106 protein-coding genes (2 of these 106 cut by a window edge) are annotated in these 115343 nt (G+C 62.3%); 70 read left to right on the top strand and 36 right to left on the bottom strand.

Annotated features, from left to right (window positions below; translation table 11 throughout):
- Positions 1 to 706, bottom strand: partial view of a peptidylprolyl isomerase gene (locus tag ACR30Z_RS13610; protein WP_208759931.1) — the 5' portion only. It extends 89 nt beyond the left edge of the window; 706 of the gene's 795 nt are visible here — the first part of the coding sequence; it begins with the start codon at positions 704 to 706; the stop codon falls past the left edge of the window.
- A 209-nt stretch (positions 707 to 915) separates the two neighbouring features.
- On the opposite strand from ACR30Z_RS13610, the gene hisS reads away from it, so the two are divergent.
- The 3 genes from hisS to ACR30Z_RS13595 all read left to right on the top strand — a co-directional run bounded on the left by hisS (position 916) and on the right by ACR30Z_RS13595 (position 5033).
- Entirely contained in the window at positions 916 to 2271 is a 1356-nt protein-coding gene (gene hisS / locus ACR30Z_RS13605) for a histidine--tRNA ligase (protein WP_434373059.1), read from the top strand.
- Positions 2272 to 2383: 112 nt separating this feature from the next.
- Positions 2384 to 4177, top strand: coding sequence for an aspartate--tRNA ligase (aspS, locus tag ACR30Z_RS13600; RefSeq protein WP_434373058.1), 1794 nt, complete (start codon positions 2384 to 2386; stop codon positions 4175 to 4177).
- A 70-nt stretch (positions 4178 to 4247) separates the two neighbouring features.
- Entirely contained in the window at positions 4248 to 5033 is a 786-nt protein-coding gene (locus tag ACR30Z_RS13595) for a GNAT family N-acetyltransferase (RefSeq protein ID WP_434373056.1), read from the top strand.
- 27 nt (positions 5034 to 5060) lie between these two features.
- Here ACR30Z_RS13595 and ACR30Z_RS13590 read toward each other — a convergent pair whose 3' ends face one another.
- Positions 5061 to 5660 (bottom strand): Vms1/Ankzf1 family peptidyl-tRNA hydrolase, encoded by a 600-nt coding sequence (locus ACR30Z_RS13590; RefSeq protein WP_434373054.1) that lies wholly within the window; start codon positions 5658 to 5660, stop codon positions 5061 to 5063.
- 42 nt (positions 5661 to 5702) lie between these two features.
- Between ACR30Z_RS13590 and ACR30Z_RS13585 the strand changes: the two genes are divergently transcribed.
- The 14 genes from ACR30Z_RS13585 to nusB all read left to right on the top strand — a co-directional run bounded on the left by ACR30Z_RS13585 (position 5703) and on the right by nusB (position 19307).
- A complete protein-coding gene (locus ACR30Z_RS13585; RefSeq protein WP_434373053.1) occupies positions 5703 to 7187 on the top strand; it encodes a replication-associated recombination protein A in 1485 nt (494 codons plus the stop codon).
- Between the two features lie 205 nt (positions 7188 to 7392).
- Positions 7393 to 8013, top strand: coding sequence for a 30S ribosomal protein S4 (gene rpsD, locus ACR30Z_RS13580; protein WP_144648391.1), 621 nt, complete (start codon positions 7393 to 7395; stop codon positions 8011 to 8013).
- Between the two features lie 158 nt (positions 8014 to 8171).
- Complete coding sequence (locus ACR30Z_RS13575) at positions 8172 to 8546, top strand: DUF948 domain-containing protein (protein ID WP_144648390.1); 375 nt, start codon at positions 8172 to 8174, stop codon at positions 8544 to 8546.
- A gap of 51 nt (positions 8547 to 8597) precedes the next feature.
- The gene (locus ACR30Z_RS13570) at positions 8598 to 8828 is read left to right on the top strand and encodes a hypothetical protein (RefSeq protein ID WP_208759929.1); all 231 of its coding nucleotides are present in this window, start codon (positions 8598 to 8600) and stop codon (positions 8826 to 8828) included.
- A gap of 114 nt (positions 8829 to 8942) precedes the next feature.
- Entirely contained in the window at positions 8943 to 11621 is a 2679-nt protein-coding gene (alaS, locus tag ACR30Z_RS13565; protein ID WP_434373051.1) for an alanine--tRNA ligase, read from the top strand.
- Positions 11622 to 11623: 2 nt separating this feature from the next.
- A complete protein-coding gene (ruvX, locus tag ACR30Z_RS13560) occupies positions 11624 to 12214 on the top strand; it encodes a Holliday junction resolvase RuvX (protein ID WP_144648388.1) in 591 nt (196 codons plus the stop codon).
- Complete coding sequence (gene mltG / locus ACR30Z_RS13555) at positions 12211 to 13929, top strand: endolytic transglycosylase MltG (protein ID WP_434373050.1); 1719 nt, start codon at positions 12211 to 12213, stop codon at positions 13927 to 13929. The genes ruvX and mltG overlap by 4 nt, the downstream gene beginning before the upstream one ends.
- The gene (locus tag ACR30Z_RS13550; protein ID WP_144648386.1) at positions 13926 to 14780 is read left to right on the top strand and encodes a shikimate dehydrogenase; all 855 of its coding nucleotides are present in this window, start codon (positions 13926 to 13928) and stop codon (positions 14778 to 14780) included. The genes mltG and ACR30Z_RS13550 overlap by 4 nt, the downstream gene beginning before the upstream one ends.
- Before the next feature lie 26 nt (positions 14781 to 14806).
- On the top strand, positions 14807 to 16006 hold the full coding sequence (gene aroC / locus ACR30Z_RS13545) for a chorismate synthase (RefSeq protein ID WP_434373049.1): 1200 nt from the start codon (positions 14807 to 14809) through the stop codon (positions 16004 to 16006).
- Entirely contained in the window at positions 16006 to 16572 is a 567-nt protein-coding gene (locus ACR30Z_RS13540) for a shikimate kinase (RefSeq protein ID WP_434373048.1), read from the top strand. Before aroC ends, ACR30Z_RS13540 begins: the two co-directional genes overlap by 1 nt.
- Positions 16569 to 17660: a 3-dehydroquinate synthase gene (aroB, locus tag ACR30Z_RS13535; protein ID WP_144648383.1), complete on the top strand. Its 1092-nt coding sequence runs from the start codon at positions 16569 to 16571 to the stop codon at positions 17658 to 17660. Before ACR30Z_RS13540 ends, aroB begins: the two co-directional genes overlap by 4 nt.
- Entirely contained in the window at positions 17657 to 18178 is a 522-nt protein-coding gene (locus ACR30Z_RS13530; protein ID WP_434373047.1) for a tetratricopeptide repeat protein, read from the top strand. The genes aroB and ACR30Z_RS13530 overlap by 4 nt, the downstream gene beginning before the upstream one ends.
- A gap of 155 nt (positions 18179 to 18333) precedes the next feature.
- Positions 18334 to 18897: an elongation factor P gene (gene efp / locus ACR30Z_RS13525; RefSeq protein WP_011774957.1), complete on the top strand. Its 564-nt coding sequence runs from the start codon at positions 18334 to 18336 to the stop codon at positions 18895 to 18897.
- Positions 18897 to 19307, top strand: a complete 411-nt coding sequence (gene nusB, locus ACR30Z_RS13520; RefSeq protein WP_011774956.1) for a transcription antitermination factor NusB — start codon at positions 18897 to 18899, stop codon at positions 19305 to 19307. Before efp ends, nusB begins: the two co-directional genes overlap by 1 nt.
- Before the next feature lie 73 nt (positions 19308 to 19380).
- Here the strand turns inward: nusB and ACR30Z_RS13515 are convergent, their stop codons facing one another.
- Positions 19381 to 20676 (bottom strand): PrsW family glutamic-type intramembrane protease, encoded by a 1296-nt coding sequence (locus ACR30Z_RS13515; protein ID WP_434373046.1) that lies wholly within the window; start codon positions 20674 to 20676, stop codon positions 19381 to 19383.
- 110 nt (positions 20677 to 20786) lie between these two features.
- Between ACR30Z_RS13515 and pyrR the strand changes: the two genes are divergently transcribed.
- The 13 genes from pyrR to ACR30Z_RS13450 all read left to right on the top strand — a co-directional run bounded on the left by pyrR (position 20787) and on the right by ACR30Z_RS13450 (position 35841).
- On the top strand, positions 20787 to 21371 hold the full coding sequence (gene pyrR, locus ACR30Z_RS13510) for a bifunctional pyr operon transcriptional regulator/uracil phosphoribosyltransferase PyrR (RefSeq protein ID WP_434373045.1): 585 nt from the start codon (positions 20787 to 20789) through the stop codon (positions 21369 to 21371).
- Entirely contained in the window at positions 21368 to 22396 is a 1029-nt protein-coding gene (locus ACR30Z_RS13505) for an aspartate carbamoyltransferase catalytic subunit (RefSeq protein WP_434373044.1), read from the top strand. The genes pyrR and ACR30Z_RS13505 overlap by 4 nt, the downstream gene beginning before the upstream one ends.
- Complete coding sequence (locus ACR30Z_RS13500; RefSeq protein ID WP_434373042.1) at positions 22396 to 23721, top strand: dihydroorotase; 1326 nt, start codon at positions 22396 to 22398, stop codon at positions 23719 to 23721. Before ACR30Z_RS13505 ends, ACR30Z_RS13500 begins: the two co-directional genes overlap by 1 nt.
- Positions 23721 to 24242 (top strand): hypothetical protein, encoded by a 522-nt coding sequence (locus tag ACR30Z_RS13495; protein WP_144648377.1) that lies wholly within the window; start codon positions 23721 to 23723, stop codon positions 24240 to 24242. Before ACR30Z_RS13500 ends, ACR30Z_RS13495 begins: the two co-directional genes overlap by 1 nt.
- The gene (gene carA / locus ACR30Z_RS13490; protein WP_434373041.1) at positions 24223 to 25470 is read left to right on the top strand and encodes a glutamine-hydrolyzing carbamoyl-phosphate synthase small subunit; all 1248 of its coding nucleotides are present in this window, start codon (positions 24223 to 24225) and stop codon (positions 25468 to 25470) included. The genes ACR30Z_RS13495 and carA overlap by 20 nt, the downstream gene beginning before the upstream one ends.
- Complete coding sequence (gene carB, locus ACR30Z_RS13485; RefSeq protein WP_434373040.1) at positions 25470 to 28778, top strand: carbamoyl-phosphate synthase large subunit; 3309 nt, start codon at positions 25470 to 25472, stop codon at positions 28776 to 28778. The genes carA and carB overlap by 1 nt, the downstream gene beginning before the upstream one ends.
- Positions 28771 to 29646 (top strand): orotidine-5'-phosphate decarboxylase, encoded by an 876-nt coding sequence (pyrF, locus tag ACR30Z_RS13480; RefSeq protein ID WP_434373039.1) that lies wholly within the window; start codon positions 28771 to 28773, stop codon positions 29644 to 29646. Before carB ends, pyrF begins: the two co-directional genes overlap by 8 nt.
- A 97-nt stretch (positions 29647 to 29743) precedes the next feature.
- Complete coding sequence (gene mihF, locus ACR30Z_RS13475; protein ID WP_144648373.1) at positions 29744 to 30070, top strand: integration host factor, actinobacterial type; 327 nt, start codon at positions 29744 to 29746, stop codon at positions 30068 to 30070.
- 21 nt (positions 30071 to 30091) lie between these two features.
- Positions 30092 to 30664 (top strand): guanylate kinase, encoded by a 573-nt coding sequence (gmk, locus tag ACR30Z_RS13470; protein WP_144648372.1) that lies wholly within the window; start codon positions 30092 to 30094, stop codon positions 30662 to 30664.
- Positions 30665 to 30704: 40 nt separating this feature from the next.
- On the top strand, positions 30705 to 30965 hold the full coding sequence (gene rpoZ, locus ACR30Z_RS13465) for a DNA-directed RNA polymerase subunit omega (RefSeq protein ID WP_017197559.1): 261 nt from the start codon (positions 30705 to 30707) through the stop codon (positions 30963 to 30965).
- Between the two features lie 27 nt (positions 30966 to 30992).
- Entirely contained in the window at positions 30993 to 32249 is a 1257-nt protein-coding gene (gene coaBC / locus ACR30Z_RS13460) for a bifunctional phosphopantothenoylcysteine decarboxylase/phosphopantothenate--cysteine ligase CoaBC (RefSeq protein WP_434373037.1), read from the top strand.
- Between the two features lie 76 nt (positions 32250 to 32325).
- Complete coding sequence (gene metK / locus ACR30Z_RS13455) at positions 32326 to 33555, top strand: methionine adenosyltransferase (protein ID WP_144648370.1); 1230 nt, start codon at positions 32326 to 32328, stop codon at positions 33553 to 33555.
- Between the two features lie 192 nt (positions 33556 to 33747).
- On the top strand, positions 33748 to 35841 hold the full coding sequence (locus tag ACR30Z_RS13450; RefSeq protein ID WP_434373035.1) for a primosomal protein N': 2094 nt from the start codon (positions 33748 to 33750) through the stop codon (positions 35839 to 35841).
- A 7-nt stretch (positions 35842 to 35848) separates the two neighbouring features.
- Here the strand turns inward: ACR30Z_RS13450 and ACR30Z_RS13445 are convergent, their stop codons facing one another.
- From ACR30Z_RS13445 to ACR30Z_RS13430, 4 genes are read right to left on the bottom strand one after another with little or no spacing between them, the layout of a single operon-like run.
- Complete coding sequence (locus tag ACR30Z_RS13445) at positions 35849 to 36931, bottom strand: glycosyltransferase family 4 protein (protein WP_434373033.1); 1083 nt, start codon at positions 36929 to 36931, stop codon at positions 35849 to 35851.
- A complete protein-coding gene (locus tag ACR30Z_RS13440; RefSeq protein ID WP_434373031.1) occupies positions 36928 to 37872 on the bottom strand; it encodes an alpha/beta fold hydrolase in 945 nt (314 codons plus the stop codon). The genes ACR30Z_RS13445 and ACR30Z_RS13440 overlap by 4 nt, the downstream gene beginning before the upstream one ends.
- Positions 37873 to 37883: 11 nt before the next feature.
- A complete protein-coding gene (locus tag ACR30Z_RS13435; RefSeq protein WP_434373029.1) occupies positions 37884 to 38765 on the bottom strand; it encodes an aldo/keto reductase in 882 nt (293 codons plus the stop codon).
- A gap of 34 nt (positions 38766 to 38799) precedes the next feature.
- The gene (locus ACR30Z_RS13430; RefSeq protein ID WP_144648365.1) at positions 38800 to 39762 is read right to left on the bottom strand and encodes a sugar-binding transcriptional regulator; all 963 of its coding nucleotides are present in this window, start codon (positions 39760 to 39762) and stop codon (positions 38800 to 38802) included.
- Between the two features lie 122 nt (positions 39763 to 39884).
- Here ACR30Z_RS13430 and ACR30Z_RS13425 point away from each other — a divergent pair, with 122 nt between their 5' ends.
- The 8 genes from ACR30Z_RS13425 to holA all read left to right on the top strand — a co-directional run bounded on the left by ACR30Z_RS13425 (position 39885) and on the right by holA (position 51583).
- Positions 39885 to 41669 carry a glycerol-3-phosphate dehydrogenase/oxidase gene (locus ACR30Z_RS13425; protein ID WP_144648364.1) on the top strand — a complete coding sequence of 595 codons (1785 nt, stop codon included), beginning with the start codon at positions 39885 to 39887 and terminating at the stop codon, positions 41667 to 41669.
- A 171-nt stretch (positions 41670 to 41840) separates the two neighbouring features.
- Positions 41841 to 42593 carry an MIP/aquaporin family protein gene (locus tag ACR30Z_RS13420; protein ID WP_144648363.1) on the top strand — a complete coding sequence of 251 codons (753 nt, stop codon included), beginning with the start codon at positions 41841 to 41843 and terminating at the stop codon, positions 42591 to 42593.
- A gap of 67 nt (positions 42594 to 42660) precedes the next feature.
- Positions 42661 to 44175, top strand: coding sequence for a glycerol kinase GlpK (gene glpK / locus ACR30Z_RS13415; RefSeq protein WP_434373028.1), 1515 nt, complete (start codon positions 42661 to 42663; stop codon positions 44173 to 44175).
- Between the two features lie 292 nt (positions 44176 to 44467).
- Positions 44468 to 46996 carry a leucine--tRNA ligase gene (leuS, locus tag ACR30Z_RS13410; RefSeq protein ID WP_434373026.1) on the top strand — a complete coding sequence of 843 codons (2529 nt, stop codon included), beginning with the start codon at positions 44468 to 44470 and terminating at the stop codon, positions 46994 to 46996.
- A 59-nt stretch (positions 46997 to 47055) separates the two neighbouring features.
- A complete protein-coding gene (locus tag ACR30Z_RS13405; RefSeq protein ID WP_434373024.1) occupies positions 47056 to 48039 on the top strand; it encodes a DegV family protein in 984 nt (327 codons plus the stop codon).
- 73 nt (positions 48040 to 48112) lie between these two features.
- Positions 48113 to 48937 carry a helix-hairpin-helix domain-containing protein gene (locus ACR30Z_RS13400; protein WP_434373022.1) on the top strand — a complete coding sequence of 275 codons (825 nt, stop codon included), beginning with the start codon at positions 48113 to 48115 and terminating at the stop codon, positions 48935 to 48937.
- A gap of 19 nt (positions 48938 to 48956) precedes the next feature.
- Complete coding sequence (locus ACR30Z_RS13395) at positions 48957 to 50654, top strand: ComEC/Rec2 family competence protein (RefSeq protein WP_434373020.1); 1698 nt, start codon at positions 48957 to 48959, stop codon at positions 50652 to 50654.
- Entirely contained in the window at positions 50567 to 51583 is a 1017-nt protein-coding gene (holA, locus tag ACR30Z_RS13390; protein ID WP_144648357.1) for a DNA polymerase III subunit delta, read from the top strand. The genes ACR30Z_RS13395 and holA overlap by 88 nt, the downstream gene beginning before the upstream one ends.
- An 82-nt stretch (positions 51584 to 51665) precedes the next feature.
- On the opposite strand, the gene rpsT is transcribed toward holA, so the two are convergent.
- Both rpsT and ACR30Z_RS13380 read right to left on the bottom strand, forming a co-directional pair.
- Entirely contained in the window at positions 51666 to 51926 is a 261-nt protein-coding gene (rpsT, locus tag ACR30Z_RS13385) for a 30S ribosomal protein S20 (protein ID WP_011774926.1), read from the bottom strand.
- A 169-nt stretch (positions 51927 to 52095) separates the two neighbouring features.
- Positions 52096 to 52632 carry a type II toxin-antitoxin system PemK/MazF family toxin gene (locus ACR30Z_RS13380; protein ID WP_434373018.1) on the bottom strand — a complete coding sequence of 179 codons (537 nt, stop codon included), beginning with the start codon at positions 52630 to 52632 and terminating at the stop codon, positions 52096 to 52098.
- Positions 52633 to 52791: 159 nt separating this feature from the next.
- Here ACR30Z_RS13380 and lepA point away from each other — a divergent pair, with 159 nt between their 5' ends.
- Both lepA and hemW read left to right on the top strand, forming a co-directional pair.
- Positions 52792 to 54645, top strand: coding sequence for a translation elongation factor 4 (lepA, locus tag ACR30Z_RS13375; protein WP_026540780.1), 1854 nt, complete (start codon positions 52792 to 52794; stop codon positions 54643 to 54645).
- Positions 54646 to 55875 carry a radical SAM family heme chaperone HemW gene (hemW, locus tag ACR30Z_RS13370; protein WP_434373017.1) on the top strand — a complete coding sequence of 410 codons (1230 nt, stop codon included), beginning with the start codon at positions 54646 to 54648 and terminating at the stop codon, positions 55873 to 55875.
- A gap of 24 nt (positions 55876 to 55899) precedes the next feature.
- Here the strand turns inward: hemW and ACR30Z_RS13365 are convergent, their stop codons facing one another.
- Positions 55900 to 56313, bottom strand: coding sequence for a DUF4870 domain-containing protein (locus ACR30Z_RS13365; RefSeq protein WP_144648354.1), 414 nt, complete (start codon positions 56311 to 56313; stop codon positions 55900 to 55902).
- A 122-nt stretch (positions 56314 to 56435) separates the two neighbouring features.
- The gene (locus ACR30Z_RS13360; RefSeq protein ID WP_144648353.1) at positions 56436 to 57287 is read right to left on the bottom strand and encodes a DUF3097 family protein; all 852 of its coding nucleotides are present in this window, start codon (positions 57285 to 57287) and stop codon (positions 56436 to 56438) included.
- A 216-nt stretch (positions 57288 to 57503) separates the two neighbouring features.
- Between ACR30Z_RS13360 and hrcA the strand changes: the two genes are divergently transcribed.
- Genes hrcA through ACR30Z_RS13345 form a run of 3 tightly spaced genes read left to right on the top strand, consistent with a single transcriptional unit; the run spans position 57504 to position 60465 of the window.
- Positions 57504 to 58511, top strand: coding sequence for a heat-inducible transcriptional repressor HrcA (gene hrcA / locus ACR30Z_RS13355; protein WP_144648352.1), 1008 nt, complete (start codon positions 57504 to 57506; stop codon positions 58509 to 58511).
- 50 nt (positions 58512 to 58561) lie between these two features.
- A complete protein-coding gene (dnaJ, locus tag ACR30Z_RS13350; protein ID WP_144648351.1) occupies positions 58562 to 59689 on the top strand; it encodes a molecular chaperone DnaJ in 1128 nt (375 codons plus the stop codon).
- A gap of 2 nt (positions 59690 to 59691) precedes the next feature.
- Positions 59692 to 60465 (top strand): 16S rRNA (uracil(1498)-N(3))-methyltransferase, encoded by a 774-nt coding sequence (locus ACR30Z_RS13345; protein WP_144648350.1) that lies wholly within the window; start codon positions 59692 to 59694, stop codon positions 60463 to 60465.
- Between the two features lie 33 nt (positions 60466 to 60498).
- On the opposite strand, the gene ACR30Z_RS13340 is transcribed toward ACR30Z_RS13345, so the two are convergent.
- The gene (locus tag ACR30Z_RS13340; RefSeq protein WP_306439362.1) at positions 60499 to 61536 is read right to left on the bottom strand and encodes a GerMN domain-containing protein; all 1038 of its coding nucleotides are present in this window, start codon (positions 61534 to 61536) and stop codon (positions 60499 to 60501) included.
- A gap of 263 nt (positions 61537 to 61799) precedes the next feature.
- Between ACR30Z_RS13340 and ACR30Z_RS13335 the strand changes: the two genes are divergently transcribed.
- The 5 genes from ACR30Z_RS13335 to ACR30Z_RS13315 all read left to right on the top strand — a co-directional run bounded on the left by ACR30Z_RS13335 (position 61800) and on the right by ACR30Z_RS13315 (position 67291).
- Complete coding sequence (locus ACR30Z_RS13335; protein WP_144648349.1) at positions 61800 to 62882, top strand: PhoH family protein; 1083 nt, start codon at positions 61800 to 61802, stop codon at positions 62880 to 62882.
- Positions 62879 to 63352 carry an rRNA maturation RNase YbeY gene (gene ybeY, locus ACR30Z_RS13330; protein WP_017197588.1) on the top strand — a complete coding sequence of 158 codons (474 nt, stop codon included), beginning with the start codon at positions 62879 to 62881 and terminating at the stop codon, positions 63350 to 63352. Before ACR30Z_RS13335 ends, ybeY begins: the two co-directional genes overlap by 4 nt.
- Complete coding sequence (locus ACR30Z_RS13325) at positions 63349 to 64680, top strand: hemolysin family protein (protein ID WP_434373014.1); 1332 nt, start codon at positions 63349 to 63351, stop codon at positions 64678 to 64680. Before ybeY ends, ACR30Z_RS13325 begins: the two co-directional genes overlap by 4 nt.
- Entirely contained in the window at positions 64664 to 65626 is a 963-nt protein-coding gene (gene era, locus ACR30Z_RS13320; RefSeq protein ID WP_434373013.1) for a GTPase Era, read from the top strand. The genes ACR30Z_RS13325 and era overlap by 17 nt, the downstream gene beginning before the upstream one ends.
- Before the next feature lie 105 nt (positions 65627 to 65731).
- A complete protein-coding gene (locus tag ACR30Z_RS13315) occupies positions 65732 to 67291 on the top strand; it encodes an LCP family protein (RefSeq protein WP_434373012.1) in 1560 nt (519 codons plus the stop codon).
- A gap of 68 nt (positions 67292 to 67359) precedes the next feature.
- Here the strand turns inward: ACR30Z_RS13315 and ACR30Z_RS13310 are convergent, their stop codons facing one another.
- Complete coding sequence (locus ACR30Z_RS13310) at positions 67360 to 69312, bottom strand: M13 family metallopeptidase (protein ID WP_434373011.1); 1953 nt, start codon at positions 69310 to 69312, stop codon at positions 67360 to 67362.
- Positions 69313 to 69559: 247 nt separating this feature from the next.
- Here ACR30Z_RS13310 and leuA point away from each other — a divergent pair, with 247 nt between their 5' ends.
- The 3 genes from leuA (at position 69560) to ACR30Z_RS13295 (ending at position 72963) form a co-directional block, all read left to right on the top strand.
- Positions 69560 to 71299 carry a 2-isopropylmalate synthase gene (gene leuA / locus ACR30Z_RS13305; protein WP_144648344.1) on the top strand — a complete coding sequence of 580 codons (1740 nt, stop codon included), beginning with the start codon at positions 69560 to 69562 and terminating at the stop codon, positions 71297 to 71299.
- Positions 71300 to 71383: 84 nt separating this feature from the next.
- Positions 71384 to 72136: a DNA repair protein RecO gene (gene recO / locus ACR30Z_RS13300; protein ID WP_144648343.1), complete on the top strand. Its 753-nt coding sequence runs from the start codon at positions 71384 to 71386 to the stop codon at positions 72134 to 72136.
- Between the two features lie 2 nt (positions 72137 to 72138).
- Positions 72139 to 72963 (top strand): isoprenyl transferase, encoded by an 825-nt coding sequence (locus ACR30Z_RS13295; RefSeq protein WP_434373010.1) that lies wholly within the window; start codon positions 72139 to 72141, stop codon positions 72961 to 72963.
- A gap of 15 nt (positions 72964 to 72978) precedes the next feature.
- Here ACR30Z_RS13295 and ACR30Z_RS13290 read toward each other — a convergent pair whose 3' ends face one another.
- Genes ACR30Z_RS13290 through ACR30Z_RS13280 form a run of 3 tightly spaced genes read right to left on the bottom strand, consistent with a single transcriptional unit; the run spans position 72979 to position 76766 of the window.
- Positions 72979 to 74052: an alpha/beta hydrolase gene (locus ACR30Z_RS13290; RefSeq protein ID WP_144648341.1), complete on the bottom strand. Its 1074-nt coding sequence runs from the start codon at positions 74050 to 74052 to the stop codon at positions 72979 to 72981.
- Positions 74049 to 75074: an alpha/beta hydrolase gene (locus ACR30Z_RS13285; RefSeq protein ID WP_434373009.1), complete on the bottom strand. Its 1026-nt coding sequence runs from the start codon at positions 75072 to 75074 to the stop codon at positions 74049 to 74051. The genes ACR30Z_RS13290 and ACR30Z_RS13285 overlap by 4 nt, the downstream gene beginning before the upstream one ends.
- A 9-nt stretch (positions 75075 to 75083) precedes the next feature.
- Entirely contained in the window at positions 75084 to 76766 is a 1683-nt protein-coding gene (locus ACR30Z_RS13280; protein WP_434373008.1) for an FAD-binding dehydrogenase, read from the bottom strand.
- A gap of 68 nt (positions 76767 to 76834) precedes the next feature.
- On the opposite strand from ACR30Z_RS13280, the gene ACR30Z_RS13275 reads away from it, so the two are divergent.
- A complete protein-coding gene (locus ACR30Z_RS13275; protein ID WP_434373007.1) occupies positions 76835 to 77914 on the top strand; it encodes a quinone-dependent dihydroorotate dehydrogenase in 1080 nt (359 codons plus the stop codon).
- Between the two features lie 71 nt (positions 77915 to 77985).
- Here the strand turns inward: ACR30Z_RS13275 and ACR30Z_RS13270 are convergent, their stop codons facing one another.
- The gene (locus tag ACR30Z_RS13270) at positions 77986 to 78579 is read right to left on the bottom strand and encodes a DUF3043 domain-containing protein (protein WP_144648337.1); all 594 of its coding nucleotides are present in this window, start codon (positions 78577 to 78579) and stop codon (positions 77986 to 77988) included.
- Between the two features lie 129 nt (positions 78580 to 78708).
- Here ACR30Z_RS13270 and ACR30Z_RS13265 point away from each other — a divergent pair, with 129 nt between their 5' ends.
- From ACR30Z_RS13265 to ACR30Z_RS13245, 5 genes are all read left to right on the top strand, one after another.
- Positions 78709 to 80142 carry a dipeptidase gene (locus tag ACR30Z_RS13265; RefSeq protein WP_434373006.1) on the top strand — a complete coding sequence of 478 codons (1434 nt, stop codon included), beginning with the start codon at positions 78709 to 78711 and terminating at the stop codon, positions 80140 to 80142.
- A gap of 163 nt (positions 80143 to 80305) precedes the next feature.
- Positions 80306 to 80695 carry a HesB/IscA family protein gene (locus ACR30Z_RS13260; protein ID WP_144648335.1) on the top strand — a complete coding sequence of 130 codons (390 nt, stop codon included), beginning with the start codon at positions 80306 to 80308 and terminating at the stop codon, positions 80693 to 80695.
- Between the two features lie 184 nt (positions 80696 to 80879).
- Positions 80880 to 81749 (top strand): aa3-type cytochrome oxidase subunit II, encoded by an 870-nt coding sequence (gene ctaC, locus ACR30Z_RS13255; RefSeq protein ID WP_144648334.1) that lies wholly within the window; start codon positions 80880 to 80882, stop codon positions 81747 to 81749.
- A 10-nt stretch (positions 81750 to 81759) separates the two neighbouring features.
- On the top strand, positions 81760 to 83481 hold the full coding sequence (ctaD, locus tag ACR30Z_RS13250; protein ID WP_144648333.1) for an aa3-type cytochrome oxidase subunit I: 1722 nt from the start codon (positions 81760 to 81762) through the stop codon (positions 83479 to 83481).
- Entirely contained in the window at positions 83478 to 83879 is a 402-nt protein-coding gene (locus tag ACR30Z_RS13245; RefSeq protein WP_144648332.1) for a cytochrome c oxidase subunit 4, read from the top strand. Before ctaD ends, ACR30Z_RS13245 begins: the two co-directional genes overlap by 4 nt.
- A 127-nt stretch (positions 83880 to 84006) precedes the next feature.
- Here ACR30Z_RS13245 and ACR30Z_RS13240 read toward each other — a convergent pair whose 3' ends face one another.
- Complete coding sequence (locus ACR30Z_RS13240; protein WP_434373003.1) at positions 84007 to 84300, bottom strand: HPr family phosphocarrier protein; 294 nt, start codon at positions 84298 to 84300, stop codon at positions 84007 to 84009.
- A gap of 158 nt (positions 84301 to 84458) precedes the next feature.
- Here ACR30Z_RS13240 and ACR30Z_RS13235 point away from each other — a divergent pair, with 158 nt between their 5' ends.
- Entirely contained in the window at positions 84459 to 85250 is a 792-nt protein-coding gene (locus ACR30Z_RS13235) for a GntR family transcriptional regulator (RefSeq protein ID WP_144648330.1), read from the top strand.
- A gap of 63 nt (positions 85251 to 85313) precedes the next feature.
- Here ACR30Z_RS13235 and qcrB read toward each other — a convergent pair whose 3' ends face one another.
- The 4 genes from qcrB to ctaE form a co-directional block, all read right to left on the bottom strand.
- Positions 85314 to 86987 carry a cytochrome bc1 complex cytochrome b subunit gene (gene qcrB / locus ACR30Z_RS13230; protein ID WP_144648329.1) on the bottom strand — a complete coding sequence of 558 codons (1674 nt, stop codon included), beginning with the start codon at positions 86985 to 86987 and terminating at the stop codon, positions 85314 to 85316.
- On the bottom strand, positions 86965 to 88035 hold the full coding sequence (qcrA, locus tag ACR30Z_RS13225; RefSeq protein ID WP_026540751.1) for a cytochrome bc1 complex Rieske iron-sulfur subunit: 1071 nt from the start codon (positions 88033 to 88035) through the stop codon (positions 86965 to 86967). The genes qcrB and qcrA overlap by 23 nt, the downstream gene beginning before the upstream one ends.
- A 96-nt stretch (positions 88036 to 88131) precedes the next feature.
- Positions 88132 to 88920: a cytochrome bc1 complex diheme cytochrome c subunit gene (qcrC, locus tag ACR30Z_RS13220; RefSeq protein ID WP_144648328.1), complete on the bottom strand. Its 789-nt coding sequence runs from the start codon at positions 88918 to 88920 to the stop codon at positions 88132 to 88134.
- An 87-nt stretch (positions 88921 to 89007) separates the two neighbouring features.
- Positions 89008 to 89646: an aa3-type cytochrome oxidase subunit III gene (gene ctaE, locus ACR30Z_RS13215; protein ID WP_144648327.1), complete on the bottom strand. Its 639-nt coding sequence runs from the start codon at positions 89644 to 89646 to the stop codon at positions 89008 to 89010.
- A gap of 148 nt (positions 89647 to 89794) precedes the next feature.
- On the opposite strand from ctaE, the gene trpD reads away from it, so the two are divergent.
- Positions 89795 to 90853 (top strand): anthranilate phosphoribosyltransferase, encoded by a 1059-nt coding sequence (gene trpD, locus ACR30Z_RS13210; protein WP_434372999.1) that lies wholly within the window; start codon positions 89795 to 89797, stop codon positions 90851 to 90853.
- Positions 90854 to 90870: 17 nt separating this feature from the next.
- Here the strand turns inward: trpD and ACR30Z_RS13205 are convergent, their stop codons facing one another.
- The gene (locus tag ACR30Z_RS13205; protein ID WP_144648325.1) at positions 90871 to 91149 is read right to left on the bottom strand and encodes an Lrp/AsnC family transcriptional regulator; all 279 of its coding nucleotides are present in this window, start codon (positions 91147 to 91149) and stop codon (positions 90871 to 90873) included.
- A 71-nt stretch (positions 91150 to 91220) separates the two neighbouring features.
- A complete protein-coding gene (locus tag ACR30Z_RS13200; protein WP_144648324.1) occupies positions 91221 to 91610 on the bottom strand; it encodes a DUF3054 domain-containing protein in 390 nt (129 codons plus the stop codon).
- A gap of 128 nt (positions 91611 to 91738) precedes the next feature.
- On the opposite strand from ACR30Z_RS13200, the gene ACR30Z_RS13195 reads away from it, so the two are divergent.
- The 3 genes from ACR30Z_RS13195 to ACR30Z_RS13185 all read left to right on the top strand — a co-directional run bounded on the left by ACR30Z_RS13195 (position 91739) and on the right by ACR30Z_RS13185 (position 93232).
- The gene (locus tag ACR30Z_RS13195) at positions 91739 to 92116 is read left to right on the top strand and encodes a VOC family protein (protein ID WP_144648430.1); all 378 of its coding nucleotides are present in this window, start codon (positions 91739 to 91741) and stop codon (positions 92114 to 92116) included.
- 141 nt (positions 92117 to 92257) lie between these two features.
- Positions 92258 to 92713, top strand: a complete 456-nt coding sequence (locus ACR30Z_RS13190; protein WP_434372997.1) for a VOC family protein — start codon at positions 92258 to 92260, stop codon at positions 92711 to 92713.
- 90 nt (positions 92714 to 92803) lie between these two features.
- Positions 92804 to 93232 carry a VOC family protein gene (locus ACR30Z_RS13185; RefSeq protein WP_434372995.1) on the top strand — a complete coding sequence of 143 codons (429 nt, stop codon included), beginning with the start codon at positions 92804 to 92806 and terminating at the stop codon, positions 93230 to 93232.
- Between the two features lie 167 nt (positions 93233 to 93399).
- On the opposite strand, the gene ACR30Z_RS13180 is transcribed toward ACR30Z_RS13185, so the two are convergent.
- The gene (locus tag ACR30Z_RS13180) at positions 93400 to 95793 is read right to left on the bottom strand and encodes an ATP-binding cassette domain-containing protein (protein ID WP_434373194.1); all 2394 of its coding nucleotides are present in this window, start codon (positions 95791 to 95793) and stop codon (positions 93400 to 93402) included.
- A 131-nt stretch (positions 95794 to 95924) separates the two neighbouring features.
- Here ACR30Z_RS13180 and ACR30Z_RS13175 point away from each other — a divergent pair, with 131 nt between their 5' ends.
- From ACR30Z_RS13175 to ACR30Z_RS13165, 3 genes are read left to right on the top strand one after another with little or no spacing between them, the layout of a single operon-like run.
- A complete protein-coding gene (locus tag ACR30Z_RS13175; protein WP_434372993.1) occupies positions 95925 to 97061 on the top strand; it encodes a type III polyketide synthase in 1137 nt (378 codons plus the stop codon).
- Positions 97058 to 97786 carry a class I SAM-dependent methyltransferase gene (locus tag ACR30Z_RS13170; RefSeq protein WP_434372991.1) on the top strand — a complete coding sequence of 243 codons (729 nt, stop codon included), beginning with the start codon at positions 97058 to 97060 and terminating at the stop codon, positions 97784 to 97786. Before ACR30Z_RS13175 ends, ACR30Z_RS13170 begins: the two co-directional genes overlap by 4 nt.
- Positions 97779 to 98909 carry an FAD-dependent oxidoreductase gene (locus ACR30Z_RS13165; protein WP_434372989.1) on the top strand — a complete coding sequence of 377 codons (1131 nt, stop codon included), beginning with the start codon at positions 97779 to 97781 and terminating at the stop codon, positions 98907 to 98909. Before ACR30Z_RS13170 ends, ACR30Z_RS13165 begins: the two co-directional genes overlap by 8 nt.
- On the opposite strand, the gene ACR30Z_RS13160 is transcribed toward ACR30Z_RS13165, so the two are convergent.
- Positions 98910 to 99317 carry a nuclear transport factor 2 family protein gene (locus ACR30Z_RS13160; RefSeq protein WP_144648317.1) on the bottom strand — a complete coding sequence of 136 codons (408 nt, stop codon included), beginning with the start codon at positions 99315 to 99317 and terminating at the stop codon, positions 98910 to 98912. It lies immediately after the preceding gene.
- A gap of 51 nt (positions 99318 to 99368) precedes the next feature.
- On the opposite strand from ACR30Z_RS13160, the gene ACR30Z_RS13155 reads away from it, so the two are divergent.
- Positions 99369 to 100043 (top strand): peptide deformylase, encoded by a 675-nt coding sequence (locus ACR30Z_RS13155; RefSeq protein WP_144648316.1) that lies wholly within the window; start codon positions 99369 to 99371, stop codon positions 100041 to 100043.
- A 39-nt stretch (positions 100044 to 100082) separates the two neighbouring features.
- On the opposite strand, the gene ACR30Z_RS13150 is transcribed toward ACR30Z_RS13155, so the two are convergent.
- Positions 100083 to 102098, bottom strand: coding sequence for a S9 family peptidase (locus tag ACR30Z_RS13150; protein ID WP_144648315.1), 2016 nt, complete (start codon positions 102096 to 102098; stop codon positions 100083 to 100085).
- 68 nt (positions 102099 to 102166) lie between these two features.
- Between ACR30Z_RS13150 and ACR30Z_RS13145 the strand changes: the two genes are divergently transcribed.
- From ACR30Z_RS13145 to ACR30Z_RS13130, 4 genes are all read left to right on the top strand, one after another.
- A complete protein-coding gene (locus tag ACR30Z_RS13145) occupies positions 102167 to 103009 on the top strand; it encodes a methyltransferase domain-containing protein (RefSeq protein WP_144648314.1) in 843 nt (280 codons plus the stop codon).
- A gap of 80 nt (positions 103010 to 103089) precedes the next feature.
- Entirely contained in the window at positions 103090 to 103551 is a 462-nt protein-coding gene (locus tag ACR30Z_RS13140; protein WP_144648429.1) for an NfeD family protein, read from the top strand.
- Positions 103552 to 103641: 90 nt separating this feature from the next.
- Entirely contained in the window at positions 103642 to 104622 is a 981-nt protein-coding gene (locus tag ACR30Z_RS13135; protein WP_144648313.1) for an SPFH domain-containing protein, read from the top strand.
- Positions 104623 to 104878: 256 nt separating this feature from the next.
- On the top strand, positions 104879 to 105226 hold the full coding sequence (locus ACR30Z_RS13130) for an RNA polymerase-binding protein RbpA (RefSeq protein WP_011774875.1): 348 nt from the start codon (positions 104879 to 104881) through the stop codon (positions 105224 to 105226).
- Between the two features lie 94 nt (positions 105227 to 105320).
- Here the strand turns inward: ACR30Z_RS13130 and ACR30Z_RS13125 are convergent, their stop codons facing one another.
- The 9 genes from ACR30Z_RS13125 to ACR30Z_RS13085 all read right to left on the bottom strand — a co-directional run.
- A complete protein-coding gene (locus ACR30Z_RS13125; RefSeq protein WP_434372986.1) occupies positions 105321 to 106064 on the bottom strand; it encodes a polyprenol monophosphomannose synthase in 744 nt (247 codons plus the stop codon).
- Positions 106065 to 106474: 410 nt separating this feature from the next.
- Positions 106475 to 108130: an amidohydrolase gene (locus tag ACR30Z_RS13120; RefSeq protein ID WP_434372985.1), complete on the bottom strand. Its 1656-nt coding sequence runs from the start codon at positions 108128 to 108130 to the stop codon at positions 106475 to 106477.
- 51 nt (positions 108131 to 108181) lie between these two features.
- Positions 108182 to 111157, bottom strand: a complete 2976-nt coding sequence (locus ACR30Z_RS13115) for a DEAD/DEAH box helicase (RefSeq protein ID WP_434372984.1) — start codon at positions 111155 to 111157, stop codon at positions 108182 to 108184.
- A 24-nt stretch (positions 111158 to 111181) separates the two neighbouring features.
- The gene (gene tatC / locus ACR30Z_RS13110) at positions 111182 to 112018 is read right to left on the bottom strand and encodes a twin-arginine translocase subunit TatC (RefSeq protein ID WP_144648309.1); all 837 of its coding nucleotides are present in this window, start codon (positions 112016 to 112018) and stop codon (positions 111182 to 111184) included.
- A 6-nt stretch (positions 112019 to 112024) separates the two neighbouring features.
- Positions 112025 to 112294: a Sec-independent protein translocase subunit TatA gene (gene tatA, locus ACR30Z_RS13105; protein ID WP_144648308.1), complete on the bottom strand. Its 270-nt coding sequence runs from the start codon at positions 112292 to 112294 to the stop codon at positions 112025 to 112027.
- A gap of 36 nt (positions 112295 to 112330) precedes the next feature.
- Entirely contained in the window at positions 112331 to 112681 is a 351-nt protein-coding gene (locus ACR30Z_RS13100) for a hypothetical protein (RefSeq protein WP_144648307.1), read from the bottom strand.
- 9 nt (positions 112682 to 112690) lie between these two features.
- Positions 112691 to 114709, bottom strand: a complete 2019-nt coding sequence (locus ACR30Z_RS13095) for a helix-turn-helix transcriptional regulator (protein WP_434372983.1) — start codon at positions 114707 to 114709, stop codon at positions 112691 to 112693.
- A 95-nt stretch (positions 114710 to 114804) separates the two neighbouring features.
- Positions 114805 to 115200, bottom strand: coding sequence for an FKBP-type peptidyl-prolyl cis-trans isomerase (locus tag ACR30Z_RS13090; RefSeq protein ID WP_011774867.1), 396 nt, complete (start codon positions 115198 to 115200; stop codon positions 114805 to 114807).
- 72 nt (positions 115201 to 115272) lie between these two features.
- A protein-coding gene (locus ACR30Z_RS13085; protein WP_144648305.1) for an FKBP-type peptidyl-prolyl cis-trans isomerase crosses the window boundary here: on the bottom strand, positions 115273 to 115343 show its 3' end. The gene runs 862 nt beyond the window's last position; only the last 71 of its 933 coding nucleotides appear in the window; its start codon lies off the right edge, out of view; it ends in the stop codon at positions 115273 to 115275.

Below are 115343 nucleotides of genomic sequence, written 5' to 3'. Positions count from 1 at the left end.
TCGTGGTGACCACGTCCAAACCGCTGGTTACCTTGCCCACCACGGTGTAGCCACCGGCCGTGTCCGCAGGGATGGTGGTGTCCTTATACACAATGAAGAACTGGTGGCCATTGCCGTAGGCGTCGTTCCCGGTGCGGGCAACAGCGATCGTTCCCGCGGGGTATTTGTTGTCCGCCGGAGTGTTTTCCAGAGGCCCCCAGCGGTAGTTGGCGTCATCGGCGCCATCTTCGGTCTTCGCGCCGCATTGCAGGAGCCCAAACGTTTCGGATGTGGTCAGGCGGTGGCAGAACGCGCCGTTGTAGTAGCTGGCGTCGCTCAGCGACTTGAGCACCGCGGCAGCCTGTGGCGCAGCGGTTCCGTTCAGTTCAACGCCAATGACGCCGCTGTTCAAGGCGAGCTCACCAGTGAAGGTTTTACCCGCGGCAGTGTCGGGGCTGGGAATGTCGGCACTGTTTGAGGCCGCCGGTGAAGCGGACGGAGAACTGAGCCCGGCTTCGGCCGCGGCGAACTCAGCCTCGGTGGGATTCGAGCTGAACACCGTCAATTGCAGAACGACGGCAAGAATCACCGCCGCGGTTCCTGCGCCGATGGCGATGGTGTTGTCGCGTTTGCGCCGCTTGCCCTGTTCCTGCCGCAGGGCACGCTTGGCTTCCATCTGCCTGATGCGCCGTTTCGCTTCGCGGTCATCCCGCGACCTTGTTGCCAAGAGTCCTCCTGATTGTGTCCACGTTCGTTGGCTGCCGACAGGAACCCGGGCGTGCTGCATTAGATGTGCACGCGCGGAAAGCATAAACTGGCTGCCGCACATAGTTTATGCATGACCGGCTGGACGCCCGCCCTGTAAACGCCGAACGGGTGTTTAAAGCTGCGGCGCTGTTGGGCTGGGTCAGCTTTCTTCGAGGAGACATTTCCACCATGGCACGTACCGCCTCCCTGTCCGGATTCCCCGAGTGGCTTCCCCAGGAGCGGTTGGTGGAGCTCCACGTGCTGGACACGCTCCGGAAGACATTCGAACTCCACGGATTTTCCTCCATTGAGACCAGGGCTGTGGAAACGGTCGGCCAGTTGCTCCGCAAAGGCGAGATCGACAAAGAGGTCTATGGCCTGAGCAGGCTTCAGGACGATGAGGCAGACGCCGCGAAGCAGAACCAAGCGGACAAGGCAGATCCCAACGCCCTGGCCCTGCACTTCGACCTCACCGTTCCCTTCGCACGCTATGTGGTGGAGAACGCCGGGTACCTGGCGTTCCCCTTTCGCCGCTACCAGATCCAGAAGGTATGGCGGGGCGAGCGTCCTCAGGAGGGTCGCGCCCGCGAATTCACCCAGGCGGACATCGACGTCGTGGGCGACGGCGAGCTGCCCTTCCGCTACGACGTCGAGATCGCGCTGGTCATCGCCGAGGCCTTGAGTGCCTTGCCGATTCCGGACTTCCGGCTTCGAATCAACAACCGCAAACTCGCGGAAGGGTTCTACCGCGGCATTGGTTTGACGGACACCGCTGGCGTTTTGCGAAGCATCGACAAGTTGGAAAAGATCGGCGCCGGGAAAGTCGCTGAGCTGTTGAAGAGCGAACTGGGAGCGACCGAGGAACAAGCGGCCCTGGCTCTCAAGCTCGCCGGCATCCGTACGGAAGACACGTCGTTCGTCCAGCAGGTGCGTGCTTTGGGTGTGACCGATGAGCTTCTGGAAGAGGGCCTCAACGAGCTGGAGCAGGTCATCCAGGCAGCTGTACAGCGCGCCCCGGGCAAAGTAGTCGCGGACTTGAGCATCGCCCGAGGACTCGACTACTACACGGGGACCGTCGTGGAGACCGTGCTGGTCGGCCACGAGCAGCTTGGTTCGATTTGCTCCGGCGGACGCTACGACGCTTTGGCGAGCAAGGGCAACCGCAAGTTCCCCGGCGTCGGCCTTTCCATCGGCGTGACCCGACTCGTCTCCCGCATCCTGAGCCAGGAACTGGCCACGGCATCCCGCTCAGTGCCAACCGCGGTCCTTGTTGCCCTGAACACCGACGACAGCTGGTCAGCCGCCCAGGACATCGCGGCCCAGCTGCGTGGTCGTGGCATAGCAACCGAGGTTGCGGCCAAGGCTGAGAAGTTCGGCAAGCAGATCAAGTTCGCGGACCGCCGCGGAATCCCTTTCGTCTGGTTCACCGACGACGACGGCCAGCACCAGGTCAAGGACATCCGCTCCGGAGAGCAGGTGGACGCCGACCCGGCGACGTGGACACCTTCGGAAGAAGACCTGCACGTTCGAGTCACCACTGCCTGATTCCCGCACCCTTCGTTCCGTCCTCGTGGCGGGAGCCGCGGCCGGGGCGGGTAAACTCGGACGGGATCGTCTTTGCGGCGATCCCTATAAATTTCATGCTGAAAGGAATGCTGTGCTGCGCACACATGACCTCGGATCCCTTCGCTCCGAGCACATTGGACAAACCGTTACCCTGGCCGGCTGGGTGGGCCGCCGCCGTGATCACGGTGGCGTTGCATTCGTTGACCTGCGTGACGCCTCCGGGGTCGCCCAAGTGGTTGTCCGTGAGGAAGAGGTCTTCCACGGCCTGCGGAACGAATACGTCCTGCAGGTGACGGGCACGGTCAACAAGCGTCCTGAAGGCAATGAGAACCCTGCCTTGGCTACGGGTGAAATCGAGGTCATGGCCGATAAAGTCGTCATCCTCAACACCTCCGAGCCGCTTCCGTTCCAAATCGACGAGCACGTCGAAGTTGGCGAGGAAGCACGGCTCAAGCACCGCTACCTGGACCTTCGCCGTCCCGGCCCCGCCCGCAACATGCGCCTGCGTTCAGAGGCCAACCGTGTGGCACGCGAACTGCTGCACCAGCGCGGTTACATCGAAATTGAGACGCCCACGCTGACGCGTTCGACGCCGGAAGGTGCCCGCGACTTCGTCGTGCCGGCACGTCTGGCCCCGGGCTCCTGGTACGCGCTTCCGCAGTCGCCGCAGCTTTTCAAGCAACTCCTCCAGGTGGGCGGCTTCGAAAAGTACTACCAGATTGCCCGTTGCTACCGCGATGAAGACTTCCGTGCGGACCGCCAGCCGGAATTCACGCAGTTGGATATCGAAGCCAGCTTCGTGGACCAGGACGACGTCATTGAGCTCGGCGAAGCAATCGTCAAGGCACTCTGGCAGCTGATCGATGTCGAGATCCCCACTCCGATCCGCCGGATGACCTACCTGGATGCGATGGCCAAATACGGCTCGGACAAGCCGGACCTGCGGTTCGGCGTTGAACTGACCGAGCTCACTGAGTTCTTCAAGGACACCAACTTCGGCGTCTTCAAGGCACCATACGTGGGCGCCGTCGTCATGCCTGGTGGCGCGTCACAGCCCCGTCGAACTCTGGACGGCTGGCAGGAATTCGCCAAGCAGCGCGGGCACAAAGGCCTGGCCTACGTCCTCTTCAAGGAAGACGGCGAGCTTGCTGGTCCGGTTGCCAAGAACCTGACGGAGGCCGAGCGTGAGGGGCTCGCCGACGCTGTTGGCGCCAAGCCCGGCGACTGCATTTTCTTCGCGGCCGGCGAGAAGTCAGCCGCCCGCGCCCTCCTCGGAGCTGCCCGCGTGGAAATCGGTCACCGCACGGGTCTGATCGATCCCAAAGACTGGGCTTTCGTGTGGATCGTGGATGCGCCGATGTTTGAGCCCGCTGCAGCAGCCGTCGCTTCCGGCGACGTCGCTGTCGGCGGTGGCCAGTGGACGGCCGTACACCACGCGTTCACCTCGCCAAAGCCCGAGTTCCTGGACACGTTCGACAAGGACCCCGAGTCCGCACTTTCCTACGCCTACGACATCGTCTGCAACGGCAACGAAATCGGTGGCGGCTCCATCCGTATCCACGAGCGCGAAGTTCAGGAACGCGTCTTCCAGCTCATGGGCCTGGACAAGGAAGACGCCGAAACGAAGTTCGGTTTCCTGCTGGAGGGCTTCAAATACGGCGCACCTCCGCATGGCGGCATGGCCCTCGGCTGGGACCGCGTCGTCGCCTTGCTCGCCGGCGTGGAGTCCATCCGCGACGTCATTGCCTTCCCGAAGTCAGGCAACGGCTACGACCCCCTGACTGCGGCGCCGGCTCCGATCACGGCGCAGCAGCGCAAGGAGGCAGGCGTCGACTTCAAGCCGGAGGCCAAGCCTGCGGCCAAGCCGGAAACGACATCCGAGTAAATCTGTAGCCAAAGGCTCTCCATCTCGGTGGGGAGCCTTTGGTGTTCCCTCGACGAAAGGTGAACCGGCCGTGGTTGAGCAAGCCACCATCGAGTCACTCATGGACAAAGCCTGGCCCGCCCTTGAGCGGGAGGCGGCAGGGGAGTGGGTGCTCCGAGCCTCGGATGGAGTGACGCAACGGGCCAACTCCGTGTGGCCGAGGTCCGTACAGGGTCACGAATCCGGTCTTTCCGCTGAAGGCGGACTCGAAGCGGCCATCCGCTCGGCTTCTCAGTGGTACCGGAAACGACGGCTGCCACTGATTTTCCAGGTCTTCGAGGATTCCCGGAGTGCTGCCCTTAATTCCGTGTTGGACGGGCAACGCTTCACGCGGCAGTCTGAGACAAGGATCATGGTCCGTGGTGTGGATGGCCTGCCTCCTGGCTCCCCGGACGTGGAGATCTCCCACCGGCCCTCGGAAGAATGGCTTGAGGTGTGGTGGTCTGTCGACGGTCGCGGCGGTGCCGCTGAACTGTCCGTCGCCCATAAGATCCTCACCGCTTGTCCCTCGCTCTATGCCTTGGTGCGGAATGACGACGGCGTCCCCGCCGCCGTCGGACGGCTTGCCTTGGTGGACGGTTGGGGCGGTATCTACAGCATGGCGACGTCGGCAGCCCACCGTAGGCGCGGATACGGCGCCAAGGTCTTGGCGTGCCTGCTTGAGGGCGGCGCCGAGAAGGGCTTGGAAGGGTTTTGGCTGTTGGTGACAGCAGCCAATAGCGCAGCGCAGTCGCTCTACGCCCAAGCCGGTTTCTCTGAATACGGCAGCTATGTGTATCGCCAGGCTCCGTTGAAACGCGCACCCGGCGGCTGTTGAAGAGTGCTCCTGAGTTGAACAGTGCTCCTATGCGGACGGATCAGTCACGATGATCCGCACCGAGCAGGCGTCCGCCGCGGCCTTCGCCAGCGCCGCGGCCTTGGGCTCTTGAACGTCCAGGAAAGCCAGGCGGGTACGTCCGGACACGGCCTTGAGTGCGGGGTGGGCGAGCACTTGACCCACCAAAGCACGGTCCCCGCCAGGAACTATGTACTCGATGCGGTGTTCGTTGAAGATCCTCGCGGCGTGCTCGGCTGTTGCTTTGGTCTCAACGAAGCGGTTACCGCTTTTTGAACCAAGAATGGTGGAGCCACTGGTGGCGGCCAGGGCGTAGCCGCCCCTGCGCACCAGCAGCAGGCCCAGGCCGCGTTCCTGGCTGGCAAGCGAGGCCAAGCGCTCCAGCTCGGTAGCGCCCCGGCCCGGGCGTCCGTCGGTCGGCCACGGCGCCCGCAACAATGCGGTTGCTCCGTCGGCCGCGCGCAGGATCAACCCGCCGTCGTCGAAGTCTTCAACAACGGGACTGTGGCTCGCAGTGAAACGGTGAAGCCAGCCCTGCAACCTTGCTGCGGGCACCACAGCGGTCCGGTTGCCGGAGCGCTGCGGCGGGGCCGGTGCAGGACGGTCCATGGTGGATGTCTCCTTTGCTGGAACTATGAGTAGCCTATCCATGTGGAAGATCTCTTTGGTGCCGGTGCAGTCAACGACGACGAGTCGGAGGAATTGCCTACCGCCGGGGGGCCTTCCGACGCTCACTGGATGGCGTCGCAGCGCAGCCCGTTGGCTGTGAGGATGCGGCCCCGCACTTTGGACGACGTCGTGGGGCAGCAGCATCTGCTGGGGCACGGTTCACCCCTGCGCCAGCTGGCAGCCGGGGCGGAGGCGGCCGGACCGGCGGGTCCGAGCTCGGTCATCCTGTGGGGTCCGCCTGGAACCGGCAAGACCACCCTGGCTCACGTGATCGCCCGCGGCCCGGGGCGGAAATTCGTTGAATTGTCGGCCATCACGGCAGGCGTCAAGGATGTCCGGCGCGTCATGGACGAGGCCTTGACGGCCCGGGACTTGTATAAGAAAACCACGGTCCTGTTCCTCGACGAGATTCACCGCTTCAACAAAGCCCAGCAGGATGCACTGCTGCCAGGAGTGGAGAACCGTTGGGTGGTGCTGGTGGCAGCAACTACGGAAAACCCGTCGTTCTCGGTGGTGTCGCCGCTTCTGTCCCGTTCGCTGTTGCTGACGCTGAAGCCGCTCACCGACGACGACATCTCGGGTCTGTTGAAGAGGGCCGTGGCCGACGCCCGTGGCCTTGCTGGTCGGGTGGAGCTCAGCCCGGAGGCGTTGGACCATCTGGTCCGGTTGTCCGGAGGCGACGCCCGCAGGGCGCTGACGGCGCTGGAAGCTGCCGCCGGTGTAGCGTTCGGTGACTCCGCCGCCGTCGGGAATATCGGCTCCGCCGAGGCGGAGGAGGTCGGCGACGACGGCGAACCGGGACTTGCCAACGACGGCGCGCCTGACGCGCCGGTACTGGTGGAACTGCGCCACACCGAGAGGGCACTGGACGCCGCGGCCGTTCGATACGACCGCGCCGGCGACCAGCATTACGATGTGGCCAGCGCCTTTATCAAGTCCATCCGGGGCTCGGATGTGGACGCTGCCCTTCACTATTTGGCCCGCATGCTGGAAGCCGGCGAGGACCCGCGGTTCGTGGCCCGCCGCATTGTGATCTCAGCTGCGGAGGACATTGGCATGGCCGACCCTACGGCGCTGCAGACAGCGGTAGCCGCGGCGCAAGCGGTCCAACTGATCGGTATGCCGGAAGGCCGCATTGTCCTGGCCGAGGCTGTGGTCCACCTGGCCACCGCACCCAAGTCCAATGCCGCCTATATGGGGTTGAACAGAGCCGTGGCAGATGTCCGGGCCGGATTCGGCGGCGGCATCCCCATGCATCTGCGTGACGCGCATTATCCGGGGGCCAAGCAGCTGGGACACGGCAAGAGCTACAAGTACGCGCACGACGAGCCACACGGCGTGGCAACCCAGCAGTATCCGCCGGATGATTTGGTGGGCAAGGACTACTACGAGCCCACAAGCAATGGCGCCGAACGGGACATCGCAGCAAGATTGGAACGCCTTCGCAAGATAGTCCGCGGTGAGTAGACCACAGCAGGAGGCCGACAGTGGGTGGCGGGCCGGCACATGGTAGGATAGTTGCTTGTCTGGCATGGCCCGACGCACAATCCCTTTGAAGATTTCCTCAATAGTGCTGTGCGCCCGGGCTAGTAGCAAGAGGCAGCGGTTGGCCGATGCTCTCCCTGATGGAGGCCAGTAACACTGACACACCGCAGTAATTGGAAGGACACAAGTGGCTAACAACACTCGTGCTCGCCGTACCGCACGCCTCTCGCGTGCACTCGGCATTGCTCTGACCCCCAAGGCCGCCAAGTACATGGAGCGCCGTCCGTACGGCCCCGGTGAGCATGGCCGTGCCCGCAAGAAGCAGGACTCCGACTACGCCGTACGTCTGCGCGAAAAGCAGCGTCTGCGCGCCCAGTACGGCATCCGCGAAGCACAGATGACCCGTGCCTTCGAAGAAGCACGCCGCACCAAGGGCCTCACCGGTGAAAACCTGGTTGAGCTGCTCGAAATGCGTCTGGACGCCCTCGTGCTCCGTGCCGGTTTCGCCCGCACCATTGCACAGGCACGCCAGCTGGTTGTGCACCGCCACATCATGGTTGACGGCATCCGCGTGGACCGCCCGTCCTTCCGCGTTGGCGAAGGCCAGCTCATCCACGTTCACAGCCGCTCCGAGGTTATGCCCCCGTTCCAGGTGGCAGCTGCTGGCGCACACGTCCTCAACAACGTGCCGGCTTACCTGGACGTCAAGATCGAGTCTCTGCAGGCCCGCTTGGTTCGTCGCCCGAAGCGCTCCGAGGTCCCCGTGATCTGCGAAGAGCAGCTCGTCGTCGAATTCTACGCTCGCTAAATCCAAGCAGCGCATACAAAGAAGCCCGTGGCAAACGCCGCGGGCTTCTTTGTATGTAAGGTACCGGCCCAATGTAGGTAAGGTACTTGGGGAGGCCTTGGCCAAAGCCACAACGTGGCGGGTGCAAGGCAGCGCAACGATCCTAGGAGAAGAGTTCTATGTCTGGTGGCGACATCGCCGGCCTCATCGCAGCAGGAGTCTTTGCGCTCCTTGTCTTGCTGTTGGCCGTGCCCATCCTGAAGCTGGGCAGCGTCTTTGACGAGGTCCGCACCTCCATCCGTTCCATCAGCGACGGCGCAACGCCCCTGATGGACGAAGTGACCGCAACGGTCTCTACCACCAACCAGCAGTTGAAGAAGGTTGACGGTATCGCCTCCAACGTTTCCGACGCGTCGGCCAACATCTCTGCGCTGTCCTCGCTTGTGGCCGCAACAGTGGGTTCGCCACTGATCAAGGTGGCCGCCTTCAGCTATGGCGTCCGTTCCGCCTTCGCTGGCCGCCGGGCCCCTTCCTCAGGCCGTCGCAGCCGCTGAACAAGCAGCCGCCGAACAATCAGTAGCTGAACACAGGGAGACCAGAAACCCATGAAGAGAATCGTTTGGATGGGCATTGGCGTCGCAATCGGCGTCATCGCCTTCCGCAAGATCACCGAGGCGCAGGCAAACCTGGGCCCCGAAGGTTTGAACCGTGCCGTTGGCCGGATGGCTGACGGGCTGTTCGACTTCGCCGATGCAGTGCGGTCGGGCATGCACCAACGGGAAGAGGATCTCCGGGCCGCGCTCGGGATCGATGACGCCGCAGCAGGCGGACGGTAGCAGGAGCGGTTCGCTCCCAGGCCCTCAACAGGGCAGAATGGAAAGCTGCGGAACGGCACCAGCCGGTCCGCGCACATCGTGTGCAGTGAATTGAGAAGGGTAAGTATTCAGCTAATGAAGTCGCAGGAGATCACCAAGCGCTGGGTGGACTTTTTTGTCAGCAAGGGCCACACCGCCGTTCCCTCCGCGTCGCTCGTTTCCAGCGACCCGTCACTTCTCTTCACTGTGGCCGGAATGGTTCCCTTCATTCCTTACCTGACCGCACGCGAAGAGCCTCCCTACAAGCGTGCAACCAGCGTGCAGAAGTGCATCCGCACCGGAGACATTGAAGAAGTGGGCAAAACAGCCCGGCATGGAACGTTCTTCCAGATGTGCGGCAACTTCTCCTTCGGTGACTACTTCAAAGAAGACGCCATCAAGTTCGCCTTCGAACTGCTCACCACCAGCGTGGACGACGGCGGTTATGGACTTCCCGCCGAGCGCCTTTGGGTGACGGTCTACGAAGAGGACGACGAAGCCAAGGAACTGTGGCTCAAGAATACCGGCATCCCGGCTGAGCGCATCCAGCGCATGGGCAAGGCTGACAACTACTGGTCCACAGGCCAGCCCGGCCCCGCCGGCCCCTGCTCGGAGATCTACTACGACCGCGGCCCTGCCTACGGCATCGAGGGTGGACCCCTCGCCGATGAGACCCGGTACATCGAAATCTGGAACCTCGTGTTCATGCAGTACCAGATTGAGAACGTCCGCTCCAAGGTGGATTTCGACATCGTCGGCGAACTGCCACAGAAGAACATCGACACAGGCCTTGGCATGGAGCGCCTTGCGATGATCCTTCAGGGCGTCGAGAACATGTACGAGACGGACCAGGTCCGTCCTGTCATCGACAAAGCCGCCGAATTGTCGGGCCGTGAGTACACCTCCGCCGAGTCCCCGGACGATCCGCACCACACGGACGATGTCCGTATGCGCGTGGTGGGTGACCACATCCGTTCCGCCCTGATGCTGATCGCCGATGGCGTATCACCCTCCAACGAAGGCCGCGGCTACGTGCTGCGGCGCCTGATCCGCCGTGCTGTTCGCGCCATGCGCCTGCTGGGCGTCGAAAAGGCCTGCCTGCCGGACCTCCTTCCCGCCTCACGCGACGCCATGAAGGGTGTCTACCCGGTGGTGGAGACTGACTTTGCCCGTATCAGCCGCATCGCCTACGCCGAAGAGAAGGCGTTCCTGCGCACCATTGCTTCGGGTACGGCCCGTTTGGAGGACGCGGTGGCTGAGTCGAAGGCTGCCGGAGTTCCTTTGTCCGGCGCCGATGCCTTCGCCCTGCACGACACTTACGGCTTTCCGATTGACCTGACTCTGGAGATGGCGGAAGAGGCCGGCCTCAAGGTTGACGAGGCGGGCTTCCGTGCGCTCATGCTCGAACAGCGCCAGCGCGCACAGGCTGACGCCAAGGGCAAAAAGGGCGGCCACGCCGACCTCAGTGCCTACCAAGAGCTCCTCGGCAAGGGCGAGACCGTCTTCACGGGCTACGACGAACTTGAAGGCGAGGCTAAGGTTCGCGGCATCGTCAGCGGCGGCCGCGCGGTGGCGCACGCCTCCACCGGCGACGAAATCGAGCTCGTCCTCAACGAAACCCCGTTCTACGCCGAAGCGGGCGGCCAGTCCGCCGACACCGGCCTTATCACCGGCGATGGCTTCGTGGTGGAGGTCCTGGACGTCCAGCGTCCCATCAAGGGCCTGAGCGTGCACAAGGCAATCGTCCGCGAAGGTGAAATTGCTTCCGACGCGCTGGTTCGTGCCGCCGTCGACCGCGAACGCCGCCACGCAGCCGAGCAGGCACACACCGGTACGCACATCGTGCATGCCGCCCTGCACCAGATCCTGGGGCCGGAAGCCACGCAGCGCGGTTCGTACAACAAGGCCGGCTACCTCCGCTTCGACTTCGCCTGGGGTGAAGGCCTGAGCACGGCCACCCGCTCCGAAATCGAAGAGGTCTCCAACATCGCCATCCGGAACAACTTCCGCGTGGATACCAAGGTGATGGGACTGGCTGAGGCCAAGGCTTTGGGCGCCATGGCACTGTTCGGTGAGAACTACGGCAGTGAAGTGCGCGTGGTAGAGATCGACGGCGCGTGGTCCCGTGAGTTGTGCGGTGGCACGCACGTTTCCAACACGTCGCTGATCGGCAGCCTTTCCCTCCTCGGCGAGCAGTCCGTTGGTTCGGGAAACCGCCGTGTAGAGGCCTTCGTTGGTTTGGACGCATTCCGCCACCTGGCTGCCGAACGAGCTCTGGTGACTGAACTCACCGAACTCCTCAAGGTTCCGTCCGGACAACTTGCGGACCGCATCTCCAGCACCCTCAGCAAGCTCAAAGCCACGGAAAAGGAACTCGACCGCCTCCGCAAGGAACAGCTTGCTGCAGCGGCTGCGAATCTGGTGGGAACCGCAAAGGACGCTGCCGGCGTCCGCGTCATAGCCCACGACGCCGGCCAGGTCGGGGGAGCCGACGACCTCCGGAACCTTGCCTTGGACCTGCGCAGCCGCTTGGGCTCGGACGCTGCCACTGTGGCAGTGGCGGGTGTCAGCAACGATCGGCCCGTCATCCTCATCGCAACCAATGAAGCCGCCCGTGAAGCAGGCGTGAAAGCCGGGGCACTGGTCCGACTGGCCGCTGGGATCCTCGGCGGCGGCGGTGGCGGCAAGGACGACGTCGCCCAAGGCGGCGGCAGCGACGCTGGGAAGGTCCCTGAGGCCCTCACAGCGGTGGTTGATGCGATAGCCAAGCGCTGACGGTGGCTTCCAGTACTAACAGTGGCGTCTACCCCCAGGGCATCAAGCTGGGGGTAGACGTCGGTACCGTCAGAGTGGGCGTCGCCATCAGCGATCCCGACGGAATCCTGGCCACGCCGTTTAAGACAGTGGGGCGGGACGCGAAGAAAAATTCCGACATCCGTCTGGTGGTAAAGCACGCAGCGGATTTGCCGGCAGTGCAAATTTTCGTGGGCCTTCCGAGGACCATGAAAGGCGAGGAACGCGGGTCCGCGAGCATGGCCACCGAATACGCCGAGCTCCTTGTGGGTGAGCTGGTCCGGGCCGGTTTGGACATTCCCGTGAACCTCGTGGATGAGCGGCTTTCCACCGTGACGGCACACCGCAACCTGCATGAAGCTGGCATGAGCAGCAAGAACCACCGTAAAGTGGTTGATCAGGTTGCTGCTGCTGGAATACTTCAGCACGCGATCGACATGCAAAAAGCCAGAGGAACGGACGTTGGCCGCCGAGTGCAGGCACCGGTGCAGTCCGAAAAGCCCAGCAGTGCCCCAACGCTGCGGGCTGCCTCCGGCAGTGAACCCGATTCTTCTACGAGGGGACTGCAACTGTGAGCCCGGTCAACAACGACCCCTCCAGCGGTGCCGCCAGCGGCGGCATGCCGCTGACCCGCAAAGAGCTGCGGGCGCGGGAACGATTCCTCGCCACGCAGAACCACAACGTGGTACCCGTTCCCGAAGCGACTCCGGGGGAGGCTGCAGCCCCAGCCAATGTTGAGCCTGAACTGCCCCGTCCAGTGCCTGCTGTTCCCCCAACGCCCGCCGCACCACCGGTTCCGGTGGATCCGCCTGTTTCTCAAGGCAAGCCTGAACCTGAAGCTACGTCCGAGCCTGTTGCCAAGCCGGTGGTTGCTCCTCCGGTTCCTTCAGCCCAGCCTGTCTCTGCTGCGGTACCGGTTGTGGAGTCTCCTTCGGCCGCAGCGGCAACGGAGGAGCAGCATGCCGAGGTCCAGGTGGATGGTGTTGCTGCCCCCGAGGCCGGCACTCATGAAGACCATCTGGAACCTGAGCACATCGATGCTGAACAGGTCCATGCTGACCACGTCCACGCGGAACACGCGGAAGAGTCGGCCCATGGCGACCACTTCGAGGAGCACGACGCCCACTACGGCTTCGAGGCCCATGAAGAACTCCACGATGAGCTTCACCACGACGACCCCCATCACGTTTTGATTGCTCCCGTTGAAAATACGGCGTCCAAAGCCGCAGCCAAGAAGGCGCGTCGCCGCCGTCGGGTGCTTGCCCTCCTGATCACGCTGGGTGTCTTCGTAGCCGCCATAGCCATTGGCGCCCAATTCCTGAAGCCTTTGCTGGGCATGGATAAAGTCACCGACTACCCGGGGCCGGGTACCGGTTCTGTCAACATCACCGTGGCCGAAGGCTCCGGACCCAAGGTGGTTGCCACCACCCTGGTACAAAACGGAGTAGTGGCCGACGCCGATGCGTTCGTCAAGGAATTCCTCAGTGAGGGCGGTGAGCTGTCTCCCGGGGAATTCACGTTCCGTACCCAGATGAAGAACTCCGATGCCGTGGCCGTGCTGGTCAATAAGGATGCTTCCAAAGTCATGTACTTCGCCTTGAGCGCTGGACTGCGGATCAACGAGTCGTTGGAGGCGATCTCCAAGGGTTCGGGCATTCCCATGCAGGAACTCAACGCCCTCAATCAGGCGCCGGGGCAGTTTGGTGTCCCTGCCAAGGCCAAGAACCTTGAGGGTTTCCTGGCGCCCGGAGAGTATCGCTTTGCACTTGGTACACCGGCCAAGGACATCATCCAGAAGCTGGTGACCACCACACTGGACGAACTCAAGTCCCAGGGAATTACGGATTCCGCCAAGCAGTACGACACGGTCACCATTGCGAGCATCGTCCAGGCTGAAGGTGGGCAGGCGGACTACGGTAACGTGGCCGGCGCCATCTACAACAGGCTCAAGCCAAATAACGTGGAGACCAGCGGCCTGATTCAATCGGATGCCACGGTGACCTACGGACTGGGAAAGAAATCCTTCCACCTCACCGAGGAAGAGAAGGCCGATAAGTCCAACACGTACAACACCTACGCCAACGTTGGCTTGCCGGCCGGGCCCATTGGCTCACCGGGCAAGACCGCCATCGATGCAGCGGCCAAACCTACCCAGAACGAGTACCTCTACTGGGTGACCATCAACCTTGATACCAAGGAGACCAAGTTCTCCAAGACGCTGGCTGAGCACAACACGTACGTTGCCCAATACAACGCATGGTGCCAGGCCAACGCGGGACGGTGTGTGTGAGTCGTCGCGCCGCAGTCCTGGGGCACCCGATCTCGCACTCGAAATCGCCGGCACTGCACACTGCCGCCTACGCCAAACTGGGCGTTGACATCGAGTACTCAGCCATCGACGTTACGGAAGAGACGCTTCCGTCGTTCATGGAATCACTCCGTGGGGACCACTCCTGGTGCGGCCTGTCGGTGACCATGCCGCTGAAATCGGCCATGGTCAAAGAAGTGGATGAGGTCCGCGGCGCCGGCGCCCACTTGGGTGTCATCAATACTGTTGTGTTCGAGCACGACGGCGGGTTGGTGCGTCGCGTCGGGTACAACACCGATGTCGCCGGGATCGTTGAGTCGGTTCGCTATGCGGGCGTGGCTTCCACACCCCACGCGGCCATTCTTGGCGGCGGTGGTACGTCGGCTGCGGCTGTTGCAGCCGTCCAGGAACTCGGGACCCGCCACGTCGACGTTTTTGTTCGCGATGCCGGCCGTGCAGGGGACGCAGTAGCTGCTGCGGCCGCCGTCGGAATTTCCGTCACCGTCCGGCCACTGACGGAAGCTGCCGCTGCAGTGGCAGGAACGGAACTGGTGATCTCAACCTTCCCGCCCCGCGCCGCCGATGATTTGGCGGAACAGCTCGCAGCACTGCCGGGCACCGGCGCCGGTGTCCTCTTGGACGTTGCCTACGATCCCTGGCCAAGCCGCCTTGCCGAAGTGTGGCATGGCCATGGCGGAGCTGTGGTCCCGGGACTGGAGATGCTGATGTACCAGGCGGCCGAGCAGATCAGGCGCTTCAGCGGCTGTGACGTGGATGCCGCCGTCATAGATGTGATGTGCGACTCAGTCGGGCTTCCCCGGCGAGTGTTCTAGAGGCCTTACATGGCAGGATTGGTTATATGTTGCGTTGGTTGACTGCCGGTGAATCCCATGGTCCGGCACTGATCGGAATTGTTGAAGGCGTACCTGCTGGTGTTGAGCTCACCAGCGGGCAGATTCGTGACGCGTTGGCGCGTCGCCGCCTGGGTTATGGCCGTGGTGCCCGCATGAAGTTCGAGCAGGACGAGGTCACCATCATGGGTGGCGTCCGGCACGGGCTCACACAAGGTGGCCCGGTGGCCATCCAGGTTGGCAATACCGAGTGGCCCAAGTGGGAGCAGATCATGTCTGCTGACCCCGTGGACCCCGAGGTCCTCGCCGACCAGGCCCGCAACGCCCCTTTGACGCGTCCACGCCCAGGACATGCGGATTTCACGGGCATGCAGAAGTACGGCTTCGACGAAGCCCGACCGGTTCTTGAACGTGCCAGTGCGCGCGAGACCGCCACGCGTGTTGCCCTGGGTACCGTTGCTGCCCAGTTCCTGAAGCAACTCGGCGTCGAACTGGTGAGCCACACGGTGTCCATTGCCAGCGTCACAGTTCCCGAAGGCCGGCCACTGCCGTCGCCGAGGGACGTCATTGCCCTCGACGCTGATCCCTTGCGCTGTTTCGACCGCGAAACCTCCGACGCGATGGTTGCCGAGGTGGATGCCGCCCACAAGGAAGGCGAAACCCTCGGCGGTGTCGTTGAGGTCCTGGCCTACGGGCTGCCGCCGGGACTGGGCAGCTACGTGCACTGGGATCGTCGACTCGATTCGAGGCTGGCCGCTGCGCTGATGGGCATCCAGGCCATCAAGGCCGTTGAGGTCGGCGACGGCTTCCTTACGGCGGCCCGCCGCGGCTCCGCGGCCCACGATGAGATCCTCAAGGACGAGAACGGCAAGATCGTCCGCCAGACCAACCGGGCCGGCGGCATTGAAGGCGGCATGAGCATCGGCGAGGTCCTGCGTGTTCGCGCTGCCATGAAGCCCATCGCGACTGTACCGCGTGCCCTGCGCACCATTGATGTCAGCACGGGTGAGCCTGCCAAGGCCCACCACCAGCGTTCCGACGTCTGCGCGGTTCCTGCGGCAGGCGTTGTTGCCGAAGCCATGGTGGCGCTCGTTCTGGCCGAAGCCGTTGCCGAGAAGTTCGGTGGCGACTCCGTTGCTGAGACCCAGCGAAACCTGCAAAGCTACCTCGACAGCATCCCGGCCACCTTGGACTCGGTCGGCCGGTAGTGGTCCGCGCTATCCCGGATGGCTGCCCCAGCCGTCCCGTTGTCCTGGTGGGTCCCATGGCTGTTGGCAAGTCGGCCATTGGCCAGCAGTTGGCCCAGCAACTCGGTCTGCCGTTTGTGGACACCGACGCAGTAGTGGTTGCTGCCCACGGCAGCATCGCGGACATCTTTGCCGGGCGGGGAGAGCACGCCTTTCGCGAGATCGAAGCAAGGGCGGTGGCGAAGTCCATCGAGTCCGCCAAAGCACAGCCGGCCATCATCTCGTTGGGTGGAGGAGCAGTTCTCGACTCCGGCACGCAGCAGTTGCTGGGGGAATGCACTGTGGTTTATCTGGAATGCGACGCGGAAACCGTTGCAGACCGGATTGCGCGAAACACCGGCAGGCCGCTTTTGCAAGGCGACGCAATGACCCGATGGGAAGCCTTGTTTGCCACCAGGCGTCCCGTCTATGAACGACTCGCGGATATCGTCATGGACGTCCGTTCAGGATCCGTGGCGGAAATCGGCCTCCAGTTGGAGGAGCGGCTGCGCCAGCATGCAGCCTTGAAAGAGGAAGTTGAAAAGTGAGCAACGAAGCAACTGTCATCAAGGTGACCGGCCAGTCAGCCAATGAGAACTACGACGTCGTGGTGGGCCGTGGCCTTCTGGGAACGCTGCCTGACAAACTCGGCGAGCGTGTCCGACGCGTTCTGGTCATCCACCCCCGTGCTCTGCGGTTGACCGGGGATACCGTCCGTGATGAGCTCGACGCTGCCGGATTCACGGCGCTCACAGCCGAAATTCCGGACGCGGAGGAAGGCAAGCACATCCAGGTTGCCGCATTCTGCTGGCAGGTGCTGGGTCAGAACGATTTCACCCGATCGGATGCCATCGTGGCTGTCGGTGGCGGTGCGGTCACCGACCTCGCGGGATTCGTGGCAGCGACGTGGCTTCGTGGCGTCAAGGTCATCCACATGCCCACGAGCCTCTTGGGCATGGTTGATGCCTCGGTGGGGGGCAAGACCGGCATCAACACCGCGGAGGGCAAAAACCTTGTGGGGTCGTTCCACCCGCCCGCCGCAGTCTTGGCCGACCTTGACACCCTGCAGACGCTGCCAAAGAACGAGCTCATTTCCGGCATGGCAGAAGTCATCAAGTGCGGATTCATCGCTGATCCCGCAATCCTTGACCTGGTGGAGAAGAACACCGACGCCGTGATGGACCCGGGGTCGGAAGTGGTCCGCGAGCTCATTGAGCGCGCCATCACGGTGAAGGCTGACGTCGTTTCCCAGGACCTCAAGGAGTCCGGCCTGAGGGAGATCCTGAACTACGGCCACACCTTGGGCCACGCCATCGAACTCGTGGAACGCTATTCGTGGCGCCACGGTGCCGCGGTCTCGGTGGGCATGATGTTTGCCGCTGAGCTGTCACGCAGCGTGGGCCGGTTGTCGGATACCGATGCGGATCGGCACCGCACCATACTGGAAAGCCTGGGCCTTCCCATCACGTACCGCAGGGACCGATGGCAGGGTTTGCTGGACGGCATGCGCCGCGACAAGAAATCCCGCGGTGACTTGCTCCGCTTCGTTGTCCTCGATGGCGTGGCCAAGCCAGGCATTCTGGACGTTCCCGATACCTCCCTGTTGTTTGCCGCCTACCAGGAGATCGCATCATGACGGTCGCCGTTCGTGAAGGCGTGAGCGACTGGCCGACAGCCGGCTTCCCTGGGGTCCGGATGAACCCGGACACCTTGTTGCCTGTGGTCGTCAACGAGGAGGTCATGGAGACCGCGCTTGCGGCCTCGGAAGACCCTGCTGATCGAATTATGGCGCTCCTGCTGGAGAACCAGCCCAAGGAAGCGGCCGAACTCCTGGCCGAAGCCCGCTACAAGGATCCCGAGTCGTTCCGGCTCCGGATCTTCGAAGCTGAGGTCCATCGTGCAACCAACCGCCTGGACCGTGCAGTGCAGTTGTTCCGACACCTGCTGCACGAGGTCCAGGGGAGTTCCAAGGAAGCCATCGTCCGCCAGTATCTGGGGCGCGCGTATTTCGTGAGCGGAAATGCGTTGGCGGCATCAGAAGAGTTCGCCAAAGCGCTGGACCTTCGGGTGGCAATGGCCGCCGATGCCGCGCTGATTTACTCTTCCGCTGTGGCCCTGCAGCGTGCCCGGGATGTCATGGAAGTCGCTTCCTGAACGCTGCGGAAATTGCCACTCGCGAGGGTTCGGCTCATTTGCCGGTAGAATGGTTCTTGGATTTTTGATAAATACGCGCTGGCGCGCCGAATGGCACGCCTGCTTGGCATAGACAGCTGGCAGCTAGAACCAGTGCGATTAACCAGAGGATACGAGTGGCAACCACAAACGACATCAAGAACGGGACCGTACTGAAGCTCGAGGGCCAGCTCTGGAACATCATCGAGTTCCAGCACGTCAAGCCGGGCAAGGGCGGCGCCTTCGTCCGCACCAAAATGCGCAACGTCATGTCCGGCAAGGTGGTGGACAAGACCTTCAACGCCGGCCTGAAGATTGAAACCGCAACGGTTGACCGCCGCGACTACCAGTACCTGTACCAGGATGGCGAAGACTTCGTCTTCATGGACACCCAGGACTACGACCAGATCACCGTCTCCGGTGCAACCGTCGGCGACGCCACCAACTTTATGCTCGAGAACCAGATGGTGAATATCGCCATCCACGAGGGCACCCCGCTGTACATTGAACTTCCCCCGAGCGTCGTTCTGGAAATCACCTACACTGAGCCGGGCCTTCAGGGCGACCGGTCCTCGGCAGGCACCAAGCCGGCCACCGTTGAAACCGGCTACGAGATCCAGGTTCCGCTGTTCGTTGAGCAGGGCACCAAGGTCAAGGTAGACACCCGCGATGGCAGCTACCTGGGCCGGGTCAACGACTAGTGAGCGCACGCGGTAAAGCCCGTAGCAGGGCACTCGAAGTACTTTTCGAGGCGGAGCAACGTTCCGTTTCTGCCTTTGACGCGATGACAGCGCGCCGGGAGAAGACAGACTTGGTCATCAACCCGTACACGGTGGAAATCGTGGAAGGCGTTGTTTCCATGCAGGCAACCATCGACGAGTTCCTGCAGACGTACGCCCAAGGCTGGACGTTGGAGCGGATGCCGTCCGTGGACCGCATCATTCTCCGTATCGGTGCGTGGGAACTCCTTTACAACGACGAAGTCCCGGACGGTGTGGCAGTGAGCGAAGCTGTAGCCCTCGCCAAGACGATGTCCACTGATGAGTCTCCAGCGTTCATCAACGGACTGCTTGGGCGCCTTCAGAAGCTCAAGCCGTCACTGCTCGCCTAGGCGGCAACCACTTCGGTATTTGAACACAGAGGACCCGCTTCCCCAGGAAACTGAGGGGGCGGGTCCTTTTGCCTCATGCGAGGACTGCCGACCTGAGCGCCGGGATGGTGCGGAGATGTTCCAGTTCGTCGTGTTGGTGAACCTGGATGTCGCGGCCACTGAGGATGCGTTGCCGCGTAAAGGCCAAGGCGGTGGCTTCCTTGATGAAGGCTTTCATCTGGGCGCCCCGGCCCCGCGCCGACGCCCAGCGAAGTGCCTGCCTTCTTCCCCTGGAGGTGGCCAGCATTTCCACTTCCGCCGGCGTGAACCAACCCGCCCGGGCATACTCAAGCAGCCGTTGGCGGGTGAGCTTTCCCTCGGCAACGCGAAGCAAGATGATGCCGACAGCTGCGACCAGGAAGATCGGCACCTGGACCACAAAATACTCCACCAGGAAGTTCTGGCCCATGCTGTTCCAGCGGTTGTGCAGGAACATCGCGGGCAGCAAACCGATGAAAAAGGCCAGGACGGCATACCCTGAGTGCCATTTCCGGGCAGCAAAGCCCATGATCAGGCCGGTTGTCCCGGTGAACACCGCGTGGGCGAAGGGCGACATGACGCCTCGAAGAATAAAGATGCGAACCAGGTCGGTGCCGGGATCAGTCGATGACGCGATTTCTCTGCCGAAGTAGAGGATGTTCTCTGTGAAGGCGAACCCGGCAGCGATGGTGAAGGCGAACACCACGCCGTCCACGGGACCATCGAAGTACTTCCGCGCGGCCAGGATCAGCACCAGAAGGCCCAAGGACTTGGTGAATTCCTCCACGATCGGTGCCTGTACCGTGGCCATGAAATAGGTAAAGGCTTCCTCGCTGGTTGTGGGCGCGGCAAGCGCGAAGAGGGGTTGGATCAGGAGTGTTCCGGCTATGGAGACGGCGGCCCCCCACGTAAAGGCAAACCACAGGAGACGCTTTGGCTCAGGCTCCCAACGATCAATAAGGCGCACCGTCAACAGCACTACGGTCAATGGAATCAGCGAAGCAATGAAACCGATCACGAAACCGGTGATGCCGGTATTGCCGAGGAGGAAGGGAACCACCAACAGCAAGCTGCCCAGGGCCAGTACTCCACCTACGATCAACAGCGGGAGTGTTCCCCACGTCCGGCGGCCTGCCGGCGCCGGTGGCACAGCCCATGTCTGCTGGGGAAGCGACGTGGGATTTCCGGGGGCTGGTTGGTAGTTTCCCGGCTGCACGCGGCCGATCCACGTGGGGTTGGCGCCAGGCTCCAGATATGGTCGCGGATACGGGTGCCCGCCGGGCTGGCCGTGGTGGTTCGTGCTCATGGGCAAGAGCCTATTCCACGGCAGCGGGTGTGAGCTTAAACTCACCTCCCACCTTGGCGCTGGTCGCGGTGGCCAGTGGCCGCTGTGGTAGCTTGGAAAAGCAAATATTCCTTTTTTAATTCCGTCCCGTGAGGCGGGGAAAGGGGAGACGAGCGATGACTGAAGTCACTTCAGCGCACGTGCCGTCGCGGGTTGTCCTCAACCAGGCGGACATTGATCGTGCGCTCACTCGTATCGCCCACGAGATCCTCGAAGCCAACAAAGGCTCCCAGGACCTGGTCCTGTTGGGCATTCCCAGCCGCGGCTATCCTTTGGCCGTCAGGCTTGCTGCCAAAATCGCGGCAGCGGACTCCACGGTCAACGCCGAGACGATCGTTGGCCAGCTGGATGTCACCATGTTCCGTGACGACCTCTCCCACCAGCCCACTCGGCCCCCACGCCACACCCGGCTCCCTTTGACCGGAATCGACAATAAAGTAGTTGTCCTGATTGACGACGTCCTGTACTCGGGGCGCACCATCCGCGCCGCTTTGGACGCCTTGGTGGACCTTGGCCGTCCCCGGATTGTCCGCCTTGCCGTGCTGGTGGACAGGGGCCACCGCGAGCTTCCCATCCGCGCAGACCACGTGGGCAAGAACCTGCCTACGTCATCCTCGGAAAAGGTTCGCGTCCACCTCGAGGAAATCGATTCGGTCGATGGTGTGCCCGTCAACGAGGTAGTTATCGAGGCAGGCAAGTGAAGCACCTTCTTTCCACTGAGAACCTCAGCGCGGCCGACGCCATCCGTGTCCTGGACACAGCTGAAGAAATGTCGGCCGTCGGTGATCGCGAGGTGAAGAAGCTTCCTGCCCTTCGCGGCCGCACCGTGGTCAACCTCTTCTTCGAAGACTCCACCCGTACGCGGATCTCCTTCGAGGCAGCGGCGAAGCGCCTGTCTGCCGACGTGATCAACTTCGCCGCCAAGGGGTCCTCGGTTTCCAAGGGCGAGTCCCTCAAGGACACTGCACAGACCCTCGCCGCCATGGGTGCGGACGCCGTCGTCATCCGTCACTGGGCCTCCGGTGCTCCGCACCGGCTCGCGGCCACGGACTGGATCGACGCCGCCGTCATCAACGCAGGTGACGGCACGCATGAGCACCCCACCCAGGCACTGCTGGACGCCTTCACCATGCGCCGGCACTGGTCGCAGCTCAACGGAACAGCGTCCACGGGCGCAGACCTGAAGGGCATGCGCGTGGCGATCGCCGGCGATGTCCTGCACTCCCGGGTTGCCCGTTCCAACGTCTGGTTGCTGAAAACGCTGGGTGCCGAGGTCACGTTGGTGGCGCCGCCAACGCTGCTGCCCATCGGCGTCGAACACTGGCCTTGCAAGGTCAGCTACAACCTGGACCAGACGCTGGAAGCGGGCATCGACGCCATGATGATGCTGCGCGTCCAGGGAGAGCGCATGAACGCCTCGTTCTTCCCGTCCACCCGCGAGTACTCGCGGCGTTGGGGCTTCGACGACGCCCGGCTGCGTGCCCTGGATGACCTGGGCATGAAGGACACCATCATCATGCATCCCGGCCCCATGAACCGTGGCCTGGAGATTTCTTCCGCTGCGGCAGACTCGCCCCGGTCCACCGTTCTTGCCCAAGTGCGCAACGGTGTATCGGTCCGCATGGCCGCCCTGTACCTGCTGCTCTCCGGAGACTCCCGCGAAGCAGCCCCCACGAACGCAGCTACACCGGCTTTCGCAAGCCAGTCCAGCAAGGAGAGCAACTGATGGCCGAGAAAACTTACCTGATCCGTGGGGCCGCCGTTCTGGGCGGGGAGGCCGAGGACCTGTTGATCCGCGACGGCGTCATTGCCGCCCGCGGTAAGGACCTCACCGATGAGAACGCCACTGTCATCGATGGCAAGGGCCTGGTAGCCCTGCCGGGCATGGTGGACGTCCACACCCACTTGCGTGAACCCGGCCGCGAGGACGCCGAGACTGTGGAGACCGGCACCCGCGCTGCTGCCCTCGGTGGCTTCACCGCCGTCCACGCCATGGCCAACAGCAACCCTGTCGCGGACACCGCCGGCGTCGTTGAGCAGGTCCACAGCCTGGGCCGTGCGTCCGGCTGGGTGGATGTCCGCCCGGTGGGTGCAGTCACCGTGGGCTTGGCCGGCGAGCAACTCGCAGAGTTGGGCGCCATGGCTGACTCCCGCGCCCAGGTCCGGATGTTCTCCGATGACGGCATCTGCGTGCACGACCCCGTCCTGATGCGCCGCGCGCTGGAATACGTCAAAGCGTTCGACGGTGTGGTGGCCCAGCACGCGCAGGAACCCCGCCTTACGGCCGGGGCACAGATGAACGAAGGCGCCGTTTCCGCGGTCCTCGGACTCACGGGCTGGCCGGCTGTGGCCGAAGAGAGCATCATCGCCCGCGATGTCTTGTTGACCCAGCACGTTGGTTCCCGCCTGCACGTCTGCCACGTCTCCACCGCAGGGTCCGTTGAAATTGTGCGTTGGGCAAAGGCTCGTGGCATCAACGTCACGGCTGAAGTCACCCCGCACCACCTTCTCCTCACGGATGAGTTGGTCCGCAGCTACGATCCGGTGTACAAGGTGAACCCGCCGTTGCGCACGGACGCAGATGTGCAGGCCCTTCGTGACGGTTTGGCGGATGGCACCATCGATGTCGTGGGAACCGACCACGCCCCGCACCCCAGCGAACACAAGGAATGCGAATGGGCGCAGGCGGCCATGGGCATGACCGGCCTGGAAACGGCTCTCTCCGTGGTTCAGGAAACCATGATCGAAACCGGCCTCATGACATGGGCGGACTTCGCCAGGGTCACCTCCTTCACTCCCGCGGTCATTGGCCGAGTCGCTGACCAAGGCCGTCCGCTGGAGGTTGGCGAGCCCGCCAACGTCATCTTGGTGGACCCGGCTGCACGTTGGACCGTTGACCCTCATAAAATGGCAACCATGGGCCGCAATTCACCGTTCAAGGGCAAAGAACTGCCCGGATCCGTGGTGGCTACCTTCTTCAAGGGCCACCCCACGGTCCTCGACGGCAAGCTCAACACGCCGTACAGGTACCCGGCAGTCAGCAGCAACTAATGGACAACCAAACTCTTACCGTGTTGATCACGGTGCCGTTGATCATCGTCGTCCTGGCGATGATCTGGCTGGGGTGGCGTAACCGGCTCAGGCGACAAGCCGACGTCGAACGCCTTCCCGAGGTGCCCGAGCAGCTGACGCCGGCCACTGTCGTGGCGGAAGGCCAGTACGTGGCCACCACTACGGCCGGTGACTGGCTGGACCGGATCGCGGTCCATGGCCTGGGCATCCGGACCACCGCGGAACTGAGCATCCACGCTGAAGGCGTGTTGTTCGACCGCTCCGGTGCCGGCCCGGTGTTCGTCCCTCGCTCCGCTTTGGTGGACAGTCGTGAAGCAAACGGCATGGCAGGCAAGTTCGTTGAGAAAGACGGGCTCCTGGTCATCAGCTGGAAGCTGGGCGCCCGGGAAGTCGACACCGGCTTCCGATCCAGGCATGCAGCAGACAAACAGCTCCTCCTCGATGCCCTCCAAGAATTGATCTCCGCAGCCCCTCAGGCAGATGCCGATAGTGGAAAGTAATAAAGTGACGGATAGTAAAGCAGCCACCACACCCACCCCCTCAGCAGCAGTGCTGGTGCTCGAAGACGGCCGCATGTTCCGCGGCCGCAGCTACGGAGCCCAGGGCACGGCGCTCGGTGAAGCAGTCTTCGCCACCGGCATGACCGGCTACCAGGAGACCATCACCGACCCCTCCTACGCCCGCCAGCTGGTAGTCCAAACGGCGCCGCACATCGGCAACACCGGCGTCAACAGCGATGACGCTGAATCCCGGCGCATCTGGGTGGCCGGATACATTGTGCGCGACGCCGCCCGCCGACCCTCCAACTGGCGTTCCGAGCGCAGCCTCGATGACGAACTCGTTGACCAGGGAATCGTTGGCATCCAAGGCGTGGACACCCGTGCCATCACCCGACACCTCCGCGAACACAAGACCATGCGCGCAGGCATCTTCTCCGGCGAGGCCGCACAGGCTACCGACAAGGAACTGCTGGACGCGGTACTGGCCAGCGCCCCCATGGAAGGTGCAGCCCTCGCAGAGGAAGTCTCCATCGACGAGACCTACATCGTGGAGCCGAAGGATCACGGCTGGGAAGGTGAGCCGCGCTTCTCCATCGCTGCCGTAGACCTCGGCATCAAGGCAATGACTCCGGTGCGCTTCGCCGAGCGAGGTGTACGCGTGCACGTCCTGCCCGCAACGTCCACCCTTGACGACGTCAACGCGGTCAACCCGGATGGCTTCTTCATGTCCAACGGACCTGGCGACCCTGCTACGGCAGACCACCAGGTGTCGCTTCTGCGTTCGGTGCTGGACGAGAAGCTCCCGTACTTCGGCATCTGCTTCGGCAACCAGATCCTGGGCCGCGCCCTTGGCTTCGGCACGTACAAGCTCCGCTACGGCCACCGCGGCATCAACCAGCCCGTCATGGACCGTCGCACGGGCAAGGTTGAAATCACCTCGCAGAACCACGGCTTCGCGGTGGACGCGCCGCTGAACGGCGCCACAGTGGCACCGGAAGAGCGCTACGGCCGCGTGGAAGTCAGCCACGTGTCGTTGAACGACGACGTCGTTGAAGGACTCGCCTGCCTCGACATCCCGGCGTTCTCGGTCCAGTACCACCCCGAAGCTGCGGCCGGCCCGCACGATGCCGCGTACCTCTTCGATCGCTTCATCGACCTCATGGCCGATACCAAGTCCAAGGCCACAGACGCCAACTCCACCGATTCCAAGACTGAGGACAAGAAGTAATGCCCAAGCGTACAGATCTCAAGAGCGTCCTCGTCATCGGTTCCGGCCCCATCGTCATCGGCCAAGCGGCTGAGTTCGACTACTCCGGTACCCAGGCACTCCGGGTCCTCAAGGAGGAGGGCCTGCGCGTCATCCTTGTGAACTCCAACCCGGCCACCATCATGACGGACCCCGAGTTCGCCGATGCCACCTACGTTGAGCCCATCACGCCGGAGGTGGTGGAGAAGATCATCGCCAAGGAGCGTCCGGACGCCATCCTGCCCACCCTGGGCGGCCAGACTGCCTTGAACACCGCCATCGCGCTGGACAAGAACGGTGTGCTGGAGAAGTACAACGTGGAACTCATTGGCGCGAATATTGCCGCCATCGAGCTGGGCGAAGACCGCGAGAAGTTCAAGGGCGTCGTGGAGCGCTGTGGTGCGGAATCTGCCCGCAGCCACATCATCCACACCATGGAAGAGGCCTTCGCCGCTGCCGAGGACCTGGGTTACCCGATGGTGGTTCGCCCGTCCTTCACCATGGGTGGCCTGGGTTCCGGCCTGGCCTACAACGAGGACGACCTCCGCCGCATTGTTGGCCAGGGACTCCAGTACAGCCCCACCACCGAGGTCCTGCTCGAAGAGAGCATCCTCGGCTGGAAGGAATACGAGCTGGAGATGATGCGCGACAAGAACGACAACGTCGTTGTTGTCTGTTCCATCGAGAACTTCGATCCCGTGGGCGTCCACACCGGTGACTCCATCACGGTTGCTCCGGCGCTGACCCTTACCGACCGCGAATACCAGAAGCTGCGCGACGTCTCCATTGCCGTCATTCGCGAGGTGGGCGTGGACACCGGTGGCTGCAACATCCAGTTCGCCATCGACCCCGCCACGGGCCGTGTGGTGGTCATCGAGATGAACCCGCGTGTTTCCCGCTCTTCGGCCCTTGCCTCCAAGGCAACGGGTTTTGCCATCGCCAAGATCGCCACCAAGCTCTCCTTGGGGTACACCTTGGACGAGATTCCGAACGACATCACGCAGAAGACGCCGGCGTCCTTCGAGCCGACCCTCGACTACGTCGTGGTCAAGGTTCCGCGCTTCGCGTTCGAGAAGTTCCCGGCAGCGGACAACACGCTGACCACCACCATGAAGTCCGTAGGCGAAGCCATGGCCATGGGCCGCAACTTCACCGAAGCCCTGCAGAAGGCCCTGCGCTCCCTGGAGCAGAAGGGTTCGCAGCTGGACTTCAGCTCCGTGCCGGAATACGAAGTCGCCGAACTCATCGAGAAGGCCAAGCGTCCCACCACAGACCGCCTGCACCAGGTACAGCGGGCCCTCCTGGGTGGCGCCACCGTGGAAGACCTCTTCGAGGCCACCAAGATCGATCCCTGGTTCCTGGACCAGCTGCAGTTGCTCAACGAGACCGCCCAGGAGATCCGCAAGGCCGGCGTGCTCACCGAGGAAATGCTGCGCAACGCCAAGCGCCACGGCTTCTCCGACGAGCAGATCGGTGCCTTGACCCACAACAACGAGGCCGTCGTCCGCGGGGTTCGCCAGGCCCTGGGCATCCGCCCGGTCTACAAGACCGTTGACACCTGCGCCGCAGAGTTCGCGGCCTACACGCCGTACCACTACTCCTCCTACGACGAGGAAGACGAAGTAGGCCTGCACTCCAAGCCCTCCGTGATCATCCTCGGCTCGGGCCCCAACCGCATCGGCCAGGGCATCGAGTTCGACTACTCCTGCGTCCACGCCTCCATGGCGCTGCGCAAGGCCGGCTATGAGACCGTCATGGTCAACTGCAACCCCGAGACCGTCTCCACGGACTACGACGTCTCCACGCGCCTGTACTTCGAGCCGCTGACCCTCGAAGATGTCCTCGAGGTCATTGCGGCCGAGGAGCGCACGGGCGGCGTCATGGGCGTCTTCGTACAGCTCGGTGGGCAAACTCCGCTGAAGCTGGCACAGCAGCTCGCCGACGCCGGTGTTCCCATCCTGGGGACCTCGCCGGAAGCGATCGACCTTGCCGAACACCGCGGCGCCTTTGCCCGCGTCCTGGATGAAGCCGGCCTGACCTCCCCGAAGAACGGCACCGCCGTTTCCTTCGAGGACGCCAAGAAGATCGCCGACGAAATCGGCTATCCGGTGCTGGTCCGCCCGTCCTACGTCCTGGGCGGCCGCGGCATGGAGATTGTCTACGACGAAGCCAACCTCTCCCGCTACATTGCCAATGCCACGGAAATCACCCCGGACCACCCGGTGCTGATCGACCGCTTCCTCGAAGACGCGGTGGAGATCGACGTGGACGCGCTCTTCGACGGCACGGACATGTACCTCGGCGGCATCATGGAGCACATCGAAGAAGCCGGTATCCACTCCGGTGACTCTGCCTGCGTCCTGCCTCCGATCACCCTGGGCAACAACGTCATCGAGCGCGTGCGTACCGCTACCCGGGCGATCGCCGAGGGTGTAGGCGTTCGCGGGCTTATCAACATCCAGTTCGCGCTGGCTTCCGATGTCCTGTATGTCCTCGAAGCCAACCCGCGTGCCTCCCGCACGGTGCCGTTCGTCTCCAAGGCCACGGGCGTGCAGATGGCCAAGGCCGCTGCCCTCATCGGTACCGGCGTTACCATCAACCAGCTCCGCAGCGCCTACAAGATGCTGCCGGAGACCGGTGACGGTTCCACGCTGCCTTTGGACGCCCCGGTTGCCGTGAAGGAAGCCGTCCTGCCGTTCAGCCGCTTCCGTACGCCGGAAGGCAAGGTGGTCGACTCCCTGCTCGGCCCGGAAATGCGTTCTACCGGTGAAGTGATGGGTATCGACAAGCATTTCGATACCGCCTTCGCCAAGAGCCAGGCAGCCGCCAACAACGCATTGCCCACCGAGGGCAAGATCTTCGTTTCCGTGGCCAACCGCGACAAGCGTTCGGTGATCATGGGTGTCAAGCGGCTCTCGGATCTCGGCTTTGAGATCGTTTCCACCGGTGGCACCGCCGATGTCCTGCGCCGCAACGGCATCCAGGCGACGCCGGTCCGCAAGGTGGCCGAGGGCAGCAGCGCCGAAGGCGAAGGGACCATTGCGGACCTCGTCATCGCCGGCGAGATCGACATGGTCTTCAATACGCCTTCCGGCGGTGAAGCCCGCAGCGACGGATACGAACTCCGTGCTGCAGCAACGTCCATCGGCATTCCCTGCATCACTACGGTCGCGGAGTTCAACGCCGCAGTTCAGGCGATTGAAGCCCTGCGCACCTATGAGTGGTCGGTGACCAGCCTGCAGGAGCACGCAGCCAACCTGGCGGCCGCAGTGGAAGCCGCACATGCCTGAGTCCACAGCAACGCAGCAAGCGCCCCGGCCGGCCCGGGAGTCTTTCGGCTCCCGGCTGGCTGCCGCCATGGCCTCCCGCGGTCCGCTGTGCGTTGGGATTGACCCGCATCCGCAGTTGTTGGCGGACTGGGGGTTGAACGACGACGTCGCAGGGCTGGAGCGCTTCTCGCTGACAGTCGTGGAGGCCGTAGCTTCGCTCGCTGCCGCGGTGAAACCTCAAGTGGCGCTTTACGAGCGCCACGGCTCGGCCGGCATGGCCGTGCTGGAGCGGACACTGGCCGCGTCTGCGGAGGCCGGGGTCCTCAGTATCGCGGATGCCAAGCGCGGCGACATCGGCTCCACCATGGCTGCCTACGCTGACGCCTGGCTCCGCGATGGGTCGTCCTTGGCTGCGGACTCTGTAACCCTGAGCCCTTATCTCGGCTTTGAGTCGCTTCGCCCGGCGTTGGATCTGGCAGCCCAGTATGGCAGGGGAGTGTTCGTACTGGCGCTGACGTCCAACCCTGAAGGAAAATCGGTCCAGCACGTTGGGGGAAGCGATTCCGTCGCGCGCCGGATCGTTGCCGCAGCTGCCGGTGAAAACCAGCGATATGAAGGTGCCCTGGGTTCTGTTGGCTTGGTCGTGGGCGCCACCATTGGTTCGGCGCTGGAGGATCTGGACATCGATCTTGGTCCCGTGCGCGGAGCCATCCTGGCCCCGGGACTCGGTGCCCAGGGCGCTACGCCGGCAGATCTCCGAGCGACCTTCGGCGAGGCGTATCCCAGCGTCTTGGCCACTTCCAGCCGTGGGATCCTTGCCGCTGGTCCTGCCGTTGCAGCGCTGCGTGGCGCCACTGAGGAGACTCTTGATGGGCTTCGCTCGGAGTAAGTTGCCAACCCTCATTGCGCAACCGCGCCCCTGCCGGTAGGTTCAGGATCAGTCCGCGTGATCTGGATCACAATCTCGATCTGACAGGGGTTTGGCAGTGGGCCTTAAAGAGCTGACACCGCAAGAGCGTTCCGATGCGCTGGAAAAGGCTGCCAAGGCGAGGGCAGTGCGTGCCGCCGCCAAGGAACGGCTCAAGCGCGGCGAAGTCAGCATTGCGGAGCTGATCTCGTCAGGTGCCTCTGATGAGGCAATCGCACGCATGCGGGTAGTGGAATTGCTGGAGGCTTTGCCGGGCATTGGCCCCGTCAGGGCGGCCGGGATCATGGCGGAAATTGGCATAGCCGGATCCCGGCGCATCCGGGGGTTGGGAATCCATCAGGCCCGGGCGCTGGTAGATTTTATGGATACCCAGCAACGCGTTTGACGCATCTCCCCGAAGGAATCCGTGAGCAAGAATCCTGGACTGACCGTCCTTGCAGGCCCCACTGCCGTTGGCAAGGGAACCGTATCTACGTACATCAGGGACAACTATCCAGAAGTTTGGCTCTCGGTTTCCGCCACCACGCGGGCGGCACGGCCCGGCGAAAAGGACGGGGTTCACTACTTCTTCAAGTCGGCTGAAGAGTTCGACGCGCTGGTTGCGGACGGCGAATTGCTGGAGTGGGCCGTGGTCCACGGCCAGAACCGCTATGGCACTCTTCGCAGCACCGTTAACGCGGCCATCGCCGATGGCAAGTCAGTCTTGTTGGAGATCGATCTCCAGGGCGCGCGACAGGTCAAGGCCGCCGTCCCGGAGGCGAACTTCGTGTTCCTGGCCCCGCCCAGCTGGGACGAAATGGTCCGTCGCCTGGTAGGCCGCGGCACAGAAACTCCCGAGGAACAGCAGCGCAGGCTGGAAACCGCTAAACTGGAACTTGCTGCTGAACCGGAGTTTGACCACACCGTCATTAATGACGACGTTCGCCGGGCAGCGGACGAGCTTGTTTCACTCATGGGGCTTACCCCGCACGAGCGCTAAAGCGCTTGCATTTGTTGGCCCGCTAGAATTTGGAGAATTCGTGTCCACGAACCTTGAAGGCATCATCAACCCGCCGATCGATTCGCTGCTTGAGGCTGCCGATTCCAAGTACGGCCTGGTGATCTTCGGCGCCAAGCGTGCCCGCCAGATCAATGCCTACTACGCCCAGCTTCACGAGGGCCTGTTTGAGTACGTTGGACCGCTGGTTGACACCAAGCTGAACGAGAAGTCGCTCTCGATCGCCCTCCGCGAGATCAACGAAGGCCTTTTGGTTTCCACGCCGATCGAGCCCGCAGAATAAAACTGACTGCCTGTTGACGGAGGTCACGTGCGCATAGTCCTCGGAGTCGGGGGAGGGATCGCAGCCTACAAGGTTGCATCGCTCCTCCGGCTTTTTACTGAAGCCGGTCACAAGGTGACGGTCATCCCCACAGAAGCGGCTACCCGATTCGTCGGGATCGCCACGTGGGAGGCCCTCTCCGGCAACCCGGTGAGCAACAGCGTCTTCGACGACGTCGAGAAGGTCAACCACGTCCGTTTGGGGCATGAGGCTGATCTGATCGTCGTTGCTCCCGCCACGGCAGACCTCCTGGCCAAGGCAGCCACAGGGCAGGCGGGCGACCTCCTCACCAACACACTTCTCATGGCGCACGGCCCGGTGCTTTTCGCTCCGGCGATGCACACGGAAATGTGGCAGCACGCCGCCACGCAGGCCAATGTCGAGACGTTGCGCAGCCGCGGGGTGACGGTACTTGAGCCGGCCTCGGGTCGCCTGACGGGTGCCGACTCGGGTCCCGGCCGCCTGCCGGAACCCGAAGCCATCTTCGCCGCTGCCATGGCCTTGGCCGAGGCTGCCGCAGGTGGCGAGGAGAAGGCATTGCCTGCCGCACACACGTCCCTGGCCGGACGTATCGTGACCATTTCAGCTGGCGGTACCAGGGAAGCCCTCGATCCCGTCCGCTTCCTCGGTAATCGTTCCTCGGGCAAGCAAGGTGCCGCTCTGGCTGCGGCCGCTTTGGCCGCCGGAGCAACGGTCCGCTTCCTGGCCGCGCATATGGACGTCCAGCCGCCGGCCGGCGTCGAACTTGTCCGCGTTGAATCGGCCCTGGAACTGCGCGAGGCAGCGCTGAAAGCGGCCGTGGATTCGGACGTCGTCATCATGGCTGCCGCCGTTGCCGATTTCCGTCCGGCAGAAGTCTCGGATACCAAGATCAAGAAGGTGGACGGCGAGGACGCCCCGTTAGTGCGCCTGGTCCGGAATCCGGACATCCTGCATGAGCTTGTCGAGCGGCGCAACGCCCAAGGCAGCCAACAGCTGATTGTCGGCTTCGCGGCCGAAACGGGTGATGCCCAGGGCGATGTCCTTGAGCACGCTACCGCCAAGCTCAAGCGCAAGGGTTGCGACCTTTTGGTGGTCAATCAGGTGGGGATTGGCCGTGTCTTCGGACAGGACGACAACTCTGTGGTCATCCTGTCCGGCCATGGTGCCGAACCCCAATCGGCCGCTGGTTCCAAGGCTGACGTCGCAGCTGCCGTCGTTGATCGGGTGGGTGCCGAACTCACGCGGGTTTTCCCGGCTTTGTAGCTGAGCCCACACCCGAATTCTTAGCACAGGGACACACGGAAGATGCCGCTGTCCCGCAACCCAGTAAGGTGGTCGAGTGACTTTACCGCTGCACCATGAACACCATGGCACCCCGTCCAAGCTCCGGCTCTTCACCTCCGAGTCGGTCACTGAAGGGCACCCGGACAAGATCTGCGACCAAATCAGCGACGCCATCCTTGATGCGCTGCTGGCTGCGGACCCTGAATCCCGCGTCGCCGTCGAGACCATGGCCACCACCGGCCTGGTCCATGTGGCGGGTGAGGTCACCACCGACGCTTATGTAGAAATTCCGCAGATTGTCCGCGAGACCATCCTGGGCATCGGTTATGACTCGTCCGCCAACGGCTTCGACGGCGCCCGTTGTGGCGTCTCCGTGTCCATCGGCCAGCAGTCCAATGACATTGCGGGTGGAGTCTTCAACTCCTTGGAAGCCCGTGAAGGCCGCCAGGCAGACGACTACGACCTCCAGGGCGCGGGCGACCAGGGCATCATGTTCGGTTACGCCAGCGATGAGACGGCGTCGTACATGCCCACCCCCATCTGGCTTGCCCATCGGTTGTCGGAGCGGCTCACCGAAGTCCGCAAGAACGGCGAGTTGGCGTACCTCCGCCCGGACGGCAAGACACAGGTCACGGTGGGGTACGACGGCGACCGGCCGGTATCCGTTGAAACGGTGGTCATCTCCAGCCAGCACGCAGAAGAGGCAAGCCTTGAGCAGCTTCGTGCGGACCTCGCCAGCTACGTGATCGATCCCGTGTTGTCGGCCTCCAACCTGGACATCGCCCGCACGGCGAATATCCTGAACCCTGCCGGCGCCTTCGTCATTGGTGGCCCGGTAGGCGACGCCGGGCTCACCGGCCGCAAGATCATTGTGGACACATACGGAGGATTCTCCCGTCACGGTGGCGGCGCTTTCTCCGGCAAGGATCCGTCCAAGGTAGACCGTTCGGCTGCCTACGCCATGCGCTGGGTCGCCAAGAACGTGGTGGCTGCGGGGCTCGCAAAGCGCGCAGAGATCCAGATTGCCTACGCCATTGGCCAGGCCCGCCCCGTCGGAACGTACGTGGAGACTTTCGGTACGGAAACGGTTGACCCCGCCCGCATCAGCGAAGCCATCGACGAGCTTTTCGACCTTCGTCCGCGTGCCATCATCGACGCACTGGACCTCAAGCGGCCCATCTACACCAAGACGGCGGCGCACGGTCACTTCGGTCGCGACGAACCCGACTTCACGTGGGAGCGCTTGGACCGGGTGGCTGACCTGAAGGAATACTTCAACGCCTGATATTTCCGAGCTTTGGCAGGCTCCAGCACGTGGTTACTACTTTGTCGGTGCCCCATGATTGGCTTGAGCCAGAGAGATGCCCGCAGCGGGTCAATCCCGCTGCGGGCATTCTTTATTGAAGTGCTCAGTTGTTGAAGTGCGCAGTTGTTGAAGTGCGCAGATAATACCTAGCGGTGAGTTGGAGGTTTAAGCATGGCAGGACACGAGACCCAGCCTTCATTGCTTCAACCCTCGCTGCTGCAAGGCTTTCCGGAACGTTTGCCCGTCAACGGACCACCGCTGGCGGAAGACAAACCCGTTGCCCGCGTGGTGCTGGAGTCGTCCGTTCCCCACTTGGACAGGCCCTTTGACTACAGCGTTCCCGCCGAACTCGCTGAGGCAGCGGCTCCCGGCGTCCGGGTTAAGGTCAAGTTCAACGGCCAGGAGCTGAACGGTTTCATCACCGAGCGGCTCGCTGAGTCGGATTCAGCCCACCCGCTGACGGCTTTGCACAAAGTGGTGTCCCCGGTTGCTGTCCTGACTCCTGCCATCTCGGAGTTGGCCGGCACGGTCGCTGCCCGGTACGCCGGTACGCTCAGCGATGTTCTTCGGACGGCTGTTCCTCCCCGGGTTGCCAAAGTGGAGAAGGAACTATTGGCCGGTGATGTCACTGCCGACGTGGGGGACTTGAAGCCGTTCACTGATGGCCAGGCTTGGGCGGCGTACTCCAACGGTGCGTCCTATCTGCAGCACCTTGCCAGTGGCGGTTCGCCCAAGGCCGTCCTCACGGCCCTTCAAGGTTTCGGCCCTGGGGGTTGGCCTGCCCTCGTCGCTTCAGCTGTTGCCACCGTCCGGTCCTCTGGACGCGGCGCGGTGGTGGTGGTGCCTGATTATCGAGACCTCGAGCAGCTGGAAGCGGCACTGGCCAAAGTCCTGCCGCTTTCCGACGTTGCCCGGCTCACTGCGGACGATGGCCCGACTCCGCGCTACAGGAACTTCCTGCGGCTTTTGAGCGGTGCCGCCGGAGTGGCTATTGGCACTCGCTCAGCCGCCTACGCGCCCGTCAAGGATCTTGGCCTGGTGGTGTGCTGGGATGATGGCGACGACCTCCACATTGAGCAACGCGCGCCCTACGCGCACGCCCGTGAGGTATTGCTGCTCCGCTCCGAACAGCAGAATGCCGCGTGCCTGATGGCTTCCCATAGCCGCAGCACCGAACTACAACGTCTCGTTGAAATGCAGTGGGCGGCGCCCATAGAAGCGCCGCGTCCCACTGTCCGCTCAACTGTGCCCCGTGTCCTCAACACGGCCGACAGCTTTGAACAGGAACGGGACCCCCTGGCCCGTATAGCCCGGTTGCCTGGTGCGGCCTGGCGGGCAGCCAAGGACGGCCTGGAACGCGGCCCGGTCCTGGTGCAGGTGGCCCGGGCCGGATATGCGCCCTCCTTGGTCTGTGAGTCATGCCGTGAATTGGCCCGTTGCAACGCCTGCCAAGGACCGTTGGCCGTCTCCAGCAGCTCGGCCATGCCGGCTTGCCGCTGGTGCTCCACGCCGGCTCCGCAATGGCGTTGCAGCCACTGCAGCGGCACCAGGCTTCGCAGGGGAGCTGCGGGAGTCATGCGGACCGCGGAAGAACTCGGACGGGCCTTCCCGGGCAAGACGGTAGTGACCTCTTCCGGTGAGCACATCAAAGCCATGGTGCCTGATGTTCCTGCCCTGGTGGTGGCCACGGTCGGAGCAGAGCCTGTGGCGCCCAATGGCTACGCTGCGGCTTTGCTGTTGGACGGCAATTCACTTCTGCGGCGGGAGAACCTGCGGGCCGGGGAGGACACTGTACGCCGCTGGTTCAACGCTGCTTCCCTCGTCAAGTCCGCCAGGGACGGCGGCCTCGTGGTGATCACTGCGGACGATACCGCCGCTACGGGAGCACTGCTGCGGTGGGACGCCCCTGGCTACGCATCGCGGGAGCTGGCTTTGCGGAAGGAACTGCAGCTGCCCCCAGCGGTCCGGGTGGCATCCGTGACCGGCTCGAGAGCCGACGTCGCGCTGTTCGCTGAAGCGTTCGAGGCCGGCTCGTCGCTGGCGTCCGGCACGAAACTCCGCAGTGCGGGGCCGGCTCCCGTGCAGCTGTACACGTCCGCCTCGGCCGTCGGCGAGGCGGACGCCGATGTCAGGACGCTTTACTTCATTCCCTATGCCGACGCCGCCGAGACCACTCGTGCCATGCGGGCTGTGAAGGCCGCGAGTGCTGCCAAACGCACGTCAGGGCCGGTGCAGCTACGCCTCGACGGCGTGGATGTCCTCTAGTCCGGCGCTACGGCTTCCTCCGACGCAAGGCGACGACTTCCTCAGCCGCAGCAAGAAGCTGCCGTGCAGACTCGTCCCAGTTGAACTCTGACGCGCGTTCCACTGACCTGCGGGAGCGCTGCTGCCACAGGGTGTCATCGCCGAGCGCTGTCACAGCAGCCGCGAATTCCGTGTGTGACTCCGGGTCCACGTAACTGACGGAGTCTCCGCCCACTTCACGGAAGATTGGGATGTCGCTGGCAATCACAGGGGTCCCCAGTGCCATGGCCTCCACCAGCGGCAGCCCGTACCCTTCTGCACGGGAAAGGCTGATCAGCGCGGTGGCCCTGACCAGGAGTTCGTCGTACTGCGCATCAGTGACGCCGTTGTGGAACTGGACCTTGGCTCCTTCAGGAACCATCGCTTCCAATTCCGTCTTGCGCTGCGGCGTGATCCTGCTGAGCAGATGGAGCGTGTAATCCTGCAGCCCGGCCATGCCCCGGATCATGGTTTCCACGTTCTTGTATGGCATGAACGAACCCATGTAAAGCAGGGTCTTGTCGGCGCCGGCGCCGGGATCACGGGGTGTTTGACCAGGCTGGGGAGCGTTGCCCACTATCCGCACGGGACGTTCGGTCAGCTGGTACTTCGCCATCAAGGCTTCCGTGGTTCGGCTGATGGTGGCCACAATGTCCGCGCGGTTCAACAGGAGCCGTTGCGGCCAGAATGCCTTGTGATAAAGCCGCCACAGCAGGCGCACGGGAGCGGGCAGGAAGCCCGGAGGCGTCGGGTGTTCGTAGTAAATGAGGTCGTGGAGAGTGAGGATCAGACCGTACCGGCGTCCGAGGGTACCCATGGTCTGCATCGGACACACCACCACGTCGGCACCAAGGGGGTTGACCTTGCGGGCCACGAACAGCTCCAGTGGGGACAGCGGGCTGTTGACCAACACGTACGGGACGTCCGGGAGCAGGGCAAGCTGGCGCTTGTCGCTGATCAGCATGGTGACGTCGGCGATCTTGGATGTTGCGGCTATGAGGCTTGAACCGTAGCGGCTGATGCCATCGTGGTGGTCCGTCCTGGTAAAGCGGGCGTCGATGACAATTTTCACGCGGGGTGTTCCTCCAGGAAGGTGCGGATGGCTGCTGCCGCCGGGACCGGCGTTTCGTAGTGGATTAAGTGCCCGACGCCGGGGATGACTTCCAGCGTCGCGTCCGGCAGGCGCTCCATGAGTTTGTGCTGGTTGGGAAGCGTGGCGATCTCATCCTTTTCCCCGGCAATGAGGAGCACGGGAAGGGTCAGTTGTTCGGCGACGTCGGCCACGTTGCCCGAGACTGAGGCTTTGAAGGATTCAAGCAGGCTCTTCCGGTCCGAGAACGCGCTGAAGTAGGCGTCATGCTGGCCGTGGATGAAACGGCGCAGGGCTTTGTCCTTGGTCTTGGCCATGGTGATGCTCATGACCCGGACGATCGCACGGTTTCGGAGGACTGCGAGTCCCACGCGACGGGGAAGTTTGGCGGAGGCCTGGTAATACAGCACGGCAAGTTTGGTCATGATTCCCTTGGGACCTTCCAGAGCCGGGGCGGCAATGGGGTTGATCAGGATCAAGGGGTAGATTGCCCGTGGATGCGCGGCCGCAAAGTGGCTGGTCACGATCGAACCGAAGGAGTGGCCCAGCAGGACGGTCTTGGGACCCAAACCCAGCGCCGCCATGAAGCTGGAGATAAACCGACCGTAGCGTTCAACAGTGTGCTCGTCATCAACGAACGGATCCGAGCTTCCAAAGGCCGGCAGGTCCGGCATGATGATCCGCATTTCCGGAAGCTGGTCCGCCACGCGCAGTAATCCGTGGTGGTCGCCGCGGAAGCCGTGGATGACCAGGATGGTACGGGTTGTTGGGGCGACGTTAACCGGTTCGTACGTCCAATACGCCACGGTGCTGCCGTCCACGTCGATGTCCGCGGCCACAGTCCGCCCCGGCAGGGACTCACTGAAGAATTGATGGGGCGCCTGCGCGCCGTCAGGGGAGTGCGCGGTGTCCACTTTTTCCATACGGCTGTTTCCTAGTTCACGTTGTCCGGGTGGGACCCGGTTCGATGGTGTCGTTCGAGTCCTGCCATGCCGTCCATGTCAGAGGCGTCCAGGTCAAAATCGAAGACGGCAAAGTTCTCTTTGATCCGTCCCGCCGAACTCGCTTTGGGGATGACAAGGTTTCCCAACTGGAGGTGCCAGCGAAGAATGACCTGCGCGGGAGTCCTGCCATGCTTCTCGGCGAGGGCAACGATGGCGGGGTCGGCCAGGACGTGCCCGCGGCCGAGGGGGCTCCATGCCTCAGTGGCTATGCCCAACTGTCCGTGCAATGTTCGAAGCCTGGTTTGCTGCAGCCACGGGTGCAGCTCGATCTGGTTTACCGCAGGGACAACTTCGGCCTTCTGCATCAGCTCCTCAAGGTGTCCGGGTTGGAAATTGGAAACCCCAATAGCCCGCACTTTGCCTTCACGGTAGAGCGTCTCCATGGCCTTGTACGTTTCGGCAAACAGGCCCCGGCCGGCGCAGGGCCAGTGAATGAGATAGAGATCCACGTAGTCGAGTCCAAGATTCGAGATGGAGGTATCGAATGCCCGAAGGGTGGAATCGTAGCCATGGTCGTCGTTCCAAACCTTGGTAGTGACAAAAAGGTCCTCACGCGAAAGGGTGTGCACGGATTCCCCGGAACCACCTGTGTCACGGTTGGCTTGCGCGGCATCGCCCACGGCACCACCGAGGGCACGCCCAACGCCCACTTCGTTGCCGTACATCGCTGCTGTGTCGAAGCGTCGGTAGCCTTCGCCCAGGGCTGTGGCGACTAATGCTTCGGCGTCCTTGGGCGGCACCTTATAGAGTCCGTATCCCAAACGATCCATGTGGACGCCGTTGTTCAATGTCAGCCGGGCTGGGAATCTCATAGCAACGACTCTACCCATTCCCTGCACGAATGCTTCAGGAGTGGCCATTGAAACTGACCAGGCGTCGTGCCGAGGCTTCGTCCAAAATGAGGTCCGTGGCCAGTCCGGCAGCCAGGGCTCCCTGGAGTCCGTTGATCTTGGAGGCACCGGACACCACGCAGATCCGTCGCCTGACCTGCCGCAGTTGTTCATGGCTGGGGCCAGTGGATCGTTCGTTGAGGGTGATGCCGTCCGAGGACCCATCGCTCCGGAAGAAGACGGTGGCGACGTCGCCCACCACGTCGTCGGCAGCCAACACAGTGAGGTCGTGTTCATCGAGGTAACCGCCGGCATAAACGTGGCTGGGGTAGTCCGAATCGACCGATCCCACCCCGAAGATGGCGATGCTCATGCGGTCCTGCAGGTCAAGGATGCGTTGAACGCTGCGCTCATTCCACATCGCCGTTTTGGTGGCGGCGTGGTCAAAAAAGGCCGGAACCGGGAATTGCTCCACCCGTGCTCCGTAGGCGCTGCCGAAACGGCGCATGATGTCGCTGGCATAGGTAATGCCGGTGGTTTGCATGTTTCCGGCGCCGTTGAGTTGAACCACGATGCTGTCGTGGGTCACCTTACGGGTGAGGTGTCGGCTGACAGCGCTGAGCGTGGCGCCCCACGCGACGCCGATGATGGCATTCGAGTCCACCAGCGGCCCAATAGTTCGCGCTGCCTGCATGGCCACGCGGTCCAGCGTCTCCGCTTCGTTGAGTGTGTCCAAGACCGGCACCACGTGGACATCGACGCCGTACTGGGTTCGAATCTGGCTCTCCAGCTCAGGGCCGGTATCGAACGGGCTGCGTATCTGGACCTGCACCAGGCCTGTTTCCCGGGCTGACGACAGGAGCCGGGACACTGTGGATCGCGACGTTCGCAGCTCCCGGGCAATAGCATCCATGGTCAAGTCCTGCAGGTAATACATCTGTGCAGCCCGGAGCGCATCCGAGTGACGTGATCGTCCCATCTCATTTCCTTACTGCACGTTTGTGCAAATAGCTTGACTCCATTTTCCACCTTCGCAAGATTAGTGGTGAACGGTGCAGCAGCGAGTGGCGCGGCGCACGAACCAAGCCCAAGGGAGCAGTTTTGGGACACAACAGGATTTCCGGTACCTCACAGCACGCACAGCAGCGCGACTCCGTCGTTGCGCTGCAGGAGCGGCCCTCGGCGAAGGTGCTCATCATCGGCGGTGGAATCAATGGTGTGGGAACGTTCCGCGACCTGGCTCTCCAGGGCGTCGACGTTGCGCTTGTCGAACGCGGTGACTACTGCCAGGGTGCCAGCGGTGCCTCGTCCCACATGATCCACGGCGGCATCCGCTACCTCGAAAACGGCGAGTTCCGCCTGGTCCAGGAATCCGTGGTTGAGCGTAACCGGCTCCTGCGCATCGCTCCGCACTACGTCAAGCCGCTACAGACCACCATCCCGATCTTCAGCACGTTCTCCGGCATCCTCTCGGCGCCCATGCGCTTCCTCACCCACAAACAGGGCAAGCCCAAGGAACGCGGCGCGTTCCTCATCAAGGTCGGCCTGAGCATGTACGACTTCTTCTCCCGTGACGGCGGCAGCGTCCCGCGCCACCAGTTCCGTGGGCGGACCAAGGCCTTGGCCGAGCTTCCCAAACTGCACTCCGGAATCAAGTACGCCGCAACCTACTTCGATGCTTCCGTTCACAACCCGGAACGCCTGACCCTCGACGTGCTGCAGGATGGTGAGAAGGCGGGCCGTGGCGGCGGCCTCCCGGGAGGAAGTGCCCGTGCCAGCAACTACGTTTCGCTCGTCTCCATGGGTTCGGACGGAGTCCTGCTGCGCGATGAACTGACCGGCAAGGAATTCGAGTTCCAGGCCGACGTTATTGTCAACACCACCGGCGCCTGGGTGGACCTCACCAACCAGGCCATGGGCGCCGTCAGCAAGTTCATGGGCGGTACCAAGGGATCGCACATCGTCCTGGACCACCCTGAGCTTCTGGCCGCGTGCAACGGCCGGGAAATCTTCTTCGAGCACACCGATGGCCGTATCGTCCTGATTTACCCCATGGGCGACCGTGTACTGGTCGGCACCACGGACGTGGACGCGGACATGTCGGAAGATGCCGTGTGCACGGACGAAGAAATCGACTACTTCTTTGACCTGGTGGGCCACGTGTTCCCCACCATCAAGGTGGAGCGCGAACAAATCGTCTACAGCTTCGCCGGTGTCCGTCCCCTGCCGCGTCACGACGAAACGCAGCCAGGCTTCGTCTCACGGGACTACCGGATTGAACGCAGCGTCCGCACCGGCAGCGATGCCGTCGCAACGCCAGGCGGCAAGGCCGCCGTCGTCCTCAGCTTGGTGGGCGGCAAGTGGACCACCTTCCGCGCCCTGGCCGAACACATGACCAACGACGTCCTCCGCGAACTGGGCATGGAACGCAAAGTCTCGACGGCGAAACTCGCCATTGGCGGGGGTGCCGGTTTCCCTTCCACCGAACAGGGCGAACAGGAATGGATCAAGAAGCACATGGGACCCGGACTTGACGCCGACCGCGTAGCCGTCCTGCTGACCCGGTACGGAACACGCGCAGACGCCGTCATCGATTATCTCAAGGCCGGACACGACGCGCCGCTGCGTTCCACCCGCGAACTGAGTGTCCGGGAGTTGGCATTCATGGCCGAGCACGAGCAGATCGGGCACCTGGTGGATGTCCTCATCCGCAGGACGTCACTCGCGTTCCGCGGCCTGGTTACCGGTGAGCTGCTGAACGAGATCGCCGCTGCCTTGGCCGAACCCCTCGGTTGGGATGCTGCTGCCCGTGAAGCAGAAATCCGCCACGCCCAGGAAGTACTGCAGCGGTTCCACAAGGTTGACGTGCACAGTCTCGTAGCCTGACACCAAGCAGCGGAAAACAGCTTGACCGTCCCAGCGTGCGGTAGGGACGGAATGGGGTAGGTGGGCCCGCCAGGGGACCACCACACCGGGACGGTTTCGGAGACAACGGAACCGTCCCAACGGCCTCTTCACCCGCGAGGGGGCTGACAACAGAAAAATGAGGAGTCAAAGATGTCTCTTGGAATTGTTTTCCTTTCCGAAGTATTCGGAACCATGATGCTGACCCTGCTGGGTTGTGGCGTCGTGGCAAACGTTGCGCTCAAAGGCACCAAGGGCAACAACGGTGGATTCTTGATGGTGACGTGGGGCTGGGGTATTGCGGTCTTCGCGGGCGTTTTCGTGGCCGCAAAGTCCGGTGCGCACCTGAACCCGGCTGTCACCCTGGGCCTGCTGGTCAACGGAAAAGGTGAGTACGCCCCGGACGTGGCCGTTACTTTCGGCTCGACGTTGACCTACTTCGGTGGCGAACTCCTGGGTGCCTTCCTCGGCGCCGTTGTCTGCTGGCTCGCTTACAAGCAGCACTTCGATGAAGAGCCCCTGGCAGCCAACAAGCTGGGTACCTTCTCCACCGGACCGGCTATCCGCTCCACCCCGTGGAACCTGATCACCGAAATCATTGGCACGTTCGTCCTGGTCTTCGTCATCCTGACCTTCGGCGGCACTCCCTCCGGCCTCGGCCCGCTTGCGGTTGCCCTGCTGGTTGTCGGTATTGGCGTATCGCTCGGTGGTCCCACCGGTTACGCCATCAACCCTGCCCGTGACCTCGGCCCGCGTATTGCACACGCTGTCCTGCCCATCAAGGGCAAGGGCGCCAGCGACTGGGCCTACTCCTGGATCCCTGTCGTGGGACCGCTCGTTGGCGGCGCCCTCGCAGGCCTCGTGGCCATCTGGGTCCCGGACATCATGCCTGCACTGGCCGGCTAATCCCGTACGTACCCACCCGCACACCGTCAACACCATTGAGTAGCTAACAACAGACAAGGACGTCACCATGAATCAATACGTCATCGCCATCGATCAGGGCACCACCAGCTCCCGTGCCATCGTGTTCGACCACTCGGGCAACATTGTGTCCACGGGCCAGATGGAACACGAGCAGATCTTCCCGCAGGCAGGATGGGTGGAGCACAACCCCGCCGAAATCTGGAACAACACCCGGGAGGTCATCGGCTCGGCCCTGTCGAAGGCGAACCTGACACGGCACGACATCGCCGCCGTCGGTATCACCAACCAGCGTGAAACGGCTGTTGTCTGGGACAAGAACACCGGCGAGGCCGTTTACAACGCCATCGTTTGGCAGGACACCCGCACCCAGTCGATCGTTGACGAGCTGGCGCAGGACGGGGGACCAGAGCGCTTCAAGCAGAAGGTGGGCCTTCCGCTGGCCACCTACTTCTCCGGCACCAAGATCAAGTGGATCCTGGACAACGTGGAAGGCGCCCGCGAACGTGCTGAGGCCGGCGACCTCCTGTTCGGCAACACCGACGCCTGGGTCCTGTGGAACCTGACCGGCGGCGTGGATGGCGGCGTGCACGTCACGGATGTCACCAATGCTTCCCGGACCCTGTTCATGGACCTCGAGACCCTGCAGTGGGACCAGGAAATCCTGGACATCTTCGGAGTTCCGGCGTCCATGATGCCCACCATCAAGTCCTCCTCCGAGGTCTACGGCCAGGTCCACACCTCGCAGCTGCTGCGCGAGACCCCCGTGGCAGGCATCCTCGGCGACCAGCAGGCGGCAACCTTCGGCCAGGCCGCATTCCAAGCCGGTGAAGCCAAGAACACCTATGGCACGGGTTGCTTCCTGATCTTCAACACGGGCGAGGAAATTGTCCACTCCAAGAACGGCCTCCTCACCACGCTGGGATACAAACTGGGCGACGCCAGGCCGCACTACGCCCTTGAAGGGTCCATTGCCGTCACCGGTTCACTGATCCAGTGGCTTCGCGACAACCTCGGAATGATCAGTTCCGCACCGGAGGTCGAGGAACTGGCCGCTGCGGTGAAGGACAACGGTGGCGTGTATATCGTCCCCGCCTTCTCCGGTCTCTTCGCACCCTACTGGCGGGCAGACGCACGCGGCGCCATCGTGGGCCTTACCCGGTTCGCCAATAAGGGCCACATCGCCCGCGCTGCTTTGGAGGCCACGGCCTTCCAAACCCGCGAGGTACTCGACGCCGTCAATGCTGACTCGGGCGTTCCGCTCACCGAGCTGAAGGTCGACGGCGGGATGGTCGCCAATGAGGCACTCATGCAGTTCCAGGCAGACATCCTTGGCGTACCAGTAGTCCGTCCGAAGGTCGTCGAAACCACGGCCCTCGGTGCTGCCTATGCCGCTGGCCTGGCGGTCGGCTTCTGGAAGGACCTGGGCGAACTCAGCGCCAACTGGGGCGAGGATAAGCGCTGGGAGCCGCAGTTGCCGGCAGAGGAGCAGGAGCGTCAGCTGCGGCTCTGGAAGAAGGCAGTCACCAAGTCCATGGACTGGGTCGACGAGGACGTTAAGTAGCCTTCCCTCGGCAGAGGTTCCGGGGACTCCCGCCCGCCCGCTTCGCGGTGCCCACCACACCATGGCGCGGAGTCCCCGGAACCTCTTTCGGCGTACGGACGTCTTGCACCCAGCCCGCCGGTTTGGTGGGGTAAGGTATTGGTATGCGTGCGATCCTTCTGCTTAGCTAGCCGCCCGGCTTTCAACAGCCGTGCGGCCGCCCCTCCGTTGTCGAGGGGCTTTTGTGTGTCCGGGGGTATCCGGGACGCCTGCAGGAGGCAAAACCGCCATCGAAGAACAGAAGAGGGCAGCAGTGAGCGTTAAGCCGGAGACAGAGACCGGAACAGCACAGACAGCCGCAGCCGAAGCGCCTGAAGAAGGCGTCTACAGCTTCGCTGCGATGGAGGCCAAGTGGCCGCAGGTCTGGGAAGACCTCAAGGTCTTCACGCCTGCCGACGACGGTTCGCGGGAACGCCGCTACGTGCTGGACATGTTCCCTTACCCTTCAGGCGACCTTCACATGGGCCACGCCGAAGCGTTCGCGATGGGCGACGTCGTGGCTCGCTACCTGCGGCAGAAGGGCTTCGACGTCCTTCACCCCATCGGCTGGGACTCCTTCGGCCTGCCCGCCGAGAATGCTGCCATCAAGCGCAACGCCCACCCCAGCGAGTGGACCTACGCGAACATCGACACCCAGGCGGCGTCGTTCAAGCGATACGCAATCTCTGCCGACTGGTCCCGCCGCCTCCACACCTCCGACCCCGAGTACTACCGGTGGACCCAGTGGCTCTTCAAGCGCTTCTACGAGCGTGGCCTGGCCTACCGCAAAGACTCGCCGGTCAACTGGTGCCCGAAGGACCTTACTGTGTTGGCGAACGAGCAGGTTGTTAACGGTGCCTGTGAGCGCTGCGGCACGCCTGTCACCAAGAAGTCCCTGAACCAGTGGTACTTCAAGATCACCGACTACGCCGACCGCCTGCTCGAGGACATGGACCAGCTCCAGGGTCACTGGCCTGAGCGTGTCCTGGCCATGCAGCGCAACTGGATCGGACGTTCGGAAGGCGCCCACGTGCGTTTCGTCATCGAAGCCACGGAAGACCGAGCCGAGCGCGAAGTCACCGTGTTCACCACGCGCCCGGACACACTTTATGGTGCAACGTTCTTTGTTGTTGCAGCTGATGCGCATTTGGCACTGGATCTTGTGGCTCCGGAACAGCACGACGAACTCATGGCCTACCGCGAGAAGGTCAAGGCCCTCTCCGAAATCGAGCGGCAGTCCACCGAACGCGAAAAGACCGGCGTCTTCACCGGTCGCTACGCCATCAACCCGCTGAACGGTGAAAAGCTGCCCGTTTGGGCCGCCGACTACGTGCTGGCTGACTACGGCACGGGCGCGATCATGGCCGTACCCGCGCACGACCAGCGCGACCTCGACTTCGCCAAGGCCTTCAACCTGCCTGTCCGCGCAGTTTTGGAGACCGGCGACGAGGACCCCGCACAGACGGGTGTAGCCACTGCGGGTGAAGGCACCCTCAAGAACTCCGGCGAATTGGACGGCCTGTCCAAATCCGAAGGAATTCCGGCCGCGATCGAGATTCTGGAAAAGCTTGGAACGGGCGAGAAGTTCGTGAACTTCCGGCTGCGTGACTGGCTCCTGAGCCGCCAGCGCTTCTGGGGTACGCCCATCCCCATCATCCACTGCGGTGAATGCGGCGAGGTCCCCGTCCCCGATGACCAGCTGCCCGTCAGGCTGCCCGATAACCTGCGTGGGGAAGCGTTGTCCCCGAAGGGAACCTCCCCGCTGGCCGCCGCCGTCGAGTGGGTCAACGTTGAGTGCCCCAATTGTGGCCGGGCCGCCCAGCGCGACACCGACACCATGGATACCTTCGTGGATTCGTCCTGGTACTTCCTGCGCTTCGTGTCCCCGGACTACACCGAGGGCCCGTTCGATCCCGAAAAGATCAACAACTGGATGCCGGTGGGCCAGTACGTTGGTGGCGTTGAGCACGCCATCCTGCACTTGCTCTACGCGCGCTTCTTCACCAAGGTGATCAAGGACATCGGCCTGATCGAAGCCAACGAACCGTTCTCCGCGCTGCTCAACCAGGGGCAAGTGCTCAACGGCGGCAAAGCCATGAGCAAGTCCCTCGGCAACGGTGTGGACCTGGGCGAGCAGTTGGACAAGTTCGGTGTCGACGCCGTCCGCCTCACCATGGTCTTCGCCTCCCCGCCGGAAGACGACGTCGACTGGGCGGATGTCTCGCCGTCGGGTTCGGCCAAGTTCCTGGCCCGTGCGTGGCGCCTCGGCCAGGACGTCAGCAGCGAACCGGGCGTCGATCCTGCCACCGGCGACCGCGCGCTGCGTACGGTTACCCACAAGACCATTGCCGACGCCGCCGACCTGTTGGACAACAACAAGTTCAACGTTGTGGTGGCCCGCCTCATGGAGCTGGTCAACTCAACCCGCAAGACCATCGATTCGGGTGCTGGAGCCGCAGATCCGGCCGTTCGCGAAGCAGTGGAGGCAGTTGCGGTCATCCTGAGCCTGTTCGCGCCCTACACCGCCGAGGACCTCTGGAACACGTTGGGCCATCCCGCATCAGTGGCAAACGCCGGTTGGCCGAAGCACGACGAAGCACTCCTGGTGCAGGATACCGTCACCGCTGTGGTTCAGGTCCAAGGCAAGGTGCGCGACCGTCTGGAGGTTTCGCCCAACATCGCTGAGGACGAGCTGCGTGAACTCGCCCTGGCCTCCGAAAACGTTCAGCGTGCCCTGGACGGCCGCGGCATCCGTACCGTGATCGTGCGTGCACCTAAACTGGTGAACATCGTTCCTGCCTAGCAGGGACAGCGTGGCCGCCGGCACTGTGCCGGCGGCCAGCCATCATCTTTGGAGGTCGCGTGCCTGAGCGAGAACCACCCGCATGGATATGGCTCAAAGAAAGAGTGGCGCGCCTCCGGCAGCCTACTGCCCCGGTTCCTGTCGCTGACGAGCCGCTGGCCGCCGTCGTCAGAACCGCGGTTGTTACCGATTCGGCGGCCGCTTTACCGGCCGACTGGGTATCGGCTTTCACCGCCGATGGGCGCCTCGCGGTTGTTCCCATGCCAGTCATGGTCGGGAGCGAAATCTACGGCGAGGGCGAAGACGACATCACCCAGACCTTGGCCCTGGCCCTGGCCTCCGGAGCTTCGGTGAAGACGTCCCGGCCTTCGCCCGGGCAGTTCGAACAGGCCTATCTCGCCGCCCAGCGCCACGGTTTTGAGTCCGTGGTCTCCATTCACATTTCGTCCGAGCTCTCGGGAACCGCTGATGCCGCCAGGTTGGCCGCGGCCCGCGTGACGATTCCCGTGGAAGTCGTGGACTCCCGCACGGTCGGCATGGCGCAAGGGATGGGTGTCCAGAGTGCCGTGGTGGCCGCGGCCGATGGCCAGGAGGCGGCAGAGGTCCGAGGCTTCGCCGAGCGGCGCATGGAGCGGACCAAGGTCTACTTCTACGTGCCCAGCCTGGAGCAGCTGCGGCGTGGTGGGCGCATCGGTGCCGCCGCGTCGCTGTTGGGGACAGTCCTTGCCATCAAGCCCATCCTGGCGGTCGACGGCGGCAAGATCGTTCCGCTGGAGAAGGTCCGTTCCGCTGTGCGCGCGGTTGCCCGTCTCGAGGAGATCGTGGCAGCGGATGTGGCCTCCCGCCCAGTTGGCCAGCAACGGTTGGCGGTTCACCATTTTGGCAACCAACTGGAGGCCGAGGCCTTGGCTGCCCGCCTCAACGAAATGTGCCCTGACTGTCCGGCGCCGCAAATCAGTGCGCTTCCGGCCGTCCTGGCGGCACATGCCGGCTTGGGGGTACTCGCTGTCATTGTGGGGGAGAGCAGTACGCCAACAGGCTGACCCGGGGGCCGTCTTATCCACATAGGGCACCGCGCCCGCGACGGGGCCGTGGTGGCAGCCATAGGCTCGTTGCATGCCACGCCTGAGCCGGGATGCGTCCCCAGATGCCGCAGCGGAGGCAGTCCGGCAGCGCTTCGCCGCGCGAATGGCCTTGGACACCCGTGCCTCTCCGCTGTTGGAGTTGCCAGAGGACGCTGCGCCCGGCGCAGTTGGCCACGAAGATCCCGGCGCCAATGATCGCGGTGTCCGGCTCAGGTGGCGAACTCCTTGGCGGGTGGCGGTACTTCTGGCCGTCGTAGCGGGAGGTCTTATTGCGTGGCACTTGTGGCAGTCTTCACTGGGCCAGCCAACGTCAGAGCCGTTGGATTCCCTGACGTCGGTCGGCCCGGGTGTACCGGATCCGTCAGAATCCCCGCAGCCAGGGGGCCCAGAGGGGGAAGGGAAGCTCCTTGTCCACGTGGCTGGGGCCGTGCGGAAGCCGGGCGTCGTTTCCCTGCCGCAGGGCAGTCGCGTCTTTCAAGCAATGGATGCCGCCGGGGGTGCGGCCCCTAACGCTGAACTCGGCGGTCTGAACCTTGCGGAGGTTCTCAGCGACGGGGTCAAAATCGTCGTTCCGGTCGTAGGAGAGGCCCAGCTGTCCAATCCACCCACGCTTTCCGGCGGTGCTGCCGGTGCGGGCAACTCCAGCGGAGGAGCCGCGAAAGTCAACATCAACACTGCCTCATTGGAAGAGTTGGGGACGTTACCCCGGGTGGGACCCGTGACAGCACAGCGAATTCTGGACTGGCGAAAAGAACACGGGCCCTTCGCATCGGTGGATGAATTGGATGCCATAGACGGGATTGGGCCCAAGCTCATGGAGTCCCTGAAAGACCTCGTGACGGTGCAGGGTGGGTGAGTCCCCTGGAGGTTCGGAAATGGCAAAGCGCCTGGACTTGCGGCTCGTTCCTGTTGTCTTGGTGACGTGGTCCGTTGCCTTGGCGGGTGGCTTCATAAGTGGAGCGTGGTCGGCAGCTTTAGCGGTCACGCTGATCGTGATGGGCGTGGCGTTCCTGGTTTTGGGGCGCCGCCGAGGACCGTCCGGAGTGCGGGCCAGGACGATCTTCGCCACCCTCGCTCTTGCCTGCGTCTTGGGAGCCGCTGTGGCGGTGCACTGTGGGATCACCGCTGGCATGCGTGAGAGCGGGCCTCTTGCCCCTGCGATAGAGGACAGGGACGGGGTTGTCATCCACCTCCTCATCACTGGCAGCCCCGCATCGGCCCCTTCGCCGGGCCAATCCGGTGAGAACCGGTGGATGGTGGCTGCACGCCTGATTGATTTCACGTCCAGGGCAAGCGTGGTGCGTGGATCCGCCGACATCATTGTGACGGGTGGTTCCGGCTGGGAGGACGTGCGTGCGGGGCAGAGCGTCAGAACAACCGGAACGCTGAAACCGGTGCGGGAGGGACAATCCGAAGCTGCGCTTCTGAGCGCCTCCTCTGATCCTGTTGTAACGGGCTCCGGGTTCGATGTCCGGCAAACTTCGGCCGACGTGCGGAAGAGATTCGTGTCCGCTGCTGATTGGCTGCCTTCGGACCCAGCCGGGTTGCTTCCGGGAATGGTGACAGGGGACACCAGCTCGCTGCCGGAAAGCCTGGAAACGGCCATGAGGACCACGGGAATGACACACCTGACCGCCGTTTCGGGGGCCAATTGCAGCCTCATCCTGGGTGGCTTTGTACTGTTGGCGCGATCCTTTCGTCTGGTACGTCCGGCCGCCGGGGTCTTCGCTGCCTGCGGTCTGTTGTCCTTCGTCATGATGGTGGGACCGGACCCGAGTGTCCTACGAGCTGCGGTCATGGGGGCTGTGGGCCTGGCTGCTGTGACGGGTGGGCGGCGCGGGCGGTCTTTGACCTTCCTCTGCCTTGCCACGGCGATTCTGCTGCTGCTGGACCCGGGGATGGCGGCCAACGTGGGGTTTGTCCTTTCTGTCCTGGCCACGCTCGGAATTGTGCTGCTTGCCACTCGCATTGCGTCGTGGATCTCTGCTTGGGTGCCCCGATGGTTGGCCGCTGGGGTCGCGGTGCCGTTGTCGGCCCAACTGCTGTGTGGACCGGTGATTGTGGCTCTTCAGCCGCAATTCACGCCATACGCGCTCATCGCCAACGTGGTGGCTGGTCCGTTCGTGGCGCCGGTGACCATCCTTGGGACGATCGCCGTGCCTCTGGCCGCGGCTTCTTCCTGGCTGGCGGCCGCGCCCGTCGCCGTTGCGGGAGCATGTGCAGCGGCGGTTGCCGGCGTGGCCAGGTTGTTCGCTGGCTTGCCGGGTTCGGCGCTGCCATGGGCCGAAGGGCCTGTGGGAATAGTGGCCATGGTGCTCTCATCCTTGGTGACTCTGCTGGCCGTCTGGATGTCGCTGCACCCGGCTGGCGTTGTGCGTTACGTCATGGCACTGCATGGGTCGGTTGTGGGGCTTTTGGAGCGTGGTGCATGGCGCAGGCATGGCAGACTTGAACCCTGCAAAGAAACGTCCGGAAGGAACCAACTGTGGCTGCTGCCCAAAACACCCGGGCCAAGAGCGTCGCGACGAACACCGTCAGCTGGCGGGACGCGGCACCGGCCGCCGTCGTCCTGATCATGGGCCCGGAAGAGTACCTTGGTATCCGCGCCATGGATGGCATCCGCGTCCAGGTGCGGACCAGCACTCCTGATGTCGAGCTGAGCCGGCTTAACGCGGCTGCCTACGAGACCGGATCTCTGGCGATGACCGTCACGCCGTCACTCTTCGGCGAGGGCAAGCTCATTGAGGTCGAAGGCCTTGAGGCCATGAATGATGCCTTCCTGGCCGATGGGTTGGCCTATCTGCAGCATCCGGACCAGGACGTCGTCCTTGTTCTCCGTCACGCCGGGGGAGTTCGTGGCAAGAAGCTGCTCGACGCCGTGAAGTCCGCGGGTTGGCCCGTCATTGATTGCCAGCCGCTGAAGAAAGACTCCGACAAGACTGCCTTTGTGGTCTCAGAGTTCAGGGCGGGAGGGCGTCGCATTGAGGGCGAGGCGGTCCAAGCCTTGGTGAACGCCGTCGGCGCCAACCTCTCGGAACTTGCAGCCGCCTGCAGTCAGCTCATCGCCGACGCCACCACCGCTGTGACGGCAGAGACCGTGGAGCGCTACTACGGTGGCCGGGTCGAAGCCACGGCATTCAAGGTGGCCGATGCTGCCATGGCCGGCAACGGACCGGTGGCACTGTCCACCCTCAGGCATGCCCTCGCCACCGGTGTTGATCCGGTGCCTTTGGTTGCGGCGCTGGCGGCGAAACTCCGGACCCTGGCAAAAGTTGCTGGAGCCAACGGCTCTTCGGCCACCATTGCCAAAAACCTGGGAATGCAGCCTTGGCTCGTGGAGCAGGCCCAGCGTGACGTCCGCCGATGGACTCCTGAGGGGCTTATCCGCTCCATCCAGGTCATCGCTGAAGCGGATGCCCAGGTAAAGGGTGAGTCTCGGGACCCTGTCTACGCCGTGGAGCATGCGGTCACCGTCATTGCAACGTCAGCCAGCCGACGCTGAAGCTCCGGCTTCCGGTTAAACCCAAAGGCCGGCACCCTATGGGTGCCGGCCTTTTGATCAGCTCAGTCGAACTGGAAAAACCTTAGAGTGCGTTGACCTTCTTGGAGATCGCCGACTTGCGGTTTGCAGCGTTGTTCTTGTGAATAACGCCCTTGCTGACAGCCTTGTCCAGCTTGCGGCTGGCAGCAACAAGTGCAGTTCCAGCAGCATCCTTGTCAGCAGACTCAACGGCGGTGTTGACGGCGCGGATGGCCGTCTTCAGCTCGGACTTGACGGCGTTGTTACGCAGGCGAGCCTTCTCGTTGGTGAGGATGCGCTTCTTCTGGGACTTGATATTAGCCACGTATGAACTCTCTTTTTAATGCGGAAATGGTCTAGAGGGTTTTCAGGTTGGCCATCGACTGAGCGGCGTGGGGATGCCTATGGCAGCCAACCATGTATGGCCGTCGACCTGCACGGACACACAGCTATAAAGGATAGCAGAAAGCAGAGCTCGGCGCAGACTCGTGTCGTCAGCGCCAGTCGTGACGGGCGCTGAGGGCGCGTGAGACGTCCTGGAACTGCCGTTTACCCAAGACGGCACCTTCGCGCCGGATGGTCTGGGGATTCAGCCGGATGACCCGATCTACCTTGACCTCGCTGGGCCGGCCCTGCCGATCCCACGGCCCTGCGCCAATGTCGACATAGTCCTCTGCCCTTGCGCCGTTGTCATGGTCCTTGGACGTCAACATCAAGCCCAATAGCCACTGGCCGTCCCGCCCCACCAGGAGTACAGGGCGGTCCTTGCCTCGCGAGTGGTCTTCCTCGTAAGGAACCCAGCCCCAGACGATCTCGCCCGGATCCGGTTGGCCATCCGGCTTGGGGGAGTAGTTGACTTTAACGGCCCCGCGGAAATCGCCGGGGTAAGTGCCCGGTTGGCGTTCGACGTCGGTGCGCCGGGTTTGCGTCCTTGAGGCGCCTGGCCGGGTGGCAGCTTTGGTGCTGTTGCCGCCCAGTGACTTGAGGGAACGCAGGAGGAATTTGCCCAGAGGGCGCAAGTCGAAGGCCATGTGACAACGCTACAACGGGCCCCGGGGGATACCGGAAGCACAATGTACGGCGAAGCCCCGGTTCATGGGAGACTAGAGGATCAGATGCACGGCGTGTTCCGGCTGGCCTATGCCCGGTTCCAGGAATTGCCGTGTGAGTGTCGACAGTAAGGATCCTGCGTGTCTCCCATGGCCCGCACCGCACCGGTGCCCGCCGCAACAGATCCGGCCATCATCCGGAACTTCTGCATCATTGCCCACATTGACCACGGTAAGTCCACCTTGGCCGACCGCATGCTGCAGTACACCGGCGTCGTTAAGCAACGCGACATGAAGGCCCAGTATCTGGACCGTATGGATATCGAACGTGAGCGCGGCATCACCATCAAGTCCCAGGCTGTCCGCATGCCGTGGGAACTCGATGGCAACAGCTACGCGCTGAACATGATCGACACTCCCGGCCACGTCGACTTCACCTACGAGGTCTCCCGCTCGCTTGCCGCGTGCGAAGGCGCGGTGCTGTTGGTGGATGCGGCCCAAGGTATTGAGGCCCAGACGCTTGCCAACTTGTACCTGGCGATGGAAAACAACCTCACCATCATTCCTGTGCTCAACAAGATCGACCTCCCGGCCGCCCAGCCGGAGAAGTACGCGGCGGAACTGGCCAACCTGATCGGCGGCGACCCCGAGGACGTCCTGAAGGTGTCAGGTAAAACCGGTGTTGGCGTGGAGGCGCTGCTGGACAAGATTGTCCGCGACCTCCCCGCGCCCGTGGGCGATCCTGATGCTCCGGCCCGCGCCATGATTTTCGATTCGGTCTATGACACCTATCGCGGCGTGGTTACTTACGTCCGTGTGGTGGACGGCATGCTCCACCCGCGCGAACGCATCCAGATGATGTCCACCAGGGCAACGCACGAGCTCCTCGAAATCGGTGTGAGCTCCCCGGAGCCAACACCCTCGAAGGGCCTCGGCGTGGGCGAAGTGGGCTACCTGATCACCGGTGTGAAAGATGTCCGCCAGTCCAAGGTCGGCGACACCGTCACCAACCTGGCCAAACCGGCGTCGGAATCCCTCAGTGGCTACGCAGATGCCAAGCCGATGGTCTTCTCCGGCCTGTACCCCCTGGATGGCACGGACTATCCCGTCCTTCGCGATGCGCTCGAAAAGCTGATGCTCAACGACGCCGCCCTGGTGTACGAGCCCGAGACGTCAGCTGCACTGGGCTTCGGCTTCCGTGTGGGCTTCCTTGGGCTTCTGCACCTCGAAATCACCCGTGAGCGACTCGAACGTGAGTACAACCTGGACCTCATCTCCACCGCTCCCAACGTGGAGTACGAGGTGACCCTCGAGGACAAGAAGGTCATTCACGTCACCAACCCCAGCGAGTACCCCACGGGCAAAATCTCCGAGGTTCGTGAGCCTATGGTCTCCGCCACCATCCTCGCGCCCAACGAGTTTGTTGGGTCCATCATGGAGCTCTGCCAGAGCCGCCGCGGCCAGATGCGCGGCATGGACTACTTGTCCGAGGACCGCGTTGAACTCCGTTACTGGATCCCGCTGGCCGAAATTGTCTTCGACTTCTTCGACCTCCTGAAGTCCAAGACGCGTGGCTACGCCTCGCTGGACTGGAAGGCCGACGGCGAGCAGGTCGCCGACCTGGTCAAGGTCGACATCCTCCTGCAGGGCGAACAAGTGGATGCTTTCAGCGCCATCACACACCGCGACAAGGCTTACGCCTACGGTGTGATGATGACCGGTAAGCTTCGCGAGCTCATCCCCAGGCAGCAGTTCGAGGTGCCCATCCAGGCTGCCATTGGATCACGCATTATTGCCCGCGAAAGCATCCGCGCCATCCGTAAGGACGTTCTTGCCAAGTGCTACGGCGGTGACATCACCCGTAAGCGCAAACTGCTGGAAAAGCAGAAGGAAGGCAAGAAGCGCATGAAGATGGTGGGTCGCGTGGAAGTGCCGCAGGAAGCATTCATCGCAGCCCTGACCACTGACGAGTCCAAGGACAAGGCCAAGAAGTAGATGCCCAGCGTCCTACCTTTGGGCGATCCGGCACCTGCGGATGGCATACTGCCTCCGCAGGTGTTGGCCGGCGTCGAGCACCGCAAGTTCGGGCTCTACGTCCATATCCCGTTTTGCGCCGTCCGATGCGGCTACTGCGATTTCAACACCTACACGGCCACGGAACTCGGTGGCGGTGCCTCGCAGGATGCCTACGCTTCCACGGCTATTTCCGAACTTGACTTCGCGGCTGGGGCCCTTGATGCCTCGGGCCTGCCGCGGCGGCCTCTCGGTACCGTTTTCTTCGGTGGTGGGACTCCCACGCTCCTCCCAGCCGAGGATTTGGCCCGGATCTTGCGTGCCGCCGTCGGGCAGTGGGGGCTTGAACCCGGCGCCGAGGTGACTACCGAGGCCAACCCTGATTCCGTAACCCCTGAGTCCCTGAAGGTGCTGGCTGACGCCGGCTTCACCAGGGTCTCGTTTGGCATGCAGTCTGCCGTGCCGCATGTCCTGAAGGTGCTGGACCGCACCCATACCCCCAGTCGTGTGCCGCTCGTTGTGCAGTGGGCGCGTGAGGCCGGCCTCGCGGTCAGCCTGGACCTGATCTACGGTACGCCCGGGGAATCCATGGCGGATTGGCAATTGTCGCTTGAGACGGCTTTGTCTTACCAACCCGATCACATCAGCGCCTACGCGCTGATCGTGGAGGACGGCACTAAACTTGCTGCCCAGATCCGCCGCGGTGAAGTGCCGGGAATTGACGACGACGACCATGCCGCCAAGTACGAACTGGCCGACGCAATGATCTCAGAAGCGGGTTTGAGCTGGTACGAGGTCAGCAACTGGTCCAGGTCGCCCGAACAAGCGTGCCGGCACAATCTGGCCTACTGGCGTGGCGATGACTGGTGGGGGATTGGCCCCGGCGCCCATTCGCACGTTGGAGGCGTTCGTTGGTGGAATGTTAAGCACCCCACTGCCTACGCGGGACGGTTGGCTTCAGGAAGTTCGCCGGCCGCAGGCCGGGAAAACCTCGATGCCGATACCCGGGAAGTCGAGCGCATCATGTTGGAGGCGCGGCTGGGGACAGGTCTTGCCGTAGATGCCTTGGACACGATTGGGCGGCACGCGATGGCAGGGCTGATCGCCGATGAACTGGTGGACCCGGTTCAAGCCTTCAGGGGCCGTCTGGTGCTCACCTTGAAGGGGCGATTGCTGGCCGACGCAGTGGTCCGCCGAATCCTGCCCGAATAGCGCCGTCCGTCGGCGCCGGGGACACTACTTGATCCAGCGCAGGTTGAGCTTGTAACGGTGCGGTTGTCCGTGGTTAACCCGGATTCCGGCCGAGACGGAGAAGCACGTCAGTGCAACCCAGATGGCGGTGGCGATCACAGCAAAGACATTGCCCACTACGGGCAGCAGCACCAGGATGTTCGCCAGAACGGCGGCAATGGTGGGCGGCAGGGTGAAGTTCAGCGCTTCCTTGGATTCCTGGGCCGTGAACGGTCCGCGGTCCCTGAAGATCAAGTAGATGAGCAGCGACGGCAGGCAGCCCAGAATTCCGCCGAAGTGCGCCAGCGTAGCCCACTGCCTGTCCTCACTGGCTGTCAGCGGGAGTGCGTTGGCAGGCGCGCCATGGTACTGGGGCCGGCCTGCGGCGCTGCCCGGTTCTTCAGGAGCGTTCTCTGCCACGGTGTCTTCCCTTTGCTGTTAAAAGATGCTGCGGTGTTGCTGTCCCAGAATACCGGCACCAACGTGCTTCCCGGGACCAACGCCCCGATGGCACGCCAGCGCGGTTCCCGGCGGGCGTTGCTTCAGGGGACGGTGAGGAAGTCGATGACTTCCTCTACGCGGCCCAGCAATGATGCCTCAAGGTCGGCATAGCTGCGCACTGCACCGAGGAGCCTTTGCCAGCCCAGGCCAACATCCTCGGCGGTCGCGTGCGGCCAGCCGAACGCGCTAAGAATCCCGGTCTTCCAGTCAATGCCTCGCGGGACCGTTGGCCATTGCTCGATGCCCAGGACCTTGGGCCTGATTGCCTGCCAGACGTCCACGTAAGGGTGGCCCACGATCAAGACGTTCCCCACGGCGCCGGGGACTGTCATGGCCTCGGCCGCGATGCGTGACTCCTTGGAGCCCGTCACGAGGTGATCCACCAGGATGCCGAGCCGACGGTCCGGTCCCGGACTGAAATCGGCGATGGCTGACTTGAGGTCGTCCACGCCATGCAAGGGTTCCACGACGATTCCCTCTACACGCAGATCGTCACCCCAGACTTTTTCGACGAGTTCGGCGTCGTGCTTGCCTTCCACCCAAATGCGGCTGGCCTTGGCCACCTGGGCGCGGCTGCCTTGCACTTTCACGGAGCCCGAGGCCGTTCGTCCGGCAGGAAGTGCTGACGCGGGAGGGCGCGCGGCAGGCGGAAGCAGACGGATGGCCTGGCCCTCCAGCAGGAAGCCAAATCCGAGCTGGAACGACTTCGTCTTCCCTCGTCGGTCCTCAAGGGACACGATGTGCATTCCGCCGGACTTTTCCACGCGGGTGACTTCGCCGACCCAGCCCGACTGGACATCTTCGAGGACCATACCGCGCTGGACGGCCACCTCGGGCAGTTGGCGTTTGGCAGGAGCGGACAAATCCTGCGGGCCCCAGTTGTCGAAAGCCAAGGAGTTCCTACCTTTGTGCTGGAAGTCAGAACCGGCCGCAGTCGCTACCGGGCCCATGCGCTCATATGTGCCGTGGGCGGTTTCAATGCTAGCAACGGGGTAGCTCATACTAGACTTGTTAGCACTTGGGCATGTTGAGTGCTAACAGCGGTGGTCCGATTCGAGATCCCGCGTGACCGGTCGCAGGGACCACGGCAGTCGTCAGGAGGTGGAGCAATGAGTGAGCCACGCAAATTGGAAGTGCTGCGTGCCATCGTTGAAGACTACGTGCATTCCCGGGAGCCTGTTGGATCCAAGGCCCTCGTCGAACGGCACCATCTGGGCGTTTCCAGCGCCACCATCCGCAACGATATGGCAGTCCTGGAAGAAGAAGGCTTGATTGCGGCCCCGCACACCAGTGCGGGACGCATTCCCACGGACAAGGGCTACCGGCTGTTCGTCGACCGGATCTCGCAAGTGAAGCCGCTCTCTGCCGCCGAGCGTCGGGCCATCCACTCGCTTCTTGAGGGCCCTGATGACATCGACGACATTCTGGAGCGCACGGTAAGGCTCCTGTCGCAACTGACCAACCAGGTCGCCGTCGTGCAGTATCCGCACTCCAACCGAGCGCTGGTACGCCACGTGGAGTTCGTCCTCCTTGCCCCCAAGCAAGTACTTGTTGTCCTCATTGCGGACACCGGGAGCGTCGGCCAAAAGGTCATCGACGCGGGCTCGGATGTGGGCAACGAGGCCTTGATGCTTCTTCGCTCGCGTTTCCTCGGCAGCATCGCCGGCACGCAACTGGCCCTGTTGCCGCAGGTGCTGCCCTCTGTGGTTGCACTGTGCCCACCCGAGCTTCGCAGCTTGGCGCAAACGTTGGCGCAGGGGCTTCAGGCGCTGAGTGACACCAGCCGCGAGGAACGCATCCTGATGGCAGGCACTGCGAACCTCGCCCGCTCAAACGTGGATTTCCCGTTGAGCATCGGGCCGGTTCTGGAAGCCCTCGAGGAACAAGTTGTCATGCTCCGGTTGTTGTCCGATATGGGGGATGATCCCCGCGGTGTGACCGTGAGCATTGGCCGCGAGAACCCCTACGACGGTTTGGCAGAGGCCTCCGTTGTGGCCACCGGTTATGGCTCAGGTGCCAAGGTGGGCATCCTGGGCCCCACGCGAATGGATTATCCCACCACCATGGCCGCAGTTCGTGCCGTGGCCCGTTACCTTTCACGCATTCTCGGCGGCTGACCGCCGACCCGAGGAAACATCCGCAGTACAACAAGGAAGAGATACCGACTTTGAGCAGCCACTATGACGTTTTGGGAGTCTCGCCGGAAGCCACCGGGGAAGAGATCAAAAAGGCGTACCGCAAGTTGGCGCGGAAACTCCACCCGGACGTAAACCCGGGCGAAGATGTCGCGGAGCAATTCAAGGCCGTGACCCATGCTTACGAGGTTTTGTCGGACCCCCAGAAGCGCCGCGTCTACGATGCCACCGGCAATGAGAACGGCACCGACAACGGGTTCGGTGGCGGATACTCCGGCCAGGGCTTCGCATTCCAGGACATCTTCGACACCTTCTTTGGCGGGGGCGGCGGCCATGGCGGGCCGGCCTCGCGTGTTCGTCGCGGCCAGGATGCACTCATCAGCGTCCGCATCGATCTCAAGGATGCTGTATTCGGCGTCAACAAGAAGCTTGAAGTGGACACCGCGGTTATCTGCCCCACGTGTGACGGAAGCTGCTGCCGGCCAGGTACCCATCCGGAACGCTGCGACATTTGCGGTGGCAGCGGTCAGGTCCAGCGTGCCGTTCGGTCCATCCTCGGCCAGGTCATGACCACCGCTCCCTGTGGTTCGTGTGAAGGCTTCGGCACCGTCATCAAGGATCCCTGCAACGAGTGCAGCGGACAGGGCCGCATCCGCAGCCGCCGTTCCCTCACCATCAAGGTTCCGGCCGGCGTCGCAACGGGCACGCGTATCCAGTTGTCCGGACAAGGCGAAGCAGGGCCGGCCGGTGGACCTGCCGGCGACCTCTACGTGGAGATCCGCGTCAACAACGACTCCATGTACATGCGTGAGGGCGACGACCTCCACGCCACCCTCAGTGTGCCTATGACGGCCGCCGCCCTGGGAACGGAACTCCAGCTGGAAACCTTCGATGGCGCCCAGGACATCGATGTGAAGGCCGGCACCCAGTCCGGCGAGATCATCACGCTCAAGGGGTTGGGTGTCACCCACCTCCGCGGCTACGGTCGAGGCGACCTCAAGGTGCACCTGCACGTGGAAACGCCCACTAAGTTGGACCCCGCCCAGGAAGAGCTTTTGCAGCAGCTTGCCAAGCTTCGCGGGGAGCAGTTCACGGAAGGGAAGCTTGTAGCGAGCGGCGGCATGTTCGCCAAGCTGCGGGACAAGCTCGGTAACCTGTAGCGGTGAGCAATCCCGTTTTCTTCACCGCGGCCGGGAGCCTCGCCCACGTGGACCCGGGTTCCACGTTCGTCTTGGACGGCCCTGAAGCCCGCCATGCCGTGACGGTCAGGCGCCTGGCCGTGGGGGAGCCGGTGGATATTGCCGATGGTGCCGGGGCCCGGCTAACCGGCACTGTCGCCGAGGCAGGGTCCAGCACCTTGACGGTGACGGCATCGGACGTGGTGTTCGAGGAGCAACCTGAAGTCCGCCTGGTTCTGGTCCAAGCCCTGGCCAAGGGCGATCGCGACGAACTCGCCATCGAGACAGCCACGGAACTGGGAATTGATGCCGTTGTTCCGTGGCAGTCGGAACGCGCGATTGTGCGGTGGAAAGGTGATCGAGCCGCCAAGGCGCATGCCAAGTGGCAGTCCGTGGTCACTGCCGCAGCCAAGCAGGCGCGCAGGGCATGGATTCCTGAGGTGAGGCCCATGCTGGACACCGGCGCCCTGGCAAAAGCCGTCGCCGCTGCTGACTTGGCCGTCATCCTGCATGAGGATGCCAAGAATCCATTGCGAACTGTCCTGACGGCGTCGGAAGCGTTGCGTGGAGCCAGTGTCGGGTCTTCACGCGAGGTACTCCTGATCGTTGGACCGGAAGGCGGAATCTCACCACGAGAGGTGACACGGCTCAGCGACGCCGGTGCCGTCACGGCACTGTTGGGCAACCATGTCCTGCGGTCGTCGACGGCAGGACCCGCCGCCGTCGTGCTTGCCAGCGATGTTCTGGGGCGTTGGTGACCTGCGCCGCGGCGCCCACCAGGCCCTCGGCGCCTAGCCGACGCTGAACAAGCGGGTGTCCGTACTCGTTTCGATGGTGTTGCCGGCATCATCAACCTGCGAGACCCGAAGTTCGTACTTGCCGGCCTTCAAAGTGGCGCCGAAGGCAAAGAGGCCATACTGTCCGGGTTCGCCCGTTGCCTTGGTCTGGCCCGTGAGAAGGCTGGTCTTCTCACCCTTGCCGTTGTCCTGGAGGATTTGCCAATCGATTGGCCGTGAACTGTCGGTGCTGCGGCCGTTGAACTTGACCAAGCCCGTGGGCATGGAGGTGTCTTCCTGGGGATCTATGATCCAGAGTGGGGCCACCAGCGACGCATCGCGCGCCAGGGGCTCACCCAGCTGCACCTGTCCGAACGCCATGTAGTCCTTATGCCCGTCAACCAGGATGACCACCTGGATCTGCTGGCCGGAGTTGATGAGTCCCGAGGATGAGGCGGCCGCGGTGGCCGTGTACACGAGCTGTTGGACCGCACGTTGGGCCATGCCGGCGTCGAGGTTCGAGTTGAAGGCGTCGCGGGAAATATCGACCGTGATGACGTTCTTTCCCGAGATGGAACTCGCGAGGCTGCTCGGTTCCTGCCAGGGGGTAAAGAAGTCATGGTCCAAGGGCTTTTGAGCCATCATGATCCGCAATGCCGTGGTCACCGGGTTTCCGTCGCCGGAAATGTCCCTGAACTCGCGGTAGAGGTAGACCTCTTCCTTACTGCGTCCGATCCAATAAACCGGAATCTTGGTGGACGCCTGTGTCGTCTCCAACGGCGCATTGCTCGCCGGCGCCTCCTGGACCGTCAGCGATGGCGAGCTGGGGGTCGCTTGGCTGCCGTTGCCATTGGCGATGCAGCCTGTCAGCAGCAAGACGGCAAGCATCGCCGGCGCGGCAATGGCGGACTTGGTCCGCTTGCGTGCGCCGTTTCCGTTGCTTGCTGGCTCCGTGATGGGGTTTTCCTGTCCTGCCTTGGATGGTCGGCAGCCGCTGCCGCAGGGGCCGGGCTGCGGGGTGCTGATTCCACCCGCTATGCCAGCTTGGCACATCGTCGACGGCGGTCGGCCGGGATAGTGCGGACTGCAGCCAACTGAAACATGATTGATACCCGCTTGATGCAGAGTTGAGACAATATGTCGGCATTCCGCCGAAGGCCTTGAGGGGGCGCGCGATTGGGGGTTCATGGCGGGCCGCGCTGGCGTAGGATTGAAGACATTCCGGCATCAAGGCTGGCGCTCGTAGGCGGCCAGAATGTCGAATCGATGGGGTAAATACGACCAACCGGAGGAGATCAGGCCCTTAGGCCAGCACTATGAGTGAATCTTTGAACGGGCGGCTCAGGACCGGAAACGGCAACCAGCCACCCACTGAGTTCCCGCATTCGTTACCGGGCACGCGCACGGAAGTTGTCACGTTCGATAACTCCGAGCAGATGGTTCACTCGCTGGGCAGCCATGACGAAGCCCTGCGGTTCATTGAGGAACAGTTCCAGGACGTCAATTTCCATGTCCGGGGCAATGAGCTCTCAATGACAGGCCCTTCAGCCGTCATCTCACGCATCATGCGTCTCCTTGAGGAAGTGCGCGGGCTCGTGGCCAAGGGAACCGTGGTTACACCTGACGTCCTCCAGCAGCTCGTCTCGCTGTTGAAGAGCCAGTCGGTGCAGAGCCCCGCAGATGTCCTGACACACAACATTCTGTCCAGCAGGGGCAGAACCATCCGGCCCAAGACGCTGAACCAGAAGAACTATGTGGATGCCATTGATGACAACACGGTGATCTTTGGAATCGGCCCTGCAGGTACGGGAAAGACTTACCTTGCCATGGCCAAGGCCGTGCAGGCACTCCAGCTGAAGGAGGTCAGCCGGATCATTCTGACGCGTCCGGCCGTGGAAGCGGGTGAACGGCTGGGCTTCCTCCCCGGAACGTTGAGCGACAAGATCGATCCCTATCTTCGGCCGCTCTACGATGCCTTGCACGACATGATGGATCCGGAATCGATCCCGAGGCTGATGGCCGCAGGGACCATTGAGGTCGCACCATTGGCCTACATGCGCGGACGCACGCTGAACGACGCCTTCATCATCCTCGACGAAGCTCAAAACACCACGCCGGAACAGATGAAGATGTTCCTCACCCGGCTCGGTTTCGGTTCAAAAATGGTGGTCACCGGCGATGTCACCCAGATCGACCTGCCCTTTGGCGCCACGTCCGGATTGCGGATTGTCCGCGAAATCCTCTCGGGAATTGATGACGTCAATTTCTCCATCCTCGATGCCGCTGACGTCGTCCGCCATCGCTTGGTGGCCGATATCGTCTCCGCGTACAGCACCTGGGATGACGCGCACCGCACTGACGCCGCAGGCACAAATCACAAACGTGGAGAACGTAAATGAGCATTGAAGTTAACAACGAGTCCGGTGTAGCGGTGGATGAAGCGCAGCTGGTGACGTTGTCGCGCTTCATCTTTGAGCGTTTGTATATTCACCCCCAAGCCGAGCTGTCCATTCTCCTTGTGGATGAACCGGCCATGGAAAAACTGCACATTGAACTGATGGACGAGCCCGGGGCAACAGACGTTCTGTCCGTACCCATGGACGAGCTGACTCCGGGCACTCCGGACAAGCCCACGCCTCAAGGAATGCTGGGCGACATTGCCATCTGCCCCCAGGTGGCGGAGGTACAGGCCCGCAATGCCGGGCACGCCACGCAGGATGAAATGCTGCTCCTGACGACTCATGGCATCCTTCACCTGCTTGGTTTTGACCATGCAGAGCCGGAGGAAAAAGAAGAGATGTTCGGCTTGCAGCGGGAACTGCTGTCTGAATTCCTGGGCAAGGATGCCCCCATGGAGACCATGCAGTGACCTCGATCATCCTGGTCGGCATGGCGCTGGTTTTCCTCAGTTTCGTTGCACTACTGACCGCCGCCGAGGCTGCGTTCAACTTCCTGCCCCGGCATGAGGCCGAACAGTCCATAGTCCGGAGCAAGGGCAAGGCCTTGGGAGGCATTCTCAAGAACCCCATTGCACATATGCGTGCCCTGCGTTTCTGGCGCGTGTGGTTTGAAATGGCGGCAGCAGTTGCCGTCGCTGTGGTCCTGCATAGTTTGCTGGACAACGTATGGCTTGCGGGGCTCGCGGCCACCGGCATCATGGCAGTAATCGGTTTTGTGCTGGTTGGTGTTTCGCCGAGGCAATTGGGCAGGGCGCATTCGGGGCCTGTGGTTCGCTTCACTGCGCCCCTCATCAGGTTCCTCTGCTGGGTCCTGGGACCCATTCCGGGCTGGCTGGTGGCCTTGGGACAGGCGGTCGCACCCGGCGCCCCAGGCGGGGATGATGCTTTCGTCAGCGAAGAAGAGTTCCGGGAGTTCGTGGATCGCGCCGCGGAGTCGGACATGATCGAAGACAACGAGGCTGAACTCATTCATTCGGTCTTCGACTTCGGTGACACTTTGGTCCGTTCCGTTATGGTCCCCAGGACAGACATTGTCAGCATCGCTACAGGCTCGGATCTTGAAACGGCAATGGGTCTTTTCCTGCGGTCCGGCTACTCCCGAATCCCGGTGATCGGCGAGAACACGGATCAGATCCGCGGCATTCTCTACCTCAAGGATGTGGCTGCAGCAATGCATCGCAGCGAGACCGGACTACAGGCCCATGACGTTGACTCGCTTGCCCGGGACGTCCGATATGTCCCCGAATCCAAACCCGTGAGCGACCTCCTGAGGGAACTTCAGCAGGAGTCAACGCACGTGGCCATCGTCATCGACGAGTACGGCGGAACGGCCGGGCTGGTAACCCTTGAGGACCTCATCGAGGAAATTGTGGGGGAGATCGTGGATGAGTACGATGCCGCAGCTGAAGAGGCCGTCGACCTGGGCGATGGTACCTATCGCGTCAGCGCGCGCATGAGCATTGACGACCTCGGCGAGTTGTTTGATGTAGACCTCGACGACGACGAGGTGGACACCGTCGGTGGCCTCCTCGCGAAGGCGCTGGGTCAGGTTCCGATTGTGGGCAGCTCGGTTGAAGTGAACGGAGTATCGCTGAGGGCGGATAGGCTGGAGGGTCGTCGAAACCGGGTCAGCCACATCATTGCGGCAGCCATGCCAAAGGAAGACACTGACTTTGAGGACCTACTCGAAGACGCCGACTCAACGCAACAGGGAGTTCCACGTGAGCAAGCAAAATAAGAATTTCAATGCCGATGACGACTTCGGCGGCTTCCACGCAGGGTTCTCCGTGTTGGTCGGCCGTCCGAATGCCGGCAAATCGACACTGACCAACGCCCTGGTGGGCCAAAAAGTGGCCATCACTTCGGCCAAACCGCAAACCACGCGTCACACGATCCGCGGTATTGTGCACCGGGATGATGCGCAGTTGATCCTGGTGGACACACCTGGCCTGCACAGGCCGCGAACCTTGCTTGGAAAGCGTCTCAACGAACTCGTTGCCGACACATTGGCTGAAGTCGATGCCATCGGCTTCTGCCTGCCGGCCAACGAGAAAGTCGGCCCTGGGGACAAGTATATTGCTGCCCAACTGGCCGCAGTAGGGCGCAAGCCGATCGTCGCGCTGGTGACCAAAACCGACCTCGTGGACCGCCAGGCGCTGACGGAGCAGCTGCTTGCCGTCGCCGCGCTGGGTCGCGAAGTCCTCGGTGAACAGGGCTGGGCGGACATCGTTCCAGTCTCTGCTGCCGATGGATTCCAGGTGTCCACAGTTGCGGATGTTCTGATCAGCCACATGCCGTCATCTCCGCCGCTTTACCCGGACGGGGAGCTTACTGACGAGCCCGAGGCCGTCATGATTGCCGAGCTCATCCGCGAAGCTGCCCTTGAAGGCGTCCGCGATGAACTTCCCCACTCATTGGCAGTGGTGGTGGAAGAAATCGTCCCCCGTGAAGGGCGCACCGAGGACAACCCACTTTTGGACGTTCGCGTCAATCTGTATGTCGAGCGTCCTTCGCAGAAGGCGATCATTATCGGTAAGGGCGGAAGCCGGTTGCGTGAAGTTGGCACCAATGCACGCAAGGGCATTGAAACACTGCTCGGCACCCGGATTTACCTTGACCTGCACGTCAAGGTGGCCAAGGACTGGCAGCGGGATCCCAAGCAATTGGTCAAGCTGGGGTTCTAGCCGGAGTCACTGGATCCGGCGTGGCTTCGGCTCGATAAGGAACTTCTCAGAATCGGGAACTATGATTGCGGGGATCCAGCTGTTTGAGGAAAGGTAAACCGAATAGTGCGACGTCGTGACGCCCGCCCGGAGGGCACCGGCACCGCAGGCTCCGTTGCGGCACGCCATGGGGAGGCTGCCGACGGCACTCCTCGCCACATGAAGGCGCCCAAGGGGCTTCCGCTATGGCTGAAGATTGTTACCGGCGTGCTGTCGCTAACCTTGGTTGCCGGTGTGGCCTTTGCGGCCTTTTGGTTCATTCGGCTGCAGAACAACATCACCAAGGCTCCACTGAGTGCCGGCGAAACCCGGGATTCCGGTGAGGCTTTGGCCAATGACAAATCCGATCGCCTGCAGATCCTCATCCTTGGCTCTGATACGCGCGACGGAAAAAATGCCGACTACGGCAGCACCGAAGACTCCACTGGCTACGGTCACTCGGATGTCATGATGCTGCTGGATATCTCCGCTGACAACAAGCGCGTCAGCGTGATGAGCTTCCCGCGCGACCTGTTGGTCGACGTGCCACAGTGCACCGACCGCACCAACAACCAGACGTTCCCTGCCCGGAGCGGCGTGATGATCAACGAGGCCATGGCGGAAGCAGGCATAGGATGCGCTGTTGACACGGTCAATAAGCTGACGGGCCTGGAGATTGACCACTTCATGATGGCGGACTTCAATGCGGTCAAGGAGCTCTCCAAAGCGATAGGTGGCGTCAATGTATGCGTCAGCGATCCCGTCTTTGACCCTGATTCCCGACTCCGTCTGCCCAAGGGCGACTCCATGGTGGAAGGTGAGCAGGCCCTTGCGTTCCTGCGAACGAGGCACGCTTTCGGCGATGGTGGCGACCTTGGCCGCATCAAGGGTCAACAGGCATTCCTTTCGTCCCTGACAAGAAAGCTCAAGGACGAGGGCACGTTGGGTAACCCGCAGAGGCTCCTGCAGATCGCAGATGTCGTCACACAGAACCTCACGGTTGATGAGGGCCTGGCATCCGTCCCGTCGTTGTTGACCATTGGTGGGCGTCTGAAGGACATCGACGTTTCGAAGGTTGCTTTCGTGGCTGTTCCCACGCAGGCGGCGGCTGTCGATCCGAACAGGTTGGAGCTCATAGAGCCCCAGGCGTCCCAACTTTTCGCAGCGCTGCGTGCAGACCTTGACCTGACTAATCCTGGCGCGACGTCCTCGCCGGCTGCCACAGAAAGTCCTGCGCCACAGCCTACGGCAACCACTCCTGTCGCGCCGGCCTACAACAAGGCCATCCAACCCGTCGCAGTTGCCAATGGCAGTGGTGTTGCCACTCGGGCGCAGGAGGTCATGGCTGTGCTGACGGGCAACGGCTTCACTCAGGCTGTGTCCTACCTGGCCAATCCCGTGGACCAGACCGTGGTCTATTACGGAACGGGCTTCGCGGATGTGGCCGCTGACGTTGCCACACTCTACGGAATCCCGGCCGCCCAGGTCCAAGAGGCGCCGGGGGTCGCGGGCGTGCAGCTGTACGTTGGCACGGACTTCGGGACGGGAACTGCCTACGGGGCAGCATCCGTACCGTCGGACGTCGTCAACCAGACAGCCAGCGACGCCGTGTGCCAACAGGTAAATCCGCTGTACATCGATCAGTAGCCGATCGAGTCTTTCGCGTGTAAAGAAGAGGCCGGGCCATGTGGCCCGGCCTCTTTGTCTTGCCAGTCCTACCAGATGCTGACGCGATCCTCGGATTCCATCCACATGCCATCGGTCTCAGTGACATCGAATGCCTCGTGGAACGCGTCGAGGTTGCGGGCAATGGCGTTGGTACGGAATTCGTTGGGGGAGTGGGGGTCCGTGGCAAGACGTCGGATTGCTTCTTCCGTGCGGATGACTTGCCGCCAACCAGCCGCCCATGACATGAAGAAGCGTTGCTGTCCTGTGAAGCCGTCGATGACCTCAGGCTCGGCCCCGTTCAGACTCAGGAGATAGGCCTTGTAGGCAATCGTCAGGCCGCCGAGGTCGCCAATGTTCTCACCCAGGGTTAGTTTTCCGTTGACCTTGTGGTCAGGTGCCGCGTAGGGAGAGAGCGCGTCGTACTGCGCCACCAACTTGGCCGTTAATGCTTCGAAGGCGGTTCGGTCTTCTTCCGTCCACCAGTTCCGCAGGGCGCCGCTGCCGTCGAACTGCGATCCCTGATCGTCGAATCCGTGGCCAATTTCGTGGCCGATCACGGCGCCGATTCCACCGTAGTTCACTGCGTCGTCGGCTTCGGCGTTGAAAAAGGGAGGTTGCAATATGGCTGCTGGAAAGACGATCTCATTAAGCATTGGATGGTAGTAGGCGTTCACCGTTTGCGGTGTCATGAGCCACTTGTCGAGATCAACCGGTTTGCCGATTTCGTCCAGATGCCGGTCGACGTCGGCGTCGTGGGCGCGCTCCACGTTGCCCAGAAGATCCTTCGGATCGATGTCCACTGCGGAGTAGTCGATCCACTTTTCCGGGAATCCGATCTTGGGACGGAATGCTTCCAGCTTCCTCAGCGCTTCGGCCTTGGTCTCCTCGCCCATCCACTTCAGGGAGGAGATACTGTCCCGGTACGCCTCGATCAAGTTGGTGACGAGGGTTTCCATCCTGGCCTTGTGGCCGGCCGGGAAGTGCCGTTCCACATAGATCTGCCCGACGGCTTCGCCCAGAGCTGCCTCGACGACAGCCACACCACGCTTCCATCGTTCCTTGTTTTGGGGCGTTCCGCTGAGGGTGGTGCCGTAGAAATCGAAGTTGGTGTCCACGAACTGCGACGACAGGTAAGGGGCAGCGGAGCTGAGAACCCGCAGGGTCAGCCACTCCTTCCAGGTGTCCAGGGGCTCGGATTCCAGCAGGCCGGCGGCACCGGCAAAGAAGTCCGGGGTGCTGACCACGATTTCCTGTCGCTTGGCCGATTCCACTCGCGCGGCCTCGAACCAGGTGTCCAGCAAGGGGAACAGCGATACTGCTTCCTCGGCGGTCTTGAGGTTGTACGTCTTCTGGGGATTCCGGAGAGTGACGTTGTCCCAGTGGTGCGATGCAAGGGCTGTTTCGAGCGCGACGATCCGCTGCGAGGCCTCCGCTGCGTCTGGGATGCCGGCCAGCTTGAACATCCTGGCAATGTATTCGCCATATGCGGTGACGATCCCGGCGAACTTTTCTTCCCTGTAGTAGGACTCGTCCGGCAATCCCAGGCCTCCCTGCCCGATATACAGGAGGATGCGTTCCGGGTTGCCGGCATCGGGAGCAGGATAGATGGAAAAGAGCCCGGAGACGTCCGAACGGAACAACCGGCCAATCATGACGGCCAACTCTTCTGACGATCCAACGGCGTTGACTTCCTCCAGCCGTCCGCGCACGGGGTCGAGGCCCTTTTGTTCGGCTGCTGCCTCGTCCATGAAGCTGGCGTAGAGGCCGCCGACTTTTTGCTCGACGCCGGTCGCGGCCCCTCCCTTGCCGGCAGCTTCTTCGATAATCGCTTTGACTGCTAACTCAGCGCCATCCCGCAAAGCGGTGAACGTACCTTCCAGTGGTCGGTCGTCCGGGATCGTAGTGCTATTGAGCCACGCGCCATTGACGTGCTGGTAGAGGTCGTCCTGGGGCCGGACGCTGTGATCGATGTTGGAAAGAGTTATCCCCGACTGTGGCACTGTGGCTCCTTGTGTGGACACTGCAGCCGGCGTTTCCACCGTCGCGGCGTCTGCATAGTGGACGTTGCATGAGGTGTTGCACTGTCATCATACGCATCGTGTTACTGTGAATTTGTGCGTGCGGCAATGCTTCTTCTTAGCTGCCGCGGCGAGGCCTGAAAGCTATCTGACGCTGGGCCATCCTCGCCGCGGAGTTCCGTTGTGTCCGGCTAAGCTTTCACTTAGTTCTTAGAGAAAAGGCCACATCATGCGCAATGCACAAAAGCCCTCCGGTATGCCGATTCACCGCTACCTGCCGTTCCAGGACCAGATCACCGTCGAGGTCCCCGACCGCACATGGCCGGACAAAGTCATCACCAAAGCCCCACGTTGGTGCGCCGTTGACTTGCGGGATGGCAACCAAGCCCTGATCGACCCCATGAGTCCTGCCCGCAAGCTGAAGATGTTCCAGCTGCTGGTCAAGATGGGCTATAAGGAGATCGAGGTGGGTTTCCCCTCGGCATCGCAGACTGACTTTGACTTCGTCCGCCAGCTCATTGAAGGTGGCCATATTCCGGACGATGTCAGTATCCAGGTTCTGACGCAGGCCCGTGAGCACCTGATCGAGAGGACCTATGAGTCCCTGGTCGGCGCCAAGCAGGCCATCGTCCATTTGTACAACTCCACTTCGGTTCTGCAGCGGCGCGTGGTTTTCAACCAGGACGAAGACGGAATTTTGGATATCGCATTGCAGGGTGCGCGTTTGTGCAAGAAGTACGAAGAAACGCTGGAAGATACACACATTACGTACGAGTACTCGCCCGAGTCCTTCACGGGAACCGAGCTGGAGTACGCCGCACGGGTCTGTAACGCCATTGCTGATGTTTTCGAGGCTTCCGCCGACAATCAGGTCATCATCAACTTGCCGGCCACCGTTGAAATGGCAACCCCCAACGTTTATGCGGATTCAATCGAGTGGATGCACCGTAACCTGCACCCCCGCGAGGGCATCATCATTTCCCTGCACCCGCACAACGACCGCGGTACAGGTGTGGCTGCTGCCGAGCTCGGTTACCTGGCGGGTGCCGATCGCATCGAAGGCTGCTTGTTCGGCAATGGGGAGCGTACAGGCAACGTAGACCTCGTCACGCTGGGCTTGAACATGTTCGTTCAAGGTGTCGACCCCATGATCGACTTCTCCGATATCGATGAGGTCCGCCGAACAGTTGAGTACTGCAACCAGCTGCCGGTCCCGGAGCGTTCACCCTATGGTGGCGACCTCGTCTTTACGGCATTTTCCGGTTCACACCAGGACGCCATCAAAAAGGGCTTTGAGGCACTGGAGAAGGACGCTGCCGCTGCGGGCAAGTCAGTGGACGACTACACGTGGCAGGTTCCGTACCTGCCCGTCGACCCGAAGGACCTCGGCCGCAGCTATGAAGCCGTGATCCGCGTCAACTCGCAGTCCGGCAAGGGAGGCGTCGCCTACTTGCTGAAGAACGAACACAACCTGGACCTGCCGCGCCGGGCACAGATTGAATTCTCCGGGGTCATCCAGCGTCGCACTGATGCTGTGGGAGGCGAAGTCAGCGGTGCCCAACTGTGGAAGATCTTCCAGGATGAGTACCTGCCGTCAGAGGAAGAGCAGGCCCGGTGGGGCCGCTACACGCTGGGCAGCGTGAGCACGGAAACCGACGAGTCAGGCCACATGACCATGAACGCAAACCTGCGGATCGACGGTGTGGATGTGCGACGCACGGGCCACGGGAATGGTCCTATCGCTGCCCTGCTGGATATCCTGCACCACGACGGCGTCGATGTCCGTGTACTGGACTACAGCGAACATGCTTTGTCCGAAGGCGGAAGCGCCAGCGCCGCGGCCTATGTCGAGTGCGCGGTCGGTGAACGCGTTCTCTGGGGTGTGGGAATTGATCCCAGCACCACCACGTCCTCCCTCAAAGCCCTCATTTCGGCAGTAAACCGGGCCGTCAGGGACGCCCAAGCCTAAATGCCCGCTGTGTGGTGACGGGAAATCCGTCACCACACGGTCCCGGCGGCACCGCCGGGGCCGGGCATAGTGCGAAGATTAGTTGTGGCCAATCCGTCGTTTGCAGCGCGGTCCTACAGGGACGATGCCGTGGTGCTCCGTACCCATAAGCTGGGCGAGGCGGATCGCATCATCACTCTTTTGACCAAACACCATGGGCAGGTCCGTGCTGTTGCCAAAGGCGTTCGCAGGACCAGCAGCCGGTTTGGGGCGCGGTTGGAACCTTTTATGGTGGCAGACCTCCAACTTGTCTCCGGCCGGACACTCGACATCGTTACGCAGGCCGTTGCGAAAGGTGCCTACGGGAGCAGCATCGCCGCGGATTATGGCCGGTTCACGGTGGCAGCAGCCATGACGGAAACTGCCGAGAAACTGACTGATGCCGACACCGAATCGGGCACCGCCCAGTACTCTCTCCTGGTGGGTGCCTTGGCGGCCCTGAGTCGCTCGGACCATCCGCCCGAACTCATCCTCGACTCGTATCTGTTGCGGGCCTTGGCAACAGGTGGCTGGGCGCCGAGTTTTACGGACTGCGCCCGTTGCGGACGCCCTGGCCCGCACACGGCCTTCGCCGCTCCCGTGGGAGGGATGGTCTGCAGCGACTGCAGGCCTCCCGGTTCCCCGGCTCCGGCACCGGAGACCGTGGTGCTGCTTGGTGCCCTGCTGACGGGGAACTGGAGCATTGCGGACGCGTCGGACTCCCGGCATCGGCGGGAAGCGGCCGGGCTCGTGGCGAGCTATCTGCAATGGCATTTGGAGCGGGCACTGAAATCACTTAAACACGTGGAGCGAAGCTGACAGTGGCACTGGGAAAGAAAAGCAAGTCAACAACGGCAAGGACTGCACCAGTGGTTGCCCCCTACGGGCACCCCTCGGGCGCAGTCCCGCCAAGCATTCCAAGCGAACTCATCCCGCAGCACGTGGCAATCGTCATGGACGGCAACGGGCGCTGGGCAAACCAGCGGGGCTTGCCGCGTATTGAGGGGCACAAGGCGGGGGAGCCTGCGCTGTTGGACGTGATGGCCGGAGCGATCGAACTCGGCATCAAGTATGTCAGCGTGTACGCCTTCTCCACAGAGAACTGGCGGCGGTCCCCTGAGGAAGTGCGCTTCCTGATGGGATTTAACAAGGATGTACTACGTCGGCAGCGCAACCAGCTCGACGAATGGGGCGTCCGGATCCGCTGGGCCGGTCGCCGGCCACGGCTTTGGGGTTCAGTGATCAAAGAGCTGGAAGAAGCCGAGGACTACACCCGGGCCAACGATACGTGCACGTTGACCATGTGTGTTAACTACGGCGGCCGGGCTGAGATTGCCGATGCCGTGTCCGCAATAGCGCACGATGTGGCGGCGGGACGCCTCAAGCCGGGCGCCGTGTCCGAGAAGACTATCCAGAAGTACCTGGACGAGCCAGACCTCCCGGATGTTGATCTTTTCCTGCGGAGTTCGGGAGAGCAGCGGCTATCCAATTTCCTGCTGTGGCAGTCTGCTTACGCGGAGTTCGTCTTCATGGACACGCTGTGGCCGGATGTTGACCGCCGGACTTTGTGGGACGCCGTCGAAATTTATGCCAAACGCGACCGACGCTATGGTGGCGCCGTGGACGCCGCCCCTGCCGCGAAATAGCACACGCCTGCTAGTTCAGTACGGATAGGCGGCGAGCCATACGGCGACGTCACGGTAGGCCTGTTGGCGTACGGTGCGCCGGGAGAGAAAGACATCATGCAGTGCGCCGGGGTACCGGAACACCGCCGTGCGTCTGGCAAGTCCGAGGGCCCGTCGCGACGTTTGCTCAACATCAATGACGGCATCGGCCCGCATCAGTTCCGCAGTCCATTCCGCCTGGATTCTGGTCCGTCCTGACAAGAGCACCAGGACCGGGGCATCGATGTTCAGCTTGCGCTCCACGGTCGCGTGCCCGGCGAGCACGGCCTTGGTCCATCCCGCCCGGATCGGGAAAGAGGTCCGGGGACGCCACACCGGATCCAGGATCCATTCGCCGTGGGCCTCGTTGCTGACACTCTCCCAGTAAGCAGGCATCTCGGGAAACCTGAAGGGGCGCTTGGGGTCAGTCCGGGCAAAAGGTTCCACCAGGTGCATGGCTATGCTGCGTACGAGGCTGCTTCCCTGAAGCTCCAGCCACGGCGAATTCAGGATCAGGGTCCCCACCCTGCCGGGGTTGCGATCGGCCCAGAGGGCCGCGATCAAACCTCCCAAAGAATGAGCGAGAAGATGAATTGTAGGAGGTGTCGCATTCGAGGTCCGCGAAGCTACGTCCCGTTCGATCTCCGTCAGAGCGGCCGCAAGATCCTCGTCGTAGACACCGAGATCGGAAGTGTATCCGGGAGTCTGTCCCGGCAGCAGGCTGCGACCGAACTTCCGCAGGTCGAGTGCGTAGAAGTGGAAGCCCGATGCCGTGAGGTACTCGGCCAGTTCGGTTTGCAGGAAGTAGTCTGCCCATCCGTGCAGGTACAGAACCACTCTTGGGGCTCCACCTGGATCCGCGGGGGCAGAACGGCGTTTGCGTTTGGTAAAGGACCCCAGGAAGTCCAGGATGCCGTGCGGAGCTGCCTCGGACACGGGCGGCGCGTGTCGGACGAGCGTGGCCTTCACGGGCCCCTCTTCATCGGCGGTGAGGGGCAGGTCCAGGCATTCGTATCCATGTCCCAGAACATCGGGTTGCCACAATGACACGGATTGGTCGGTGGTGGTCATGTGTCCCCTTCCTGCCGGTCGCCCGGCAAGCTGCTGTGCATGAAGCCCCTGATCCATCGGGCAAGCCGTGCGTAAGCGTCCTTCCGCACGGCCGGCGCCGAGAGGAAGACGTCGTGCAGACCGCCGTCAATGCGCTCCAAAGTAACAGTTCGCCCCAACGCCATGGCACGCAGCGCAATGACGCTGACATCCAGCACGGCATCGGAACTCCGCATGGACTCCTGCCAGACCATGCCATTGGCGCTGGCCGAAGACGTCAGGACAAGGACGGGAATGTCCAGTTCCAAGCCGCGGGCCACCTGCGAATGGCCGGCGAACACGGCGTTCAGCCAACCAGCCCGGACCGGGAATGCGAGCGGGGGCCGATACTTCTCATCCAGTGCCCATTCGCCTTCGGCGGTGCTGCTGATGGTGCGGAAGTAGAAGCCCCGTTCGGGCAACCTGAGGACAGTTTCGGGGCGGAGCTTTGCCAGGGGTGTGACCATGGCATGCGCGGCGCGCCTCACCAGCGAACTGCCGTGCATTTCCAGCCATGGACTGTCCAGGATCAAGTATTGAATCTTTCCTGGGTGCCTGCTGGCCCATAGTGCAGCTACCAACCCTCCGGTGGAATGGCCCATGAGGGCTAAACATCCCGGAGGCGCGGAACTGCGGTCGTCGCGGATGGCTTCGACGGCTTGGTTGATTTCGGCGTCATAGTCCGCCAGATCCGCCACGTATCCGCCGGGGTTGTCCGATTGCAGGCTTCGGCCGTGATTGTGCATGTCCAGTGCATAGAAGTCGTAACCCTGTCCTGCCCAGAACCGGGCAAGTTCGGTGTTGAAGAAGTAGTCGCTCCATCCGTGCAGGAACAGAACGGCTCCGTACCGCTTCGGCCCGGTAGGTGCATCCACGGCTGTGGGTTCCTCTGGCGCTGCTCTGTGACGGATGAGGGTGGCGTGGCGGACAACGCCATCAGGGCCCGTGGCATTAAGGCCGCAGGACTGGAAGTCCGGGCCCAGGATGTCAACTGTCCACTCCATGGCTTTAGCTTAGACACTTGCGGCGGCGTCCCTGCCCGCTGCCCTCCCCGTGAAAAGGCATCCACCGAGAAAAGTGCCTTCCAATGCCCGGTATCCATGGACTCCGCCTCCACCGAAACCGGCTGCTTCTCCTGCCGCGTAGAGCCCAGGTATCGCGTTGCCCTCCCCATCAAGAACTCTGGACCGCAGATCCGTTTGGATGCCGCCCAGGCTTTTCCGGGTCAAGACCGAGAGCCGGATGGCCATCAGGGGTCCATGCGCCGGGTCTGCCAACCGGTGGGGAGGAGCCACCCTCATCAACTTGTCCGTGGCAAAGCGCCTTGCCGCCCTGATGGCGGCAAGTTGCGGGTCCTTGCCCAAGCCGCTGGCCACCTGGCGATCACGGTCCTCAATCAGGGACTGCAGGGCGGCGGCGTCAATTGACCTCGAGTCCACCAGTTGGTTCATCCTGGAGGCAAGCTCCGTGGGTGAAGACGCCTGGATGAAGTCGATGCCCTTGTCCATGAAGCGCTGAAGAGGCGTGTCGGTTCCCGGCCGCAAGCGGGAGGCAAGCAGACGGACATCTTTGCCGGTGAGGTCCGGATTCTGTTCGGATCCGGATAATGCAAGTTCCTTGAGCGCAATGGTGCGGTTGAGCACAAACCATGAGTAACCGTGGCCGGAAGCAACGATGTGGCGGAGGGCTCCAAGGGAATCGAAGCCGGGGAAGAGGGGAGCGGGCAACTGTCGTCCCTCGGCATCCAGCCACAAGGAGGAAGGCCCCGGCAGGATACGGATACCATGCAGGGGCCACACGGGATCATGGTTGTGGATTCCTTCGGGGTAGTGCCACATCCGGTCTCCGTTGACCAATGCGCCGCCTGCCGACTCCACCACCGGAAGGAACTCACCGTCCACGGAGGCAGGGACGCCGCAAAGCATTTCCGCCGGAGCGGTACCTCCCGGCCATTGGCGGCGGACCATATGGTGGTTGCCGCCGATTCCACCTGTGGTCACCACGACGGCGCCTGCGGTCGCTTCGAAATGCCCGACGGCGACCCGTGAGGATGCCTGGCCCCGCACCGCCGTCGACGGTTCCAGGACCTCGCCGTAGACGCCGGTGACCCTTCCCGACGTCGTGGTCAGGGATGACGCTCTGTGGCGGAAGTGCAGGGAGACTTTACCGGCTTTGACGCCTTCCATGACTTTGGCCAGAAACGGTTCCACGAGGGCCGGCCCTGTTCCCCACGTGACGTGGAAACGGGGCACCGTGTTTCCGTGGCCCTGCGGACCGTAGCCTCCTCGTTCCGCCCACTGAACCAGCGGAAAGATCCCCACGTTGAGGTTATTCAGCCACGCCCTTTTCTCGCCCGACGCGAAGTCGACATACGCCTCTGCCCATGCGCGAGCCATCCTGTCCGCAGGCCGGTCGAAGGCCGCAGAAGCCAACCAGTCCGACATCGCCAGTTCGGCGCTGTCCTTGACCCCCAAGCGTCTCTGCTCCGGTGTATCGACCATGAAGAGGCCTCCGAACGACCAGTGCGCCTGGCCTCCGGTTGAGGCCTTGGGTTCTTGGTCCAGGATGGCCACGTTCTTGCCTGCGGCGTAGGCGGTCGCGGCAGCGACCAGCCCTGAAAGCCCAGCCCCGATCACCACGACTTCGGCGGAAATAGTGCTCAGGCCATGATCTGCATCACTTTTTTGGAGCGACATGGGTACATGGTAGCGGCAGGCATGGTCACGGGTTTGGTGAGTTGTCCGTAAACCGGAAAACTAGGAGCATGCGTGTTTACCCCACATTCTTCAAGTTGGCTTTTTCCTGGATGGATGCCGAGAAAGCCCACAAGATCGGCTTCCAAGGCATCCGGGCAGCCCATCGTTCGGGGGCAGGCCGGGTTCTCGCGAGGATGACGGCCCCGGACGCGTCATTGCGCACGGAGGCCTTGGGGCTCACTTTTCCGTCACCTTTTGGGCTGGCGGCAGGCTTCGACAAGGAGGGGCACGGTATCGAAGCCCTGGCCGAACTGGGTTTCGGTCATGTCGAAGTAGGCACCATTACCGGACAGGCACAGCCGGGCAACGAGAAGCCCCGGTTGTTCCGACTGATTGAGGACCGCGCGGTTATCAACCGGATGGGATTCAACAACGACGGCGCCGCGGCCGTTGCGCCCCGACTCAAGTCGGCGCGGGCTGCTTTGCAGAAAGGGCGCCCGGTTGTTCGCCCGATCATCGGTGTGAACATTGGCAAGACCAAGTTGGTGGAGCTCGAGGACGCCACTGAGGATTACCTGGTAAGTGCGCGAAGCCTTGCTCCCGCAGCCGACTACCTGGTGGTCAACGTCAGTTCCCCGAACACGCCCGGCCTCAGGTTGCTGCAGAATGTGGAGACCTTGCGTCCGCTGCTGCGGGCCGTGGGGGATGCGGCCGACGAGGCTGCAGGGCGCCATGTTCCGCTGTTGGTTAAAATCGCCCCGGACCTCTCCGACGAAGACATCGACGACGTCGCAAAGCTTGCGCTGGACCTGAAATTGGACGGAATCATCGCCACCAACACCACGATCTCCCGCGACGGGCTGACCTCCGATGCCGCCAAAGTGGAATCCCTTGGCGCAGGTGGCCTCTCGGGGGCGCCGCTCAAGCAGCGTTCACTCGAAGTGTTGCGCAGGCTCAAGGTCGCTGTTGGTGATCAGCTGGTACTCATCGCCGTGGGAGGTGTAGAAACGGCACAGGACGTTCAGGAGCGTTTGAATGCCGGTGCCACCTTGGTCCAGGGCTACACAGCCTTCCTCTACGAAGGTCCGTTCTGGGCGTCGCGCATCAACAAAGGCCTCGTGAAGATTCGTCAGCGGGAAGCCCGCTAGCCTCGAACGTCAGAACGAAGACCCCGGACCAACGGTCCGGGGTCTTCGTACTTCATGAATGATGTGGGCTGTTACGCCGGGTATTGCCCGCGCTTCACCTGTGGCTTGGGGAGGCGGAGCTTGCGGAACTGGAGGGCACGCATGCAGCCGTACCAAACGGAGCCGCGTTCCACTTCGCCGAACTTTTCGGTGAGCTTCTTCCGGAGCTTGCGCGAGAGGATGAAGACGTCCACGAAGACAGCAAGGAACATGATCCAGAAGCCCACGAGGACGTAACTGATGCCGGCGCTCGTTGGCGGGATGATCAGTGAAATGACGACGAAGAGAAGCGCGCCGAACATGAGGTATTCACCGAGGCTGAACCGTGCGTCAACGTAGTCGCGGGTGTACCGCTTTTGGGGACCCTTGTCACGGACGGGGAGGAACCTCTCATCACCCGTATCCAGGGCTTGCCGCATCTTCTGCCGCTGGTCCTGGATGGCCACCCTTTCCGCTGCCTTGGAGGCCTTGCGGTCGTTAGGTACCAAGGGGCGTTTGCGGGCTGCTTCCTGGTCCTTCCGCTTGGGCGTAGGGGCGCCTTTTCCGGCGCCCGGCTCCGGGGCGGTGGCGTAGGCCTGGTCTACTACTGATTGAGCGCTGGGCTCTTCCTTTTTGCGTCCGAACACCCATACAGAATACCCCGCAAGGAGGTGGCGCAGGTTACGTGTCCGGTGCTGGAGCCATATCGCGCCGGGCCGCGCCTGCTCGGACCGCGCCTGCCCGGGCGGTGGTATGCCCGGCGGTAAAGTATGCCCATGACTTCAGCACATGCGGAGATCCCGCAGAACAAGCAAGGGCACTCCGGCGATACCCCGGTCGACGCATTGACAAGGGCAGTCGATGATTCGTTCGAAGCCACGATGGCTTCCCTGAAGGACCTCGTGGAAATTCCCGGCATTGCCTGGCCCAGCTTCGATCCGGCGGAACTCGACCGAAGCGCCGAAGCCGTTGCTTCCTTGGTTAAGGCAGCCGGCATGGAAGACGTCCGTATCCTGCGTTGCGACAAAGCTGACGGGACGCCCGGTGGTCCTGCCGTCGTCGCACGCCGTCCCGCAGCAGCAGGCAAGCCAACCATCCTGCTGTACGCCCACCATGACGTTCAGCCGCCGGGGGACCGGAGCCTCTGGAACTCGGAACCGTTTGTTGCGGAGGAACGGGACGGCAGGCTCTATGGTCGCGGTGCGGCCGACGATAAAGCAGGCGTCATGGCCCACTTGGCGGCCTACACTGCCGCGACAAAGGTCTTGGGGGACGAATTCGGCCTCGGCGTGACCTTCTTCTTTGAAGGTGAGGAAGAAGCGGGCTCGCCAACATTCCGGGCCTTCCTCGAAGAACACCAGGAGCTCCTGCGGTCGGACGTCATCGTGGTGGCTGACTCCAGCAACTGGAAAGTGGGCGTTCCGGCCTTGACCACCAGCCTTCGCGGCCTGGTCGACGGAACCTTTGAAGTGCGTGTCCTGGAGCACGCAGTCCACTCCGGAATGTTCGGCGGTCCGGTACTGGACGCCCCAACGCTCCTGTCGCGGCTCATCGCGACCCTTCACGACGAGGAAGGGAATGTTGCTGTCGCCGGACTCGTGGGTCGGGATGACGTCACTGTTGACCTCACGGAAGCGGAATACCGCGCCGATGCTGCAGTTCTCGACGGCGTGAAGCTCGCCGGGAGCGGGACCATCGGTTCGCGCTTGTGGACCAAGCCTGCGCTGTCCATCATTGGCATGGATGTCCCCGCCGTAGATGTCGCGTCCAACACCCTGATTCCAGCTGCCCGGGCAAAATTCAGCCTGCGGTTGGCTCCGGGGCAGGATCCCGAGGCCGCCATGGACGCCCTGAGGCGGCATGTTGAGTCCAATGCGCCATTCGGTGCCCGAGTGACCTTCACACCGGGCGAGCGGGGCAACGCCTTCTCCACCGACACCTCATCTGCTGCGGCCCGGGTGGCGCTCTGGGCGTTGGGGGAGTCGTGGGGTGTCCAGCCTGTTGAAATGGGAATCGGTGGTTCCATTCCGTTCATAGCGGATCTTCTGGAGATGTATCCCGCAGTGCAGATCCTGGTGACAGGCGTCGAAGACCCGGATTCCCGGGCCCACAGTGCCAACGAGTCGTTGCACATCGGAGACTTCCGCCATGCAGTGCTGGCTGAGGCGCTGATGCTGGCCAGGCTCAATGCCGAGGGATTGGCGGGCTAGGCGCCGCGGCGCGCCGGGAACAAGGAATTGCTGTCTGTGGTTACGTCAGGAGTTATAGCTAAGCGTCTGCGCGACGTAGCATTAGCTATAACCCGTACGTTATTGGGTAAGGGCAGGCTGCGTTCCGGCGCCGCCGCCAGGAGCTTCATAAGAAGGTAGGCCAATGAGCACTGCAACCAACGAAAACAGCACCGGAGCACAGGTCGTCGCCAACGACGAACTGCCCACGCACGAGGTCAACCTGACCGACGTCGCCGCAGGCAAGGTCCGCAGCCTCCTCGAACAGGAAGGGCGCACCGATCTTCGGCTGCGCGTTGCAGTCCAGCCTGGGGGATGCTCCGGCCTGATCTACCAGCTTTACTTTGACGAGCGCATGCTCGACGGTGACGCTGTACGTGATTACGACGGCGTCGAAGTCGTCGTGGACAAGATGAGCGTCCCCTACCTCAGCGGTGCCAGCATCGACTTCGAGGACACCATTTCGAAGCAGGGCTTCACCATTGACAACCCGAACGCCGGCGGGTCCTGCGCCTGCGGCGATTCGTTCCACTGATGTGAGCCATCGCCGCACGTCGGCGCCCCTTCGAACGCAGTTCAACGCGTTCGGAGCCACGGCGCCGACATGTGCGCGAAAACCGCTTGATAGCGGTAAGCTCTACATCGGGTAGTAAAACTTTTTAGTGTGCCCGGTGAGCCTTCGGCCTGCCGGGAGACAGCAACAAGAGGAAGGGCCGTCTGTGAGTTCGCAGAACCGAACCGGCAGCCGACGCATAAAGATCACCTCGATCACTGGCTTGGCACTCGCCGGCGCGTTGGTTTTGACCGGATGTTCACCAGAGGTAGAGAAGGGTTGGCTGCCTACAGAGCGCGGCACGACCAACCACACTGACCGGATCATGGACCTCTGGGTCAACTCATGGATCGCCGCCTTGGCAGTCGGTATCATCACGTGGGGCCTTCTGGTCTGGTGCATCATTGCCTATCGTCGCCGCAAGGGCACCACGGGTTTCCCCAAGCAGCTGAGCTACAACCTGCCGCTCGAGGTCTTCTACTTGACCATCCCGCTGTTCATGGTTCTGGTGTTCTTCTACTTCACCGACCAGGACCAGCGTGCGATCGATGACCGCTCGCAGCCGGCCGACGTCGTTGTTGACGTCCGCGGCAAGCAGTGGGCCTGGGACTTCAACTACAAAAAGGGCGAGGTCATCACTGAGGACCTCCACGAAGCCGGTGTCCAGGCTCACCTGACCGGTAACGAAGTCAACAAGGAACTGCTCCCCACCCTGTACTTGCCGGTTGGCAAGTCCGTGGACCTGGAGCTGAACTCCCGCGATGTCATCCACTCTTTCTGGGTCCCCGCCTTCCTTCAGAAGCGCGACATGATCCCGGGCAAGACGAACTACATCAGGTTCACTCCCACCAAGGAGGGCACCTTCGATGGCAAGTGTGCCGAGCTCTGCGGTGAATATCACTCCGAAATGCTGTTCCGCGTCAAGGTGGTCTCCGAGTCTGAATTCCAGGCACACATGGATCAGCTCCGCCAGGATGGCAACACGGGCCTGCTCGGTGCGGAATATGACCGCAATCCGAACCTGAACGAAAAGTAAGGGGAGCGACGTGGCTACTTACACTCAATCCGCCGGGACCCTTGAGGCTCCCGTAGTTCCTAAATCCAAGGGACGCATCGTCGTCAACTGGATCACCTCCACGGACCACAAGACCATCGGGTACATGTACCTCATTGCGTCCTTCGTGTTCTTCTGCCTCGGTGGCGTCATGGCTCTGCTCATTCGTGCAGAACTGTTCGAACCCGGCATGCAGATCCTGCAGACCAAAGAGCAGTACAACCAGATGTTCACGATGCACGGCACCGTGATGCTGCTGATGTTCGCGACTCCGCTGTTCGCTGGTTTCGCCAACGTCATCATGCCGCTACAGATTGGCGCTCCGGACGTTGCCTTCCCGCGTCTGAACGCTCTGGCGTTCTGGTTCTTCCTCTTCGGCTCCACGATCGCCGTTTCAGGCTTCATCACCCCGCAGGGTGCAGCGTCCTTCGGCTGGTTTGCTTACGCTCCGTTGTCCAATACAACGTTCAGCCCGGGCGTTGGTGGTGACCTGTGGGTCTTCGGCCTTGCGCTCTCCGGCTTCGGAACCATCCTCGGTGCCGTCAACTTCATCACCACGATCATCTGCATGCGCGCACCGGGCATGACCATGTGGCGTATGCCGATCTTCACCTGGAACACCCTTGTAACGGCCATCCTGGTCCTCATGGCCTTCCCGCCGCTTGCTGCTGCACTCTTCGCCCTTGGCGCTGATCGCCGCTTTGGTGCCCACATCTTCGATCCCGAAAACGGCGGTGCCGTCCTCTGGCAGCACCTGTTCTGGTTCTTCGGCCACCCCGAGGTGTACATTATCGCCCTGCCGTTCTTCGGCATTGTTTCGGAAATCTTCCCGGTGTTCAGCCGCAAGCCGATCTTCGGTTACAAGGGCCTTGTCTACGCAACCATTGCCATCGCAGCCCTGTCCGTGACCGTGTGGGCCCACCACATGTATGTGACCGGTTCCGTCCTGCTTCCGTTCTTCGCTTTCATGACGATGCTGATCGCGGTACCAACGGGTGTGAAGTTCTTCAACTGGATCGGAACGCTCTGGCAAGGTTCCATCACTTTCGAAACGCCTATGCTCTGGAGCATCGGCTTCCTGGTGACGTTCCTGTTTGGTGGTCTTACCGGCATCATCCTGGCTTCGCCGCCGCTCGACTTCCACGTCTCCGACTCCTACTTCGTGGTTGCGCACTTCCACTACGTGGTGTTCGGTACCGTCGTCTTCGCCATGTTCGCAGGCTTCTACTTCTGGTGGCCAAAGTGGACCGGCAAGATGCTCAACGAGCGTCTCGGCAAGATCCACTTCTGGCTCCTGTTCCTTGGCTTCCACGGCACGTTCCTCATCCAGCACTGGCTGGGTGTCGAAGGTATGCCGCGTCGTTACGCCGACTACATGCCGCAGGATAACTTCACGTGGATGAACCAGTTCTCCACGATCTCCTCCTTCGTCCTGGGCGCTTCACTGCTGCCGTTCTTCTGGAACGTCTACATCACCTGGCGCAGCAACAAGAAGGTTGAAGTCGATGACCCCTGGGGCTTCGGTGCTTCGCTCGAATGGGCAACCTCTTGCCCGCCGCCGCGTCACAACTTCACCTCCTTGCCCCGTATCCGCTCCGAGCGCCCGGCGCTGGACCTCCACCACCCTGAGTTGGCCCAGGTTCACACTGCCGAGGCCCCGTCGCCCGCAGCAGCAGTCTTGGGTAACGCCGACCAGAAGGACGTCAGCAAGTGAAAATCGAATCATGGCTCTTCGGAGCAGGAGTTTTCTTCTTCGTCCCCGTAGCCATTGCTTATGGTTTCCTGACCGAATGGTCTGAGTGGGTCGGCGTCCTGGGTATTCTCCTCGTTGGCGGCCTCGCCGGCATGATCGGTGCATACCTGGGCTTCACCGGCAAGCGGATCGGCATGCGTCCGGAGGATCGTCCTGACGCAGAAATCCACGAAGGCGCCGGCGAGCAGGGACACTTCAGCCCGTGGAGCTGGTGGCCCCTGGTTCTCGGCTTGGCTTGCGCCGGCGGATTCCTCGGACTCGCCATTGGTTTCTGGGTGACCTACGTCGCTGGTGGCCTTGCCGTCGTGGCATTGGTTGGCTGGGTTTTCGAATACAGCCGTGGCGATCACGCCCACTAGCAGGACATAGCTGGAAAACGATGGGCCCCACCGTTAGGTGGGGCCCATCGTCGTTAATACGAAGCGTGGGAAGTCCAGAGGCTTGGAACCGTGTCGGGAACGCTCCACGTCGTGCCCTGAATAAGGTTCAGCGGGCTTCTGTGGCCTCAAGGACGGCCGACAGTTCCGTCAGGGCATTGGCAGCCACGGAAACGCTATGCTCATCGCTGAGGGCACTCGACGGCACCTCCAAAATCACCTCGCATCCGAAGCCGAAGTCTTCCGTCATGACTTCCAATAATGAGCGTGCGTCAACAGGATCTCCGTCCTGCTTCCGGATGGTTACCGGCAATCCCGTTTCGGTGACCGCGCGGACAAAGACTGCCGCCGCGCGCGCGTGCAGTCCAATTTCAGCGGCGACGAAGGCCTTCTGCTCCAGCAAGCCAACTCCTTTGATACGACGAATCAAACCGTCAGAAAATGATCCATACAAGCGTAGCGGCGGAAGGTGCCCAATTCCACACAAGGGGTCTCGGTGGTCTAGACCTGCAGTGCCCCTGAATTATCCTAGAAGCATGACTCTAACGCTGGAACTCTGCCGTGCCTGAGGCAGCAAACATAGCCGGTGACATCGACCGCACCAGCGGAACGCCCATTTACGTTCAGCTCCGGGAAATTCTCCGATCCTTCATCGCGCAGTCATGCCCCCCGGGCTCTGCTCTCCCGTCTGAACGGGATTTGTCGGACCGGTTCGGCCTAGCCCGGATGACGGTACGCCAGGCCATCGACGCTTTGGTCGGCGAAGAAGTCATCGAACGGGTTGTCGGTCTCGGCACCTTTGTCAGAAAGCCGAAGCTTGACCTACAAGTAAAGCTGACGTCCTACAGCGAAGAAATGCAACGTCGTGGCATGGTTCCCGCGGCCAAGGTGCTCAGCTTTGAGCAGATCGCTGCCAGCGCGTTCCTTGCCCGGGAGTTGCAGCTTGAGGAGGGCACTCCGCTCGTCCGCTTCAGGCGCTTGCTGCTCGCGGACAATGAACCCATGAGCGTTGATGAGAACTTCATTCCAGCGCATCGCGTGCCGGGATTGCTCGATGAGGCGCCCCCAACGTCGCTCTACAACGTGTTGAGCGAACGCTTTGGTTTGGTGATGGAGTGGGGCGAGGACATGATCGAGGCTACGGCAGCGTCGCCCTCCACCGCCAGGTTGCTCAACGTTGACGTCGGTGCACCTTTGTTAAAAATTCAGCGGCACGCATTCGTCGCGCGGGCCATGGTCGACTATTCCGTGTCGTACTACCGGGCGGACCGCTACAAGCTGTGGGTTCCCCTGCAGCGGCCTGGCGTTCGTCCTACCCGCAACTACTCGTCGGGCTATCGCACCCAGAACTGAGCTGGGCACATAGGAAGGGCCCGGTCCATTGGACCGGGCCCTTCCTATATTGACTGCTGCCTGCTAGTGGCTCAGGCTCTTCTGGTCTTCGCCAGCCGCGATTGCCTCATGGTGGCCATGGGCGTGTGCTGCTTCGAGTTCTGCCGGTGTTGCCGGGGCAACGCGATCCTCGAAGAACCACTTGGAGAGTGCCGCGCGGCGCTTCTCCTTGCGGGTGACAACTCCGTGTTCGTTCGGCTGGGCCGGGATGGGAGCCGGCGACTCGAACCCAACGAGCTTGTAACGCTTGTACTCGTCCAGCGGAGCGTGAACCTCGATGAACTCACCATGCGGGAGGCGGACGATACGGCCGGTCTCGCGTCCATGGAGAGCGATCTCACGGTCCTTGCGCTGCAGGGCCAGGGCGATTCGCTTGGTGACGATGAAGGCGATTACCGGGCCGATGAAGAACAGCGCACGAAGCCAGTACGTCACATCGTTCAAGGACACGTGGAAGTGCGTAGCAATAAGGTCGGAACCAGCTGCCGCCCACATCACGCAGTACCAGGTGAAACCTGCAACACCGATGGCAGTACGAGTCGGAGCGTTGCGCGGACGGTCCAAAACGTGGTGTTCGCGGTTGTCCTTGGTGATCCAGCGTTCGATCCACGGGTACATGAACAGGACGGTGAAGATGATTCCTGCAGGCACGAGTGCCGGGAGCAGGACGTTCAACGTCAGTGTGCGTCCGAAGATGACCCATTCAAAGTGGAAGTCATTGATGACACCAGGCATGAGGCGAAGGGCCCCGTCCACGAACCCGATGTACCAGTCAGGCTGGGTACCGGCGGAAACCGGTGAGGGGTCGTACGGGCCGTAGTTCCAGATCGGGTTGATCGTGAACGCCGCCGCCATGAGCGCCAGGACGCCGAAGACGATGAAGAAGAACCCACCAGCCTTTGCCGCGTAAACCGGTCCGAGGGGGTAGCCGACGACGTTGCCGTCGTTCCGGCCGGGGCCGGGGTACTGGGTGTGCTTGTGCACAACCACCATGAACAGGTGGATGACGATCATCAGGAGGATGAGAGCAGGAACCAGCAGGATATGCAGGACGTAGAGGCGGCCGATGATGGCCGTGCCCGGGAATTCTCCACCGAAGAGGAAGAACGAAGTGTACGTACCGATTACCGGGATGGACTTGATAACGCCGTCGATGATGCGCAGGCCGTTACCGGAGAGCAGGTCATCGGGGAGTGAATAGCCGGTGAAGCCTGCTGCCATGGCCAGGATGAGCAGGACACCGCCAACTACCCAGTTCATTTCGCGCGGCTTGCGGAAAGCACCCGTGAAGAAAACGCGCAGCATGTGAACGCCGAGGGAGGCCACGAACAGCAAGGCTGCCCAGTGGTGTACCTGGCGCATGAACAGGCCGCCACGGACATCGAACGAGATGTTCAGCGACGAGCTGTAGGCAACAGACATTTCGACGTTGTACAGCGGCGTGTAGGAACCCTGGTAATGGGTTTCTGCCATGGACGGATCGAAGAAGAACGTCAGGAAGGTGCCCGACATCAGCAAAATGACGAAGGAATACAGTGCCACCTCGCCGAACATGAACGACCAGTGGTCAGGGAAGACCTTTCGGCCGAACTCACGCAGGATGCCGGAGCCACCCACGCGCTCGTCTACGAAGTTGGTGAAACTACCAACCTTTGTCTTCGGAACGAAGGGGGCTTCAGCTGTTGATGAGGCGCTCATGCTCGTCACGCTCCCAGTAACTCGGTCCTACAGGTTCTCTGAAGTCGCTGGTGGCGACGAGGTAGCCCTCTGCGTCAACTGCGATGGGCAGCTGGGGGAGCGGACGACTTGCCGGTCCAAAGATGACCTTGCATTCCTGCGTGAGGTCGAACGTGGACTGGTGGCAGGGGCACAGAAGGTGGTGCGTCTGCTGCTCGTAGAGAGCAACAGGGCAACCGACGTGCGTGCAGATCTTGGAGTAAGCAACGATGCCGTTGTAGCTCCAGTTTTCACGGCCCTCGGAGGGGTTCAGCGAGTTCGGATCGAGTCGCATCAACAGAACGACGGCCTTGGCCTTCTCGTTCAGCTTGCCCTCGTGGAGCTCGTTGAGGCCCTCAGGGATAACGTGGAAGGCCGAACCGATGGTGACGTCCGAGGCCTTTATGGGAGTGCCATCGGGGTCGCGCGTCAGGCGCTTCAGCTTGCCGCCCTCGGGAGCCCACATGGTGTGTGCCAAAGCGTCGTCCGGACGCGGGCCGAGGTCGCCGAAGATGGCGAGTGCCGGCAGGGGAGCGAGCGCAACGGCACCAAGAAGGGTGTTGCGGATCAGCGGGCGGCGCTTGATGCCGGTTTCCTCGACGATGTCGTCGACGATGCGGACCGCTGCCTGGCGATCTTCTTCGGTACGGATAGCGTGGCGCTCTTCAGACACTTCGTGATCGGGCATGAGGGCCTTGGCCCAGTGCACGATGCCGGTTCCGATTCCCAGCATCGCAAATGCCGTACCCAGACCCAGAAGAAGGTTCTGGGTGCGGATGGTCGCAATGGTGGTGTCGTCGCCAAGGTCGATGGCAAAATACGCCACCAGGAAGACCAGCGTGCCAATGACGGAGGTGCCAAACAGAATGGCTACCTGACGCTCGGCGCGCTTTGCGGCTACCGGGTCCGTGTCAGCCAGGCGCAAACGATGCGGAGGAAGACCAGGATCCTGGAACTTCTCCACCTCATTCTGACCAGCCGTAGCTACGGTGCCCGAGTGGTTCGGACTGCCGTCACTATGGTTGCCCATAATTCGCCTCATCCTTCTCTCGTTGTCTCGGCCGAAGCCGAGTTATTTTCAGTTTCAAACTGCTGACCGTGCAGCAGAAGTTTTGTCGCGTCCGGGTTAGGACGTTCGGGACGTCAGCCAGATCGTGAATGCGATGATGACGCCCAAGCCGGCAACCCAAACGAAGAGGCCTTCGGAGACCGGGCCAAGGGAGCCGAGTTCGGCACCGCCGGGCGAGCCGTTGGCTTCGATGGTCTTCAGGAAGGTGATGATGTCGCGCTTGTCTTCCGGGGTGACGTTCGAATCGTTGAACACGGGCATGTTCTGCGGGCCCGTTGCCATCGCTTCGTAGATGTGCTCGGCGCTGACGCCAGCCAGTCCCGGGGCGAACTTGCCTCGGGTCAGGGCGCCGCCGGCAGCAGCAGCGTTGTGGCACATGGCGCAGTTGACTCGGAAGAGTTCGCCACCGTTGGCTGCGTCTCCCTTGCCGTCGAGGAGGTGCTCCTCCGGGATGGCCGGACCTGCGCCGAGCGATGCAACGTAAGCGGAGAGCTGCTTGGTCTGCTCCTCGTTGAACTGGGCGGGCTTCTTCTGTGCCTGCGGGCCGCTCATCTGCATGGGCATACGACCGGTACCAACCTGGAAGTCAACGGCAGCTGCACCCACACCGACCAGCGAGGGGCCGTCCTGGGTTCCGCTTGCACCCATGCCGTGGCAGGTGGCGCAGTTGGCGGCAAAGAGCTTGCCGCCTTCTTCTACGTCACTGGCGCTAAAGCTTGTGGTGTCGGCCTTGGCCTGGTTGACAGTTGTGGCAACGGCGTACAGCCCACCAGTGAGGAGGAGGCCCATCAACAGCAGCGCAATGGCTGCCAGTGGGTGACGTCGCTTCTGCGAGAGTGCCTTCACGTGGTGGTTCCTTTATTCGATCCTGCGTCGGCTCCGCGAGCCGCTTCTTGAAATTCTGCCTCTTGTAGAAAAAGAGTCAAAGCCGGGCTACTTGAGAACGTAGATGACCAGGAAGAGGCCAATCCAAACAACGTCAACGAAGTGCCAGTAGTACGAGGTGACAATCGCCGACGTCGCTTCAAAGTGTCCGAACTTCTTGGCCGCAAAAGCTCGGCCAATGATGAAGAGGAACGCGATCAGGCCGCCAATGACGTGAAGGCCGTGGAAGCCGGTGGTCATGTAGAAGGCGGAGCCGTAGGCGTTGGACGACAGGGACACGTGCTCGGACACGAGCATTGCGTATTCCGTGGTCTGGCCGGCTACGAAGAAGGCACCCATGATGAAGGTGAGGACGAACCATTCGGTCATGCCCCAGCGAGTGAACTGCAGTGGCCTGCCGGTGCGGCGGGGTTCGAGCCGCTCAGCGGCGAAAACGCCCATCTGGCAAGTAAAGGAACTTGCCACAAGGACGATGGTGTTGACGAGCGCAAACGGGAAGTTGAGCTTGGCCGTCTCCTCGGCCCACATCGTTCCCGATGTGGAGCGCAGGGTGAAGTACATGGCAAAGAGGCCGGCGAAGAACATCAACTCACTGGACAGCCAAACAACGGTTCCAACAGAAACCAGGTTGGGGCGGTTCAGCGTCGGGTGCGCCGGGGTACTGGGGGCATGGGTCGCAGATGTCACAAGGACATTATGTCTGTAAAAGTCCAGACTTCCCAATGCAAACCACCGATTCGGGAGACTTTTTCTACAAAGACGCGAAATCGCGCGGAAAAGTTCCCGGCCGCGTTCACATTGGTCATCGGCGTGGCTGGCTCGATAGCATCAGGGAGTGACTTCTCCGGCATCGGCATCTGTAACCAGCAACACCTGGCCAGGGCTCATCTCAGCACTGATCAACGGCGACGACCTTGCGGTGGCCAACACAGAGTGGGCCATGAATACGATCATGTCCGGGGAAGCCACTCCCGCGCAGATTGCAGGCTTTCTGGTAGCACTCCGTGCCAAGGGCGAGACGGTTGAAGAGCTCGCGGGCTTGGTGGAGGCCATGGTCCAGCATGCGAACCCAATCGACATCTCGGGCGAGAAGCTGGACATTGTGGGCACGGGCGGGGATCGCCTCAACACCGTGAACATCTCCACGATGGCTGCACTGGTGGCTGCCGGTGCGGGCGCCAAGGTCGTTAAGCACGGCAACAGGGCCGCATCATCGACTTCCGGTTCCGCGGACGTTCTGGAAGCCTTGGGCGTGCGGCTGGACCTTTCAATCGAACGGGTCGCCCGCAGCGCTGAAGTGGCAGGAATCACCTTCTGTTTTGCTCAGGTCTTCCACCCTTCATTCCGGCACACGGCGGTCCCGCGAAGGGAGTTGGCCGTTCCAACGGCCTTTAATTTTCTCGGGCCAATGACCAACCCCGCCCATGTGCAGGCATCCGCTGTAGGAGTGGCCAATGTTCGGATGGCGCCGCTTGTTGCTGGAGTCCTGGCCAGGCGAGGCAGTCGTGGTCTGGTCTTCAGGGGTGACGACGGCTTGGATGAACTGACACCCACGGGACCGTCTACTGTTTGGGAGATCAGGAACGGAACCGTCACTGAGCAGGTATTTTCTCCTGCTGAGCTCGGAATTGGACCGTCCACGGTAGCCGATCTGCGTGGAGGTGACGCTGCGGCCAACGCCGCAGTAGTCCGCGAAATCCTCAACGGCAAGACCGGCCCAGTCAGGGACGCGGTCCTGCTCAATGCCGCTGCCGGGCTGGTGTCCTTTGATCTTCACGCCGAGGGAAGGTTGGTGGAGCGCATGCGCGCTGCCTTTGAACGTGCAGCGGAATCGATCGACTCAGGAAAGGCGGCCGAAGTCCTCGCCAAGTGGACGGCGCTTAGCCAAAGCTGATTGCCGAAGTTCCTCTTTTATTCGAAACCGAGAGCGAACGCGGCATCAAGGTCGTGTTGCGAGTATGCGCGGAAGGCGATGTGGGTGGTGGTGTGCACCACAGAGTCAACCTTCGAGAGGCGATCAGCGATCACATCCGCAAGTTCGTCGTGCTTGGTGACCCTGGCCACTGCGATAAGGTCCCATTCGCCGGTGACGGAATACACCTCGCTGATGCCTTGGATAGCCGAGATTTGTTCTGCGGTCTCCGGGATGCGTGAGGCGTCGGTCTTGATCAGGACGAAAGCGGTGATCACGTGGGGCCTTTCCGAAAAGCATCATTGCGGACTCATTCCAGCCTAGTGCATCTGCAGGAGTTGAAGCCCGATCAAACGCGGCGTTGGCGTTTGCGCGAGACGCGGATGATCAAGGCCGCGACGGCCCGATATCCCAGCAGGAATACTCCCAGGCTGATCAACGCCACCAGCACGAATGGCAGCACCACGGTTTGACCGGTGACGGCCCTCAGCAGCATTCCCACCAGAACTGCGCCGATCCAAATGCCCACCCCGGAGGGCCAGAGGGCCCAGGGAGCGCGCCACGTGCGGAGGACCACCCACCCGATTGCTGCGCCGGCCAGGAACGGCCATGCCGTGGCGAAAGCTCCTGAGACAATATCTCCGCGGGCGTGCGCGTCGCGACCCATCGCAGCGAAGACAAGAATCAAGAGAAGGTCGGCGATAGCCGCGGGGATCCACGTTCTGGATGGTGAAGACATACTTCAGACACTATCGGCGGCGCCCGTCCCGCGCGAAGTCGACAGCCTTTTCCTGCCTCTTGCGTGAGGTTCAAGGTGCAGTCACGATATGGGCAGTAGTGCACCAACAAACTGCCCTGGAGGACGCCGTGCGATTGATGCAGGTGGCACAACATGCGGAAGACCTGAAGCGGGCGGCTGCTTTCTACGCTGCATTGTTGGACAGTGAGCCGAGGGCTCTCTTCGACCCCCCGGGCCTCCTTTTCTTCGACATCGGGGGAGTGCGGCTGCTCCTGGAGAAGGGTGCGCCATCGTCGCTCATTTACCTGGAAGTGGGTGACCTCTATGGCACCGTGGCAACCCTAAGGCGCCGGGGTGTCAGGATCATCGCCGATCCACAGCTGATTTTTGGGCACACGGATGACTCTTTGGGACCTGCGGATTCGGAAGAATGGATGGCCTTCATAGAAGACAGCGAAGGCAATACCGTGGGGCTCGTCAGCCGCCTCCGGGCGATGGGGGAGTAGGCCGGGCCTGCTCCAGCACCCCGGCGCAAGGGGGCGTAATCGATGTCCGAGGTACTCGCCGTCGGGCGTTGTGTGGGCGAACCATCAGTACTAGCCTCAAGCGGGGGCTAACGGTTCCGGACATCGTTGGAGGAGTGGCAGATGCAGAAAATTTCCACGTGTTTATGGTTTGACGGCCAAGCGGCCGAAGCTGCCGAGTTCTACACATCGACTTTTGACAATTCAGCCATGGGACAGGCCATGCCTGGCCCGGATGGCAATCCACTCACCGTTGAATTTGAGATCGAAGGCCGGCAGTTCATGGGGTTGAATGGTGGGCCGGCCTTCCGGTTCAACGAGGCGGTGTCCCTGGTGGTGAATTGTGAATCCCAGGAGGAAGTGGACAGGTACTGGGACGCACTGCTGGTTGGGGGAGTGGAAAGCCAATGCGGGTGGCTGAAGGACAAATATGGACTGTCGTGGCAGATTGTCCCCACGGCAATGGCCGGACTCCTGAACGGCCCTGATCAGGCAGGTTCACGGCGTGCAATGGAGGCCATGTTGAAGATGCGCAAACTTGACGTAAATGTCCTTCAAAAGGCTTACGACGGCGGCTGAAAGTCTTGGGGGACATGCGCCGGAGGCGCTGTTAGCATTACCGCACGGTGACGTGCGCTCACTTCACACAACCATGAGGAGTATCGACCGATGACAACCCGCCTCAACCCCTACATCTCGTTTCGCGACAACGCCCGCGAAGCCATCACATTCTACGAGTCCGTCTTTGGCGGCGAGCTGAACATCAGCACGTTCGGCGATTATCAGGCCAGCCAGGATCCAGCAGAAGCCGACAAGGTCATGCACTCCATGCTCGAGACACCAGGCGGGTTGACCCTCATGGCAGCTGACACACCTAATGGAATGGAGTACAACCCTGGGGACAACGTGTCTGTGTCCCTGAGTGGCGAAGCCTCGGACGAGGCTGAACTCCGTGGGTATTGGGAGAAGCTCATCGACGGCGGCTCGGTCACCGTGCCGCTTGAGCTCGCGCCTTGGGGCGACGCCTTCGGAATGTGCGTGGACAAGTTCGGTATCGCTTGGCTGGTCAACATCGCCGGTGCGCCGCAGGATCAGTAGCGGACTGTTGAAAGTTCGCCCCGTCTGTAGCTGTCAGGCGGGGCGCACTTATGCGGTCGGGAAGGGCTTCGCCACCTTTACTTTACATAATGTAGATTATCGGCGTTGTAGACAGGTGCTGGAAGTGGTCGTCCCTGCACCTGAAACGACCACTCCGCCAGCTCGTTTTACTTCGCGACGTAAGCAGCCAGATGTTTGCCTGTCAGCGTCGACTTCTCGGCCACAAGCTCTGCGGGCGTTCCAGCAAAAACGATCTTGCCGCCGTCGTGACCAGCGCCCGGACCAAGGTCGATGATCCAGTCGGCATGCGCCATGACGGCCTGGTGATGTTCGATCACGATGACCGATTTTCCTGAAGCCACCAGGCGGTCCAGCATCCCCAGAAGATTTTGGACATCGGCAAGGTGCAGGCCCGTGGTGGGTTCGTCCAGGATGTAGATATCGCCCTTTTCGGACATCTGAGTGGCCAGCTTGAGTCTCTGGCGCTCACCGCCGGACAACGTGGTGAGCGGCTGGCCGAGAGTCAGGTAACCCAGGCCGACGTCCGCCAGGCGGTCCAGGATTTTGTGGGCCGCAGGGGTCCGGGCCTCTCCCTCGCTGAAGAATCCCTCAGCTTCGTCCACGGACATTGCAAGCACTTCTGCAATATTGCGATTTCCGAGTTTGTACTCCAGCACAGAGACCTGAAAGCGCTTTCCGTCACACTCTTCACAAGTGGACTCCACCGTGGCCATGACACCCAGATCCGTATAGATCACCCCGGCGCCGTTACACGTGGGGCAGGCACCTTCGGAGTTGGAACTGAACAATGCGGGCTTCACGCCGTTGGCTTTGGCAAACGCCTTACGAATCGGCTCAAGGAGTCCCGTGTACGTGGCCGGGTTGCTTCGGCGGGAACCTCGAATGGCGCCCTGATCGATCACCAGGACCCCGTCACGCTTAGCTACCGAACCGTGGATCAGCGAGCTCTTTCCTGAACCTGCCACGCCCGTCAGGACGCAGAGGACACCAAGAGGAATGTCGACGTCAACATTCTTGAGGTTGTTGGTTGACGCGCCCCGGATCTCCAGATTGCCGGACGCGGAGCGAACGTTCTCCTTGATGGCGGCTCGGTCGTCGAGATGCCGCCCTGTGATGGTGTCGCTCCCCCGAAGGCCCTCCAGTTGGCCTTCGTAGCATACGGTTCCACCGCCGGTACCAGCGCCCGGACCGAGGTCGACTACATGGTCCGCGATCGCGATCGTTTCCGGCTTATGCTCCACCACAAGCACGGTATTGCCTTTGTCGCGCAACTGCAGCAGGAGCTGGTTCATGCGCTCGATGTCGTGGGGGTGCAGGCCGATGGTCGGTTCATCAAAGACATAGGTGATGTCCGTCAGGGAAGAACCGAGGTGGCGGATCATCTTGGTCCGCTGTGCCTCTCCCCCGGACAACGTGCCGGCCGGCCGGTCCAGGGAAAGGTAGCCCAAACCGATCTCGGCGAAGGAATCCAGGAGGTGCTGGAGTCCTTTCAACAGCGGTGCAACGGAGGGCTCATCCAGGTCGCGGATCCATTCAGCGAGGTCGCTGATCTGCATGGTGCAAACATCCGCGATGCTCTTGCCTTTGATCTTGGAGGACCGGGCTTCCGGGCTCAGCCTGGTGCCTTCGCACTCCGGGCACGTGGTGAAGGTGATGGCCCGCTCCACGAAGGCGCGGATGTGTGGCTGCAAGGCGTCCACATCCTTGCTGAGCATCGATTTCTGGATCTTGGGGATCACGCCTTCGTAGGTGAGGTTGATGCCCTCCACCTTGATCTTGGTCGGCTCCCGGTACAGGAGGTCGTGAAGCTCTTTTTTGGTGAATTTCGCTATGGGTTTGTCCATGTTGAAGAAACCGGATCCGCTGAAAATCCGCCCGTACCAGCCGTCCATGGTGTAGCCCGGAATGGTGAGGGCCCCTTCGCTGAGGGACTTGGTGTCGTCGTAGAGGGCCGTGAGGTCAAAGTCGTTGACCGAACCCATGCCTTCACAGCGGGAACACATGCCGCCCAGCCGGTTGAAGCTTGCCTTCTCCGTCTTGGTCTTGCCCTCCCCGCGCTCCACGGTGATGGCCCCGCTCGCCTTCACCGTGGGGACATTGAATGAGTACGCATTTGGCGAACCGATGTGGGGGTGGCCTAGGCGGCTGAACAGGATCCGCAGCATCGCGTTGGCATCGGTGGCGGTGCCCACCGTTGAACGCGGGTTGGAGCCCATCCGCTCCTGGTCCACGATGATCGCTGTGGTCAATCCTTCAAGCACGTCCACATCCGGCCGCGCCAGGGAGGGCATGAAACCTTGGACAAAGGCACTGTAGGTTTCGTTGATCATGCGCTGCGACTCTGCAGCGATAGTGGCGAAGACCAGCGAACTCTTACCGGATCCGGAAACACCCGTGAAGACCGTCAACCGGCGCTTCGGGATCTCAATGCTGACGTCCTTCAAGTTGTTTTCGCGTGCACCCTGGACGCGGATCAGGTCGTGGGTATCGGCAACGTGCGACGCAGGAGATTGCGTGTCAGTGCTCGCGGCAATAGTCATCATTTCTCCATCTGTTAGGCGGCGCTGCCCAACAGTCCCCCGTCGGCGTCGCCTGGCTCTCATTGACCAACCTCGGTCAGTACGATCGATTCTGCCATTGTCTTCCCAGCTTTACTCACTAAGAATGAAGCATGCCGGTATACATGAGGTCCCTTGAAACCGCAGTTCCGCCAACCATCCTCGTCCAGCAGCAGGCTCGTGAAGTTTTTGCCTCCCAACCAGGCCTGACACGGCTGGGGACACGGCTGGTCACTACCTGCTTTGATTCGGCAGCCATCGACACCCGCTTTACCGCCGTCGAAGAACTCAGCCTTGACGCCCATCCCGAGAACCCGAAGTTCTTCGATCCAGAAACCAACATGGTGCTGAGTCCCAGCACCAAGGTACGCAACGAAATCTTTGCCACCGAGGCCACCAAGCTGTTCGTCGAGGCAGGGAAGACGGCAGTAGCCCGTGCATCAGGTATCGACCTCGACGACATCACCCATGTCATCACCGTTTCTTGCACAGGGTTCTTCAACCCGGGTCCGGACTACAAAGTGGTCAGGGCCCTGGGGCTGAACCCTGCCGTCCAGCGTTATCACCTCGGGTTCATGGGCTGCTACGCCGCGTTTCCTGCCCTGAAAGCCGCGAAGCAGTTCTGCCAGGCCGATCCGGAAGCGGTGGTCCTGGTGATCTGCGTCGAGCTCTGCTCGCTTCACGTCAGGACATCGAACGACCCCGACACGATCATGGGTTCCGCCATCTTCGGCGACGGTGCGGCAGCCGCCGTCGTCACGGCACGTGAACCGGAGGGTCCGGACCCGGTGATCAGGCTGGACCACTTTGAAACCGTCCTGACGCCTGTGGGTGAGGAAGCCATGGCATGGAACATAGGCGACGAAGGTTTCGAAATGGTCCTGGGCTCGTATGTTCCCCACATCATTGAGGAACACATCACGGGGGCACTTGAGCCTCTTCTGGCCAAGGAACCACAGCTGGCAGGACTTCCGTATAAGGACATTACGCACTGGGCAATCCACCCGGGCGGCCGGAGCATCCTGGACAAGGTTGAGTCCAAGCTGGAGTTGACGCAGGAGCAGCTGGTTCCAGCGCGGGAGACCCTCAGGGAGTACGGCAACATGAGCAGCGCCACCGTGCTGTTCGTGCTGAAGTACATGTTGGGGCAGACGGCCGGTGAACGTGAGGAACGCATTTGCTCCATGGCGTTCGGGCCCGGGCTGACCGTGGAGACAGGCCTCTTTACGCTGGTCTCCCCCGCCCTGTGAGCCCATGGGGATCCCTCCGTCAGAGGGATCTGCACTCCGTGGAGGACATGGACAGGGCCGATTGTGATCCTGTACGCCTCACCAGGACCTATGCGCGGTTCCCCGTGGTCAACAGCCTTCTTTCGGGCTGGCACAGGACCTACAGGCGCCGGATACGGCCGTTGCTGTCCGAACGGGGCGGGTTGTCATTGCTGGACATCGGATGTGGCGGCGGGGACGTCGCCCGGAGCCTTGCGCGTTGGGCTCAGCAGGACGGCTTCAGCCTGGCGGTTACGGCGATCGACCCGGATGAGAGGGCGTATGCCTTTGCCGCGCAATCACCTCGCGTGGAGGGCGTCACCTATCGGAAAGCCCACAGCTCCGAGCTTGTAGCGGAGGGCGAGACGTTCGACATCGTGATGTCCAACCACATCCTCCACCACCTCGACGACGGTCACCTCGCCACCGTCCTGCACGACTCCGAAATCCTCAGCCGGGGACTGGTACTCCACAACGACCTCAGGCGCAGCAATGTGGCGTACCTGCTGTTCCTGTGCGGCTTTTGGCCCCTGGGCTTGGGATCCTACATCTGCGGCGATGGCCTCGTATCGATCAAACGCAGTCACACGCCGGCCGAACTGCAGGCAGCCGTCCCCCGTACCTGGACGGTTGAGGCAAACGGTCCCTGGCATAACCTCCTCACCTTTGTACACCGGCACAACGACGCCGTGGATCACCATGCTTGACGTGGTAGTTGTGGGTGCCGGTCCGGTGGGCCTTTTCCTGGGTACTTTGTTGTTGCAGCGGGGGTACAAGGTCCGGATTGTTGAACGCAGGACCGGCAGGAGCCTGCGTTCACGGGCCATTGGGATTCATCCCCCTGCTTTGGCGGAATTGTCGCGCGCTGGAGTTGCCGCCCAACTCATTGAAGCTGGAGTTCGCATCCGCCGGGGCGTTGCCTACAGCCAGGGCCTAAAAGTGTCGGAGCTACCGTTCTCGGGTGATGCGGAGTTTCCGTTCATCCTTGCCGTGCCTCAGGCCATAACGGAAGAGGTGCTCGAAGAATCCGTGCTGGAACTGGATGCCGCAGCGATCGTCCGGGGTACCGAAGTCCAAGAGGTCATTAACGATTTCAGGTCCGTGCGCGTAGTAACGGATCCCAGGGCAGGACATGGCGTGTTCACGGCCCGCTTGGCTGTGGCGGCCGACGGCGCGCATTCATCCATCCGCCGGGCCATCCTTCCCCATCTGCCGACACGGAGGTATCCGGACTGCTACATCATGGGCGACTTCACGGATGGGACAAGGCACGGGACCGACGCTGTGCTGTATCTGGAGCCGGCCGGGATCGTGGAGTCGTTTCCCTTGCCGGACGGCGTGCGCCGGTGGGTGGTGAGGCTGGGAGCGCCGGATCAAGGCACGACGGCGGCCGGACTGGCTGACTTGGTGGCAGCCAGGACGGGCGAGGTACTGGATGCCACCAGCAACTCGATGTTGAGCGCCTTCGAGGTGCGCGCGCGGCTGGCGAAGCGGATGGTCCACGGCCGAGTGGTTCTGCTGGGCGACGCCGCCCACGAAATCAGTCCCATCGGCGGCCAGGGCATGAACCTTGGTTGGCTGGACGCCGCAGCCCTGGCTCCCATCATCGATGCCTCCTTGAACGGAACCGATGTGGGGCGAAAGCTCCAAAGCTTCGAGAGATCCCGCAGGAAGGCGGCCCTCAGGGCATCCCGGCAGGCCGGGCTCAACATGGCTCTGGGCAGACCCCTGCCACCGGCGGTCCTGGCCACCAGGAACACGCTTTTCGCCAGCGCCCTGGAGGTTCCGGCCATCGCCGCGTTGGTGGAGAGGCGTTTCACGATGCGGTAGCTAATTAGCCGTCGTGTAATAGCAGTCGTACGTGTCCTGGCTGACGATCAGACCGTCCCGGAGCTCGAAGACGGCAGTGCTTCGGGCACGGATGGTGTCTCCGCGGTCCCAGTGGGGAAGGTCCAGCAGCAGTGTGGCAGACCAGTTCATTTCGAGGACAACGCGGGTCCCTTCACTGGTGGTGCGGACCACCTCGAAACGTTGGTCGGCGACAATGTCCTTGCTGTGGTCCGCGCCGGAGAGAGTTTCTGCCAAATTTCGGGTGGAGCCTGTCTTGGACAACGCATGCGGCCATTCGGTGAGGGTGAAATCATCAGCCAGGAAGGGCCGCAATTCGGCACCTCTGCCGCCGGCCTCAACAGTTCTGATGAAGCCAAGTACACAGTCCAAGGGGGTGGAATCGCTCATTTGTCGAGCCTAGCTCAACCCCGCGGACACCAGCCGCGTTAGGCTCAAGGCATGACGCATCAACCTCCTCCCGAGGCCTCGGGCCCGGCTACCGACTACAACCCCATCCAGATCAGGGATGCTGTGCGGCGATTGCTCGATGCGGAAGAACTCCCGGCCATTGTCCAAGCTGGACACCCTGTGCTGCGCCAGCTTGCGGCCCCCTACGATGGCCAGCTGGACGACGTCGAATTGATGTCATTGGTTGACCGGATGCGGGAAGCCATGCATGATGCTCCCGGTGTGGGGCTGGCTGCTCCCCAGCTGGGTATCCCCTTGCAGCTCGCCGTCCTCGAGGACAAATACGAGATTGATCCCGCATCCGCTGCCATGCGGCACAGGGAACAGATGGAATTCTTCGCCATCGTCAACCCAAGCTACCGTCCACTTGGTACGGAGGTGGCTTCTTTCTATGAAGGATGTCTCTCCGTCAATGGATACCAAGCGGTTGTGACCCGGCACCGGAACGTCGAGTTGCGCTACACAACCCCGCGCGGGGAGGCCGTAGAGGAGTGGTTTTCCGGATGGCAGGCCCGCATCGTGCAACACGAAACGGACCACCTTCACGGAACCCTGTACCTGGACCGGGCCGAGATCCGGTCACTTTCCAGCAACGCCGAGCACGCTGCGCGATGGGCTGCACCCGACGTCGATGAGGCACGCCGCGCTCTCGGCTTCCTCCTCTAGGGTCCACACTGCGCCTGCCTGCTAATGGCTGCCTGACTGCTACGACTCCGGGCGGTTGGATGCCGTGGGGAGGTAGGCTGCCCACCAACGCAGGATGTGGTCGAAGCGCTGCCGGCGATGATGCGGGGTGCCGGACCGGGACAATTCGTGGTCCTCACCCGGGAAGACCAACAATGCAGTTTCCACGCCTTGCTTCTTGAGCTGGGCGTAATAACGCTGACCTTGTTCAAGGGGGCAGCGAAGGTCGTTTTCGCTGTGGACCACCAGCGTGGGAGTTGTGACGGCAGGGGCAACGGCCATGGGACTCTGGGCAGCCATCTGCTCGGGGCTTCCCCCGGTGTATTCGCCACCGAAGAACCAGCCTATGTCGGAGGAACCAGTGAAGCTGACCGGGTCCAGGAATCCGCGCTCGACGATGGCGGCCTTGAACCGGTGATCGTGGGCAATGGTCCACGCGGTCAGGTAGCCGCCGTACGAACCACCCATGATGCCCACACGTTCCGGATCCAAGCCATCAAAGGCTTCAAGTGCTGAGTCCAGGAACGCGAGGACGTCCTGCATGTCCACGGTGCCCATACGCTCCTTGATGGCGCGGCCGTGGGCTTGGCCGTAGCCGGACGAGCCGCGTGGATTGCACATCACCACGGCGTAGCCTGCCGCGGCGTAAACCTGGGCCTCGTCGAAGAAGGCCCCCGTGTATTGGGCGAACGGTCCGCCGTGGATGGTGAGAAGAACCGGATGCGGCCCAGGCCCATCAGGCAGCACCAGCCAACCCGCAACAGGATGTCCATCGGTGGATTCCGCCTCGAATTCCAGGGGTTCGCTGACCCGCGAGTTGTTTCTGAGGGCGGCCGAAAAGTCGGTCAGGAGGCGGATTTCTCCGCGTTCCAGGGAAGCTGCGTCGCCCACCGTTGAGGCGTCGGAAAAGCTCACTGCGATCTCCCCATTGGCGGCCACGGTGGCGCCAGTCACTACCCGGGCGCCGTGGACGAGGGGCGTGATTCCGCCTTCGGCTGGAACATCCAGGAGTTCCACGCTGCCCAGGGCTGTGTTCAGTACCAGCATGCTGGCCGGACCGCTCGGTTCCAACGGGCCGGAGACGTCCAAATGTTCAACGTCTGTCAGGGCCACCGCATCTCCCCCACCAGCGGGCATGACGTGGAGGACTCCATTGCGTGCCACGAAGTCCTTGCCCGTTTCCCCTAGCTCTTGAGCGACATAGAACAGCCAGCGCCCATCCGTGGAGGGGCGCACGGCGGTGACGGTTTGAGGCCGGTTGTTGGCGGGTTCGACGACGACGGGCCGGCCGCCACTGGTGTCAACCTTGTAGATGGAGGTGATGAGGTCGTCGTCGCGCCTTTCGTGGAGGGCGGCAACAAAGTAAAGCTGGGTGCCGTCCGGGGAGAAACACGGAGACTCATGGTCCGCATCGCCAAACGTGATCTGCTTGGCGGCGGGGACTCCGGTCACCGCCCGCGTCGGCTGCTCATGGGCGGCCCTTCCACGCGGAGCGACTGCGGGCTCGCCGCCCAAGTCCGGAACCTCGACGACAAACAACTGCTGGCGCTGGTCGCCGGTATAGCCGACGCCGTTCATCCTGTACTGATTGGTATCGATGAGGCGGGCATCTTCGCTGCCGGAACTGACGCCGTCGACCGTTCCATAGCGTCCCTGCTCCGGCACCCGGGCCCAGAACGCAATCCGATGGGAATCGGGCGCCCACACGAAACCACCCACACCGGCGTGCTGATCGGTAATGCGCTGTGGTTCGCCACCGGCGGCCTCCACGACGTGCAACTGCGGTTTGCCATCCTGATCGCTGCGGAGGAAGGCCAGAACAAGGCCATCAGGCGAGAAGGCAGGGGCCGTATCCCTGAAACCACGCGTGATGCGGCGTGGATGTTTGGTGGGATCCAGGGGAACAGTCCAGAGCTGGCCGACGTAACTGTCGGCGTCAAAATCCGGGCGGACAACAGAAACAACCGCCTTCGTGCCATCAGGGTGGATGGCCGGGGCGGACACGGAGTTCAGCAGGGGAAGTTGCTCGGGTTTCACGTTGGTGAGCCTAGCCCGGCTGCTCCGCCCCAGGCACCAGACACTCCGTCCCCCGTAGGATTGAACCCATGTTCCCCGACGCCGTCGCTGCCCTTCGCTGTCCTGTGTGCCAAGCGTCGTTCCTGCTTAAGGAAGATCAGCAACGGACGCTCGCTTGCGAGGGCGGGCACTTCTATGACGCCGCAAAACAGGGCTACTTCAACCTGCTGACAGGCAAAGGTACCGCCTTCGAGGCTGATTCGGCGGAGATGGTAGCGGCCCGCTACCGCTTCCTGGAAGCCGGACACTACTCGGCCCTTACGGAGGCAGTCGCAGAGGCGGCCGCCGAAACGCTTCAACGGCCCGACGCCCTGGTCTTGGACGCCGGCACCGGAACCGGGCATTATTTGCACGCTGTTCTCCAGAGTTCCAGCGCCTCGGCAATCGGCCTCGACATTTCCAAGTTCGCCCTCCGGCGGGCAGCCCGGCTCAATCCGCAAGCGGCCAACCTCGTATGGGACATTTGGCGCCCTTTGCCCATGGCCGACAACACCGCGGACGTGGTGACAGTGATCTTTGCCCCGCGAAACCCCGCCGAGTTTGCGCGGGTGCTTCGCCCGGGGGGCATACTGATCGTCGTAACGCCGCGCCCGGGTCATCTCGCAGAGATCGCTGCCCGGACAGGCATGCTCAGCATCGAAGAAGGCAAAGAAGAGCGGCTCGCCGAGGCCATGAGCGCGCACTTCAATACCGCCGCGAACGTCAGCCTGGACCTGCCCCTCGCATTGAATGGTCCGGAGGTGGCCGACCTCGCGTACATGGGACCGGCCGGCCACCACCTTCGCCCCGGACAATTGGCCGAACTGGCCGAAACGGACGGGTCCATAGCCACCATGGCGAAGTTCCGGATCAGTGTGTTCACCGTGTCCTGACGTGGGACGGTACGTCGGGCTAGGATGGAGGAACAGTGACTGTGATCCCGTCCGCGGGATCCGGGACCAAGGGGGAAATGATGTTTGAATGGCTCGGCGAGAATTGGTGGGCCCTCTGGCTCACGGTCTTCCTCGCGTTCGCGGTGGTGGAGATGCTGACTCTCGACCTCTTCTTCATCATGCTGGGCGGCGGAGCCCTTGCGGGACTGATCGCCGACTTCGCCGGCGCCGATTTTTGGCTGCAGATCGTCATTTTCTGCGTGGTTTCCCTCCTGATGATCGTTTTCCTGCGGCCGGTCGCCCTGAAGCATCTGCACAAGGGGCCAGAAGAGCAACGCTCCAACGTTGACCGCCTGATAGGTCAGTCCGCCCTCGTCATCGAAGCCGTGAGCGGCACCAGTGGACTCGTCAAGATTGGCGGTGATGTCTGGAGTGCCCGCAGCACTGCCGGAGTCATCGACCCCGGTGCGACGGTTCAGGTCACCAAAATTGACGGCGCGACGGCGGTCGTCGCCTCGTCCGCCGACAACAGCCCGCGCTAAGGCGCCTCAGGATTCAATCGGTTGCCGGGTAGGACAGCCTGCCTGCGCACAGCCGCATCAAACCACGCAATTGGGGAACGAAGGAGATGTATGGACGGCTTAGGAGGAACAGCAGCAGCAATCGTGCTGATTGTTCTCGTCATTTTTGTCATCATCGTGTTGGTCCGCTCGGTAAGGATCATCCCGCAGGCGCGCGCCGGCGTCGTTGAACGGCTCGGTAAGTACCAGCGCACGCTCAATCCGGGACTTACTATCCTGATTCCGTTCGTCGACCGGCTCCTGCCGTTGCTCGACCTGCGCGAACAAGTGGTGTCCTTCCCACCGCAGCCGGTCATCACAGAAGACAACCTGGTGGTCTCCATCGACACCGTGGTCTATTTCCAGGTCACCGATCCCAGGGCGGCCACCTACGAGATCGCCAACTACATCCAGGCGGTCGAACAGTTGACCACCACCACGCTTCGTAACGTGGTGGGTGGCCTCAACCTCGAAGAAGCACTCACGTCGCGTGACCAGATCAACGGCCAGTTGCGTGGTGTCCTCGACGAAGCAACGGGTCGCTGGGGAATCCGCGTTTCCCGTGTGGAGTTGAAGGCGATCGACCCGCCCCACTCCATCCAGGACTCGATGGAGAAGCAGATGCGCGCAGAGCGTGACCGCCGGGCAGCCATCCTGACCGCTGAAGGTACCAAGCAGTCGCAGATCCTCACCGCGGAAGGCCAGCGACAGGCGGCCATCCTCGCTGCCGAAGGTGATGCGAAGGCGGCCATCCTTCGCGCAGACGGTGAAGCCCAAGCCATTCAAAAGGTCTTCGACGCGATCCACAAGGGCAACCCTGATCAGAAGCTGCTTGCATATCAGTACTTGCAGACGCTTCCCAAGATCGCTGAAGGCAGTTCGAACAAGCTCTGGATTATCCCGAGCGAAGTCGGCGAGGCACTCAAGGGAATCGGCGGCGCACTCGGAGGAAATAACGGGGACTCCCCCGTCCAGGGGCTCTTCGGTGGCAGTGAGCAGGCCAAGGTGTCCGAGCCTGCGGGTACGACGGAGCATTCGCGGCCAGCTGAATAGACCTGTCTGTACGTGCAATGAGCGGTCAGCCATCCCGGCTGGCCGCTCCTTGCTTTCCGGGCTTTTGAGTACTAAGCCTTGATCCGCGTATAATGGGATATTTGTCCGGCTGGTTCAGCGCGGATGGAACATTAAAGCTTGGCCAGGCGTTGCAATTAGTGATGCAAGGTGTGCAGAAGTAGTCCGTAAGGATCGTGAAAACGGCTTACGGCTAGCGCGGGGTTTCTTGCTCCGCGAACAGACAGAGGGAGTAATCATGAGCGATCGCAGCCTGCGGGGTATGCGTCTTGGCGCCCAAAGCATGGAAACCGAATCCGGCGTTGAACCGGCACCGCGCCAGCGGGTCGAATACCGTTGCGAGGATGGCGAGCAGGTCTTCGTGACCTTCTCCTCCGAAGCCGAGATCCCTCCCGTTTGGGTTTCCAAGACCGGCAAGGAAGCGCTGCTGGTTGATGGAGAGCGTCCTGTTGACGCCAACGAGAAGGCAGTCCGCACCCACTGGGACATGCTGCTGGAACGCCGCAGCCTCCCGGAGTTGGAGCAGATCCTTGAGGATCGTCTAAACATCCTGCGTGAGCGCCGTGGAGAACGCCGCTCCGCGTAGCCTCCCAAGCGCCGACGACAAGAGCGCAGAGACAAAAGGCCGGGTCTGGTTCCAATAGGAACCGGACCCGGCCTTTGTCGTATGGGTTTGCGGGCTACTTGGCTGCGGCCGGCGACTTGCGGGTCAGTTTTGCCCAACGAGCGGCGAGCCCCCATTTGGTCACGTTGAGCATGGCTTCCACCACGATGTTGCCGCTCATCTTTGACGCCCCAAGTTCGCGTTCCACGAAGGTGATGGGGCGCTCCTCGATGCGAAGTCCGAGCTTGGCTACCCTCCACGCGAGGTCCACTTGGAAGCCGTAGCCGACTGATTCGACTTCGTCCAGGTTCAGTGCCTCAAGCGTGCTGCGCCGGAATGCGCGGTAGCCGCCGGTGACGTCCTTGATCTTGATTCCCAGCATGATGCGTGCGTAGGTGCTGCCGACGCGGGAGATCGCTTGGCGGTAGAGCGGCCAGTTGACGACGCTTCCACCCGGTACCCAGCGCGAGCCCATGGCCAGGTCTGCGCCATCCTTGACGGCATCAAGAAGAAGGGGCAACTGCTCCGGCTTGTGGGAGCCATCCGCATCCATTTCGACCAAGACGTCGTATCCAGCAGCCAGGCCCCACTTGAACCCTGCGATGTACGCGGCTCCGAGGCCTTCCTTGCCTTTTCGGTGCAAAACGTGCACCTGGCTGTCCGACGCGGCGAACTCATCGGCAAGCTGTCCCGTGCCGTCCGGGCTGTTATCGTCAACCACCAGGACATCGGACTCTGGCACTGCTGCGCGCAGTCGTCCCAGCGTCTTGGGGAGCGATTCGAGCTCGTTGTAGGTGGGAATGATCGTCAGGACACGCAAGAAGAGGCCTTTCCTTGATGGAGCGGTCAGTGTGCCGGACCAGCCTGGCGGCTGGCATTCTGGCGCAACTCTCCATTATAGGACGCTGGCGGGCACCCCTTGAGCGGTTATGGCGTGGGACACACGCGGCGATGCTGCGGGCAGGTCCGCAAGCCCAGGACCAGTGGCGCCGGACAATGTATCCCGGACGAACTGTTTTCTGGGTCGCTGCGGACCTGCCCACCTCCTTGCCGCCACCATGAACGTGTTCCGGCTACGACCGGACCATCAAGCTCCGGCAGTTGCCTCTGCGTTGATTATCCGTTGAGCCTCAATGCTACGGACTCACCCCACGCTGTCAACCAGGTGTTGACCTGCGGATCTGTGGATCGTCCCAGTTCAGCGCGCTTCTTGGTGCCGCAGGTCAATTCCTAGCCACGCAAGGACTCGTGGGCGAACAGCTCGATTCCCTCGTGGACGGTCTGCAGGCAGAGAGGGTCCTTTCCAGTGTCGAGGGCAGGCAACAGCGGTGTACGGGCTCGGGGATCCGTGCTCCACGACTGTACCCGGCTGTCGGCCACTTGAACCATGAGTTCCTCGACTTCCCATACCGCGAAACTGGCCGGCGCGCCTGGCACCAGCTGGCCCATCAGCGGATTCCGGTGCCTGCTGGCACGCCACCCGGCGCGGGTGTGGCCCAGGAAGGCCGCCCGTGCGGAAATCCGCTGTTCGGAGTTGCTGTGCTCCAAGCAGGCGCGGACGCTGGACCATGGCCGCAGAGGGGTGACCGGGCTGTCGCTGCCGAAGGTGATGGGAACCCCGCTGGCGTAGAACGAAGCAAACGGGTTCATCGTTTGGCTGCGGGCGCCCAGGCGCTGTTCGTAAAGTCCACCCGGTGCACCCCACGCTGCATCGAAGCCTGGCTGCGCGCTGACGCTGATGGAGTACTTCGCCAGTCTGTCGATGGCAGCTTGGTCAGCCATCTCGACGTGTTCCAGTCTGTGGCCCGCCGCCCGGATGCGCTGCTCCCCCACCTCGGCTGCTGCAGCGTCCAAGGCGTCCAGGATTGCGTCCAGGCCGGCGTCACCGATCACGTGGAACCCGGCTTGGACTCCCAACAAGGAGGTCGCCGCAAAATGCTTGGCTGCCTCTTCGACGGAGAGGTACAGGCTTCCCCGGTGCCCCGTCGCGTCGGAGTAGTCATCCAGCAAGGCGGCGGTCCGCGAGCCTATTGATCCGTCAATGTTGAGGTCTCCCGCGAGCCCAAGCACTGCAGTCCCCAAATTGTCGAGGATGCTTTGGGCGTGGTTTTCGGATGAGGCCAGTTCACCCCAATATGGAAGTACTTGGGGGTTACCTGCCTGCTCATTCCACGAGGCTGCCATCCGAAGATCGTCGGGACCGCAGATGTGCGGCGCTGACATTTCTGCCAGCGCCACGTAGCCGTTGGCGGCAGCCTCCTGAAGTGCCTGTTCCTGATAACCACGCCTGTCGGTGCTCGGGAACTGCCGTGCCGTGAGTCGAGCCGCTGTGTGTGCTGCCCGCACCACGCGCGCGTTGCCGGCGAAACCGTCCAGCCCCTTCAAGCCCGCGGCCGCAGCCAGCGATGCGGAAACCAGCGCCGAATGGACGTCGACGCGCGAGAGGTAGACGGTGCGGCCTCCCGCAGCCCTTTCGATTTCGTCAAGGGTGGGCAGTGTGGGGTCGTTCCACGTTGTTTCGTCCCAGCCGTGCCCCAGGATGGGGCCCGAACCACCCGCGGTGGCAACGGCGTCGAGGAGTTCCCTGGCCGAACGCACTGAGCTGAGCTTCACACCGGACAGGGCCAGGCCGGTCTCCGTCAGGTGCGCGTGCGAGTCCACGAAACCAGGCGCCAGGAGGGCGCCGCGAAGATCGATGACCTCCATGGACGAATCCGCGATGGACGTTGCTGCCTGTTCAGAGCCCACCCATGCAATAGTGTCTCCGTCCACCACCATGGCGGTGGCAAAGGGATCTGCGGCCGTATAGATCGAACCGTTGCGGTACATCGCGACCTTGCGGTCAGTTCCGTTGCGGTCGCGGCCGGCAGCGCCTGGTTGGTTCATTCGTTGTGCTCCTTGAGCGGTTGAAGACAGTCAATCAATGAGGGATGTGGGTCAGGCCACCGTGGAGTAGGCCACAACACCGCGGCGGACCAAATCAATGGACTCACGGCAAATCCTCACCAGCCGTGGATCAAGTTGCGGGATCTTGGCCAGCTGGTCCAGAAGGTCCACCACCTGCTTGGCCCAGCGGACAAAGTCGCCGGCAGCGAGGTCGGTACCACTGAGGACGTCCTGCAAGTGACGGCCCTTGGCCCACTTGTACATCGGCCACATGAGTCCGAGTTCAGGTTCGCCGGTCAGTGGAAGCCTGTGATGCTCCTCCGTGTCCTCCAGTTGGGACCACTCCCGGACGACGATGTCCACGGCCGTTTCCAACGAAACCGTTGGCATCTTGGGCCGCAGCCCACGGTCCTCGCGTTTGGCCTGGTAGACCAAAATGCTGGCAAGGGACGCCAGCTCGGCTGCGTCGAGGTCGTTGATGGCGCCCCGGCGGATGGACTGCGAAATGAGCAGGTCCTTCTCGCCGTAGATCCGGCGAAGACGCTGTCCGTCATTGTTGATGGTGACGTGACCGGCATCGTCCGTTTCCAAGTAACCGTAGACGGACAAAACGTCGCAGACGCGGTCGAACGTCTTGGCGATGGTGTTCGTGCGCCCCTGGATCTGACGGACCAGGCCGTCAGTCTCCTTGCGGAGCTTCCACCAGCGCTCGGACCACCGCGCATGGTCTTCCCGCTCGCTGCAGCCGTGGCAGGGATGCGCCCTCAGCGCCCTTCTCAGGTCCGCAATCTTCTTCTCCTGATCCGGCAGCCTTGCGCCCAAGCCGAAGTCCTCGTGGCGGCTGTTCCGCCGGCTGTGCGGGGCGTCCTCGCTGATGGCGTGGCGCATGGACGACGCGAGATCGCGACGGGCTTTGGGGACCTTTGCGTTAAAGGACTTGGGGATCCTGATCCGGGTCACGGGAGTTACCGGGCCGTCGAGGTCGTGGACACCGATCCGCCGAAGCTGGTTATCCGATGTCAGCACCGAGGGGCGGGGTTCGCGGGCATTCGGGTCGACATCCAGTACCACTGCATGCCCTGCCAGCCTGCCGCTGTAGATGTTGATGACGTCGCCCGGGATCAGTCGCGTGAGGGAATCAGCCACGTGGGATTTCCGGGCACGTTGATGATCCCTGGCGGCGTGGTTTTCCGCTTCACTGAGTTCCCGCCGCAATTTTGCATATTCGGTGAAATCCCCCAAGTGGCACTGCATGGACTTGGCATAGCCTGCCAACGACTCCTCGCGCCCGCGCACTTGCCTGGCAAGGCCCACCACGGATCGATCCGCCTGGAATTGGGCGAAGGACGACTCCAGGATCTCCCGTGCCCTGACGCGGCCAAACTGGGCAATCAGGTTGATGCTCATGTTGTAGGTGGGCCGGAAGCTGGAGTTCAGGGGGTAAGTGCGCCTTGAGGCAAGGCCTGCAACCGCGGCCGGGTCCGTTCCGGGTTGCCAGAGGACCACGGCATGGCCTTCGATGTCGATTCCACGGCGCCCTGCCCGGCCAGTCAGTTGTGTGTACTCCCCCGCCGTGATGTTGACGTGCGCTTCACCGTTGAACTTCTCCAGCTTTTCCAAGACCACGCAGCGGGCGGGCATGTTGACGCCCAACGCCAGCGTTTCGGTGGCGAAAACGGCCTTGACCAGTCCGTCCGCAAAAAGCTTCTCCACTACTTCCTTGAACGTGGGAAGCATGCCTGCGTGGTGGGCGGCGAATCCCCTGACCAAGCCGTCGCGCCAGCCCCAGAATCCGAGGACATCGAGATCGTCGGCCGGGATCTCGTGGCTCGCCTCATCCACCCGCTGGGCAATGATCTGTTGCTCGCGCTCCGTGGTCAGCCATAACCCCGATGCCGCACACTGCGCCACGGCAGCGTCACAGCCGGCCCTTGAGAAGATGAACGTGATGGCCGGCAGCAGGTCCTGGCGCCTGAGGCTCTCGATGACCTGCGGGCGGCTGGCCTTCCGGACAGGGCTGCGCTGCTCGGATTGTTGGCGCTCGTCGCGGTAGCGGTCTTGGCGACGCCGGCTACGTCCACCGTGCCCGAAGCGGCCAGCCATGTTCATGCGGCTCTCAGAACGCGCCATGGCCAGGAGATCCGGATTGACCTCAAACTCGGGTCCGGTAACGGCTTGACGAACCTGCCTTGTGGAGGCCCGCGTGGGCGTGACTCTCCGACGCTCGGATCCAGTTGGCTCGGCTACGATCTCGTCGGTCTCGGAAAGGTCCGGTACTTCGGTTTCCTCGGCGCCGGGCGCTTGGGGAGCGATCTCATCAAACGTGGTGTCACCAGCAAATAGATCCACGATCTCACGGCCCACCATCACGTGCTGCCACAACGGGACCGGACGGTGTTCGGAGACAATGACGTCGGTGTCGCCCCGTACGGTGTCCAGCCAAGCGCCGAATTCCTCGGCGTTGGAAACGGTGGCACTCAGCGACGCGACCTGGACTTCGCTGGGCAGGTGGATGATGACCTCTTCCCACACAGCCCCGCGGAAGCGGTCGGCCAAGTAATGGACTTCGTCCATCACGACGAAGCCAAGGTCGCCGAGTGTCTCGGAGTCGGCGTACAACATGTTTCGAAGGACCTCGGTGGTCATCACCACCACTGGGGCGTCTCCGTTGATGGTGGTGTCACCCGTCAGCAGGCCGACGTTTGCAGCGCCGTACTTGGCTGCGAGCTCCGAGAACTTTTGGTTGCTCAGTGCCTTGATGGGCGTGGTGTAGAACGCCTTGAGTCCGCGTTCCAAGGCAAGGTAGATGGCGAATTCGCCAACGATGGTCTTTCCGGCACCGGTCGGTGCTGCCACCAGGACGCCCCGGCCCTCCTGCAGCGACTGGCACGCTTCGCGCTGGAAGTCGTCCAGGTCAAAGTCCAGGGTACGGGCAAAGGCGCCAAGATAGGTCTTGGACTCAGCGGCCCGTTGGGCTGCCGCCTGGTAGCGGTCTGATGGAGAAGGAGACCCGGAAATGGAGGACATGCATCAAGCCTAGTGGCCCAAGCTCTAGAGATTCTCCAGATCCGAGGCCGGGGTGGCGATGTCTGCCGTGGCTTCAGTCTCAGCGGCCCGCTTGACGGCTCGACGCTCACGGCGGCGGTCGTTGAGGACGCAAACACCAATTGCGGCGAAGAACAGCAGAAGCATCGGCGCTGCCAGGTAGAACATGCTCATGGCATCGGCGCCCGGAGCAGCCATGGCAGCGAACAAGCACACCAGGAAGATGGTGATCCGCCAGCTCTTGATCAGCTGCTTGCCCTTGACGATTCCCGCAAGGTTCAGCCCGACCAGCACCACGGGAACCAGGAAGGCAATGCCAAAAGCGAGCAGAAGCCTGAGCACGAATGCCAAGTAGATTTCGGCGCTGATGAAGTTGGATCCACCGATGGGCGTGAAATCGGTCAGCACGCGGACGGCATTGGGCAGGACCAGCCAGGCAAGGAGGACGCCGCCGATGAACAGCGGCACCGCCGCCGCCACGAAGGACAACGCCAGGCGCCGCTCCTTCTTGTGCAGACCCGGAACGATGAAGGCCCAGAGCTGATAGATCCACACCGGGCTGGCAAGGATCACGCCCAGAAAGACGGAGACCTGGACCATGAGGTCGAATGAGCTGGCCACGCCGTCAAAGTTCAGGGTGGCGGCGCGACCCTCTTTTTCATTGAGGTCCTTGATCGGTTTGATCAGGGCTTCAAGGAGGGGTTGGTAGACAATAAAGCCCACCACGGTACCCAGGATGATGCCGATGGCAGCCTTGAACAGCCGGTTCTTCAGCTCCTTGAGGTGGTCAAGGAGCGCCATCCGGGCTTCGGGGTTGGCCTTGCGCCCCTTCGTTTCTACCACTTCTCTTTAGACGCGGTTGGAAGGCGGAACGTCGGTCTCGCCGTTGTTCTTGGCCTTGACGTCCGGATGTCCCACAACCTTGCCTTCAACGGCGTCGGAAGCTTCCTGGGAGTCCTTCGCTTCGGAAGAGCCATCCTTCTTCATTTCCCGGACTTCGGACTTGAAAATACGCATCGACTGCCCAATGCTGCGCGCCATGGACGGCAGCTTCGGCGCTGCAAAAAGCACCAGAGCCAGGACGATGATGATGATGAGATGCCAGCCTTCGAGCCTCATGTGGGGAGGTCCTTTCCTTTTGGATACATCCTACGTCTAACTGAATTCTATGTCGTGCAGGGATTGGGGCTGACCCCGCTCGGCTTTACGCTTGACGCGCTTCTGGCGACGAACTTCCTGGCGGAAGGCTTTGGCCGTCAGGTAATCATGACGCATCTCCTCCGGGGAGGCAAAAATTGCGGAGCCTGGTTCCGGACGGGCTTCCGCCGTTTCAACGTCGGAGGTTTCGGCGGGAGGAGAAACGTTGCTGAAACGTTTACCCGCGTCGCCTAATTCGTGAACAGTTGACATGAATTTTCTGAACAGCCGATAACCCAGCGTCAGGTGAAGAAGCAACGAAAGGGCAATAAGCGCGATCCACAACAGGATCCAGAACCACCAAGGCATCTGAGTAGTCTAGCCAGCCGGACTGTCTGAAGCCGAGCCGTACTCGGCCAAGGCGGCGTCGAGCCAGGCACGTGTTACCTGCCGCAGGCCCTCGGGCTCGAGGATCCGGACGGCGCCTCCGTGCTGGGACACGAACATGGGGAGCCACTCGGCGTTGCCAAACCGCACTTCTGCAAGAAGGCCGCCGTCGGGCAGTTGCGCGGTGCGCTCAGCGTAGTAGTCGTCCGCCAGTCCGGCGCCCTGCCGGGTCAGCTGCAGGACCACCAGGACGTCGTCATCGCTGGGAGTAAACAACCTGGCTGGGAAATCCTGTTCCGCTGTTGCCGTGCCGGATACGGGACGTCCATTCGGTTCCAGCAGTTCCACCCTGTCCAGCCGGAAATTGCGGAGCCCCGCTTTGCTGTGGCAGTAGGCCTCGAAGTACCAGGTGTTATCCAAGGAGAACAGTCGGAGGGGGTCCACGTCCCGCTCAGTCACCTCGTCGCGTTGCAGGGACAGATAGTGCAAATGAAGCTGTTGGCCTTCCCTGATCGCGCGGGTGATGGTGGCGAAAGCCTGAGATTGTTCGGGCGCGACGGACTGGCCGGCCACAGATCCAGCCAAGCGTCCGGCCTGCCCGGCCGCGCCGGTCAGCTTGAGGGTGACGGATTCCAGCGCGCTTCCCGGCTCGTCCTCCGGCATGCCGGCCAGGGCGGGCAGATCGCCCAACATGGCAAGTCCGGTCAGTAAGGCACCGGCCTCGTCCTCGCTGAAACGCACCGGGCGGTTGAGGTCCAGGTGCTCGGAGATGTAGACGTGATCGTTCTCCCACTGGATGTCCAGGAGGTCGTCCGGGTAGCCTTCGGGGAGCCCTGAACAGATCAGGATCTTGAGATCGTCGATGAGGGCCTTGCGCGTAATCCCGAAGTGGTCAGCGACTTCCTGGATATGCAGGCCTTGGTGGTGGACCAGAAACGGTACCAATTGCAGCATCCTTGCCAACTGGTCCTCCGAGGTGCGCTTTCGTGCCCGGGGCGCCCGTCCCGCTTCAGGAAACGTTAGCTGCGGCAACGGAAGGGCGTCGAAGTCCACGGCAGCTTTGAGGCGCCGCACGACGGCGGCACGCAGTTCCGCGGGTCCGGCCACCTTCACGTGGGGGCCATAGGAGGCAAGCTCTTCGGCAAGTTGCTCCGGATCCCGGAATTCCACCACGATGTGATCGCGGTTGTTGTCGTCCGGAACAGCCTCAACAAACGCTGCCCTTTTGCGCAACGCGAGCAGCCTGTCCATGTCCACTTCCAGGACGGCTTGCTGCACGGGCAGCTCATTGAGCTCAGCTAGCTCTGCGCGGGCGTTGAAGCCCTCGGGAGGATCGAAATGTTCTCCGGCCACCACGCTGACCGCAGTAGTCATCCGTGAGAGCCTGAAGAGCCTCTTGGCACCCCTCCCCCGGTCCAAACCCACGAGGTACCACTGGCCGAAGCGACTGCCGAGTCCCCACGGTTCCACTTCCCTGACTTCTTCGCGTCCGGTACTGACCGCAAGGTAGCCGAAGCGGACCGGGTTCCTGCCATGCATGGCCGCCACGACGTCGTCGAAAGCTTGTCCGGCGGGCTTGATGCGCGGCTGCACCCCCGCGGGAAGGTCGACGTCGGTAAAGCCGCCGGCCGCCTGCAACTTACGGACGGCGTTTGCTGCAGCAGTGCCCAGCGCGGCGCGTTCCCACAGTTGGGCGGCCAGCAGGAGCACTGTGGACTCCGCAGGCGTCAGGCTGACGTCGGGCAGCCTGTTGGAATCCTTGCCGATCCGGTAGCGGGTTGTCGCAGGGTCGTCACCTGCGAAACTCCGGGGATCCATGAGGGTCTCGATCTCGAAGCCAAATTGCTTCAGATCCACTTTGTCGCGCTCAAACATGCGCCCAAAGGCTACGTCGTTCTCAGCGGAATCGTGGTAGACCTTGTCGCGCAGTACGGCACGCGTCAGTCCCACCTTGGTGTTGAGCAATGCAAGGAGAAGGTTCAGGAGTCGTTCAGTGCGGGATGCGGACACGGTTGCTACGTTACTAAAGACCAGCAGGAAAGCAGCAAGGCGCGTCACCGACCGGCAAAACCGGGAGGTAACGCGCCTTGCGAAGAAACTGAGTCCTAGCGGACAGCTACGAGGTCGACCACGAAGATCAGTGCCTCGTTGGGCTTGATTGCTCCGCCTGCACCACGGGAGCCGTAAGCCAGTTCCGAGGGGATTTCGAGGCGGCGACGGCCACCGACCTTCATGCCAAGGAGGCCCTGGTCCCAGCCCTGGATGACCTGGCCGACGCCAACACGGAAGTCGAGCGGAGCGCCACGGCCCCAGGAAGCGTCGAACTCTTCGCCGGTGGACCAAGCCACACCGACGTAGTGGGTGGACACGGTGTCGCCGGCCTTGGCCTCCGTGCCGGTGCCTTCAATGAGGTCCGTGATGACGAGGTCCGTGGGGACGTCGCCTTCCGGGAAGTCGATTTCCGGCTTGGTGCGGTCGAAGTCACGCTGACCGAATGACATGGTTACTCCTTGGTGTGAGGGGACGAATTGGTGTCAGGAACCAGCTTAGCCAGTGCTTGGGCCAAGCAGGATCTACTTTTTGCCGGTGATCTCAACAACGAAGACGAGCGGGCCCGCCGGGCGCTGCTGAGCTGCAGCGTTGG

It is taken from the genome of Paenarthrobacter sp. FR1, assembly GCF_051106045.1.
GTDB classification, from domain to species: domain Bacteria; phylum Actinomycetota; class Actinomycetes; order Actinomycetales; family Micrococcaceae; genus Arthrobacter; species Arthrobacter nitroguajacolicus_A.
Note: the sequence above shows the minus strand (reverse complement) of the source record. Positions and strands in the feature narration are given on the sequence as shown.

What these genes read in the sequence shown, in the direction of transcription:
- hisS (WP_434373059.1), top strand. Translation starts at nt 916, where the DNA reads ATGGCACGTACCGCCTCCCTGTCCGGATTCCCCGAGTGGCTTCCCCAG.
- ACR30Z_RS13590 (WP_434373054.1), bottom strand. Translation starts at nt 5,660, where the DNA reads ATGGACCGTCCTGCACCGGCCCCGCCGCAGCGCTCCGGCAACCGGACC.
- ACR30Z_RS13575 (WP_144648390.1), top strand. Translation starts at nt 8,172, where the DNA reads ATGTCTGGTGGCGACATCGCCGGCCTCATCGCAGCAGGAGTCTTTGCG.
- ACR30Z_RS13570 (WP_208759929.1), top strand. Translation starts at nt 8,598, where the DNA reads ATGAAGAGAATCGTTTGGATGGGCATTGGCGTCGCAATCGGCGTCATC.
- alaS (WP_434373051.1), top strand. Translation starts at nt 8,943, where the DNA reads ATGAAGTCGCAGGAGATCACCAAGCGCTGGGTGGACTTTTTTGTCAGC.
- aroC (WP_434373049.1), top strand. Translation starts at nt 14,807, where the DNA reads ATGTTGCGTTGGTTGACTGCCGGTGAATCCCATGGTCCGGCACTGATC.
- ACR30Z_RS13530 (WP_434373047.1), top strand. Translation starts at nt 17,657, where the DNA reads ATGACGGTCGCCGTTCGTGAAGGCGTGAGCGACTGGCCGACAGCCGGC.
- pyrR (WP_434373045.1), top strand. Translation starts at nt 20,787, where the DNA reads ATGACTGAAGTCACTTCAGCGCACGTGCCGTCGCGGGTTGTCCTCAAC.
- ACR30Z_RS13500 (WP_434373042.1), top strand. Translation starts at nt 22,396, where the DNA reads ATGGCCGAGAAAACTTACCTGATCCGTGGGGCCGCCGTTCTGGGCGGG.
- ACR30Z_RS13495 (WP_144648377.1), top strand. Translation starts at nt 23,721, where the DNA reads ATGGACAACCAAACTCTTACCGTGTTGATCACGGTGCCGTTGATCATC.
- carA (WP_434373041.1), top strand. Translation starts at nt 24,223, where the DNA reads ATGCCGATAGTGGAAAGTAATAAAGTGACGGATAGTAAAGCAGCCACC.
- carB (WP_434373040.1), top strand. Translation starts at nt 25,470, where the DNA reads ATGCCCAAGCGTACAGATCTCAAGAGCGTCCTCGTCATCGGTTCCGGC.
- pyrF (WP_434373039.1), top strand. Translation starts at nt 28,771, where the DNA reads ATGCCTGAGTCCACAGCAACGCAGCAAGCGCCCCGGCCGGCCCGGGAG.
- ACR30Z_RS13450 (WP_434373035.1), top strand. Translation starts at nt 33,748, where the DNA reads ATGGCAGGACACGAGACCCAGCCTTCATTGCTTCAACCCTCGCTGCTG.
- ACR30Z_RS13440 (WP_434373031.1), bottom strand. Translation starts at nt 37,872, where the DNA reads ATGGAAAAAGTGGACACCGCGCACTCCCCTGACGGCGCGCAGGCGCCC.
- ACR30Z_RS13435 (WP_434373029.1), bottom strand. Translation starts at nt 38,765, where the DNA reads ATGAGATTCCCAGCCCGGCTGACATTGAACAACGGCGTCCACATGGAT.
- ACR30Z_RS13430 (WP_144648365.1), bottom strand. Translation starts at nt 39,762, where the DNA reads ATGGGACGATCACGTCACTCGGATGCGCTCCGGGCTGCACAGATGTAT.
- ACR30Z_RS13420 (WP_144648363.1), top strand. Translation starts at nt 41,841, where the DNA reads ATGTCTCTTGGAATTGTTTTCCTTTCCGAAGTATTCGGAACCATGATG.
- glpK (WP_434373028.1), top strand. Translation starts at nt 42,661, where the DNA reads ATGAATCAATACGTCATCGCCATCGATCAGGGCACCACCAGCTCCCGT.
- ACR30Z_RS13400 (WP_434373022.1), top strand. Translation starts at nt 48,113, where the DNA reads ATGCCACGCCTGAGCCGGGATGCGTCCCCAGATGCCGCAGCGGAGGCA.
- ACR30Z_RS13395 (WP_434373020.1), top strand. Translation starts at nt 48,957, where the DNA reads ATGGCAAAGCGCCTGGACTTGCGGCTCGTTCCTGTTGTCTTGGTGACG.
- ACR30Z_RS13380 (WP_434373018.1), bottom strand. Translation starts at nt 52,632, where the DNA reads ATGGCCTTCGACTTGCGCCCTCTGGGCAAATTCCTCCTGCGTTCCCTC.
- hemW (WP_434373017.1), top strand. Translation starts at nt 54,646, where the DNA reads ATGCCCAGCGTCCTACCTTTGGGCGATCCGGCACCTGCGGATGGCATA.
- hrcA (WP_144648352.1), top strand. Translation starts at nt 57,504, where the DNA reads ATGAGTGAGCCACGCAAATTGGAAGTGCTGCGTGCCATCGTTGAAGAC.
- ACR30Z_RS13340 (WP_306439362.1), bottom strand. Translation starts at nt 61,536, where the DNA reads ATGTGCCAAGCTGGCATAGCGGGTGGAATCAGCACCCCGCAGCCCGGC.
- ACR30Z_RS13335 (WP_144648349.1), top strand. Translation starts at nt 61,800, where the DNA reads ATGAGTGAATCTTTGAACGGGCGGCTCAGGACCGGAAACGGCAACCAG.
- ybeY (WP_017197588.1), top strand. Translation starts at nt 62,879, where the DNA reads ATGAGCATTGAAGTTAACAACGAGTCCGGTGTAGCGGTGGATGAAGCG.
- leuA (WP_144648344.1), top strand. Translation starts at nt 69,560, where the DNA reads ATGCGCAATGCACAAAAGCCCTCCGGTATGCCGATTCACCGCTACCTG.
- ACR30Z_RS13290 (WP_144648341.1), bottom strand. Translation starts at nt 74,052, where the DNA reads ATGACCACCACCGACCAATCCGTGTCATTGTGGCAACCCGATGTTCTG.
- ACR30Z_RS13285 (WP_434373009.1), bottom strand. Translation starts at nt 75,074, where the DNA reads ATGGAGTGGACAGTTGACATCCTGGGCCCGGACTTCCAGTCCTGCGGC.
- ACR30Z_RS13280 (WP_434373008.1), bottom strand. Translation starts at nt 76,766, where the DNA reads ATGTCGCTCCAAAAAAGTGATGCAGATCATGGCCTGAGCACTATTTCC.
- ACR30Z_RS13275 (WP_434373007.1), top strand. Translation starts at nt 76,835, where the DNA reads ATGCGTGTTTACCCCACATTCTTCAAGTTGGCTTTTTCCTGGATGGAT.
- ACR30Z_RS13265 (WP_434373006.1), top strand. Translation starts at nt 78,709, where the DNA reads ATGACTTCAGCACATGCGGAGATCCCGCAGAACAAGCAAGGGCACTCC.
- ACR30Z_RS13260 (WP_144648335.1), top strand. Translation starts at nt 80,306, where the DNA reads ATGAGCACTGCAACCAACGAAAACAGCACCGGAGCACAGGTCGTCGCC.
- qcrB (WP_144648329.1), bottom strand. Translation starts at nt 86,987, where the DNA reads ATGAGCGCCTCATCAACAGCTGAAGCCCCCTTCGTTCCGAAGACAAAG.
- qcrA (WP_026540751.1), bottom strand. Translation starts at nt 88,035, where the DNA reads ATGGGCAACCATAGTGACGGCAGTCCGAACCACTCGGGCACCGTAGCT.
- ACR30Z_RS13200 (WP_144648324.1), bottom strand. Translation starts at nt 91,610, where the DNA reads ATGTCTTCACCATCCAGAACGTGGATCCCCGCGGCTATCGCCGACCTT.
- ACR30Z_RS13190 (WP_434372997.1), top strand. Translation starts at nt 92,258, where the DNA reads ATGCAGAAAATTTCCACGTGTTTATGGTTTGACGGCCAAGCGGCCGAA.
- ACR30Z_RS13185 (WP_434372995.1), top strand. Translation starts at nt 92,804, where the DNA reads ATGACAACCCGCCTCAACCCCTACATCTCGTTTCGCGACAACGCCCGC.
- ACR30Z_RS13180 (WP_434373194.1), bottom strand. Translation starts at nt 95,793, where the DNA reads ATGACTATTGCCGCGAGCACTGACACGCAATCTCCTGCGTCGCACGTT.
- ACR30Z_RS13175 (WP_434372993.1), top strand. Translation starts at nt 95,925, where the DNA reads ATGCCGGTATACATGAGGTCCCTTGAAACCGCAGTTCCGCCAACCATC.
- ACR30Z_RS13165 (WP_434372989.1), top strand. Translation starts at nt 97,779, where the DNA reads ATGCTTGACGTGGTAGTTGTGGGTGCCGGTCCGGTGGGCCTTTTCCTG.
- ACR30Z_RS13160 (WP_144648317.1), bottom strand. Translation starts at nt 99,317, where the DNA reads ATGAGCGATTCCACCCCCTTGGACTGTGTACTTGGCTTCATCAGAACT.
- ACR30Z_RS13155 (WP_144648316.1), top strand. Translation starts at nt 99,369, where the DNA reads ATGACGCATCAACCTCCTCCCGAGGCCTCGGGCCCGGCTACCGACTAC.
- ACR30Z_RS13145 (WP_144648314.1), top strand. Translation starts at nt 102,167, where the DNA reads ATGTTCCCCGACGCCGTCGCTGCCCTTCGCTGTCCTGTGTGCCAAGCG.
- ACR30Z_RS13140 (WP_144648429.1), top strand. Translation starts at nt 103,090, where the DNA reads ATGTTTGAATGGCTCGGCGAGAATTGGTGGGCCCTCTGGCTCACGGTC.
- ACR30Z_RS13135 (WP_144648313.1), top strand. Translation starts at nt 103,642, where the DNA reads ATGGACGGCTTAGGAGGAACAGCAGCAGCAATCGTGCTGATTGTTCTC.
- ACR30Z_RS13130 (WP_011774875.1), top strand. Translation starts at nt 104,879, where the DNA reads ATGAGCGATCGCAGCCTGCGGGGTATGCGTCTTGGCGCCCAAAGCATG.
- ACR30Z_RS13120 (WP_434372985.1), bottom strand. Translation starts at nt 108,130, where the DNA reads ATGAACCAACCAGGCGCTGCCGGCCGCGACCGCAACGGAACTGACCGC.
- ACR30Z_RS13115 (WP_434372984.1), bottom strand. Translation starts at nt 111,157, where the DNA reads ATGTCCTCCATTTCCGGGTCTCCTTCTCCATCAGACCGCTACCAGGCG.
- tatA (WP_144648308.1), bottom strand. Translation starts at nt 112,294, where the DNA reads ATGAGGCTCGAAGGCTGGCATCTCATCATCATCATCGTCCTGGCTCTG.
- ACR30Z_RS13100 (WP_144648307.1), bottom strand. Translation starts at nt 112,681, where the DNA reads ATGCCTTGGTGGTTCTGGATCCTGTTGTGGATCGCGCTTATTGCCCTT.
- ACR30Z_RS13090 (WP_011774867.1), bottom strand. Translation starts at nt 115,200, where the DNA reads ATGTCATTCGGTCAGCGTGACTTCGACCGCACCAAGCCGGAAATCGAC.